Below are 115,343 nucleotides of genomic sequence, written 5' to 3'. Positions count from 1 at the left end.
GCGACAGCTTGCTCTGCGCCGTTTGCGCGACGTCGGACCCGCTGTATTGCGCGGTGATCTGCTCGAGGGTCTTTTTGGCCGCAGCCTTCTGACCTTGCTCGAGCTGATTGTTCGCGATAGCCAGCAGTGCCTCAGGCGCGCGCGGATGCTGCGGATACTTCGCCACCACACCTTGCCAGGTCGCCGTCGAGCCCTTGTAGTCGCGCAGTGCATACAACGCGTTGCCGAGCCAGTATTGCGCGGTCGGCTGATAAGGACTGTCCGGATACTTGGAGATGAAGCTGCGGAACGAAGCCGCCGCATTCTTGAAGTCGCCGCTGCGGAACTGCTGCGAAGCCGCGTTGAACGAATCGGTTTCGCCCGGCTGCACCTCGCCCTGGACTCCGTCTACCGTCTGTTGCTGCGGCTCGAATTTCTTCAGGCGCGTGTCCAGATCGGTGTAGTAGTCCTTCTGCTGCTTTTGCAGCGTGGTGAGCTGGTTGCCCATATCCTCATTCTGCCCACGCAACGTAGCGACCTGCTGATTCAGCTGATCGAGACGGTTGGACTGATCGAGGATCGTGCGCTGTGCGGCCGACAACTGGCTCGACAGACTATCGGTCTTCGAACGCAGATCGAGAATCGCCTGGCGGGCCTGATCGTCGTCGAAGATGCCCGCATGCGCGGGCACAGCCGCGAAGGCCGTGCCTGCGACGCAGGCCGCTGCGGCAAACCGCAGCCAGGAGAAACGATGCGTCATTCGGCTTATCACCCGTTGACTTACTGTTGATACACGAGGTCGGCGCGGCGGTTTTGTGCCCACGACGATTCGTCATGACCGTCAGCTTGCGGCTTTTCCTTGCCGAGGCTCACAGCTTCCATTTGCGAGTCAGCGACGCCCATCAGCGACAGCGAACGACGCACAGCTTCAGCACGCTTCTGGCCGAGTGCCAGGTTGTACTCGCTCGTGCCGCGCTCGTCGGTGTTGCCCTGGATCAGGACGTGACGTTGCGGATGGCTCTTCAGGTATTGCGCGTGTTGTTGCAGCAGCGACTGATAGTCGTCCTTGACCGAGTAGCTGTCGAAATCGAAATAGATGCTGCGCTTGGCAAGCGGGCTGTTCGGATCGTTCAGCGGGTCGACGTTGACCTGTGCGACATCGGTCGGGTTCGGTTGCGTCGAAACTGCACCGCCCTTGTTGGCGTTTTCGTCGAGCTTCACGCCCGAGTGACATGCAGCCAGCGCACCGACCATCAATACAGCAAATACGAAACGAAGTTTGGACATCATTTTGGTTACTCTCCTTGTGTTATTGCATCAACGTTATTGCATAAACGGGCCCCAGGACGGCTCGCGCACGCTGCCGCCCTGAACGGACAGGACCTGCCGAGTGCGACCGTCGGTCGATACTGCGGCCAACACGCCACGGCCGTTCACCTGTGTGGCGTAAAGAATGTACTGACCGTTCGCCGCGAAGCTCGGCGATTCGTCATGTGTCGTGTCCGTCAGGCCAGTGGCTGTATTGCCTTGCAGGTCCTGGATGTAAAGTTTGAACCCGCCGCCTACGCGCGAGATATAAGCGAGCTGCTTGCCGTCCGGGCTGACGCGCGGGCTGGTGTTGTAGCTGCCCGTGAACGTGACGCGTTGCGCAGAGCCGGCGTTTTCACCCTGGGCCGACATCTTGTAGATCTGCGGGGCGCCGCCACGGTCGCTGGTGAAATAGATCGACTGACCGTCGGGTGAGTAGGTCGGCTCGGTGTCGATCGAGCTGCCTTGCGTGAGTCGGCGCAAGCCGCTGCCGTCCGCATTCACCGCGAAAATCTGCGTGTTGCCGGTACGCGAAAGCGCGACGGCCAGCGTGCGTCCATCCGGCGACCACGCCGGTGCACTGTTATTGCCCTTCTGGTCCGATACGACGATGCGGCGTCCTGTAGGCAGATCGTGGATATAAACGATCGGCTTCTTCTTTTCAAACGAAACGTAAGCGACCTTGGTGCCGTCCGGCGACCATGCCGGCGAGATGATCGGCTCGGGACTCGACAGCGCGATGTGCGCGTCCTGGCCGTCCGAGTCGGAGATCTGCAACTGGTAGCGGCCACCTGTCTTGATCACGTACGACAGGCGCGTGGCGAACACGCCGCGGCCGCCCATCAGCTTCGCGTAGATATAGTCCGCAACCTTGTGCGCGCTCATGCGCAAGCCGCTTTCCGGACTCACCAGCACGAGGCCGCCGAGGCTTTCGCCCTTGACGGTGTCGTACAGCTTGAAGCGTACTTCGTATTGACCGTTCGGCAGGCGATTCACGCTGCCCGACACGAACGCATTGGCGCCCTTGGCCTTCCAGCTGCCGAGGTCGACGGAATCGGTTTCGGACACCGGCGTGGAGCCCGCGTCGATGTTCGTGAATTTGCCGCTGCGCTGCAGATCCTGACGCACGATCGTGCTGACCTGCTGCGGCGAATTTGCCTCATTGGCGAAATTCGCCGTGGCAATGGGAAACTGGGTGGACCCGACGCCCGTCACGAGTACGTTGAGTTGTGCGTTGGCTGCGCCGCCAACGGCGATCAGGCACGACGCTACAAGTGTCCGCAGGCCTAGCTTGGTCATCAAACTCATGCTGTATGGTTTCCCCAAAAAACGGTTTTACTAACACTTCATGACAGCAGAGAGACCCGAAAAGAACTAATTCGTTCCCGAGCGCACCCCGCCGGGCGGGGCGCCGTATCTACTGTCAACCGACTATCAAACTTGTTGCGATCAACCTGCCGGACGCAACGTGATCAGGAAACTGGTCGGCGTCTTGCCGTTGATATCCTGAGGCATCGGATCGGTCCGGTGGACGGCCCGCAATGCGGCGTCGTCCCATGCTGCGTTGCCGCTGCTGCGCGAGATGCTTGCGTCCAGCAACGTGCCCGTTGGCGAGCAGCGCACGGAGATGACAGTCTCAAGACCTGCCGTTTCGCCGCCCCACGAGATGTTCGGGCGAACCGCGCGACGCACCTTGTCCGCGTAACCCGGCGACGTCGCCGTGCCGCCCGAACCGCTGCCCGTGCCGCTCTTTGCCAGCCCGTTGCCGCTCGAACTGTCGCCCGCGCCACCCATCATCTGTGCCAGACGCGCCCGGCGTTCGGTATCCAGCTTTTTCGCTTGCGCCGCAGCATCGGCCTGAGCTTTGGCTTTCGCCGCTTTTTGCGCGTCGGCCTTTTTCTGCGCTTCAGCGTCGGCCTGCTTTTGCTGCTGTTCCTGCTGCTGTTCTTTAAGCTGTTGCTGCTTTTGTTGCTCGGCCAGCTGCTGCTGTTTGAGCTTCTCGGCCTGCTGCTGTTGTTGCTGTTGCTGCTGCTTCAGTTTCGCTGCCGTGGCTTTTTGCGCCGCGAGCTGCGCGGCCTGATCGGCGGCCAGTTGCTGCTGACGTTTCGCCTCGGCTTCCTGCTGAGCCTGCAGTTTCTGCTGACGTTGCTGTTCAGCCAGTTGCGCCTGACGAGCCGCTTCCTGTTGCTGGCGCTTCTTTTCCTGCAACGCAATGTCGGCCTGTTCGTCACGTACCGGCGGAGCAGGCGCGACCGGCGCGGGCGGCGGCGGAACGGGACGCGGGATGGCGGTGTCGGGCACCTCGGTCCACAACTCCGCTTCCGCGCCTGCGGGCGTGCTGTTTTGCCACTGAATGCCGTGGTACAGGAAGAACCCGAGCAGCGCGTGCATCACCAGGGCGAACGCAAAGGCTCGCCCGGTGCCGCGTTCACGCGGCGGCTGGAGCGGGTATTCGGAATTCTTGCGGATCATTGCGATTTGACGAGCAATCCAACACGCTTGACGCCTTCGGCTTTCAGCTCGGACATCACGTTCATCACGACTTCGTACTTGACGGTCTTGTCGGCGGCAATCACGACGGGCTGATCAGGATGCGACGCCGCGCGGTCCGAAATGAAGCCCTTCAGATCGGCCTTCGTCATGTCTTCCTGCTGCTGCGCACCGGAGTCGTCCTTATATTTGACGCTCATGTTGCCGTCTGCGCGAATGTTCACGATGACGGGCGGCGTTTGTTGCTGCGGCGCGGCGCCACCGACGGTCGGCAGATTGACGATCGACGGGGCGACCAGCGGCGCGGTCACCATGAAGATCACGAGCAGCACGAGCATCACGTCGATGTACGGCACGACGTTGATGTCGGCCATCGCGCGGCGCTGACGCGAGCCGCGCATGCTGGAGGAACGAGAGCCTGCCATCGTGGACTCCTTACTGTGCCTGGCGCTGCAGGATATTCGAGAATTCTTCGATGAAGGTCTCGAAGCGGATCGCCAGACGGTCGATGTCGTGCGCGTAGCGGTTGTAAGCCACGACAGCCGGAATCGCCGCGAACAGGCCGATTGCCGTGGCCGTCAGCGCTTCGGCAATACCCGGCGCAACGTTTGCAAGCGTAGCCTGCTGCACATTGGCGAGGCCGCGGAATGCATTCATGATCCCCCACACCGTGCCGAACAGACCGATGTATGGGCTGACCGAACCGACCGACGCGAGAAATGCGAGATTGGCTTCGAGTACGTCCATTTCACGCTGGAAGGCCGCACGCATAGCACGCCGGGCGCCGTCGAGAATCGCACCAGAGTCGTTCAGACGCTTCTCTTTGCCTTTCAGGAATTCGCGCATGCCGGACTCGAAAATACGTTCCAGCGCGCCGATGGTATGGCGGTTGTTCGCTGCGCTTTGGTAAAGCGCCTGCAGGTCGCCACCCGACCAGAAATCGCGTTCGAAGCGTTCAGTTTGCGCCCGCGCCCGGCGGATCGCAAACCACTTGCGGAAGATGAATGTCCACGAGAGCAGTGACAGCAACAGCAGCAGGGCCATGACGGCCTGCGCGAGCAGGCTCGCATTGAGTACTAAAGAAACGATCGACAGATCTTGTGTAGTGTTCATAAAGGTTCGTTTTAACGTCCCGGAAGGGGGCGTCCGGCTGCAAGGTCGTTCGAAGCTTGCCGTGAGCAGAACGGAAGCATCAGCGATATTGCAAGCCGAACCATGCTTGGTGTTGCTTGATCGATGCGAGTTCACTGGCCCCGTAACAACGGGGTTCAGTCGTTATTCGTTGACACGCCGCCACTGACATCCGGTCCACGCCGTAAAGCTGCGAGAACCGGAGAAGGAATCGCGACCGGGCGCAGCGCAACGCGGTCGACACAGCCGATCCGGATCGTCCCTGTAGCAAGCAGCGTGCCGTCCCGCCATGCTTCCTGCGTGAAATCCACCGAAGCTCTGCCAAGACGCTCGATCTGGCTGACAATTTTGACGATGTCGTCAAGTCTGGCCGGGGCTCGATAGTCGACGGCCGTGCTGCGAACGATGAAAATTGCGCCCGTTTCTTCCGCCAGCCGGTTCTGGTCGACGCCGCACGCGCGCAGCCATTCGGTGCGCGCCCGTTCAAAAAATTTCAGGTAATTAGCGTAAAACACGATGCCACCGGCGTCGGTATCTTCGTAGTACACGCGAATTGGCCACGTGTACCCGATTTCCGCGCCAGGCTGGCTGGTCGAAATATTCATGCGGCGCATTTTACCGGAACGCACACCCGCGGGTCTGTTTCAAAGTGTGCGCCCCGTCTGGCGGGCTTCAGCCGCGATTAATGGCCAATCCGGCGAACGATTGAGCTACCGGCATCAGTTCGATCGTGTTGATATTCACGTGAGCCGGGCGGGTCGCGATCCAGTAAATGGAGTCGGCGATATCTTCCGCCGTCAGCGGCTGGACGTTTTCGTAGACCTTGCCGGCCTTTTCGTCGTCGCCGCGATAGCGCACGTTCGAGAATTCGGTGCCGCCGCACAAGCCCGGCTCGATGTCGGTGACGCGCAGTGCGGTGCCGGCCAGATCGGCACGCAGGTTCAGGCTGAACTGGCGTACAAAGGCCTTGGTGGCGCCATAAACGTTGCCGCCCGCATACGGCCAGCGGCCTGCCACCGAACCCAGATTGAAAACGTGCCCGCGATTGCGCTCCACCATGCCTGGCAGCAGCGCATGCGTGACCTGCACGAGGCCCGTGCAGTTGGTCTCGATCATGGTGTTCCATTCGTCGAGACTTGCCTTTTGCGCCGGTTCGACGCCAAGAGCGAGACCTGCGTTGTTGACGAGGACGTCGATTGCAGCGAAATCGGCTGGCAATGCAGCCGGGACGGCTTCGACGGCGGCGCGGTCACGCACGTCGAGTTCATAGGGCAGAAGCGCGTCGCCGAGTTCGTCGGCGAGGGCTTGCAGGCGGTCTTTGCGGCGAGCGGTGGCGACGACGCGATGGCCGCCCTTGACGAAGGCGCGAGCGATGGCGGCGCCGAATCCCGCGGACGCTCCGGTGACGAATACGATCATTGCAGTTTCCTGGTCGGTGAGAGACAAAGGCCCCAAGCCTACTTGCAATGCGGCGCTGCGGCAAGGATGAGCCAGCCGTGCGAGCGGCTCTGGCAGGGGCGTGCAGCGGGATCGCGGCCCATTTTCGTCCGATGTTTGCGCGCCGCGTCGCACAGTGCAACAGGGTGTCTCGCCACTGCTTGCTGGGGCGCCCGCCCGCCGGTTGCCTATTCGATCCTCTTCCAATAAACTAACGCGCTCGACCCTGCGTGACTGGCGATAGAACCGATTAAACCAATCGGATTCAAGGTGGAACAACCCACCGTGAAGCGCGGGGTGCCGTTTTGCCGTTCGCCTGGGCAGCCGTGATCCGCGCGCATTTATTTGCGCTGACGGTGGCTGTCCTGCCTCGCGTGTGCGGCGAATCTCCAATCGCCACGTCAGGGCTGGCCCAGCCGCCAGCAGCGCTGCGTACCCTCTACGCAAAATTCGGCGCACGATCCGGTCAACCTGAACACACTCAACGGAATCCGTATGTTTGACAGAGCCCAAAGCACCATCGCCAACGTCGATCCTGAACTCTGGAAGGTCATCGAGCAGGAAAACCGCCGTCAGGAAGAGCACATCGAACTGATCGCGTCGGAAAACTACACGAGCCCGGCTGTGATGGCTGCGCAAGGCTCGCAACTCACCAACAAGTACGCCGAAGGGTATCCGGGCAAGCGCTATTACGGCGGCTGCGAATACGTCGACGTCGCCGAGCAGCTGGCGATCGACCGCGTGAAGCAACTGTTCGGCGCCGAAGCTGCCAACGTGCAACCGAATTCGGGTTCGCAGGCTAACCAGGGCGTGTTCTTCGCAATGCTCAAGCCGGGCGACACGATCATGGGCATGAGCCTCGCGCACGGCGGTCACCTGACCCACGGTTCGCCGGTCAACATGTCGGGCAAGTGGTTCAACGTGGTCAGCTACGGCCTGAACGAAGCCGAAGACATCGACTACGAAGCCGCTGAGAAGCTGGCCCAGGAACACAAGCCGAAGCTGATCGTGGCGGGCGCGTCCGCCTTCGCGCTGCGCATCGACTTCGAACGTCTGTCGAAAATCGCCAAGTCGGTTGGTGCGTATTTCATGGTCGACATGGCGCACTACGCTGGCCTGATCGCCGCGGGCGTCTATCCCAACCCGGTGCCGTTCGCCGATTTCGTCACCACCACCACGCACAAGAGCCTGCGCGGCCCGCGCGGTGGTGTGATCCTGATGAAGGCCGAGTTCGAAAAGCAGATCAACTCTGCAATTTTCCCGGGTATTCAAGGTGGCCCGCTGATGCACGTGATCGCCGGTAAGGCCGTTGCGTTCAAGGAAGCGCTGTCGCCGGAATTCAAGGAATATCAGCAACAGGTCGTCGAAAACGCGCGCGTGCTGGCTGAAACGCTGGTCAAGCGCGGTCTGCGTATCGTGTCTGGCCGTACTGAAAGCCACGTGATGCTGGTCGATCTGCGCGCGAAGAAGATCACCGGTAAGGTCGCGGAAGCGGCCCTCGGCGCAGCGCACATCACCGTCAACAAGAACGCGATTCCGAACGATCCGGAAAAGCCGTTCGTGACGAGCGGCGTGCGTCTCGGCTCGCCGGCCATGACCACGCGCGGTTTTGGCGTGAAGGAAGCCGAGCAGGTCGGTAACCTGATTGCCGACGTTCTGGACAACCCGGAAGACACCGCCACGATCGACCGTGTGCGTGCTCAGGTTGCCGAGCTGACCCAGCGTTTCCCGGTTTACAAGTAAGCCGTCATGCATTGTCCCTTCTGCCGTCACGCCGATACGCAGGTTGTCGACTCGCGCGTATCCGAAGACGGTGCGACGATTCGCCGGCGGCGCCGCTGCCCGGCCTGCGACAAACGTTTCACGACGTATGAGCGGGTCGAGCTGGCGTTGCCTTCGGTCGTCAAGAAGGACGGCAGTCGCACGGAATTCGACCGCCGCAAGATCGTCGCGAGCATGCAATTGGCGCTGCGCAAGCGCCCCGTTGCGGCAGACGCGATCGACGCGGCAGTTGCCCGCATCGAGTATCAATTGCTCGGTAGCGGTGAGCGTGAGGTGCGCAGTGAGCGCCTCGGTGAACTCGTGATGAACGAGCTGCGCGCGCTCGACACCATTGCCTACGTGCGTTTTGCGTCCGTTTACCGGCGCTTTGAAGACGTCTCCGAATTTGAAGACGTAATCGAAGAATTTCGCCGCGCCTCTTCTCCTCCCAAGCCTGCTCGCAAGCGCTGATGGTTGCCGCGACTCCCGTCGCTGGCGAGCGCCCTTAGTTCTCTGCGTTGTTTCGCGCATTTGCATCTGCATGTCCCGCTCCCGTAATGCTCCGTCGCGTGAATTTTTGCGCGGCATAGCGCCTTAATGCCACCTGGCCGTTCGGCCAATGGTTGAGCCTTTCGCAAATTGCTAGATTGGCTGCATTCTTCGAAACGATCAGGGATGCAGATGAAATGCGCCGCCTCTTCACCACCCTCTGATGGTGGCTTCACGCTTGTCGAAACGTTGGCCGTGGTCGCTTTGCTTGCGGTGATCGCGGTGTTGGCGACGCCTTCGTTCGTGGCGTGGCGTGTGCGCGATCAGGTCGATGCGCGCGCGAGGGCATTTGCCTCGACCCTTGCCTACGCGCGCAGCGAGGCACTGCGTCGCGGCGCACGCATCGTCGTTTGCCGGATCGATGCGACGCGGCGTTGCATGGCCGCGGGTCAGCCGTGTGCCAATGGCGTCACAGACTGGTCGTGCGGTTGGGCCGTCTTCGCTGACCGTGCGGGAACGCTTTCGCTACTGCGGGCGCAACCGCTGCTCGCAGCGGTGAGCATTGCCGGAGTGCAGACGAATCTGACGTTTACGCCGCCAGCCGGCCAATTGATCGGTACGTTTCGTAGTTTTGATATCGCGCCGGTCGTGCCATCCAAAGCGACACAAGGGACCAAGTGGCGACGCTGCATTCGTATCGCGGCGGGCGGCCGGGCGCGGATTACCGAAGGTGCGTGTGGGGCGGCGTCATGAGCCGATATTCACTGAACGCCCAGTTACGTAGTTGCAGATCAACGTCCGTTGGTAGCTCGCTGATCGAGGTCATGCTGGGTGTCGCGTTAATGGCGGTCACTGCGCTTGGAGTGATCGCCGGTCAATTGTGGACCGCGCGAGAAGCCCGCGCGATGGCAATGCGCGAACAGGCCGCGTGGATCGCCGATTCCGTCGCGGAGGCAATGCGCACTCCCGCATCAGCCGATACCGCAGCGACGCAATGGAATACGCGTGCAACCTCCGTTTTGCCGCATGGGGTGGCGTCTATAGAGGAGGGTGCAGGCGTCGCTGTCGCGCGAGTGACGTGGACGTCTGTCAGGGACCTGCCGGCCAATGGCGAAGTAATCGACAAGCCAGAGTCTTGCGGTGGCGCAGATGTCCCCACCGGTACCTCATGCGTTGCGTTGGCATTCACAAAATGATGCCGCACAAACTCCTCGATCGCGGTCACACGCTAGTTGAGTTGCTTATCGCAATGTCGCTGGGACTCATCGTGACGGCCGGTGCCGCGTCGCTTTATTCGACGCAGCGAATGGCGTTCGAGCGTGCAGACAGCGCTATGCGAATCCGCGAAGCCGGTTGGATCGCCTTGACGCTGATTGGCCAGCAATTACAAATGGCCGGCTTCGTTCCTGCATATGTCGTGCGCTATGTCGGTCCTCCGCCATTGTCAGGATGCTCGGGTGGTCGCCCGACAGGAGCTGATGACAGTCTTGCCTGCGCGGCATTGGCTAGCCGTTCGGACGGCGTTGCGGTTCGTTACGTGGGAGATAGCGTGTCCACGTGGCCGTCCGCAACTGGCAGCACAACCGATTGCCTCGGACAAGCCGTGACAGGCAACAGTGGCGCTTTCGGTGACCAGGGGGCACTGGTAGTCAACCGTTACTTTGCGAGTGTCAGCACGTCGACCGGAGAGCCAGAGCTTTATTGCGAAGGCAGTGGCAAGGTAGGTTCTGCACAACCGCTGGTAGAAGGCGTCGAGCGCGTACGGCTCAGGTACTGGTTGGCCGACGGTTTAAACGCAGTCGACGCCTCTGCGATAGCGACCGATCAATGGGCAAAGATCGTCGCTGTGGACCTTTGTGTGCTCGTTCGTGGCGCGCCACAAGGGCAGCGTTCCCGTTATGTCGATTGTGACGGCGTGAGTGTTCTCGGCACCGACTTGAGGCCACGGCAGGCGTTTTCTCGACGAGTGACGCTACGCAACCACGTGGAGGGGTTTCTGTGAGACACCGATTTGCCAATTTGATGCGATGCCCCGCGCGTGAAGGGGACTCACAACGTCGTGGTAAGCCGCTGTGCGTACGGGATTCCAGTCGCAATGGTCGCGGTCGGCGTGGTTCCCAATGCGGCGTCGTGCTGCCCATTGTCCTGCTGATTTCAACCATGATGCTGGCCACCTCAGCGGTGTGGTTCGAAACATCGCTGTCGGCCACGCGTTCGACCAACAACGTGCGTGACTATCTGCAGGCTTTTCACGCTGCAGATTCAGCGCTGATTTCATGTGCTCGCAGCGTCATCGCGGCGGACGTCGAAACGGTGCCAGCGTCGCCACTTGCATCCGTCGAGCCGACGCAATGGAAAGTCAAAAGCGCGTTTGAGGCGGGAGCCATTACGCCCATTGCGCAATGGCCCGGCTCGCTGCGCGCGCCGCAATGTTTGATAGAAGCATGGCGTCTTGCCAACCGCGCCGAGGCTCGAGCGTATTTGCTGACCTCGCGTGGCTTCGGACGAAACAGGGAGTCACAGGTATGGCTGCAATTGGAGTTGGTGATTGACAGTGAGACAGTTGAGCGTCATTGGCGGCGCGTCGCCGCAAGCCCATTTTGAGGGGATGTGTATGAAAAGGCCGTATGTGTCCGCGTTCACGTTGCTCGAATTGATGATCGTGCTGGCAATAGCGGCCACACTGGCAGTATTCGCGGTGCCCGCGTATCGCAGTCATATTGCGCGAACGCATCGCGTCGACGCGGCATCCGCGCTGTATCGGGCAGCGCAATTTATCGAGGGAGCGACGAGCGACGGTGTGTCGACCTTGCCGCCGGGACTGGACCAGGCGCCGCAATTCGGGGTGTCGATTTATCGCTTGCGCGTGTTGCCTGCGGACGAAGTAAATGGCGGCTATTCGATAGAGGCGACACCCGCCGAATTTGGCCCAATGCGTGATGATGCCTGTGGCACTTTCACGCTCGACGCGACGGGCCAGCGGGGTAATAGAAGCGCGGGAAGCGATTCGACGCCCGCAAGCGGCGAATGTTGGAATACAAGCTGAAGACCTGAAGACACATAAAACGACGGCTCACCCGCCCAACCGCCGCCCTGACAACCCATCAACCCACTAACCAAGCCTCTCAATACCCACTATCAACCGATTCCTCTTTCGCGCGAGGAGAACCAGAAGAAGCCCCAGCCGCAGCCGAGTCACGCTTCATCTGCTGCCAGATTCGATACGCTTCCCAAGCAGCAAGCCCCAGGCTGCCCCATTTAAGTGCCGGTTTCGCACCGGCCACAACCGTGGCGCGCAATGGCTTAGCCAGCAACATGGAAGCAAGCGAACTGACAATCGGGTACTGCTTCAGCAAAGCGCCAATTGTTCCCGCGTTGATGAAGCTCGCCTTCTCCCCACTGCGGGTCCTCACGCCGCCAAACCCCGGCACAATAAATTTAAGCCAGCTGAAATGCGTAACGGCCTGCCGCAACTCGATGGTCGCCTGAGCGAGTTCCATGCGTTCGACATCCGCGCGTACCAGCAGCAACTCCTTGCGCAGCGCACGCAGGTGCGGCGCGCTCAGATCTTTGGCCTGATGGCGTTTGTTACGGAATGCGGTATCGGAGTGGCTTTGGCTCATGGCGGGTCGACGGCAATGGAAGTGAGGTGGGACAGTCGGTCGACGTCAAGCAACGTCAACCAGCACAGCAAACGCGCATCAAATTCACAACCTGGGGGCGCGCGGCGCACCGAAGACGCTCGCCAAGCCCTCTGCACGCCTCTGCATCAAGGTTTGCGAAATACGTCGCGGTCTTTCTCAAACTCGGCGACCGTGGCTTCGAACACCATCGGCGCGTTGCGCAAACCACTGCGCGCTTTCAGCGCACAGGCCAAGCCCGCGATGGCATAAACAGCGGTAATGCCGGCAAGCGACTGCCACCGGTAGGTATCCCAGAACGAGATCGCGATCAGCGCGGTCAGTGCGATGAGCGCCATCGTGGCGAGCATCATCGCAGCAAGACCAAGGAACAGCACGCCGAGCAAACGGTCTTTTTCTTCGGCGAGTTCAATGCCGACCAGTTCGAGCCGCGTCTGCAGAATCGCAAACACGGAACCGATAATGCGGCGCAACGGACTAGGTTCTCCGCGCTGCGAGTGTGTTTCGATCGTCATGGCTGTGGGCGTTGCGCGTGAAGGCCTAACCGGCGCGGGCGCGCGCCAAGAAAAGCAGACCGGCCAGGCATGCGCCGGTCGACTCGATTCGCTGGTGTGCCGGACGAGATTCGACCGACGACCTCACCAGTACTACTTGCGATTGATCAGCAGACCCAGCAGCACGCCAGCGCCCGCGGCAATGCCGATGGACGCCCACGGATGCTCATGCACGTAGTCGTCGGTGGCGCGAGCCGCCTTCTTGCCTTTTTCGACCACCACGACCTGTACGTCAGCCGCCTTTTCCTTAGCCTGCTTCAGGCGCGTCAGCGCCGTTTCACGCAGTTCCGAAGCGCGCTCGCCCGTGGCGCTCGCGGCCTGTTTCAGCAAATCCTCTGCGTCCGCGAGGACGGTTTTGATATCCGACATCAATCTCTCCTTGTTGACTTCCGACATTGACAACTCCCCTTCGTCTCACGGCCACGCGTGAATCGTAACCAAAGAAACGGTTGCTGGCGAGCGCAGTGCCCTGTTGATTTCCAAGAACGCACGATCCGTTCCCGATGCAGCACCATCAGAAAAGCGCAGTTTGGAAGGCCAATCTTGCCAAGTTTGCTTATGATGGAGTTGATCTGTCCCGCAAAGTTTCCACTAAAACGGTGAAAATTACAAAAACGCATAAAGTAGTGACGCAATGTTCGTTCGTCTTGGACGTTCGCTGCCATATGCTTTATGTTGGCGGGGTGCTGCGGGAGAGAGCCCGCGCGGGAAACCGACTACCTTAAAGGAGATACACAATGAGTCTACGTCTTGGCGACATCGCGCCGGATTTCGAGCAGGAGTCGAGTGTCGGCCGTATCAAGTTTCACGAGTGGCTAGGCGACAGCTGGGGTGTACTGTTTTCGCATCCGGCTGACTTCACGCCGGTCTGCACGACCGAGCTCGGCCTGACCGCCAAGCTGGCCAGCGAATTCGAAAAGCGCAATGTTAAGACGATCGCGTTGTCCGTCGACAGCGCGGAGTCGCATAAGGAATGGATCAAGGACATCAACGAGACGCAGGCGGCTAACGTCGGCTTCCCGATTCTCGCTGACGGCGATCGCAAGGTTGCCGAGCTGTACGACATGATTCACCCGAACGCTAACGAGACGCTGACGGTCCGCTCGCTGTTCGTGATCGATCCGAAAAAGAAGGTGCGTCTGATCATCACGTACCCGGCCAGCACCGGCCGCAATTTTGACGAAGTGCTGCGTGTGATCGATTCGTTGCAATTGACGGACAGCCACTCCGTCGCTACGCCCGGCAACTGGAAGCAGGGTGATGACGTCGTGATCGTCCCGTCGCTGAAGGACGAGGAAGTCATCAAGCAGAAATTCCCGAAGGGCTACAAGGCCCTGCGTCCGTACCTGCGCATGACGCCGCAGCCGAACAAGTAAGCGGGTAATGAAACGCGCAAGTCGCGCGGTTCATCGAGCGCGCAGTTAGCTAGAACAGCGCGCTGCAATAAAAGAAGGCCGGTTCAATCTTGAACCGGCCTTCTTTTTTCATTCGAACTTCAGAAAAGCATCACGGAAAAATCAGAAAAACGCCTGAATGCCGGTTTGCGCACGCCCGAGGATCAGTGCGTGAATATCGTGCGTACCTTCGTAGGTATTTACGACTTCCAGATTCACCAGATGCCGCGCAATCCCGAACTCGTCTGAAATACCGTTGCCGCCGAGCATGTCACGTGCGAGTCGCGCAATGTCCAGCGCCTTGCCACACGAATTGCGTTTCATGATCGACGTGATTTCAACCGCCGCCGTGCCTTCGTCCTTCATGCGGCCAAGGCGCAGCACGCCTTGCAGACCGAGCGTGATCTCCGTCTGCATGTCGGCGAGTTTCTTCTGGATCAACTGGTTCGCGGCGAGCGGCCGGCCGAACTGTTTGCGATCGAGCACATACTGACGCGCGGTGTGCCAGCACGATTCGGCCGCGCCGAGCGCACCCCACGCAATGCCGTAACGCGCCGAGTTCAGGCACGTGAAAGGACCACGCAAGCCGCTGACATCCGGGAAACGGTTTTCTTCCGGCACGAACACTTCGTCGAGCACGATCTCGCCGGTGATCGATGCACGCAAACCCACCTTGCTATGGATGGTCGGCGCCGACAGCCCCTTCCAGCCCTTCTCCAGAATGAAGCCGCGAATCGAGTCCTTGCCGTCTTCTTCGAGCTTTGCCCACACGACGAACACGTCGGCGATCGGCGAATTGGTGATCCACATTTTTGCGCCGGACAGCGAATAGCCGCCGTCCACTTTCTTCGCGCGCGTGATCATGCTGCCTGGGTCGGAGCCGTGGTTCGGTTCGGTCAGGCCGAAGCAGCCGATCCATTCGCCGGTGGCGAGCTTGGGCAGGTACTTCTGCTTTTGCGCCTCGGAGCCGAATTCGTTGATCGGCACCATGACGAGCGACGATTGCACCGACATCATCGACCGGTAGCCGGAATCGACGCGCTCCACCTCACGCGCGATCAGACCGTAAGCCACGTAGTTCAGACCGGGGCCGCCGTATTGCTCAGGAATGGTCGGGCCGAGCAGGCCGAGTTCGCCCATCTCGCGGAAGATTTCGATATCGGTCTTCTCGTGACGGAACGCCTCGAGCACGCGCGGTTGCAGCTTGTCCTGCGAGTAAGCGGCGGCGGCGTCGCGCACCATGCGTTCGTCTTCGGTGAGCTGCTGATCCAGCAGCAACGGGTCTTCCCAGTGAAACTGCGCGGCCTCGGCCATGACGTATCTCCTGATTCTTGCTTGATCTCAAGCTTGACTTAAGTTCCGCTATGCGAAACAATGTTTTGCAAACGACACCCGAGTGTATCATCCGATGACGCCAGCATCTACTCCCCCTGATCCGATCGACGAGCGCAAATTCGTCGTCGCCCTTGCGCGCGGGCTGGATCTGCTGCGCGCGTTCAAGCCGGGCGAAACGATGCTCGGCAATCGCGATTTCGTCGAACGAACGGGCTTGCCTAAAGCAACCGTCAACCGTCTCGCTTACACGCTGACCGTGCTCGGCTATCTGCGGCTCGACGAGACGCTCGGCAAATATGCGCTCGACGCCGGTGTGCTGTCGCTGGGGTTCGCGTTGCTGTCCGGCACGGACACGCTCGAACTCGCCCGCCCGCACATGCGCACGTTCGCGCGAGAGGTGGGGGCGGCGGTGTCGCTCGGTTGCCGCGATGGGCTCGACATGATTTATCTGGAGACGATCCGCAGTGAGACCGCGTTGACGCTCGGGCTGGCATCCGGTTCGAAACTGTCGATGCTGACCAGTTCGATGGGCCGTGCGTATCTCGCCGTGCAACCGCTCGACGCGCGTGCAGCGTTGCTGGTCGAGTTGAAGAAAGCCGCGGGCAAAGTCGGTGCGGCACTCGTGGCCGACGCGCAAACCGAAATCGCCGCGTTTGCCACCGAGCGTTGCTGCTATTCATTCCGCGCGTGGCACGACGATGTGAACGCGGTTGCCGTTCCGTTTCGCGAGCCGCGCGAAGGGCGTTGGCTGGTGCTGAGTTGCAGCGGACCGGCGTCGTCGATGGGAGAGGAGGTGTTTCGCGAAAATGTTGCGCCGAGATTGAAGGCGCTTGCACGGCGACTGGGTGATGTGGGGTGATGGGCGAGCGTGCCCGGCCGTTCTCGTGACGTAGGCAGAAGGGCGCGCGATTATTCCGCCTGAACAGAGTGCCGACATGCGTACGCGCTACTAACGGCAAGTGCAGCCGAGTTGTGAGCTCGCTTCCCGACGGTGGGTAACCGGGCGCGGGCTGCCTATTCGACCAAAGCCGATCTGCTCACACATGCGCACGGCAGCCCGGCATTCAATTAACAGCAGGCAACCCTTCCCTTAGCGCGGTCTTAGCCCGGCCTTGAAGCGGCCTTGACTTCGTCCCAACGCAAGCTCACCGCTGCCTCGCAAGCCACTCCACCCATCAAGCCGCCCGATCGTGATAATGCGCGGTGAATAGCGGCCCCTGAACAAACCGCACGTCATACTGCTGCAACGCGACGAACTGCGCTTCATCCATCACGCGATTAAAAATCAGCGGAATCCGCAAGCGGCTCGCGTAGCCGACTAGCGGTTTCACCGTCGCGTCGCGCAACGCGATAGCGGCATCCATCTTGATGAAGTCGAGCCGTGCCGCTTCCGACACCGACAGAATCTGCCCCGCGTTCGACAGATTGCCCGCCACCTTGAAGCCATAGTGCTGATAGCTCTTGGTGAGATAGCCGAGAAAGGTCTTGTGCGCGACCGCCGCAGCCGGCAACTCGATTACCACCCGCGACGGGTTCAATCCGAACGACACCAGCACGGTCGAAAAATGCCGTCCATGGTCGTACTTCACGCTCTTCAACAGACGCTCGTGCACGCGCAGAAACAGCAGGCCATGCCGCTGCGCGCCAAAGAAATTGATCGCGTGCAACGCGCGTGACATCCGGTCGAGCGCGACCAGCTCCTGATCGTCGCCGATACGGTCGAAAGGATCGAAGACATCGAACGGCGCGGCGTCGAGTCGATGAGTGACTGCCTGGAAGCCGAGTTCATCGCCGAAACGATCCACGCCTTCTGCGCCCGACGACAGCGACTGCGCCAACGCATGCACGGTGATGTCGAAGATCGGCTCGTAGGCACTGGCCAGCTCAACGCCCTTGAATCGCGCCAGCGCGATGTCGCCATGCTCGCCTTGTCCCATCGCCAGATGTTCGCCGAGAAACGGGTGATCGGCGGAGCGCTTGATGAGATCGGGGATGGTCGGCGGAATCATGGAAATAAAGGATGAGCAGGGTAAATGCGCAAGTCGGCGCGGCGACGCGACTCGATTGCCGCATCCACTGATGGTAGCAGTCCGCCATGCGCGCTCATGAACAAAATGCTCATAACGTTATCCGCCGAACGCGTGTGCGGGCGGCTCGCAGCGCTTGGGTCCGACGTGCTTCAGGGTATACGTTAATTTCACTATACGTAATTCGTTTTACTATGTGTAACCCGTGACGTTGCTGCGGCTGGAACGGTGCGGACGCACGATTGGGCGATGTTCGAGATGCGTCCGCGCTGCATGCCACCCCATCCACTCGCTCCACAGGCGTGACACGCTCACGCTCGAAGTGCGCCGTCCGGTCGAGCCGGCCTGGCGCCCAACCAATCCGTTCAGGATGAGGAGACTGTTTGATGAACGCCACCCCGGCCGAGGCCGCCAACGGCCCGCATGCCGCTAACGCCGCTAACGCCACCAGCGTGATCGAAGTCGAGCACCTACTTCGCGAAACGCACCAGCCGGCGTTTCAGATGATGCTGTTCGCGCTCTGCGGGCTGTGCCTGTTGATCGACGGCTTCGACGCGCAGGCGATGGGCTACGTCGCGCCCAGCGTGATCGGCGAATGGCATGTGTCGAAGGCGGCGCTAGGGCCGGTGTTCAGCGCCAGTCTGTTCGGCATGCTGCTGGGCGCGCTGGGTCTGTCGGTACTGGCCGACCGCATCGGGCGTCGTCCTGTCCTGATCGGTGCGACGTTTTTCTTCGCGCTTTCCATGCTCGCCACGCCGCTCGTGTCAACGATTCCCGCCTTGATCACGCTGCGTTTCATCACCGGTCTCGGCCTCGGCTGCATCATGCCGAACGCAATGGCGCTGGTCGGCGAGTTCTCGACCCCCGCGCACCGCGTCAAGCGCATGATGCTGGTGTCGTGCGGCTTCACGCTGGGTGCGGCGCTCGGCGGCTTTGTCAGCGCTGCGTTGATTCCGGCGTACGGCTGGCGCGCGGTGTTCTGGGTCGGCGGCACGGTGCCGTTGCTGCTTGCGTTTGCGATGCTCGTTGCGTTACCGGAGTCGCTGCAATTTCTGGTGCTCAAAGGACGCAGCGCACAGGCATTGCGCTGGCTGATGAAGTTCAATCCGGCGTTGCCGATCGACGCGAACACGCGTCTGGTCGTGCGGGAAAAGGGTAACGGCGGTGCGCCGGTCGCCGAACTGTTCCGCGCGGGGCGCGGGCCGGTAACGGCAATCCTGTGGGCGATCAGCTTCATGAACCTGATCGATCTTTACTTCCTGTCGAACTGGCTGCCAACCGTGATGCGTGACGCCGGCTATTCGGCGGGCACCGCGGTGATCGTCGGCACGGTGTTGCAGACGGGCGGCGTGGTCGGCACGTTGCTGCTCGGCTGGTTTATCGAGCGTTTCGGTTTCGTGCGCGTGTTGTTCGTGTGTTTTGTCGGCGCGGCGCTGTCGGTGGGTGCAATCGGTTCCGTCGCGCACGCGTTGCCGTGGCTCCTGATCGCCGTATTCGCGGGCGGCTTCTGCGTGGTCGGCGGACAACCGGCGGTCAATGCGCTGGCTGGCCACTTTTATCCGACCAGCTTGCGCTCGACCGGGATTGGCTGGAGCCTTGGCATTGGGCGGATCGGCTCGGTGATCGGGCCGCTCGTCGGCGGCCAGCTGATTGCGCTGAACTGGTCGAACGCGGCGCTGTTTCAGGCGGCGGCCGCGCCGGTGCTGTGCTCCGCGCTGCTGGTGATCGCGCTGGCCGGTTTGACGCGGTTGCGCGGTCAGCGGTCCGAAGCGCAATCCGCATGAGACGAACGTCAGGTAGCGATTCGAAAAGATTCGAGTATCAACGGAGAACCTTGGATGGACACCCCAACGCATAAAGTGCCCGCAGCGAGTTCGCGGCTCGAGATCGAGCCGGGCTATCAGTCGGGTTTTGCTAACGAATTCGCAACCGAGGCGCTGCCAGGCGCGCTGCCCGAAGGCCGCAATTCGCCACAACGCGCGGCCTATGGGCTGTACGCCGAGCAGATTTCGGGCACCGCGTTCACCGCACCGCGCGGCCATAACCGTCGTTCGTGGCTGTACCGGATTCGTCCGGCGGCAGTACATATGCCGTTCACCCAGTTGCCTTGCGACCGGCTCGTCGCGAATTTCGCCGACGTGCCGCCTACGCCGCCGAATCAGCTTCGCTGGGACGCGCTGCCCATGCCGGGCGCGCCCACCGATTTCATCGACGGCTGGGTGACGATGGCGGGCAATGGCTCCGCGGAATCGATGAACGGCTGCGCGATTCATCTGTACGCGGCAAATCGTTCGATGAAAGACCGCTTTTTCTACAACGCCGATGGGGAACTGCTGATCGTGCCGCAGGAAGGCCGCCTCGATATCGCGACCGAAATGGGCCGGCTCGAAGTCGCACCGTTCGAAATCGCAGTGATCCCGCGCGGCGTGCGTTTCTCGGTGAGCCTGCCGGACGACACCGCGCGCGGCTACATCTGCGAAAACTTTGGCGCGTTGCTGCGCTTGCCGGATCTCGGTCCGATCGGCTCGAACGGTCTCGCGAATCCGCGCGACTTCCTCACGCCGCACGCCGCGTATGAAGACCGCGAAGGCGACTTCGAACTCGTCGCGAAGATGAACGGCAATGTATGGCGCGCTGACATCGGCCATTCGCCGCTCGACGTGGTCGCGTGGCACGGCAATTACGCGCCGTACAAGTACGACTTGCGGCGCTTCAACACGATTGGTTCGATCAGCTTCGATCATCCCGACCCGTCGATCTTTCTGGTGCTGCAATCGCAAAGCGACACAGCGGGCGTCGATACGATCGACTTCGTGATCTTCCCGCCGCGCTGGCTCGCCGCCGAAGATACGTTCCGTCCGCCGTGGTTCCATCGCAATGTCGCGAGCGAATTCATGGGGCTCGTGCATGGCGTGTACGACGCGAAGGCCGAAGGCTTCGTGCCGGGCGGCGCGAGTCTGCACAACTGCATGTCGGGCCACGGTCCTGACGCCGATACGTTCGAGAAAGCGTCGCATGGCGATACCTCGGTGCCGAAAAAAGTCGGCGACACGATGGCGTTCATGTTCGAGACACGTACGCTGATCAAACCCACCCGTTTCGCACTCGAAACTGCGCAGTTGCAGGCGCATTACTACGAGTGCTGGCAAGGTCTCAAGAAACATTTCAACCCGGAGCAACGATGAACGCATTGAGCGATCTTCAGGCGACGCTCGATCCGTCGCGCAGGAGCTGGGTCGAGTCGGCCAACGATTCGACTAATGACTTTTCGATTCAGAACCTGCCGTTTGGTGTTTTTAGCGCCCGGCAGAATGACGCGCGCCGCGTGGGTGTGGCGATTGGCGATGAGATCGTCGATCTGGCTGCGTTGCAGGCGGCTGGATTGCTGAAGCTGTCGGCGGCGAAGACCGATGTCTTTGCGCGCGACACGCTGAACGATTTCATCGCGCTGGGCCGCGAAACGTGGCGAAGCGTCCGCGTGCAGTTGAGCGCGCTGCTGGCACGCGACACCGCGATGTTGCGCGACGACGCTGCGTTGCGCGCCAGGGTTCTGGTTCGCCAGGCCGACGCAAAATTGCATCTGCCTGTGCACATTCCAGGCTACACCGACTTCTATTCGTCGAAGGAGCACGCCACCAACGTCGGTTCCATGTTCCGCGATCCGAAGAACGCGTTGCTGCCGAACTGGTCCGAGATGCCGATCGGTTACAACGGGCGGGCGTCGTCGGTGGTGGTGAGCGGCACGCCGGTGCGTCGTCCGAATGGTCAGTTGAAGCTGCCGGATCAGGAGCGCCCTGTGTTCGGCGCATGCCGCAAGCTCGACATCGAACTGGAAACGGGCTTCGTGATCGGTGCGGGCAATGCGTTGGGCGAACCGGTTGCGTGCGCGGATGCCGAAGCGCATATCTTCGGCATGGTGCTGCTGAACGACTGGAGCGCGCGCGATATTCAGCAATGGGAATACGTGCCGCTCGGCCCGTTCAACGCGAAGACGTTTGCCACCACGATCTCGCCGTGGATCGTCACGCTCGACGCGCTCGAACCGTTCCGCGTCGCGCAGCCGGTGCAGGAACCGGCGCCGCTGGCGTATCTGCGGCACGAAGGCAGGCATGCGTTCGATATCACACTGGAGGTGACGCTGCGCCCGCAGCAGGCGAAGCGGGCGAGCACGATCGCACGGACCAACTTCCGGCACATGTACTGGACGATGGCGCAGCAGCTTGCGCATCACACGGTATCGGGCTGCAATACGCGCGTTGGCGATCTGATGGGTTCGGGCACGATCAGCGGCCCGACGGACGACTCGTTCGGCAGCCTGCTGGAACTGACGTGGAACGGTAACAAGCCATTGGAGTTGAACGAAGGCGGCACGCGCAGTTTCATTGAAGACGGCGATGAACTCACGCTGCTCGGCTGGTGCCAGGGCGACGGCTACCGCGTGGGATTCGGCGCGTGCGCAGGCGAGATCGTACCGGCGCTGAAGTGACGCAGAAGTCGCGCCTGAATGGCGCGGCGCCGCAAAAAAACGGGGAGGCCGCTCACGTCGGCTTCCCCGTTTTTTGATGGATAACGCGCAATCTGCGAAGCAACCGTACACGGCTGCGCACTACGTCAACCGGCCATCGCCGTGAAACCACGGCGCTTTTCCCACCACACGGCAACCAGAAACGCGAGCGCGGCAGCCAGCAGCACGCCAACCATCGCGTTATCGCCCACGCGCTTCATCAATGCGCCCGCCACCAGCGGCCCGCCAAAACTCGCCGCGCTCCACGACGCCCCGACCAGCGAACTCGCCGATACCAGCGCGACGCCGCGAAAGCGCTCGCCGCATGCCACCAGGGACAAGGTATAGATCGCTCCAGCAGCCGCGCCGAGCACATACAGCAGTGGCCAGCACAACCACGGCGACTTGACCGCCCACGGCAAAAACGGCAACAGCGCCACGACCACCACGCCGCAACCGATATGCACACGCTCACGCCCGAGCCGGTCGGCGAGCCAGCCGATCGGAAACTGCATCGTCGTATCGCCGAGCAGCAACGCCGAAGCGAACAGCACGGCCACTTCGCTCGTGATGCCGTGAGACATCGCGAAAAGCGGCAGCAGCGACAACGCGATTGTGTCGAATAGCGCGAAGAAGCCGGTGCCGATCACCAGCGCGGGCATCTGCGGCAAGACCCGGCGCCAGCTTCCATGTGCTGCGTGTTCATCGTTGGACGCGTGAGGGGTGGCGCGGATCGTCGCGAGCATCGGCAACGCCAGCAAAAAAATGACACCGCAAAGCAGGAAGCGCCAGTGCGTGAGTCCGGCGATCTGGCTCACCAGCACCGGCCCCGACATCTGGAATAGCGTGAAGTTGGTCGCGTAGATCGCGATCACGCGGCCCCGCGAAGCATCGTCGGCTAACTGGTTGACCCAGGCTTCGCCGATGGTGAAGAGCAGCATCAACGCCGCACCGCACAACAGCCGTAACACGGCCCATAGCCACAGGTTCGCGACAGTTGCATCAGCGCGGTGGCGAACGCGACGACCAGCACCGCGCCGACAATCACCTGGCGGCCGTTGAAGCGCGCCGCGATCCAGCCAGCCAGCGGGACAATGATGAGACCGCCGCCCGCTTGCGCAGCGGTCAGCAGGCCGACGACGTCGGTGCCGTAGCCTGCTTGCGTCAATGCGAGGGAGGTGAGCGGAAGCGTCGCGCCGCTGCCGAGTCCGACAACGGCAACGCTGAGGATCAGCGCGAGGAAATCGCGGGTGAAGATGACTTTCATCGGCCAGGATGCTACTACGGGTGCAACGCGTTGGCACCTGTGACGGCGTGCGCTGTGGCGCCGGTGACGCCGCGGTGATGCTGCAGTGATTCGCGGGCGCGACGCGTTCCGGCCACGATCGAAGAGAAGAAACTGAACGGGCGCGAAGCTTACGCCCGCTGCGCTCACTGCGCTATTTAACTTGCCACCGCCATCCGCTGCGCGCGCCGATCGATCGACACCGACCACAGCGTCAACAGCAACGCGCCAATCGACGTCGCCACACCGACCCACGGCAGGGTGGTCAGCGGCGCGCCCGCGCCGATTGCCATGCCGCCCAGCCACGCTCCGGTGGCATTGCCGAGATTGAACGCGCCCTGGTTCAGCGTCGACGCCAGATTCGGCGCATGACTCGCGCGGTCGACGATCAGCATTTGCAGCGGCGGCACGATCGCGAAAGCCAGAATGCCCCACACGAAAATCGTGATCATCGCCGGAATCGCGGCGTGCATCGTGCCCGCGAAGATCGTCAGGATCACGGCGATAGCCAGCAGGAACGCGATCAGCGACGGCATCAACCGCCAGTCGGCCAGCTTGCCGCCGAGCGTGCTGCCCACCGTCAGCCCGAGGCCGAACAGCAACAGCACCATCGTGACCGCATGCGGCGTAAAGCCGGTCACGTCTTCGAGAATCGGCGTGATGTAGGTGAAGGTCGAGAAGAGGCTGGCCGATGCGAGCACGCTGATCCCGAGCACCATCAGCACTTGTGGGTTTTTCAGTACGCTGAATTCGCGGACGAGGCTCGCCTTCTGCATCTCGATTCTGGCCGGCAGACACACGGCCAGCGCAGCGGCGGCGATGATGCCGATGCCGGTCACTGCCCAGAAAGTCGCGCGCCAGCCGACAGCTTGGCCCAGCGCGGTGCCGAGCGGCACGCCCAGCACGTTGGCGAGCGTCAGACCGGTGAACATCAGCGCGATGGCTTGCGCACGGCGGTTCGGCGCGACCAGCCCTGCTGCCACCACCGAGCCGATCCCGAAGAACGCGCCATGGCAGAACGCCGTGACGATGCGCGCGGCCATCAGCACCGCGTAACCCGGCGCAACCGCGCACAGCATATTGCCAACGATGAACACGCCGATCAGGCTCATCAGCGCTTTCTTGCGCGGCATATTGGCAACCGCGATTGCGACGATCGGCGCGCCGATGGTGACGCCGAGCGCATAAGCCGACACCAGCATCCCGGCGGCGGGGATCGACACGGACAGATCGCGCGCGACATCGGGCAGCAGCCCCATGATCACGAATTCGGTGGTACCGATTCCAAACGCAGCAATGGCAAGGGCTAGCAGGGGTAAAGGCATGGTGGAGGAACGTGAATCGGCACGACGGAACGCCGCGCGGCCGACGCGCGTTTTCGGGGCGAAAACGCCTGCGCCGGGCAGGGGGAAAACAGTAGGGGATTCTACCTAAGTCAAAACCGCCTTGCTGAGTCGTAAGGCAGTTGTTGTTTTTTGCTGAAAACCGGATGCGCACGCCTGCTGCGATGCGGCGGTCATGCGTCGGCGCGTAAAAATGGTCAGCGTTTTGTGCGCGCTCCGGTTTGCAATAGATAGCCATGACGACCCCCGCCGTCCGCAAAATTCGCCGCCCCGGCGACACCTTCGTCGAACACTGCCTGGTAACCGCCCGCGCCTTCTCGCCGCAGCGCCTCGGCGAGATCGTGGAGCGTGCTGTTTTCGATGGCCGAGCGGCGGTCGGCGAGCAGCGCCGCCTGGGGAAACGCGGCGAGTTCGGCGGCCAGTTGCCCGGCGGCCGCACGGGCCGAGCCTTTCGGCACCACGCGGTTCGCGAGTCCGAAGTCGAGCGCTTCGTGCGCGCTCACCGCGCGTCCAGTCAGTATCAGATCCAACGCCCGCGATAGCCCGATCAGACGCGGCAAGCGGATCGTGCCGCCGTCGATTAACGGAATGCCGACGCGCCGGCAGAACACGCCGAGCACCGCGTCTTCTTCGACCACCCGCAGATCGCACATCGCGGCCAGTTCCAGGCCGCCCGCCACCGCGTAGCCGGCAATCGCCGCGATCACGGGCTTGCTGAAGCTCATCCGCGTGGGTCCCATCGGGCCAGGACCGTGGCCGTCGGCGTGCAGTTCGTTGCGACGGGTGTCGTCGGCCAGCGCGCTCAGATCCGCGCCCGCGCAAAACGTGCCGCCTGCGCCGAACAGCACCGCTGCGCGCCACGCGGGCTCCGCCTCGAAGCGGCTGAACGCGGCGCTCAACGCCTGCGCGATGCCACGGTCCACTGCATTGCGCCGCTCGGGACGCTCAAGGACGATCGTCGCGACGCCGATATCCTCGTCAGATTCGATGCGCACGTAGTCGCTGAAATTTTGGGTGGCTATCATCGTTGAACCCGTGGAGGTCGGCATCCGTGGGCGCGCTTATCCCGCACGCTCGTGCAAGTTGTCGATGCTAAGTAATTAATAGAGTGGCTCGTCATGCTTCTTTCACAATCGGCTCGTAGCGTTACCGCTCTATTCACACGCTGGCGTTTTTTTGCCGGCTTATCGAGCCTGCCTTTGACCTTGTCCACTTCATCGTCGGCCGGCACGCCGGCTTGTGCCGAAACGGTCTGGATCGTGCCCCTGCACGAACATCCATGGTACGACCATGTGCGCCTGAAACGCGTATTCGTCACCGACGGCACGCGTCATCAGGTCGTGCTGGTCGACGTGCGCAAACTGCTTGCCTGCGCTGATCGCGATAACACCGACTACGTGCTGAGGCCCGTGGCCGAATGGCATTCGGGCAAGGTGCGCGGCATCCGCGAGTTTCTCGATCCAGACAGCCCGCGCATTCCGCAGATGCCCTATGTGACGATCTCGACGCGCCGCGCACCGGGTTTGCTCGGCTGGCTGGGTATCGAGCGTGAAGGCGTGGTGGCGTTTCGCAACGGGCAGCATCGCGCGCGCTATCTCGCGGATGCGGGCGCGCGCTGGTGTCCGGTAGAAGTGCACGAGCGGGAGGCGGTATTGCTACGCGACATGTGCGGCGCCGCAGACGACGCCCGCACCGCGATTCGCGCTATCTCGCCCACCAGGGAAAGCGGCGTTTAAGCAGCCGCTTCATCAGGTATGGCTGGCCGCGAGCACCGTGTTGCGCGGCGTGCCACCGTGCCATGCTGCGACATTGTCGAGCGTGGTCTGCGCAATTTCGTTCATCGCCTCGCGCGTGAAGAACGCCTGATGGGCGGTGACGATCACGTTCGGGAACATCAACAGGCGCGCGAGTATGTCGTCCTGTAGCGGCAGATTCGAATGATCCTCGAAGAAGATGCCGCCTTCTTCCTCATACACATCCAGACCGAGGTTGCCGAGCTGGCCGTCCTTTAACGCGCCGATCAGCGCGTTGGCTTCGACGAGGCCGCCGCGGCCGGTATTGACCAGCATCGCGCCGCGTTTCATCTTGGCGAGCGCGGGGCCGTTGATCAGATGGTACGTGGATGGCAGCAGTGGGCAGTGCAGGCTGACCACGTCGGATTCGGCGAGTAAGGTGTCGAGCGGCACGTAGCGCGCGCCGAGTGCGAGCAGGTCGTCGGCGGGCGTGCCGGGATCGTGCGCGAGCACTTGCATACCGAAGCCCGCCATGATCCGGCCGAACACGCGCCCGATCATACCGGTGCCGACCACACCGACGGTCTTGCCATGCAGATCGAAGCCCAACAGTCCGTGCAGCGAGAAGTCCCCTTCGCGGGTACGCGCGACGGCACGCGGCAAGCGCCGGTTCAACGCCAGAATCAGCCCGACCGCATGCTCGGCCACCGCGTGCGGCGAGTAGGCCGGCACGCGGACGACCGGAATGCCGAGACGCTCCGCGGTGGCCAGGTCGACATGATTGAAGCCCGCCGAGCGCAGCGCGATCAGGCGCGTGCCGCCGGCATGGAGTTGCTCCAGCACGGCCGCGTCGACGTTGTCGTTGACGAATGGGCAGACCACTTCATAGCCGTGCGCGAGGATCGCCGTTTCGCTATCGAGGTGCGACTCCTGGAAATGCAGTTCGTAGCCGTGAGAGGCGTTAGCTTCGGTGAACGTGTCGCTGTCGTACTGGCGGCTGCTGAACAGGATCATGCGCATGGCGGACTCCGGAAAAGACCCGCCGCGTGGAGAGCCGCGAATTCGTTACGCGGCACAGGGGGCAGGTCAGTGCAGTTCGGCGCAACTCGGTGCGGTTCGGGGCGCTTCGGTGATTCAGTATAAGGCACGCATTGCGCGCGTTACTGCATCGTGCTGTGACCCGCATCAAGCGTATTTGCCTTCACCTGGATCGTGTTTCATGAAGTCTCCAGGCTGTAGTGAAAATAATATTGACAGGCGTCCCGATCTACCATATTTATTAAAAGCACTCGAAAAGGCATGCTTAGTCATGCTGTACGAAATAGGCCATTCGAAGATTATGTCTTTTCACGGCGTCAGGCAACTTCGCGAGGAAAAAGTGACCGTCGAGCTAGCGGAAACATATTCCGGTTTCGTCACTGCGGCGCGGCGTAACTTCTTCTACGTCTACTACGCCATCCTCCCTGCCTGCGGTTTTTGTTGCACCGATTCCCGATCTCCGGTTTAAGGAATGTTCGAAAGAATTGTCCGACCCAAATAGGTTGGAAAGAATTTGTTCGTTTTCCAGAGCGATTTGTTTTCAGTTTTCAACTAACAAAACGTCAATCGGCGAGCCAACATGATCGGTGAATTGCTCAGATCGCAACCGGAGATCGCACTCTTTGCGAGTCTGGCAATTGGCTATTTCATCGGCTCGTTTCGGGTGGGGCCGATTCAGCTCGGTGGCGTGTGCGGCACGTTGATCGTATCGCTGCTATTAGGGCAGACCGGCGCGCGCCTCGCCCCCGATCTGAAAAACATCGCGTTTGCGCTATTCATCTTCGCGCTCGGCTTCACTGGCGGCCCGCAGTTCTTTGCCAACATCGGGCGTGGCTGGCGTTACGGATTGCTGTCGGTCGTGGAGATCGTGTCGGTGCTGGTGCTGATCATGATCGCGGTGCTCGTGATGCGGCTCGACGCCGGGACCGCCGCCGGCCTGCTGGCCGGCGCGGCGACGGAGTCGGCGGTGATCGGCACGGCGTCCGAAGCAATCGGCAAGCTCGGCCTCGGCGGCGCGGAGACCTTGCGCCTGCAGGCCAATATCGTGACCGCGTACAGCGTGAGCTATCTGTTCGGCCTGATCACCATCGTGCTCTTCACCAGCCAGTTCGCACCGCTGCTGTTGCGTATCGACCTGCGCGAAGAAGCCGACCGTGTGTGGCGCAAGCTGGGCGGCGACGGCGCATTCGGCGAAGGCCAGCGAGCGGCCGCACCCGCGCTGGTGGGCCGCGCGTTTCACGTCGGCGCGGCGGCTGGAACCACGGTTCAGGCGCTGGAGCAGCAGTACGGCTTCAATCTCACCATCGAACGCGTGCAGCGCGCCGGCGTGATCGTGCCGGCCGAGCCGCAATTGCAACTGGCTGCGGACGACCTGATCCTCGTCGCGGGACGGCGCGAAGCGGTGGTCGCGGCATCGGCGGGATTCGGTGAGGAAGTGGACGGCGCCACGTTTGGCGAGGTGATCGCCGAAAAGCTCGACGTCGTGTTGACGCGCGGCGACCTGCATGGTCGAACGATCGCCCAGGTGCGCGAGCAGGCGAAGCCGGAAAACGGACGGGGGGTCTACATCGCGGCCGTCACGCGGCTTGAAACCACGGTACCTGCGCTACCCGGCACCGAACTCAACCGGGGCGACGTGCTGACGCTGGTCGGCGCGAAAGCCGATGTCGAACGCGGCGCGAAGCGCCTCGGCTACGTGCTGCCACCGACCCTGAAAACCGATTTCATTTATCTCGCGCTCGGCGTGCTGGTCGGCATGGCAATCGGCCGGCTCGGCGGACGGATTGGCGGTGTGTCGATCGCGCTGGGCACGGGCGGCGGCTGTCTGTTGTCGGGGCTGCTGTTCGGCTGGATCCGCTCGCGCTATCCACTGATTGGGTCGCTGCCGTCGGCGGCCGCGCAAATCCTCAAGGACTTTGGGCTCGCCACGTTTATCGCGGCAGTCGGTTTGTCGGCAGGACCGGACGCGATCAAGCTGGTGCGCGAGTACGGGCTGGCGCTGCCGGTGGCCGGCATTCTGATGGTGCTCGTGCCGGGGCTGCTGTCCCTATGGATCGGCCACGTCTTTCTCAAGCTCGAAGCGCCCATGCTGCTCGGCGCCATCGCCGGCCAGCAATGCAGCACGCCGGCGATCAGCGCGCTAGTCGGCGTGACCGGTAATTCGACACCGGTGATCGGCTACACGATCACCTACGCACTCTCGAACATTCTGTTGCCATTGATGGGGCCCATTGTGGTCGGTCTCGCCGGCAAGTTCGGTTAGACCGGCGGGTGCGCGTTGCCGTGCGCGGCCGGCCCCTGCATGTCATGCATCAGGCATATCTCATAACGCGGGACGCGAAACCTCGCCGCACCGCCGTTGTCAGCAGCACCCAGTACTCAGTATCGCCAACTATTCAGCGAGGGCACGATGGACTGGCTACATAACATCTTTCACAAATCACCCGAGATTGCGCTGTTCCTGTCGCTCGCGATCGGTTACTTCATCGGGCAGATCAACTTTGGCAAATTCCAGTTGGGCGGCGTGGGCGGTTCGCTGCTGGCGGCGGTCGTGGTCAGCCAGGTGGGCGTGACGATCGACAACGGCGTGAAGTCGGTGATGTTCGCCGTGTTCATCTATGCGGTCGGCTATGACTCCGGTCCAGGCTTTTTCAATTCGCTCAATCGCAAGACGCTGCGGGAAATCGCGATGGCGGTGTTTCTTGCCGTGTCGGCGCTGGTCACCGTGGTGATCTGCGCGAAGCTGTTCCATCTGAACAAGGGACTTGCCGCTGGGCTCGCCGGCGGCGCGCTGACGCAATCGGCGATCATCGGCACGGCGGGCGATGCGATCGCACGGCTCGGACTGCCCGCCGACCAGGTGAAGTCGCTGCAGTCGGACGTGGCGATTGCGTACGCGGTGACCTATGTGTTCGGCTCGCTCGGCGCGATTATCGTCTGCGTGAATATCTTGCCGAAGTTCATGGGGCAGGGCTTGCGAGAGGCGGCGATCGACGCGGAGCGCGACCTCAAGTCGGGTGTGTCGGCGAACGCGCCCGGCCAGATATCGGCATTGCCCGAACTGGTGGGACGCGTGTACAAGATCGACGTCAGCGCGGGCAAAACCGTGCAGGCCGTCGAGACGCAGCATCAGGACGGCCTGACGATCGAGCGGATCAAGCGTGACGGTCAGGTGCTCGACCCGACGCCCGACCTCGTGCTGCAACTGAACGACATCGTGCTGGTGGTGGGCCGCCGCGAGGCGGTGGTCGCGTTCGGCTCGAACGGCAGCGAAGTGGCCGACGAAGAGGGCATCGGCATCGTCATGCAGACGCGCGACGGCGTGTTCACGCGCAAAGGCATGAATCACACGACGATCGCCGCAGCGCGGCAGGTGCTGGATCGCGATATGCGCCACGGCGTCTATCTGCAGAACATCACGCGCGCCGGTCAGCCGCTGCCGATTCTGCCGGAAACCAAACTCGAACACGGCGACGTGATCACCTTCTACGGCTCGCCGAAAGATACCAAACGCGCCGTCGACACAGCGGGCTACGAGTTGCCACGCACCATCAAGACCGACTTCATCTATATGGGCGTCGGCCTCGTGCTCGGTCTTCTGATCGGCCTGATCGTCATCAACGTGGGCGGCATTCCGCTGACGCTGGGTTCGGGCGGCGGCTGTCTGCTGGCTGGTCTGCTGTTCGGCTGGATGCGCGGCAAGCATCCGATGTACGGCGTGATGCCGTCGGCTGCGTCGCGGCTGCTGCAGGATTTCGGTCTCGCGGCATTCGTGGTGGTGGTCGGCCTCAACTCGGGATTGCAGGCCGTCGTGACGGTCAAGCAACTGGGCGTCACGATCTTCCTGCTCGGCGTGTTCGTCACGTTGTTCCCGTTGCTGCTGACCATGCTGTTCGGCCGCTACGTGCTGAAGTACAACAACGCGGCGATTCTGGCCGGCGCACTGTCGGGCTCGCGCAGCGCGAATCCGGCGTTCGGCGGCGTGCTCGACAAAGCCGAAAGCGCGGTGCCGACCGTGCCGTTCGCAATTACCTATGCGATTGCGAACGTCGCGCTGACGCTGCTGGGGCCGCTCGTGGTCGGGCTCGTGTAGCGCCGTTCATCCCTCTCTCTCACGCCGGCCGCGAACGGTGCGACCGTCGCGGCACCGGCGTCTTTCACCTGCTTATTGGAGAACGCATCATGGCAAAGGATAAGGGCGACAAGAAGCACGCGGACACGGCGCAAGCGGGTTTCGCCGCGCTCAGTCCGTTCGAACTGAAAGACGAACTGATCAAGGCCGCGGGCGGCGGCGCGGTGGAGCGGCCCGCCAATGCATCGATGCTGAACGCCGGTCGCGGCAATCCGAACTTCCTCGCGACGATCCCGCGTCACGGCTTCTGGCAACTCGGCCTCTTTGCGATGCGCGAGTCCGAGCGTTCGTTCGCGTATATGCCCGAAGGTGTGGGCGGCTTCCCGAAGCGTGAAGGATTGACGGAGCGCTTCGACCTGTTCCTGCGCGAGAACAAGGGCGTGGCCGGCATCGACTTTCTGCGCGGCGCGATCTCGTATGTGCGCGATCAACTCGGCTATTCCGCAGGCGACTTCCTGTACGAAATGTGCGAGGGGATTCTCGCATCGAACTATCCGGTGCCGGACCGGATGCTGAAGTTGTCAGAGCTGATCGTCGGACAGTACCTGCGCAAGGAGATGATCGGCGATCACCCGTTCGTCGGTGAATTCGACGTGTTCGCGGTGGAAGGCGGCACGGCGGCGATGACGTACATCTTCAACACGATGCGCGAGAATCATTTGATCAAGCCTGGCGACACCATCGCACTCGGCATGCCGATTTTCACGCCGTACATCGAGATTCCGCGTCTGAACGACTATCAGTTGAACGTGGTGAATCTCGAAGCGGATGTGGCTACCGGCTGGCAGTATTCGAAGAAGGAGCTCGACAAGCTGCGCGATCCGAAGGTGAAGGCGTTCTTCCTCGTGAATCCGAGCAATCCGCCGTCGGTGAAGATCAACGACGAGAGCCTCCAGTACATCGCCGATATCGTCAAGGAACGCCCCGATCTGATTCTGCTGACCGACGACGTGTACGGCACCTTCGCCGACGACTTCGTGTCGCTGTTCGCGCTCGCGCCGAAGAACACCATTCTGGTGTACTCGTATTCGAAGTACTTCGGCGCGACCGGCTGGCGTCTAGGCACGATTGCGACGCATCGCGACAACGTGCTCGACAAGCTGATCGCCGAATTGCCGAAAGAAGCGAAGAAGCAGTTGCACGAGCGTTACGAGTCGATCACGACCGAGCCGGACAAGCTCAAGTTCATCGACCGCCTGGTGGCCGACAGCCGCACCGTCGCGCTCAATCACACGGCGGGGCTATCGACACCGCAGCAGGTGCAGATGGTGCTGTTCTCGTTGTTCTCGCTGATGGACACGCCGGACGCGTACAAGAACGCGCTGAAGCGCCTGATCCGCAAACGCAAACAGGCGCTCTACGAAGAGGTCGGCATTTCGTTCGAAGACGACGATCCGAATCAGGTCGATTACTACACGATTCTCGACATCGAGTTTCTTGGCGAGCGGATGTACGGGCGCGAGTTCGTCGAGTGGCTTTACAAGAACACCGAGCCGACCGAATTGCTGTTCCGGCTGGCGCGCGAGGCGCGCGTCGTGCTGCTGCCGGGGCGTGGCTTCGGGACCCAGCATCCGTCGGGCCGCGTGTCGCTGGCTAATCTGAACGAGTCTGACTATCGGCAGATCGGTCGCGCGCTGCGCAAGCTGATCGAAGATTACGTGGAGCGTTTCAACGCGGCGACCGGCAAGAAGCTGGACAAAACTGCTGTGAAATAGCGGTGCATTGCGCTGCGCGAACGTATAAGCATAGTCAAAAAACTTGCGCAATCGCGCGGATCGGTGAATGATCGGACGAGTGGCCTCACCGGCATCACGCTGGTGAGGCCATTTGTTCCTTTAGCGTTCTGACATTCACGTACCGATCATGCCGACTCCCTCATCCCATACCGTTGCATCCGCAGTGCCCTGTCCGGTTGTCGAATCGCTCGACGCCATCCTCCCAGAAGAGCCGTTATTGATGATGGGCGCCGGCCCTGTGCCGATTCCCGCGGCCGTCGCCAAAGCCAATACGATCGTGATCAATCACCTGGGCGCCACGATGGTCAAGGTGATCGGCCAGGTGAAGACGATGGCTCGCTACGTGTTCCAGACGCAATCGAAATGGGTGCTGGGCGTGGCGGGACCGGGATCGGCCGCAATGGAAATGGCGATCTCGAACCTCGCGTGGGAAGGCACCCGCGTGTTGTGCATCAAGAACGGCTTCTTCAGCGACCGGATGGGCGAGATGGGCCGGCGCGTCGGCGCGAAGGTGAGCACGCTCGAAGTGGACGACCGCACCGTGGCGAGTCTCGACCAGATCGCCGAGGCGATTCGCCGCGAGCGTCCCGAGATCGTGACCGTGGTGCAGGGTGAGACGTCGAATACGGTGTGGAACTACCATCTGAAAGACATCGCCGCGCTGGCGAAAGCCGCCGGCGCACTGGTGATCGTCGATGCGGTGTGTACGTTAAGCACGATGCCGCTCGAAATGGACGCCTGGGGTATCGACGCGGTGATTACGGGCGGGCAGAAGGGCCTGTCGTCGATTCCGGGCGTGTCGCTGATCGCGTTTTCGGACGCCGCATGGGCGCGCGTCAAAGGACGAACCGCGCCGAATGCGCATTGGTGCCTCGATGCGTCGCTCGCGGAAAACTTCTGGCATAACGCCGGCTATCACTACACGGCGCCCGTGTCGGGTGTGCTCGCGTTGCACGAGGCGTTGCGGCTGGTGTGCTCCGAAACGCTCGAAAAGCGCTTTGCGCGCCATCTGAAATGTTCGCTGGCGTTGCAGCAGGGCGTGACCGCGCTGGGCTTGCAGTTGTATGCGCCGGCGCCTTGCCGCCTGAATTCGGTGGTCGGGATCGAAGTGCCGGCCGGGCTGACACCGGCGGATGTCTGCTCGCATATCTCGCGGCAGCATCAGGTGGAAATCTCCGGTTCATTCGGTTTGCCGATTGTCCGGATCGGACAGATGGGCGAGCAATGCCGTGAACACAACTTGTTCCGCACGGTCCATGCGCTCGGGCGGACGATGGTAGACCTCGGCGTGAAAGTCGATCTGCCTGCGGGTGTCGCCGCGCTCGAACGGGGTCTGTCGGAAGGCAAATAGCGTGTCTGTGGCGCGGCGCCCTGGGTCGCCGCGCACGCTTTCGTCTACTGAAGCAGACTTCTTCGCAGAACTTGCCGATCGCAGCACGGATTGATTCGTGAAACCGGTGCCTGCCTCGCTCTCTCGCCCATTCGCGGCGTGCATCAAGTGAATGTTACTGGTAAGAGGAAAACCCTTTCCTCAGTTTTTACCGACCTCTGTGCGGCGGCGCACGGATTGCCCCAAGGCCCAGTCGTAGAGTCTGTTTTACGCGGAAACTTCCAAAGGCTTGTGCTGCGTTGCGGCGAAACATCTGTTGTTTTAAACACGGCGCATGCCACGATGCGTCGGCCTGCGCTCGGGCAGGATTTTCGTCCCAATGTCACAGCTTGAACACCACGCGCCCTTCTGTGAGGCGGCTAACGGTTTTGTGTTCCGCTTCGATGGTTCGTCGCGTTAATTCCGATGAGGGTAGCGGGCTTACGCACATACGAAGGCTAAGGGAATCGAGACTATGACGAGCGCATACGGTTCTGAGCAACTGGCGGGGGTGATTGTCGGTGCGCAGCTCAATGGACTTGGCGTGGCGCGATCGCTCGCTCCCGCTGGAGTTCCGATTATTGCGGTGGATACGAGAAATACCAGTGCGGGCTTGTGGAGCCGCCACGTTAGCGGTTATTTCATCAAGAGCTTTATCGGCAAGACCTTTGCCGACGACATGATCGAACTGGGCAAAAAGTTCAGCCGCCCACCGGTACTGATATTGACTGACGAAGACGCGGTGCACGCTGTTTCCGAAAATCGCGAAGTACTGGCTAACTGGTTTCGTTTCCGTCTTCCGGTAGACGACACCGTCAAGATGTTGTCGAACAAGGCGAGATTTCACGCTTTCGCCCAGCAGCATAATTTTCCGGTCCCACGGTCCGTGATTTTGCAGCGGGCGTCCGACATCGAATATCTGTCGGAGTTGCGCTATCCGTGCGTGCTTAAACCGGAAGACAAACGCAACGTACTGAGAGGAGACAAAGAGCGGGCCGTTCGCGTCGACTCGTTGTCCGAGGCGCGCGAGCGAGCTCTCGCCATGCTGAATTCGCCGGGCGGCATTATTGCGCAGGAATGGATCGAAGGGCCCGACAGCAATATCCATTTCACACTCTTTTATCGCGGCGACGGCGGCAATGTGGTCAGCATTTTTACTGGCCGCAAGGTTCTGAGTTCGCCGCCCGGCGTGGGCAGTACGGCAATCTGCGTTGCCGCGCCCGAAGCGCGGGCCATTCTCGAGCCGCTGACCCTGTCGTTTGCCGAGCAGGCCGGTTTCGACGGCATGGGCAGCATCGAATATAAATGGGACGACAACTACCGGCGCTTCGTGATGGTCGAGCCGACGGTCGGCCGCACGGACTGGCAGGAAGAAATCGCCACGCTCAGCGGCGTCAATATTCCGCTGGCCGCGTATCGGCATGAAGTCGGACTGCCGCCGATTCCCGACCGTCCGTGCCGGGTGCCGGTGGCGTGGTGGGCGTCATTTACCGACCGGGTGCCGGCCGATGTACTGCCCGAGCGCACGAGGATCGTCGATGGCTATTTCCGTTGGCAAGACCCGTTTCCCGCGCTGCAATTCTATTGTCTGCTGAGTCCGCTGCGGCGCATGAAGCGTCGCTGGCTGGCGATCAGGGAACTCGATTCGGGACACGTCAAGGCCTGACCTGTACGCGTGAGTTTCGCCGACGTCATTGCTGAAGCGAAAGACGCGTATCACATCTTCCTCGGCTCGGCGCTGACGTCGGTGTATATGTACGCGAACGTCATCATGTTGCGGATGATCAGCGGACCCGGCGCAGTCGGTTATTACGTGGCGGCGGAGCGGCTCACCAATGCGCTGAAAGCGTGTACCGCGCCTGCCATTCAGGCGTTCTTTCCGAAGATTTGCGTGGCCTATGAGAACGGCGACCGCGAGTACGTGCACAAGGTCAATCGCGGCTTCATGCTGGCGTTTGCCGCGTCGGCGATATTGATCCTGGTGGGCTTCACCGTGCTGGGTGAATGGTTCGTCGGGCGCTTTCTCGGCGAGGCATTTGGCGAAACGTTCCGGATTCTGCGGATTCTCGTTTTCGTCCCGGCGATCGTCGGCATGACGACCACCCAGGTGATGCTCACGATCATCGCGTCGGGTAATCAGTCTTTGCTCAAGCGGATCTATATTTACGGCGCGCTGTTTCACCTGGTTCAGGCGCCGATTTCGATCTATTTGTGGGGTGGCGTTGGCACCGCATGCTCGGTTGCCGCAACGGAGCTGTTCATGCTGATCGGCGTGTATCGCGTGTCGGCAAGAATCAACCACGGGCAGATCGCGGTGAAGGCGCAATCGCAGCAGCCTCAGCCGATCAAACCGGAGATGGCGACAGAGGCCGATTGAAGGTGGTGTCGATTGACCACCTTCCGCGCGCGAGCCGGCCAAGGTTCGCGCGCAATTAATGCCACTGCTGCCCCGGCCGCCAGGGCGCCCACGGCGCTTACAGCGCGGCGGGCATATTCGTCACCTTGGTGTGACGCAGATAAAGCACGGTAGACAAACCAACCGCCGCCGCCGCAGCAATGGCGGCGAACAGGAACACCGAGCCATAGCCAAACTCGCCGGCGATATAGCCGGCGAGCGGCCCGGTAATCCCCAGCGACAGATCGAGAAACACGGAATACGCGGACAACGCCGCGCCCCGGCTGGCGGGCGGCACGAGCCCGACCGCTTCGACGCCGAGAGCGGGGAACACCAGCGCAAAGCCGAAGCCGGTCAGCGCCGCGCCAGCCAGTGCGATATGCGGCTCGGGCGCGAGCCACAGCATCAGCAAACCGGCGCATTCGAGCGAGAACGAAGCAATCGCGACGCGAAAGCCGCCGTAAGTCTTGATCGTGTTGGCGAACAACAGCCGCGCGCCGATGAACAGCGTGCCGAATACCGTCAGCGACAAAGCCGCATTCGGCCAATGTCGGGCCGCGTAAAACAGCGTGATGAAGGTAGCGATCGAGCCGAAGCCGGCAGAACCGAGCGCGAGGCCGATGCCATGCGGCAACACGCGGGTGAACACGCTGCGATACGACATCCGCTCACCGTGGACGATCGGCACCGGCGCAATCGGCCGTGCCAGATAGAAACCGAGCGCGGCCAGCAGGATCACCAGAATGCCCAGCGCGGCAAAGCCGATCGAGTGTGCAATCGCGACGCCGAGCGGCGCGCCGATGGCCAGCGCGCCGTAAGTGGCGATGCCGTTCCACGAGATCACGCGGGCGTTATTGTGAGTGCCGACCCGGCCAATCCCCCACAGAATTGCGCCCGTGCCGCACAGGCTTTCGCCGAAACCCAGCACCAGCCGGCTGCAGACCAGCAGCGTCAGGCTCAGCACCGGCCAGCGTCCACACAGCACGGCCAGCAACAGCAGAACCCCGCTCGCCCCACATCCCATCAAGCCGATCGACACGGTTCGCTTCGGCCCCAGCGTATCCGCCGAACGGCCGGCCAGCGGCCGTGAAGCAAGCGTCGCCAGATACTGGACGCTGATCGCCGCGCCCGCCAGCACGACGCTAAAACCGAGATCGCCGTGGACGTAGCCGGGCAGCACCGCGAGCGGAATGCCGATGGTCAGATAACAAAGAAACGTGAAAAAAACGACCGGAATGATCTGCAGGGTCGTCGCAAATTCGCTGCGAGGTGTCGCGGAGTCGGTGGACATGGGGAAAACGAGACTTGAAAACGGCGGGAAGCCATGATTTTCCCATGGAACCGATTCTCTTGCAGTATTTGCTTAATTTTTAATCCCACCAATCAGGATTTTTGGACTCTTATAGTGATGGGCTTTTTGCACTGCAACCGCGTGCATTGAGCGCCGATCTCGCGCGATGTCGCGAAAAGTCCTTATTCAATCTGGCCGTTAATCAGCAGAAAATAGAAAAACACGGCAAAAATCTCCCATCGACATAAGCTGAGTGGCTCTCCAATCCATCTCGATATCTTTTTGCGGATATGTCCCGCATGCGATCCGAGCTATGGGTTGGTTTTATTGACGGTGATAATTTTCGAATCGTCACCGCAGCACGTCCGCTCATCCGGATATCCGCACGGACGCAGAACACACGAGAGTAACGAGACATGACTGAGCCGATTCGCTTCTACCACCGCAACGCGATCCGCGAGATCAAGGACGCGCCCGTCACCCGCACCGTCCTCCAGTATCTGCGCGAGGATGCGCATTGCACCGGCACCAAGGAAGGATGCGCCGAAGGCGATTGCGGCGCCTGCACCGTCGTTGTCGGCGAGCGCAATGCGGCGGGCGGGGTCGACTTCAAGTCGGTCAACGCGTGCATTCAGTTCGTGCCGACGCTCGACGGTAAAGCGCTCTTCACCGTCGAGGATCTGCGCCAGCCGGACGGCTCGCTGCATCCGGTGCAGGAAGCGATGGTCGAATGCCATGGCTCGCAGTGCGGTTTCTGCACGCCGGGTTTCATCATGTCGATGTGGTCGCTGTACGAAAAGCACGGCCACGAGCAAAGCTGCGCGAACAAGACCGTGCCGTCGCGTGAAGCGATCAGCAATGCGTTGACCGGCAATCTGTGCCGCTGCACCGGTTATCGGCCGATTGTCGATGCGGCCGTACGTATGTTCGAAGCGCCGGCTCCGAAGGTGCCGGTCAATGTTGCCGCGCTGGCCGATAAGCTCGCCACGCTCGAACGCAAGGACACTTTCCACTACCAGCACGCGGGCCAGCAGTTCGCCGCACCGCGCACCGTCGACGCGCTCGCAAAGCTCAAGCAAGCCGAGCCTGGCGCGCGTATTCTCGCGGGCAGCACGGACATCGGCTTGTGGGTCACGAAGCTGATGCGCGAGTTGGGCAACATCGTCTATGTCGGGCAGATCGCGGAATTGCAGAAGCTCGAAACCAGTGGCGACTGGATCGAGATCGGCGCGGGCGTCAGCGTCGAAAAAGCCTACGCGGAGATCGCGAAGCAATACCCGGAACTGAACGAAATGTGGCAACGCTTTGCATCGCTGCCGATTCGCAATGCCGGCACGCTCGGCGGCAATATCGCCAACGGTTCGCCGATCGGCGATTCGATGCCCGGCCTGATCGCATTAGGTGCACGCGTGATCGTGCGCGGCGGCGAAATCGAGCGTGAGATGCCGCTCGAAGATCTGTACGTCGCGTATCAGAAGAAGGACATGGCCGAGCACGAGTTCGTTGTCGGCCTCAAGGTGCCGACGCGCACCGGCGCGCGCCAGAACCTGCAATTCCGTACCTACAAGCTGTCGAAGCGCTTCGATTCGGATATCTCGGCCGTGTGCGCCGCGTTTTCGTTTATCGCCGACGGCAACGTGATCCGCGAGCCGCGCATTGCGTTCGGCGGGATGGCTGCGACCTCCAAACGCGCGACGCACGCCGAAGCCGTGCTGCGTGACGCCGACTGGCACGAAGCCACCGCGCAGGCCGCGATGATCGCGCTCGGCAACGACTACGCGCCGCTGTCCGACATGCGCGCGACCAGCAACTATCGTCTGGAGGCCGCGAAGAACACGTTGTACCGCTTCTGGCTTGAAACGCGCCCGAACAATCCGCTGCCGAAAAGCGCGCTCGACGTGCGCGCGGTTGCCGCGGCATGCGCGCCTGCTGGCGCGAGCGTCTGAGTCGCATCGCGCATTCGAAGCCTACGGAGAACAACATAATGAATCAGCAAGCCGAACCGTTCCTCAAAGACCTGAAGGAGCTCGACGACTTCACGCAGGTCCACATCTCGCGTCCGCACGAGTCCGCGCATCTGCACGTGAGCGGCCGCGCTACTTACACCGACGACATCCCGACGCTCGCCGGCACGCTGCATGCCGCGCTCGGTCTGTCGACGAAACCGCACGCGAAGATCGTGTCGATGTCGCTCGACAAGGTGCGCGCGACGCCCGGTGTGGTCGCGATCTTCACCGCCGAGGACATTCCCGGCACCAACGACGTCGGCCCGATCATTCACGGCGACGATCCGATTCTCGCCGACGGTGTCGTCCAGTACGTCGGACAACCGATCTTCATCGTGGTCGCGACATCGCACGAAACGGCGCGTCTTGCCGCACGCCGCGCGGAAGTCGTCTACGAAGAATTGCCCGCGATCCTGACCGCGCAGCAGGCCCGCGCGGCAAACCAGCACGTGTTGCCGCCGATGAAACTGGCGCGCGGTGAAGCCGACACGAAGATCGCGCGCGCTGCGCGTCGCGAGGCGGGTGAGATGCTGCTCGGCGGGCAGGAGCAGTTCTATCTGGAAGGGCAGATCTCATACGCGGTACCGAAAGACGATGACGGCATGCACGTCTATTGTTCGACCCAGCATCCCACCGAAATGCAGCACATGGTCGCGCATGCGTTGGGCGTCGCGTCGCATAACGTGCTGATCGAATGCCGGCGGATGGGGGGCGGTTTTGGTGGCAAGGAATCGCAATCGGGTCTGTTCGCGTGCTGCGCGGCACTGGCTGCATGGAAGCTGCTGTGCCCGGTGAAGCTGCGCCCGGATCGCGATGACGACATGATGGTCACCGGCAAGCGCCACGATTTTCACTACACGTACGAAGTGGGTTACGACGATCAGGGCGTGATCGACGGCGTGACGGTCGACATGACTTCGCGCTGCGGTTTTTCCGCCGATCTGTCCGGACCCGTGATGACGCGTGCGTTGTGTCATTTCGATAACGCGTACTGGCTGTCTGACGTGACGATCGACGGCTTCTGCGGCAAGACCAACACGCAGTCGAACACCGCATTCCGTGGCTTCGGCGGACCGCAAGGCGCGTTTGCGATCGAATACATCATGGACAACGTCGCGCGCTCGGTGGGCGAAGATGCGCTCGACGTGCGCCGTCGCAATCTGTATGGCAAGACTGAGCGTAACGAGACACCGTACGGTCAGATAGTTGAAGACAACGTGATTCACGAGTTGATCGACGAACTCGAAGCGACCAGCGAGTATCGCGCGCGTCGTGCCGAGATCAACGAGTTCAATGCGAACAACGAAGTGCTGAAGAAAGGTCTCGCGCTGACGCCGGTCAAATTCGGCATCGCATTCAACGTGACGCATTTCAACCAGGCGGGTGCGCTCGTTCATATCTATACCGATGGCTCGGTGCTCGTGAATCACGGCGGCACGGAAATGGGCCAGGGTTTGAACACCAAGGTCGCGCAGGTCGTCGCCCATGAACTGGGCGTTGGCTTCAATCGCATTCGCGTGACGGCTACCGACACCAGCAAGATTGCCAATACCTCGGCGACGGCGGCATCGACGGGCTCCGATCTGAACGGCAAGGCCGCTCAGGATGCCGCGCGTCAGTTGCGCGAACGTCTGTCCGCGTTTGCCGCCGAGCGTTTCGGCGCAGGCAACGTGAGCGCCGCAGAAGTGCGCTTCCTGCATGATCGCGTGGTCATCGGCGAGATGATCGTGCCGTTCGAAGAGGTGATCGCCAAGGCCTATCTCGCGCGCGTGCAGCTTTGGTCCGACGGTTTCTATGCGACGCCCAAGCTCTATTGGGATCAGTCGAAGCTGCGTGGCCGGCCGTTCTATTACTACTCGTACGGCGCGGCCGTCTCGGAAGTGGTGATCGACACGCTGACCGGCGAAATGCGCGTGCTGCGCGCGGACGCGTTGCATGACGTGGGCGCATCGCTGAATCCGGCGCTCGACGTGGGTCAGGTCGAAGGCGCGTTCATTCAGGGCATGGGCTGGCTCACGACCGAAGAGTTGTGGTGGAACGCGGGCGGCAAGCTGATGACGCACGCGCCGTCCACCTACAAGATTCCGACTGTCAACGATACGCCGCCCGACTTCCGCGTCAGGCTCTTCAAGAACCGCAATGCCGAGGACAGCATCCACCGTTCGAAGGCGACCGGTGAGCCGCCGTTGCTGCTGCCGTTCTCGGTGTTCTTTGCGGTGCGCGATGCGGTGTCGGCGGTGGGCAACCACAAGGTCAACCCGCCGCTGAACGCACCGGCCACCAGCGAGGAAATTCTCAAGGCGGTGGGCGCGGTGCGGGCGGCCACGGCCGCGTCGCGTCACGCTGAGCGTGTGTAACGGCAACTGATAGGGATGATCGACATGAACGCTTTCTCGTCCATTCAGATCGGCCGGCGCAGCGCCGTTCAGCTGCCGCGTCCGGCGCCGATGCATATCGTGCTGTTCGGTGCGGGCCACGTCGGGCATGCACTCGTGACGCTGCTTGGCAGCTTGCCCTGCGTGGTCCAGTGGGTCGACGAACGTGACGAACTGTTCCCCGATGAAACCCCGCCGAACGTCCAGATCGAAGCCACCGACACGCCCGACGCGATTGTCGATACGGCGCCCCCCGGCGCGTATTTTCTCGTGATGACGCACAACCATGCGCTCGACTTTTCGCTGGCTGCGCGCATCATGCGACGGCGCGATTTCACGTACTTCGGCATGATCGGATCGAAGACCAAGCGCGTGAAATTCGAGCGTCGATTGCTGGAGCGTGGTGTCGATCTCGACCGGCTCGTCGAGATGACGTGTCCGATCGGCGTGGGCGGTATCGTCGACAAAGCGCCATCCGCGATTGCGGTCGCAGTGTGCGCGGAGTTGCTGCAGATCCGCAGTCGTCAGATCGCCGCGCAGGCCACAATGCAAAGGCTTTGCGCGACTGTTTGAGTCGGCGTGTGAGGGCGGCGCCGGTTGTCACGGGACAGGCCGTGAACAGCAACCCCTCAACCCTCGAGAACCGCCGCGTTCCTGCGTACAGGCCGTTTCGCGCGCCGTACCTTGTGCGCGACCAGTTCCTCCGACACTTGGGACATCAGCGCGCGCAGCCAGCCGATATCGCTCGGCCGATCCGGGTGCGGGTGCCACATCTGATAACACTTGATCCGCGGAAACGCGATCGGCACCTCGACGATCGCGAGCGGCAGCATGTTCGCGTAGTGAGCCGCGAAGCGGCGCGTGGTCGTGAAGATCAGATCCGATTGCAATAGCGTTTGCGGCACGAGTCCAAAGTAAGGCAACGTGGCGACGATGCGCCGCTCGGCGCGCGCGCGTGCAAAACCCGTGTCGATCGCGCCGCCGCGCGCACCGCTATACGGCGTCGGCGCGAGATGCGGCGCGGCGAGATACGCTTCACGCGTCATCGGCATGCGGGTCAACGGATGATCGGCACGCATCAGGCAGACGACCGTATCGGCAAACAGATCGCTGCGTTCGAAACGCGGATCGGGCTTCGGCCAGTTGCCGATCACGAGATCGAGCTCGCCAGCGTCGAGCGCGGAAGAATGATCGAGCAACGGTCCGAGCGATTCGATTTCGAGCCGCGCATGCGGCGCCGCCTCGCGGAAATGCGCGATGACAGTCGGCATGAAGAAGTCGTTCAGATAATCCGGTGCGGCTACGCGGAACGTGCGGCGCGAGCGGCCAGGATCGAAATCGCCGTGCGGCGTCGCGACGAAATCGACTTCGCGCAGCACGCGTTGCGCGGACGCGAGCAGCGACTCGCCGTATTCGGTCGGCACCATGCCCGACTTGCCGCGCACGAGGATCGGATCGTTCAGGGTCTCGCGCAGTTTGCGCAGCGCGGTGCTGATCGCGGGCTGGGTCTGATTCAGACGCAGCGCGGTCTGCGTGACGCTGCGCTCGACCAGCAGCGTGCGCAATACGCGCACGAGCCAGATGTCGAGTGAGGCGGCGGTGTCATCCATGGTCGGGGCGAGGCGGTGCAGGCGGATCGGGGCCGATGAAGTGTCGGACGAAGCCATCCGCGGGACAGCCCGCGTACGGGGCGCAAAAGTTTATAACCTTAGGCCCGTTTGCGGTGTAGCGGCATAGCGGCTACGGTATGACCGGCATCAGCGGGTCTTTTTTTGGCTGCGGTCAGGCGGGCGCGACTGCCTTTCAGCTTGCCGGATCGCAAGCCGGCCGCTGGCGCCGCGCCTGACGCCTGACCTCACGCGTGACTCAGGCCGCCGTGCCCAGCAACCCCGCTGGCAGCGAACTGACCCGCTTCACTTCCTTCGATTCAAGCCAGTTCGGCGTACGTGCGCAGTACAGCACCATGGGCAGCGCGTCCTCACCCCAGAACAGCTGGTCGTTCAGGCGAAAGGTCGGCACGCCGTAGACGCCCAGGCCGATCGCATCTGCCGTGTTGCGCTTCAGTTGCGCCAGCACCGCTTCGCTTTTGATCAGTTCGGGACCGTCCGGCACACCAACCCGATCGCACAGTTCGGCGAACGCGGTGTCGCTGGACGGATCACGGCCCTCGCGCCAGATAAAGCGGAAAATCTCGCGCACGAACTGGATGTCGCCGTTCGCGGCGGCGGTGGCGAGCAGCATCGGCTTGGTCGAATCGAACGGATGCGACGGCGGCATCTTGTACGGAATGCCCAGTTGCTCCGCGCGGAACAGCGCGTGGCGGTACATGAAGATGCGCTTCGCGGGCACGCTGTACGCGGGTCGTTGACCCCAATGCTCATACAGGTCGTTCAGCACCACCGGTGTGAACGCGAAATCGAAGCCGGGCCATTTGTCGTGTTGCTCGAGCAACAGGTAAGTAAAAGGCGAGACAAAGTCGTAAAACCACAGCGGTTGCGTGGCGTCGATGCCAGCGGTCATAAATGTCTCCCGGATTGCCTGTTTTCGGACGGTGTGTCTGTCATACCGTCGAAATTGTAATGATCTTACGCGGTGCGGTCGTCGCTTGCACCCGTCAAAATGCTTTCGTGTCAGTGGGGTTCGGCGTACCGGCGGAGCCGGAGGCGGCGCTCGTGTCGAGCGGCTCGTTCATCGCAGGCGTGGCGGGCTCGGTGCTTTCCCGTGCCGGTCCTGTGCGGGGTTGGGGTGCGCGCGGCTGGCGCGCGGGTTGTCCGGCCCGTGGTGCGTGCCCGAGCCGCCGCCGTCATCGTCAGGACCGTTTTCAGGTCCGGCGTCTGGATCTGCGGCCGCGTCGTCGGCGTCGTCCGGTTGTGTGTCGCGTGCCTGGGTGAGCCGCCGACGCACGAAGCCGATATGCTCGCGCAGCACGTAAAACTGATCCGCATACGCAAGCGGCATCTTCAGCCCGTTGACCGACTCTTCGATCTCGTCGAGCCGCTCGATCAGCGACGCGCGCTCGGCAGCCGAATGTTCGCTGAGCGCGCTGCGCTCGATGGCGATCAACGAGCCATACCACCGATAAATCCGTGACTTCACCCGCCATGCATACAGCCCCGGCACGATCCGCAACGCCGGCACCAGCAACACGATCAGTGGCACGACGACCACCAGCAGCCGGTCGGCGAGACTCGCGATCCAGAACGGCAGGGTCCGGTAGAGGAAGCTCTTGCCCGACTTGTAATAGCGCGCGGCGTCGTCGCTGATCGGGAAGTCATGCGACAGCGGTGCGGGAAATTCGCCGGCGCGCTGCATGATGCTCGGGCCGCCGTGCACCTCGCGCGCCGCTTCGATCAGCAGATCCGACAGCGCGGGATGCAGCGAGTCCCGCGCGACCAGCTCGGCGGTCGGCGCCACGATATTGATCGACGCGGACGGCAGATTCTTGCCGAGGTCGAATGCGCCCATCGGCATCCTGAGCTGGGTCAGATAGGGGAAGCGGCGCGTGTACGCTTCCGCCTGCGTGAAGTCGTAGAAGCGCACGTTCGGCGTGCGATACAGCTTGCCCATCACCGCCGGTTGCGCGGAATCGCCCGCGAGAAAGGCTGCGTCGACCTTGCCGGAGACGAGTGCTTCGGCGGCGTCGTCGCCGGAGAGCGGCAGGAGCCGGGTCGCACCGCCCGGCACGATGCCGTTGGCCTTCAGCAGCGCGAGCGCCAGTTCGCGCGTGCCGCTGCCTTCGGCGCCCACGGCCAGCCGCTGGCCTTTGAATTCGGACAACCACATGACGGCTGGCCCGTGATAGAAAATCGCCAGCGGAACATACGCGACGCTGCCAAGCGACATCAACCCTTTGACCGGCGGACCCGGCGAGATGCCGTCCTGCACGAAGCCGACATCGACCTTCGAGGCGGGGTCCGACAGCCGCTTGAGATTTTCCACCGAGCCTTCCGACGACAACACATTCAGCGTGATGCGGTTGCGCGCGAGGATGGTCTTGTACTTCTGCGCGGCATTCCAGAAGGTGCTGCCTTCGGGGCCGGCGCTGATGGTCAGCGTGTTCGGCGGCGCGGGCTGGATGAGCCGCACGGCGACCCAGATCGCCACGATGACGAGCAGCAGGATCGGTCCGAACGACACCGCCAGATCGCGCCAGGAGATCGCGACGAAGCGGGCAACGAGACGGGGAGGGCGTTTGCGGCCGGTAGCTGGCTTCATCGGATGACGTGACGGCGACGGTCGAAAGTGAACGGGGACAGCGATTGCAGCGCGCGAACCTGATGCATCTGGCGATGCAGCCGTAGCACGCTCGCCATGCAGCCAGAACGGCTGACCGCTGTGGAGGGTCGCGCCAGGCGACGAGCCATGTCACGAGCCAGAGCGCCAGCGCGCGTCGCGCCGATGGTACCTGAGATTCACGCCATGGCGGAATGCGACGCAGCCGCTAGCGCCGACAAAACCGTAACAAATCGTGAACATCGCGGGAACATCCGTTGCATGCCGTATGCATACATTGCACAGCAGAGCGACGCGCCCGCGCTACCAGTATGAACGCAGCGTGAAACCCTCGCGACCCCGCCCAGGCTTGATGCGCGGATGCGATGTCGGTCAGTGCGAGTCCCTTGCGGGCCAAGGTCCAGACACCCCATGAATCAAGCCGCCGCGCCAGTCGGCGACGCTCCCGCAAGCCACTAAACCCTTTGCGCTTCAGGCTCGCCTGGATTAAATTGAGCGTCGCTGCCGCAAACCAACGTTTGCGCGGCGCGACCCGGCAGGACAGACAAGAACCGGGCGCGTCGGCAAACATCGCGGCTGGCGGGTTCTTTCGCCGCATGACATGCCCGCCATTGCTTGCGGCAAATGGCAACCCGTCTCTCCTGCCTCTCGCACATCGTGTCGCAGCCATGTCGGCCGCCACTGCGCCGCGCCTTGTCGCGCCGCAAGCGGTCGCCGGTAGTCGTAGCCAAGCCGCTGTTACATGCGGTCCAATGTGAAACCAAGGAGAAGAGAAACTATGAAATCGGTCGGTTTTCTGAAAGCGCTGGGTTCAGTCGTAGCAATGGTGGTGGCGTGCAACGTGTACGCGCAGGCAAGCGATGCAGCAAGCACGGTTTCCCCAGCCGCGGCAAACGTCAAGGCCGGCAAGCGGGCGAACAATCAACTGGGCCGCAAGGTGCGCGCCGCTCTCACGAAAACGCAAGGTCTCGACGTGTCGAACATCGCCGTGCGTGCCCGCGGGGGCGCAGTGACGCTGACCGGCACAGTGCCCGACCAAGGCCAGATCGACTCGGCCGGCACGGCTGCCAAGGGTGTCGCAGGCGTGTCGTCGGTGTCGAACAAGCTGACCGTTATGCAACAGTAATCAGTCTGTCATGAGTACGCAGCACGAATCCGTGCTGCGTCCGGCAGGCGGCGACGGCGGACCTGGCATCGGGATGGTGCGGGGTGGAGGAGCCGGCTAAACACCGGAACGCCCCATCGCGATGCAGGTTTGCACCCCAAGCTTCGGCACTGCGCCGGAGCTTTTTTTTCGGCCCGTTTTTTCACGCAGGCTTTTTTGAAACGGGGATGATGGGTTGCCACCGTGGCGTCCAGGCCGTCCGCGCCGCGACGGCCAGTCCGTGCGCTATGACACACTATTGACGTGTCCCGAAGCGTACTGTGGATGCATGGGAACCGGAGCCAACATCATGGGAACCACGCTTTTGCGCTATACCGACCTGCCGATCGGCGATCGGGCGGCTTTCGAACTGGTCTGCGCGCGGCACGGTTTTGCGCCGGTGCATTTCGACATCAGTGCCTGCGCGAAGTCCGATGAGCCTGCGCACGAGCGTCTTGTCACAGTGCGGCGTGGCGGTTGGGCGCAGTCCTATCACGACCATCACGGTCAATGGATACGGCAGTTCGAGGCAGATCTGACCTGCCGTTTTTTCAAGTAGCCCGCAGGTGATGAGTGGCGCGGCGCATCGTTGCCGCTGCGTGAGTATTTTTTTCGACGCGTGGGCGATCGGGCGAGGCGCCGACCCCAGCATCTGGCCGACGCCTTGAGCCTTAGGCCAGCACGAGCCGCGCGCCGACCAGCGTGAGCGTGGCGGCCAACAGATTGCGCAGCAGCGCATCCGGCGCGCGCGACGACAGATAGCTGCCCACCGCAATGCCCGGCAACGAGCCCACCAGCAGCGACAGCAGCATCGACCAGTCGATCGAACCCAGCAGCCAGTGCCCCGCGCCTGCCAGCAAGGTGAGCGGCACCGCATGCGCAATGTCCGATCCGACGATGCGGGTCGTCGGCAGCAACGGGTACAGCAGCAGCAATACCGTGACGCCGATCGCGCCGGCTCCCACCGATGTCAGCGATACCAGCACGCCGAGCACTGCGCCGGTCAGCATGGTCAGCGCCAGCGTGCGGCCGTGTTTCGGTGCGCGTTGACGGCGTGCGCCGAGCGCCGCGAGCTGCGGACGAAACACCAGCGCTACCGCCGTGATCAACAGCGCCGCACCGAGCACGACCTGGATCAGCCGGCTTGCGCCAGGCGTGTCCATCCCATAGCGATGCAGCAGGATCAGCGTGATCGTGGCCGCAGGCACACTGCCGGCGGCAAGGCGCAGCGTGATCTGCCAGTCGACCGAGCCTTTCAGACCGTGTACGAGCGTGCCGGTCGCCTTGGTCGCGGCTGCGTACAGCAGGTCGGTGCCGACCGCCGTGGCCGGATGCACGTTGAACAGCAGCACCAGGATCGGTGTCATCAACGAGCCGCCGCCGACGCCCGTCAGTCCGACCAGGAAGCCGACGAACAGGCCGGAGACGGAGTACAGCAGATCGATGTGGGGAAGTGCCATTGAGCGGACCGTTGACGGTCGGGTGGGGTTGAACGAAGTGCGCGGATCGCACGCATCGGGCTGGCCGGCCGGTTGGCTGCCAGAGCCATTCGGGCCGACGTCCGCGTGCGCGCTTCGTTGGGGCGCGGCGGGGACGTCGCCGCAAGCGCTCCACGGGCCCGCCGCGGAGCGGCGAAAGCCGCTATTGTCGCAAAACTACTGCGCTTGCGTACAACACACGCTCAACGGGGCCGCGCGCGATGCGCCGCCCACCGCCTCTTTTTGCCGGTTTCTGCCGATGGCGGCCATCCGCCGCCGGTCCTGTCTAAAGCGCGCGGCGGATTTCAACGACGCCGAATGCGGCCAGCGTGAAGCCGACGATCCGGTCGATCGCGACGCGCAGCTTGCTGCCGATCGCATGCCGCGCAAGCGACACCACGGTCACGAGGAAGCACCACCACGCGATCGATCCGCAGAACACGCCGCCGACCGTGGTCAGCGCGATCGCCGACGAGAACGCGCCGCGCGGCGCGAGCGTCGTGAACAGCGCGGCGAACATGATGACGGTCTGGGGGTTGGTCAGCGTGAGAAGTAGCGAACTCGCGTAGGCGCGGCCGACCTGAGCGAGCTGGCCGTCGCCGTCGCCGCTGGCGCTGGTGGTGTCGGCGGCGGGCTTTTGCAGCAGCGTGCGCACGCCGAGATACAGCAGGAACAGGCCGGCGATCAGGTGCAACGGGCGGTCGTAGGCGAGCATGAACTGCGAGATGCCGACCAGACCGAGCGCCGCGATCAAACCGTAGACGGCGTCGCCGGTCGCAATGCCGAAGCCAATGGCGAGGCCCGCTCGCGGACCGCCGCTCAGCGTGCGGCGGATGCACAGCATACCCATCGGACCGACCGGCGCGGCAATCGCGAGGCCGACGCCCGCGGCGGTGAAGAACAGACTGGTGGTGGACATGGGAGGCCCTTGATTCGTTTGGTCGGGAGGCTCTTTGTATTTCTATTCTGTACTTGCTATTTGGCGACGGAGAGGAGGCTGTGCCGCCAGCAAGCCCCTGAGCATAGCCACACCGAAAAAACCAGACAAGACCGGACAAGCAGACGTCGCTTGGTTCAACACGGCGGCGAGCGGTAACGAAATAAAGCGCTCCGGCAAACAACCCCGCTACAGGACTCCGCCCCACGCGATGCGCGAGCCGTGTGCGCTTCGGGCGCGAGACGGTGATCGTCTGCCAGGCGGGAGATGCGGTCTGCGGGCTTGCAGTCAGCGAACGGGCGTGAGACGTTGGGTGCGGTTCGTGAAACCTGAAGTGTGCGTGGCGCTGGCGAGGCAACATCATTCCTGCAGCTATCGCGCAGATCTGGCGGAGTCGTTTCCGACAGGCATTAGCGCTCGTACAGTGGGATTCGCTTACTGGTGCAGGCGTAGTTCAGCGACGTTTGCCAAGCTTGTGATCTCAGGATATGTGAGCCGCTTTGGCGTCGAAGCCTTATTCGTTTTTATTTCCCGCGCGATGTCCGCAGCCGGAATAAAACAGGGCCGCCTGAAAACAGCGGGCCCTCTCGGTGTTAGTGCTTCTTCTGTGTCGCCGATACAGTCTGTGCTACTCGAATGGGCGGCGCGCCCGATGGCGAAGTAGCAGGTTGCGGCTTCTTCTCCTGCTTCGGCTTTTTGACTTCGCGATTACTGCGCATTTGACCTTTTGCCATGACGGGCTCCCAATAGATGGTTCGCTCCCCGGAGGAGCGACAGTCGGGATTGTGCGCTGATTTCGCCGTTGGCGGCGGGTTTCTGCTATTTTTGACCCTTGACCTTCCCGCACTGCATTGCGCAAGCCGGCCCCGATGCACTCGCCGGCATCGCCCATGATCCGAATGGTCGAAATCGCGGGCCTCAGACGGACTTTACGCAAAAGACGCACTTGTCCTACCGAGTGATATTTTGCAGAAACTCTAATGGGGGACGCGTCCGCACGACGGTGTCTAATAGTCAGTCCCGATAATCGCCATAATCGTCATTCCGGGTAAGCTGGCTGGATATGTTTCCGAGGAGCAGAGCGAGCAATATGACGCCGGTCGTCGCAAGAAAGAGCGCGCCGATTATTGAGGCGAGGGTCAACATTAACCATGAAAGGCCGTTCATAGATGCAGCTTCCGGATTTCTTGCCGCATGTTAGCTCGTCTCGAGGCGGCCTTTTGTGCGCTAGCACGCGCCGCAACTAGTACGCGGCTCGGTCAGCACGTCATTTTTCGCCGCGCTCATTGTCCCCGACATGGCTCTGAAATACGGTCTTCGTATGGTGAATCGAGATTGAGCGTCGCGTGGTGCGGGCAGCCACACGATCATGCGTTGATTCAATTGGTCAGGACGGCGGTTCTGCGCATGCGGGCAAGCTGGAGCGCCCAACTCTATTGTTCGAATCCCACCGGTCCATGCGGAATTGACAGCCAATAAGCTAGCAAATCCTTCCTGCCGGTCATTCGGTAGCGCGGCCAGGGTTGTCTGATTTTCATGTTTCATATCTGCAACGCTAATGCACAACTGCAAATACAAAGTACTGGTTTTCGATAATTAATAATATCTTATGCTTTCAGATTGATTTCGGTAATTGTCCATTTCTCATGCAAATTTTCTAAAGCCTTGAAATGGCTGCGAGTCCGGCCGGCCATTTGCAGAGCGTACCTTGAAAGCAAATTATACTCAATATTCGCGTTAAGCTGGATGAATCGACCTGATGCGCCGTGATTGCTGCTTTAAATACATAATATGAAGGTCACTTTCGAGTGGTCGTACAGTGTGCGCTGCCGTACGCAATAAGCGTTTCTTTTGCATTAAGATTCGCGAAATGCCGACTCATTGAGACGGAATCGTCGCCGGTTAATCGAGTGTGGCGCAGTGTCGACCGCGGATTGCGTGCGGTCACGGTATCAGGGTACTTCCGGAACTGGCGGATAAACACTTAATGTCCGCCACTATGATGCACCGCACAGAGCGAACTCTTCTCTAGCGGTAAAAAATCACCAGTTTCTCTGTTTTCCGTTGAAAGGATAATCATGATCTGCGCGAGTCCCGAGTCTGCAATACTGCGCTGGGTGCACGCTCCGAACCGACGTGTGCGTCGCATCGCGATACTGCTGTTCAACGACTGTTCGCTGCAAGGCGCTGGCGCCGTCGCAGAACTCTTTCAGGCGGCGAACGAACTGACAGCGTCCGACCCGGGCGCCGGCTTGTACGAAGTTACCTTTTTGTCGGCCAATGGCGGCACGGTGACCTCGTCGTCCGGAATGCGGGTATGGACAGACGGACTTGATGCGAGGCATGACAACGGTTTCGACGCGCTATACCTGGCAGGCGGCAAGGGTGCGCCCACCGCCGCCCGCGACGAACGACTCACCGCATGGCTGCGCCGTATCCGGCATAACACCGGCCTGATCCGTCCAATCGCGGACGGTCGGGAGTTGCTGCAGGCGGCCTACGCGTCTGATACGAAGCAATCTGATACCAGGGAAGGCGAAGCGGCTGCCCAGCAGGCGCTGGGGGTAGGACAGGCCGAGTCGGTCGACGATGCAAGCGACCGGCTCGCATCCATGCGTAGCGTACTGTCGATGATCAAACGCGATCTCGGCGTCGCGATCGCGCGTTCGGTGGCCGACCGATTGCTCGCCGATTCGTGCTTGAATCTCGCGCTGCTGTTGAGCGAAGACGGCGGCCAGAGTCCCGGCGATAAAGTGCGCGCGGCGGCTCGCTGGCTGCAGGAGAACTGCCAGCAGCCCATTTCGATAGCCGACGCGGCGCAATTCGCCACGATGAGCGAGCGCAATTTTCTGCGTCGTTTCAAGATGGAAATGGGCATTACGCCGTCGGGCTTTCTGCTGCACGAACGGCTCGCGGTGACGTGCAGCCTGTTGACCGAGTCGGAGTTGCCCGTCGACAAGATTGCCCGGCGCACCGGGATGGGCAACGGCGACCGGCTTGCAAAGGTGTTCCGCAAGCGGATGAGAATTTCTCCCACTGAGTTCAGGATTCAAAGCCGCCGCGTGGCGGACGAACAGCGGGAATAGCGTCAGCCCACGGCGCAAACCAGATGGTGTCGGGTGTTCGATTAGTGTGACTGTCGTGGATTATAAGGAATCCGAATATGTTGATTCAGGGATCGGGAAATGCTGCGTCGTCTGGACCGGACGACGCAGAAGCCGGAGCGATTGGCGCGCGTTGCACGCGCATCGTCCCGGTCATCCTGGCGGGCGGGTCGGGCACGCGGCTGTGGCCTGTGTCGCGGGAAAATTTTCCCAAGCAACTGATCGACGTGGTGGGCTCCGACTCCTTGCTGCAGGCTACCGCGCGTCGCATGGACGGCTTTTCTGCCAACTGGAACGTGGACTCCGCGCCGATCATCGTATGCGGCGAAGAACATCGCTTTGTCATTGCGGAGCAGTTGCACGAAAACGGCGTCGCCACGCGTCTGGTTGTCGAACCCGCGCGCCGCGATACGGCACCCGCTTTGACACTGGCGGCGTCGCTTGCCTGCTCGGACGGCAGCGACGCGATTCTCATCGTGATGCCGGCCGATCATTCGATCAGCGACCTCGCGGCGTTGCAAGGCGCGCTCGAATCCGCCGCGCGCTATGCGGAGCGCGGAGCGATTGCGACGCTGGGTGTGCCGCCCACGCGCGCGGACACCGGCTTCGGCTATATCTGCACCGGCGCCGCATTGGGCGACGGCGCTCATGCGATCGACGCTTTTGTCGAGAAGCCTGCAGAAGAAATCGCCGCGCAGTACCTCGCGGCCGGTACGTACTGGTGGAACAGCGGCATCTTCATCGTGCGCGCGAGCGTGTGGCTGGACACATTGAAACGTCTGCAGCCCGAGATGCGCGCAGCGTGCGAGCGCGCCTTTGAGGGCGGCAGCGTCGACGGTGCGATGTTCCGCCCGCAGCAGGATGCGTTCCTCGATGTGCTGCCGGATTCGATCGATTACGCGGTGATGGAGCATCTCACCGAAGCCGCGCGAGACAACACGGCTGCCGGCAATCCGGCGCCGATGCCGTCGGGCGTGGTCATCAGACTGGACGCCGGCTGGTCCGACCTCGGTTCGTGGGACGCTGTATGGGCCGCGATGGACAAGGACGCCAGCGGCAATGCCGGACGCGGCCGGGTCACGTTCGAAGGTGCGGTGTCGAGCTACGCGCATTCCGAGGGGCGGCTGGTCGCCTGCGTCGGCACGACCAATGTCGTGGTGGTCGAAACCGCCGACGCCGTGCTGGTGGTCGACCGCTCGCGAGTGCAGGACGTGAAGGGGCTGGTGGCGCGGATCAAGGAGCAGAAGGCTCCCGAGGCCAATGCGCACCGCAAGGTGCATCGCCCGTGGGGTTTTTACGATTCCATCGACCACGGCGAACGGTTTCAGGTCAAGCGCATCGTCGTGACGCCGGGCGCGCAACTGTCGCTGCAACTGCATCACCACCGCGCCGAGCACTGGGTCGTCGTGCGCGGCACGGCGCGCGTCACGCGCGGCGACGAACAGTTTCTGCTGAGTGAAAACGAATCGACCTACATTCCGCTCGGCATTCGCCACCGGCTCGAAAACCCCGGTAAGGTGCCGCTCGAAATTATTGAAATCCAGTCAGGTGCGTACCTAGGCGAGGACGACATCGTGAGATTCAACGACGACTACGGCCGTTGCCCGTAAGCAGTCCACCGCCATCCATTCGCGGCCAGATTTGGCAAGAACGAGGTAAGCAAAATGCGCAGGTTTCAGGATTTGCTCGCGCGAATTTTCGACGTCGCGCTGGTGTTGACGGGTGCTGCGACGGCGTCGCAGGTCCGTTTCGAATATCTCGCTCAATCGGGTTTCTATTGGGCGCTGGCGATGTTTTCCGCCGCGTTCGCACTGGCCATCTTTCCGGCGTTCGGTGTCTACGAATCGTGGCGCGGCCGCTCCAAGCTGGCGCTGGCGGGCCAGATCTCGCTCGCATGGCTGATCGTGCAGTGCTGCGCGCTGGCATTGATGTATTCGCTGCATCGCAGCGATGCCGTGTCGCGGCTGTGGTTTTCATACTGGACCGCGGCCACGGGCGGCATGTTGATAGCGTACCGGCTGATCACGCATGCGGTGCTGGCGCGCGCGCGCGGCGCCGGAATGAACCTGCATCAGGTCGCGATCGTCGGCAGCGGCTCGCAATGCGACGCCATCATTCGCCGGATCGAATCCGCGCCGACCGCGGGTTTTCGGGCGACTGCAATCTTCAACACGATGCCGGACGCGTCGTCGGTGACGAACCCGCGGGCACCGGTGTTCCACAACGTCGATGCGCTTGCCGATTACATTCGTACCAACGATGTCCACGAACTCTGGTTGATGCTTTCGCTGAGCGAGGAGCCGTTGATCTGCGCGTTGATCAGCGAGTTTCGCGACGATCTGGTGAACATCCGCTTCGTGCCCGATGTTCGCAGTCACGCGCTGTTCGAAGGCAGCGGCGTGGTGGACCTGCTGGGCGTGCCAGCGATCAATCTGGTCGCCTCGCCGCTGTCCGCGAGTTCGATGTTGAAAAAAGAGATTTTCGACCGCCTGTTCGCGGCGGCGGCGCTGATCAGCCTCACGCCGGTGTTGCTCGGTATCGCTATCGCGGTGAAGTGCTCGTCGCGCGGGCCCGTGTTGTTCAGGCAGAAGCGCAAGGGAGCGGACGGGCGGATCTTCACGATTTACAAGTTCCGTTCGATGCGTCTGCATACCGAAGCAAAAGGCACGCTCAGCCAGGCCACGCGTCACGACAAGCGCGTGACGCGAGTGGGTGCCTTCCTGCGCCGCACGAGCCTCGACGAGCTGCCGCAGTTTTTCAACGTTTTGCGTGGTGACATGTCGGTGGTCGGCCCTCGTCCACACGCACTCGAGCACGACGACCTCTATCAGAAAGTGGTCGCGGGCTATATCAATCGCTATCGAATCAAGCCGGGCATTACGGGTTGGGCGCAGATAAACGGCTTTCGGGGCGAAACCGACCGCATCGAGAAGATGGAACGTCGCGTGGAACATGACCTGTACTACCTGGGCCATTGGTCGTTCGCGCTCGATATGCGGATTATCGGCGCGACGATAGTGGCGGGACTGGCGCATCGAAACGCTTACTAGACGTAGTTAGAACACGACAGGCGCTACCTCTTCCGAGAATGGTCGCCCTGACGCACGGAGGGTAAAAATCATGAGCTCACTTGGACTACGCACGGGAAGTCTGCTTGTTTTCGCTGCTGCGACTGTGCTTTCGGGATGCGGCAGCGTTCCCGGTCAACGGATGGTCACGCCCGCCACGATTCAGGACACGGGGGGCGACTACAGCACGGAAGCCTCGCAGCAGCAGACGATCCAGATCACCGATATCAACCTCTCGCTGTTGCGCAAGATGAATGCGGATCAGGCGGCGTTGACGGTGCCCGACAACACGCTCGGCCTGTTCGGCAAGCCGACGCCGTATCAGGTCGGACCCGGCGACGTGCTGCAGATCGTCGTCTGGGATCACCCGGAACTCGCTGCCGCGCTTGGGCAGCCGACGCAAAGCACGCGTCCGTCGGATGCAACCCCCGGGTTCCTGATCGACGACGACGGCAACGTGCAGTTTCCGTACGCGGGCAGCCTGCACGTGGCGGGGCAGAACGCCACGACGATCCAGAAAGAGTTGTACAGCCGTTTGAGCAAGGTGTATCAGAAGCCCGAAGTGACGGTACGGGTGGCGTCGTTCCGCCGTTCGCAGGTGTATCTGGACGGCGAAGTGCACACGCCGGGCGCTCAGCCGGTGACCGATATCCCGATGTCGCTGATGATGGCGATCAATCAGGCGGGTGGCTTTAGCGCGACAGCGGATCGCAGCCGTGTCCAGCTGATCCGCAACGGCACCGTCTATTCGCTCAACGTGGACGATCTGGTGAAGCGCGGCCACGATCCGGCGCAAATCTATCTGAAGCCGGGCGATCTGGTGCGGGTGGCGGCGCGTGAAGACAGCGGCGTCTACGTGATGGGCGAGGTCAACAAGCCGGCGACCGTGCTCCCGTTGCGCAACGGTTCGCTAACTCTGTCGCAGGCGATTTCCGACGGCGGCAGCTTCGACTCGAATACGGCCGCGGCACGCCAGTTGTTCGTGATCCGCAATTCGACGAGCGAGACGCCGCAGATCTATCACCTCGATGCGACTTCGCCGGTGGCGATGGTGCTTGCCAATCAGTTCGAGCTTCAGCCGAAAGACATCGTGTATGTCGGCCAGGGTGGACTGGTTCGATTCAATCGTGTGTTGAACCTGCTGTTGCCGGCGATCAATGCGGCTGTGACGGGCGCCATCCTGGCGAAATAACGGCACGCGCAGCGTGAACCCATAACCGGCAGTTTTTGGCGGGTGAACAACATGGCAATCAATGTCGATAACCGCTATTCGAGTTACGCCGACGTGTCCGGACCGGACAGGCATCATCTGTCGGACTACCTTCGCACGATGGTGCGCGGTTGGCGCACCATCGTGGTGGTGACGCTGATCGCGCTCGCCGTGGGCTGCGCATATGCTTTTCTCGCGCCGCCCACCTACCGCGCGGACGTGTTGTTCCACGTCGACGACAAGATGGCCAATGCCAATGCCGGCGGCAAGGATTCGTTGCCGCAACTCACAGGCATGTCCGCCAGCAGGTCGTCGACAGCGGCGGCGAACGAGTTGTTGAAATCGCGCTCCGTCACCGAGGACGCGGTCAGAACGCTGCACCTCGATGTCACCGCGACGCCGCATTATTTCCCGCTGGTCGGCAGGATGTTTGCCGGGTTGGTGAACGGGCAATGGGGTTTCAGATTGCCCTCGTTCATCAACCTTTCCGGTTACGCATGGGGAGATCAGAGCATCGCCGTGTCGCGTTTCGACACGTCGAAGGAAATGTACGGCAGCACCTTCACGCTGGTTGCAGGTGCCGATGGCGCCTACATGCTTCGGGACCGCAACGGCGTTGCGATCCTGTCGGGCCGGGTCGGCGAATTAGTCGAAACCGATACCGCCGATGGGCCGATCGCACTGCGTGTCGACAAGCTGACCGGCGCGCCCGGTTCGCGTTTCGAATTGTCGCGCGCGTCGACGCTCACGACGGTCGACCGTTTGCAGAAAGCGCTGGTGATTCAGGAGACCTCGCCGCAGTCCGGCGTGATCCGCGCGAGTCTGGAGGGCACCGACAGCGCGCTGACCGCGGCGGTCGTCAACAACATCGCGCGCGACTTCGCGCGTCAGGACATGGACAGCCGCGCGATCGCCAGCGAGCAGATGCTGGCCTACCTCAATCAGCAACTTCCCGGCGTGCGCAAGGATCTCGCCGAAGCGGAGCAGCGCTACAACAAGTTTCGCAACGCTCACGGCGCGGTCGATCTGGGTGAGGAAAGCCGCCTGCTGCTGCAACAGACCGTCGATAACAAGACGAAGCTGGTCGACCTTCAGCAGCAACGCGCGCAACTGTCGCAGCGCTTTACGCCGAGTCATCCGATGGTGGCCGCGCTCGACGCGCAGATCGCCGCGTTGCAGGGCGCGCAGAACGACATGAACCGCAGCGTTGCGGTCATGCCGGACACCGAGCAGGCGGCGGTGCAATTGCTGCGCGACGTGCAGGTCAACACTGACCTGTACAAGAACCTACTGAGCAATGCTCAGCAGTTGCGCATGGCAAAGGCGGGCGAGGTCGCGGCGGTGCGAGTGGTGGATTTCGCCGAAGCGCCGGACGACCCCGTGCGGCCGAAACGCATGCTGGTGATTCTTGGCGCGCTCGGCGGCGGCCTCGCGCTCGGCATCCTGCTGACTTTCATCAAGCGCGCGATGTTCGGTGGAGTCGAGCGGTCGGACGAACTCGAAGGCATGCTTGGCTTGCCGGTATTCGCGGTCGTGCCGCGCAGCCAGACCCAGTTGCGGCTCCAGGAAAAGGTTGAAATGCGCCGCCGCGGGCTACATGTGCTCGCGCAGCAGGCGCCGCAGGACATCGCGGTGGAAGGCGTGCGCAATCTGCGTACTTCGCTGCAACTCTCGCTCGAATACGCGACCAACAACGTCGTGATGATCACCGGTTCGCGGCCCGACGCCGGCAAGTCGTTCCTGTCGGTCAACCTGTCGACGCTGGTTGCGTCGACGAACAAAAGAGTGCTGATTATCGACGGCGACATGCGTCGAGGCGACGTGCATTCGCATTTCGGTATCCCGCATCAGCCGGGCCTGTCCGATGTGCTGGTCGGCGGCGAGCTTTACTCGATGATTCAGCGCGACGTGCTGCCGGGTCTGGACGTGCTCGCCAAGGGTTCGTTGCCGACCAATCCGGCCGAACTGCTGATGAGCAAACGCTTCGAAATGTTGCTTGACGAACTGAAGCCGCAGTACGACCTGGTTATTGTCGATACGCCACCGGTGCTGGCAGTGACCGATTCGACGGTGATCGGGAAATATGCGGGCACCACGCTGCTGGTGGTGCGCCACGGCCGCCAACCGCTTCACGAGATTGTCGAGACGGCGAAACGGTTGCGCAATGGCGGGGTGGCGATGCGCGGCGTGCTGCTGACCGATGTACCGCAGGAGGCGGCATTCCTCGGTTCGGGGTACCAGGGCGGCTACTACGGCTACGACAGCATTGCCGGTTGAAGACACGGACTCGCAGCACACGGGACGGCGCGTCACCGCGGCCGTTCACGCATTGAGCCTGGCATTGAAACGGTGTCAGGGTTTGGGGTTCGCATAAAGCGTCGGAAAAATCTAATCTGGAGAAGGTTCCATGAAACGCAAGGTTGCGCTGATCACCGGCATCACTGGACAGGACGGCTCGTACCTGGCTGAGTTGCTGCTCGCGAAGGACTACATCGTCCACGGCATCAAACGCAGGGTGTCCCTGTTCAACACGGATCGGATCGATCATCTCTACCGCGATCCGCACGAACCGGAACAGCGGCTCTTTCTGCATCACGCCGATCTGACCGACTCGACCAGCTTGCTGCGTGTGATCCAGCGCGTCGAGCCCGACGAAATCTACAACCTCGCGGCGCAAAGCCACGTTGCGGTGTCGTTCGAGGAGCCGGAATACACCGCTAACGCGGACGGCCTCGGCACGTTGCGCATCCTCGAGGCGATCAGAATTCTCGGCATGCAGGAGAAGACCCGCTTTTACCAGGCGTCTACATCGGAACTGTATGGGCTCGTGCAGCAGATGCCGCAGACCGAAACCACACCGTTCTATCCGCGCAGCCCGTATGCCGTTGCCAAACTGTTCGCGTACTGGACGACCGTCAACTATCGCGAGGCATACGGATTTTTCGCGTGCAACGGGATTCTGTTCAATCACGAATCGCCGGTGCGCGGCGAGACCTTCGTGACGCGCAAGATCACGCGCGCGATTGCGCGCATCGCGGTGGGCACGCAGAAGATGCTGTATCTCGGCAATCTGTCGGCGTTGCGCGACTGGGGCCACGCCCGCGATTACGTGGAAATGCAATGGCTCATGCTGCAACAGGAACTGCCCGAAGATTATGTGATCGCGACCGGCGTCCAGTACAGCGTGCGTCACTTCGTTCAGTCCGCGGCCGCTGAATTGGGCATTACCGTGCGCTTCGAAGGCACCGGCGTGGATGAAGTCGGCATCGTCGAAAAAGTGGAAGGACGCGAGATCAAGGTGTCGCCGGGCGACGTGATCCTGCGGGTCGATCCGCGCTATTTCCGTCCGGCCGAGGTCGAAACGCTGCTGGGCGATCCGTCGAAGGCGCATGCGAAACTGGGCTGGAAGCCGACCACCTCGTTCCCGCAACTGGTCAAGGAAATGGTGCGCTCGGATTACCAGATCGCACGCCGCGACGCTCTCGTCACGCTGGCAGGTTTTACTGCGCTGGAGCACCACGAGTAGCGGTAATGCATGCGGCGGGGCTCGTCGAGTACGAGTCTCCGCCGTGGAATTGCGGCCCGCAATTTCGTTGCGGGCTGTCGTGGCATGCCTGAATGCGCTCCGGGCTCGACCCTCTGCGCTCAGGCGGCGTTCAAGCACTTGTCCCGAACGAGGGGCTCGACGCGGTGCGGCCTGTCCTCGTATCTCCTTTCCCCAATCTGTTGTTCTGGTCATCGCGCTGAAACGGCCGTGAGCGTAGGGCCGCTTCGACGTCCCTGTGGCCGCGAATGTCGCGGCCGCCGCTGTGTGCGATTGCGCGGCGGGCAAGCCGCAGCATTCCGGCGTGTCAATGCAGCCCCGCGAGCGTTGCGGGGCGAAGGGCATCGCATGCCCTTCGGGGCCGGACTGGTTGCCTTTCGGCGAAACGTCGGTGATCAGTGATGCGCCATCAGGTAGCCCACATCGGGCGATGGCTCGGCGACGGTGTCTGTGGCGGCGGTGTCGGCGGGAGGCTCGATCCGGAGTTCTGTTGTGCGCGTTGCCCGCGTCGCGAGACGCTGCGCCTCCTTGCTGCTCGAATCGATTTGCAGCGCGATGCCCGCATTGTGCGACGTGCACGCCCAGTGTCCGATGTCACCGCAGCTGCGCGCAAGGCCGAGCAGTGCATCGCGCTGCTGCTCGAGTGTCCGCACCGTGGAGCGCAGGCGCAGCGCGTCGCGGTTGTCGGGTTGAGCGGCAAGCGCTGCAGCAAGGCGGGCTTTCGTCGCCGACAGATTGTTCGCTTTCAGACTGACGCGTGCCGCTTTCAGATACCTGGACGAATCGTCGCGCTGTTTATCCGCCGCGCTGATTGTCCGATCGGCGGCGGCGCGGTTGATGTCCGGCGTTGCCAGTCGGACGCGGCGCTGGTCGGTGGGCGATGCAACCGCAGGTCTCCCTGGCGACGATCTGACCGGCGCCGGGCGTTGCGCGGCGACGGCGGCCTGTTGCTGCGCGACGACGCCTGGTTGCGACTTCGACGCCGACGTGTCGGCGCGCGCTTTATCTGCGGCGCTCAATGCCAGATTGGGGGTAGCGCGTTTCATATCCGTCAGGGCCAATGCGACGTGCTGCTGTTCGGCTGGCGATGCCGGTAGTGTTGTTGCTGTTGCTGTTGCTGTCGATAGGGAGGTGACCGGTGCGGGATGTTGCGCAAGGACGGCAACATGTTGCTGGGTGACGGCGCGCGGTTGCGGCTCTTGCTTCAACGTATCGGCGGGGGCTTTATCCGCTGCGCTCGAGGCCAGAGCGGCGGCAGTGCGCTGGGTATCCGAAGTTGTCGCCGGTGCGACGCGCTGCCGCCCGGACGGGGATGCGAGCGGTGCCACCGCTGATGAGGACAGCGCCGATGCCGGATGTAGCTGCGCAACGACGGCAGGCTGCTGGTGTTCGACTGCGCGCGGTTGCGGCGCTGGCTTCAACGTGTCGGCGGGTGCTTTATCCGCTGCGCTAGGTGCCAGAGCGGCGGCGGTGCGCTGGGTATCCGACGTTGTCGCCGATGCGACGCGTTGCTGCCCGGATGGAGACGCGAACGGTGCCACCGCTGACGAGGACAGCGCCGATGCCGGATGTAGCTGCGCAACGACGACAGGCTGCCGGTGCTCGACGGCGCGCGGTTGCGGCGCTGGCTTCAACGTATCGGCGCGTGCTTTATCCGCTGCGCCCGGTGCCAGAGCGGCGGCAGTGCGCTGGGTATCCGACGTTGTCGCCGATGCGGCGCGCTGCTGCCCGGATGGGGACGTGCGCAATGGCGCATTGAGCGGAGGCCGGACCGACGCGAGGTGTTGCGCGGCCCCCCCCGGTCGCTCCTGTGCTCCAGCGCCGCCAGGTTGCTCGGCAACGGCAACGGACGGCTTGCCGATCTGGGCAAACAGCTGGCTGATGCTCGCTACCTGTGTCCCCAGACGCAAATCATCACTGTAGGTGAAGCCTAGATACACGGCAGAGCTCACCGCCAGAACCGAAGCAGCCAGCACGACAGGCCTGCGTAGCCGCCGATTTGCTCTCGCGACCAGTTCGGCTTCGTCGATCGATTCGTACGGATAGACAAGCTCGCCCGGCGAAGCGCGCGAGAATCCGCGCGCCGGCCGTGTGGCACGAAACGTCGGCGGCGAACTTTGCTGCGAGGTTTGCGAAGCCGGCAGTGGGCCCGCCTGCGCGCCAAATCCTTCTATCGCGAGCGAATGGCACGAAAGGCAAGGCGAGAAGCGGCCGACGAGAGGCGCACCGCAGTGGCCGCAACGCCGGGGATCTTGCTGACTGGAAATCAGGTAATTGGACATGGCCGCTCGCTAACGGACGTCGAATGCGACGCATCGGTCAAAAAAGCAGGTGAGCGCAACAAGACTCGCAAGCCTAGCTACTGCGCGACGACGTAACCCTTCGCCTGCATGCATGCGCCGTAGGCGGCCCAGTAGCGCGTCATGGGCGGCTCGGGAGCCGGCAGCGGCGGCAGCGCTACGCTGGATGCCGCGTTCGGATTCGACGAACCGGCCACCGCATCCGACGCGCCAAGGTCCGCGCTGGTCCCCGAGGACGCCAGAGCAGCCATTGCGCTGGAGATGGCGGCAGCGGTGCCCGCCGATCTCACGGCCGACGCTCCTTCTGTCGCGGCGGTCGCAGCAGTGGTCGCCGCCGGTGCACTTGCGCCGCCAGGCTCGGTCGCGGCGGCCGGCATGCTCGCGCCCGCCGGCGCCGCCGAGAAGGTGCTCGACGGCAACGGCGGCCGCGACGGGACCCCTGTCGACGAGGTTTTGGGCGGAGGCGCTTTGCGCGGTGGAATCTGCGATTCCCGGGTGATATCGACCTTGGTCTTGTTCGCCTCCGCGTAACACAATGCAGTGTCGACGCTGCGCTGATAAGGGCTCTGACTCCGGACCGGATAGGTCAGCGGCTGCCATGCAAAGGCAGTGCTGCTAACCACCATTAGCGTCAGCACGGTATATGTTTTAAATTCCATCGCAGTGGCTCCCGCAGCGATGTTTTCGCCCTTCACGGGCATTGGCGCTTCGCGGTGTTTTTTGCTGAGTGCCCCGAGCGCACCGTTAAACGGCGGCGCTTTTTCCGCGAAGGCTCCTCGCTTTAGCGTAACACCGGGCTTCGCCGGGGTAATGTGCCGGATAGCGGGCGAAAACGCCATCCTCCAGTCAAATCAGGACAAACGCGTGCAAACTGGCGGAAAACGACGTGAACGACAGATGAGTTTGTAAGGGCCGTCGGGAGCAGTCGAGGCAGTCTGGTGGCGATCATGAAAAACAGGCCGTACTGTTATAGAGCGATTTTCGCGGTGACGTCCGCGCTGTTTCTGTCGACGATGCTGCCTGTGACGGGCGCGTCGGGCGATGAGGCTGTCGACGCCAAAGTGGAAACCGCAGGTGAGCGTGCTCACTTCGCCCAGGTGTTCTGCCAGGTGCCGCCCGAACGCGTGGCCGCTTACAAGACGCGGCTCAGAAACCGGCTGCCCGACGCCGACGATTTCGATCTTGGTGAGATCTTCGCGCCTTCACCTCGAGAGTTGCCCTGCGACCCGCCTCTCCGGTGGTATTCTTCTTAAGTCCCTTCCGGCAAGGGGCCGCTGCAGTAGTGATCACCGTAGTGTACGGGCGCGCACTTGCGTAGTGTGATCATCTTGTTGTGAAGATAGACGGCAAGTGGCTTGTCGAGTAACAATCAACGCGCTGTAACCCGGTTCGCGGAGCACGGACTTGCCAAAGCCATCGCGGCATTTGCTAGGTCCGCACGTAACGGTGCGTCGACGTACAGAATGTCGGCGAACGGATCGCTATTCTCCAAGTACCCTTAGGGACGAACACGTAACGGCAATGAAAACGATTCTGATCGTAGCTGGCGATACGGCGTCCGTGGCGGCATGGAACGCCGTTCTTCGCCACGATGGCTGTCGGGTCGTCAGTGTCCGAAATGGACTTGAAGGGCTCGTCTTCGCGAGAAAAGAGAACCCAGCGCTTATAGTTGCCGACTGGTTAATGCCCTTGATGGACGGAGTTGAATTTTGCCTGCACCTCAAGTCGAAGCCTGCGCTCGCGCGAATTCCTCTCATCCTTACCGGGGACGAATACCTCGATCTAGGCGAACGGTTGATCTGGGATGAGTTCTGGCCTAAGCCCGTCTCTATTGAGAAGCTCCGGGCGTCAGTGCAGCGCCTCTTAAACGTTTGCGGAGCGGACTGATGTATCAGGAAGTCGCGACATTTTGTATGCGGCGAATTCCCGGCGAGTCCGCGAGCGGCGTCTCCACTGCGCGGCTCGTCTGCAGACTTCGCTGACCGCTGTGCCGATCGTATGCCAGCTCGTTTTGGAATTAACAGCTTTACTCAAACCGTTTAGTCTGACTGAAGCGGCCTTGCCCTTGTGAGGGAGTGCCCGCTCGGCTTGCCGGAATTGGGCCTCGCAATGCGTCCAGCGCTTCGTTGCGGACGCTCCGCACTTAAGAGATCCCCGAACCCGCCCCCGAACTCTCCGCGAGGTAGCAGGGGGCTCAGCTGAACGTTCGATTCGGGTGCGCGCCGCGGCGCAGCAGAGACCGCGGAAGCTGCAAGAGTGTACGCGCGAGCAAGAAATGATCCAACGCGATCCGACCATCAATCCGCACGATCGAGGCTCTATGTCAAAGGCAAAATCAAGTTTTGTAAGGGGAGACGACGGGGCTGGAAGAGCCCGAAAGCATAATTGCGTTCTCCAGCGCTATCTCAGTGGGTTCACTCGCAACCACGATAAAAACTCGCAGCTGTATGTAGTCGACTCGGCGGTCGCACATGCGTTTGTCACGACGCCGGTAAGTGTGGCCGCAGAACGCGAATTCAGCCCGATCGAGATCGATACAGATGGTCCCGCCTCGATCCAGCTGAGCTATGGGCAGTTTGAGTTGGAACTGGCCTCAGCGGTGACCCGTATCAACAGCAAGGGCGACTTTTCCAGCGACGCCGACCGCGCGCTCATTCTCAAACTGATCGCGCAGTTGGCCATGCTCAGTCCAGACTGCATGGAAGGGGCGCGCCGGTACAACGGGGAGACCACGGGAAGTCTGAGCGAGTTTGCAATCGCGAATCGGGAGGGCTGGGAATCACAGAAGCAGACGGTCGCCCAGCCCGGTACCAAAGGCGTGGTGGACCTCACTCGGGAAAAGCTCAGGACCCTCGGCGGTCGAAACGACGAGACCATCGCCGCACTCACCACCGAGCACCATGAGCAAGATTTGCTGGCGATGACGACCATCTACAACCTGCTACATCGCCGGAGTTGGATAGTGGCTAGGGCCACATCCAGCTCCGGCGGGTTCATCACTTCCGATCGTCCCGTCACGCTGTCGTGGGACGACGTGGAAAGGGAAGCCGGACCCGACGTACCCGGTCTCGGACTTCAAGGTACGTCAGTTTTTTTTCCGCTTACGAAGGACCTGGTCATGCGGGGGCGGTTCGATGGCCGCGTCGGAACCCTCGAGCTACCCATCACTACGGTCGCCGGTATCAACTCGCGTACAATTTTCTATGCCGATCACCAAATCTACGCTGAGACCGACAGATTCCGGTTCCTGGACGAACATCTCTTGATGCGCTACGGCCAGGAATTGCTGCCCGCATTGCAGCGGTCATGAAACCAGTGCGCGTGGATCGTGTCGCGCGCAGTTGTAAATTGATACAAAGGGGATGCGGACATTTTCCTGGACTGATTTACGTCGTTAGCCCGAGGCTTTCACGGTACTCGATGGGACTGAGATAGCCAAGCGAGCCCTTGATCCGTTTCTCGTTGTACCAGAGAACGTAGGCGTTCAGTACCTCAACGAACTCCGCGATGGTCGTCGAACGCCAGTCCCCTGGATAGAACATCTCGGTCTTCAGCCTGCCGAAGAATCCCTCACAGGCCGCGTTGTCCGGGGAACAGGCTTTACGCGACATGGACCGGACCAGATTAGCCTTTGCAACCCGCGATAGCCAGCCCGGCCAACGGTAATGGCCACCTCGATCCGAATGTACGATCGGCGTCTCATCGTTTTCGGTCACGGTCTCGATGGCCGCATCCAGCATGGTATTTACGAGCTCTGCATCGGGGCTTGTGCCAATCGTCCAGCTCACTACCATGCCATCGAAGCAGTCGATCATGGGCGACAGATATACCTTTCCCGCAGGAATCTGGAACTCGGAGATATCCGTTACCCACTTTTCATTGGGGGCCTCAGCGTGGAAATCGTGATTGATGATGTTATCTGGGGCAGGGCTGATTTCTCCGATATAAGAACGATATCGGCGACGCCTGGGCCTTGCTGCGTGAAGGCCGCCGTGTTTCATGAGGCGACGCACGACTTTCTCCGATAGAAACACCCGTTGCCGGCTGAGCGCTGCCTGCACCCGACGATAGCCGTAGGATCGGTGATTGTCCTCGAAGATCTCAGCAACGGTACAACGGACCTCCGCATATTTGTCGGCAACCTGTATGGACGACCGATGGTAGAAATAGGAGCTGCGCGCCAGGTCCAACCGCGCAAGCATCTCAGCCAAACCGTATTCTTTTCTCAGGGCGTCAACCAGCGTTGTCTTCTCCCGGTTGCTCAGGAGTGGCAGGTCGACGCCCAGGTCTTTTTTTACGAGTTCATTCGCCTTCTTCAACAGGTCGTGTTCAAGCTGCAGATTGCGGATGTCGCGCCGGAGCTCTTCGACCTGCCGCTCCAGTTTGTCCCGATCCGTCTCTGCGGATGATCTCTTGTCGCGCTTCATGGATGCAGGGGCCTCTCGCCCGAGTAACTGGTTCTTCCAGTTGTACAGCGTCACCCTGTCGACGTCCAGCTTTCGCGCCACCGCCTCCGCACTTCCTTGCCGTGTGCACAGTTCGTACACTGCGGCTTGCCTGGATGCCAATGACGCGGCCGGTCGACCTCGCTTGCCAACCACGTATGTCCTGGCTTCAGGATAGCGCTCGCGAACCCACGCCGTCAGTATCTGGCGACAGGGATAGCCTAATGCCCGGAGGGTGAAGCTGAAGCACCGCCCGTGATTGACGTAATGCTCGAGTGCCAGGTTCTTCTGTTCCTCTGAGTACTTCGGCTTTCCGCGAACATACTCTTTCTGCAGATCGCCGCTCTTCTCGAATTCCTCACACCACGCCTTGAGAGAATTCTTCGTCGGGTAACCCAACTGGCGGATTGTTGCCTTGACGCGTTCCCCGAGCTTCAGGTACAGCTGGACCGCCCGAACGCGGTCTTCGTATGAATACATGGACTACCTCCAAAGTAGTCCATGATTTTGTCCGCATCCCCGGTGGGTTAAGACTGCGTGAAAATCAACAACCACTACGGCACGCCGCACTACACGGCCGTTAAAACCATTCTGCAAAAGGGATTGGATCAGCTGACGCTGTTAAACGCCTTTGATGCGCTGGCGAGCACCTACACCGAAGGCGGCCGTTTCTGCCGCAACACACAAACCATTCTCCAATAAGGCCGGCAATGCATCCCATTCCTGAATTGACTCCACTGCTTAAGCAGTTGCGCTTGTCCGGCATCCTCGATTCGCTGGAAGCGCGAAACCGCGAGGCCATCGATCGCAAGCTCGCCTTCACCGAATTCCTTTCGCTGCTCATTCACGACGAAGTAGCCCGGCGCGATAACAAGAAGCTCAGCCTGCGCATGCGACGCGCCAACTTCCGTAGCCAGAAGACGCTCGAAGGATTCGACTTCGACAGGCTACCAGGGCTGAATCGATCCGCTATCCATGATCTCGCCACCTGCCGATTTATTGACGAGAAGGTGGCGGTCCTGATTGCCGGGCCTTGCGGAACGGGGAAAAGCCATCTTGCGCAAGCCCTCGGACACGCTGCAGCTCGGCAAGGACACGATGTGCTGTTCTCAACACAAAGCCAATTATTAGCAAGCCTGCGCAGCGCGGCAGCCGTGGGCACTTACGACCGTCGTTTCCAGTATCTCGCCAAGCTTCCACTTCTGATCATTGACGACTTTGGCCTTAAGCCACTGCGTTCGCCAGACGATGAAGACTTCCACGACCTGATCGCCGAGCGTTATGAGCGCGCAGCAACGATTTTAACGTCGAATTTGGACTTCCCGGAATGGGGGGAAGCATGCCCAGGTAACAAGATGATCGGCGCTGCAACCCTCGACCGCTTGCGTCATGGCGCTCACAAAATCGTCCTCGACGGCGAGAGCTATCGCGGACTAAAACCGGGCGTCGAAACATTCAGAACCGAGCTTGCAAAAGGAGGCAAAATCAAGCAACCTTGATCCCCGTTCGAGCCATCGAATTGCTCGTTTCCAGTGGCGTCATTACGGCGAAAATGCCCGGCTCCATTACGCCGAAAGGTGACAGACGGCGAGGCCCGGCAACAGCGCCGACCCGAGCATCCCCCCTGCGCTCCGGAACAGTAACGCGATAGTGACCGCCCAGACAGCTGTCGAAAGGGTCGTGTGGCCGCTGATTACACGAAATCCGATGGAGGGGATCGCGACTCCGCATCCTGCGTACAGTACCCCCGGCTCAAAATTCAATCGGCGCGGACAGACAGTACCTCAAACACTTTCGGTTATTCGAAGTAAAACGTTTGCCCGGTAAAAGTTGCGGACCATACGTGCGCGACCGCACATTGGAAGAGATTGTTCGCTACGCGTTCGTTGTTGAAAAAGGGGGCACGGGCTACCCTTGTAGCCACATTGAATTATTCGTCTCCGTTTCATAATTTAAATTATAAATCGGAGTGCGAATTACTAAAACCACGGTTGGTAACCTATTCGGCGCCCTGCCGCGGGTGACGCGCGGCGGATCTGCCGCGCCTCCGCAAGCGCATCAGTTCAAATGCATTGATAAGTTCATACTGAAAGAAGGGAACATGGAGAACGGATATGAAAGGTCGCTGGTAAAACGGGTGGTCGACCGCCTGGGCAAAGGAATTGTTGTCGGCGATTACGAAGATAATCTGCTTCCGCCTCAAATCGTCCTATCAAAAAAATATGGCGTGAGCTTGACGATAATGCGCGAAGCGTTAAGTATTTTAACTTCCAGGCGAATACTTGACGTCAAACAGAAGACGGGAACCCGCGTCAAGCCGGTTCACGACTGGGTTATTTTCGACGATGTGGTGGCAGAATGGCGTGCAAATGCTAATTATGATCCTGAATTTCTGCGGAACCTGATCGAACTCCGCACGTTTGTGGATCCGCGGTCCGCGTTTCTAGCGGCAACTCGCGCAAATCGGCAGCACCGTCTCGCAATTGCAGCGTGCTATCAAAATCTCGTTCATGCAGGCTCAAGTGCTAGCCTTCAGGCGTTGGCAGAGGACGAACTGCGTAACGCGATCGTCGAAGCGAGTTGCGACGCACTGCTGAAGCAGATGGGCAGGGCTGTCCAGATTGGCTTGAGATCGATGAAGCCGGATGTACGCGAACCTATCTTCGTTGCCGAGTCGCTGTCTGCGCATTACGGGAAGATTATCGGTGCGATCGAAAATCACGACGCAAACGGCGCGAAGGTCGCAATGACTCAGCTGCTTACGAATGCGACGACCGTTCCGCCTTGAGCGTCCGAAGCCGCAGGTGTGTTGCGTGACGGCACTGGCTTAGAGCCAGCCGCTCCCGCCTACTCCATGAGTATTTGAATCTGTGCGGTGCTACGACCTGATTCAAATGCTCGCACAGGCATGCTCGGTGTCGATCACCGCCAGACCCTCGGCTCTGGCGGCAGAGGTACGGTCGTCTCGAGCTTTGAACCGCACATGCAACGTCTGACCTCAACGATGAACGAGCGCAACATAAGAGTGGGACTTCTCTTGGACGACACAACGGTGCCCGTCTGGATCGAGGAAATGATCAAGTTGATCGCTGCACAGCAAGGGATCGAGGTCGTTCTGACCGTCAAGTACAGTCTTCGATCACCGTCCCCTCAGTCGATCAAAGCTGCACACGTGCCTTGGAGCCTGTCAATATGGATGGCGCTCGACAAACGACTGATGAAAGTCCGCCATGATGCTTTCAGAATGGTTGACCTTTCGCCGACGCTATCAAAAGTACCCATGTTGAACGTCGACGTTGAGCGCAAGCAGCATGGCGATGTGTTCGGACCCGGTGATGTCGCGCGCATCGCGGACTATGGAGTCACTGTATTGCTGAGTTTCGGTCCATTGCGCCCCTATGGCGACATATTCGAAGCGTCCGCTTGTGGAATCTGGTCCCACGTGCACGGTGAAGACTCATCCGAGCGCACGGGTCCAGTCGGCGCCTGGGATATCTTGCTGAATCGTGCCGCGACCTCGACTGCCTTGCAGTTTCAATTGCGAGGAGACCAGTGTAGCCATTTGCTGCAACGCTCATGGTCAAGGACCTATCCGTTCTCCATTCATCGGAACCGCAGCCTGTGTTACTGGAAGACAGTGTCGTTCGCCTCGCTAAGATTGCGTGAGCTCCAGCGGATCGGAGAGAAACACTTCAACGAGAAGTACGCAGGCTCGAGCGCCTCTTCTGCGTCGCACCACGGGAAGAAGATCCATAGAGCGACGAATGTAACGTGTTTGTGGCTAATCCATTGTTTGCTGCTGCGATCTATTGCAAAGAAGCTTCGCGACCTGCGCGCTATCGAGCAATGGATGCTGCTCTATCAGATCAACGACGAAAAGGACCTGCCGCGGCAGATCCACACGTTCCAGTATCTGGTGCCCCCAAAGGATCGATTCTGGGCTGACCCTTTCGTAGTCGAACGAGGCGGTCAGTACGTAGCGTTCATCGAAGAACTCGAATACGCGAGGAAAAAAGGACACATATCTGTCATTTACTTCGACTTGAATGAACAGCCGGTGCTACCTCCAACGAAAGTGCTCGAGCGTCCCTATCACCTGTCCTATCCATTCATGCTTGAGGATAACGGCGAGTTGTACATGATTCCGGAGACGCACGAGAATCGCACGATCGAACTTTATCGATGCGTCAATTTTCCGGATCAATGGGAGCATGTGATGAATCTGATGAATGATGTCATGGCGGTGGACACAACGATCTGGCATCACGCTGGCAAGTACTGGCTGTTCGCCGGAATGCATCAGAATGAGCATGCATCTTCTTCGGAGGAGTTATTTCTTTTCTGGGCCGACACGCTGGTGACGGATGAATGGCATCCACATCCGAGCAATCCGATCGTTTCCGATGCCAGATGCGCGCGTCCGGCAGGAGCGATTTTTTACCATGACGGGCACTGGTACCGACCAGCGCAAGACTGTACAGGCAACTACGGACGTGCATTGTCGTTCCAGCGAATCGACGTAATCGACGAGACGTCGTACAAGGAAACTGCGGTGAGTCGGATCGATGCGGACTGGGACGACTCCATCGAGCGCGTGCATACTTTCAATCGGCGCGGACGCCTGACATTTATCGATGGGATGAAGACGCGGGCCTAGCGCTCAGTTTTGCTGGTTCGCTCAAGAACGGTTCGTCGTTTTGTGAAACCGGCTGCGGAGGAAAGCGGCACACAACAATGCTTTCTGTGTCGGTCTGTAGTTCAGGATGATGCAATGGCCTTCTGTCGCAGTTTCCCCAACCTCTCAATGTCTTGCGGCGACGCCACAGACGCCGGTTGGAATCCCCCACGGCATGCGCGTGCCGCCGTCTGCTTCGCAACACTCCACTCACGAAGACATCGCGTCTCAATGTCGGGGATGTTCCACGACGACTGAGGTCGTACGAACAGGCATTATCCAATTTGGTATCCTAAACGTAACGATCGAAGAATAAAACCATAAGTAGATGATGACGAAGGTCACGATCACGCCAGCAAGCACGACAGGTGAACTGGAAAAGAACGTTGACGGAACGATGCTAATCAGGCTCAATGCCCACAAATACACCGATGTCATCGAGTTTCGCCGCGTACATTGGCGCAGGTTCCGGGAATCCGGATTTTTTCTGACGACGCGGCGATAAATGAGCGTATGCAGATGCAATCCGTCCGGAGCTCCTGCCGGCCGGCCTCGAATTACCTTTCGGCGATAGATGGAGAAGAGCGTTTCGAACGTAGGATAGATCGAAACGGCTATCGGATACCACGCGGAGACGCCGGGATGCCGAACCACTAGCAGAACCATGAGCTCGGCCGCGATGAATCCAGTCAGGTAGGCGCCCCCGTCACCAAGAAACACGGACGGCGCCGGAAAATTCCACGGCACGAAGCCGCTGATCGCTCCAAGCATTGTCAATGCCACGCTCAAGACCAGGTGGTCACCCACGTCCTGAGCGACATAGCCGATCGAAGCAAAGATCAACATGGCAACGACAGATGCGAGTCCGTTGAAGCCGTCGATGATATTGATCGCGTTCGTGAACCCCGAGACACCGAACACCGTAAAGGCAACAGCGAAAGGCGTAAATCGCATCCATTTATCGAGGTAAGGCAGGTCGATGCGTGTGAGCACGGCTTGTAGCGTGATGCATGCTGCGAACGCCGAGGCGAGTGCGCAGAGCAGTCGCACACGAGGACTCACCCGTTTTGTCAGGTCCTCCGCAACTCCGGACGTGAATGCCGGCACAGCACATAGCAGGAGTATCAGATTTGGAGCGTTCGACCCAGTCGACCAGATCGGTTGCGCGACAGATGTCACGACGGCCGCGCACGCTATGCCGATTCCCCCGATTCTCGGTACTGCATATGCGTGGTTTTTCTGAATACCATGCAGGTCGTGGTCCATTGAAAGCGATCCATGCATGCTCGCACTGTGCACGATGATGTACAGAACCAGAAACGACCCGATGAAGCCGACTGCGAAATCGAGCATCTCTTTTACTCCAGAGTTGACGTCTGACGTTTAGAGAGATTTCGTCATAGAGGCTGAGGCGAAAGTACTGAGCTAACGGAGCGCTACGATCTCGCATCTCGCACTCTCGTTGTGTGCGGTTCCGCACATAGAGCAGGCAAGATGGAGCAATTGACCCATAAATAAGCGTTTTAACTAATGCGGCACGTCGAACAAATCGAATCCGGTAGATCGAAGTGAGCCGGTTTTTTTAGAAAGATATGAAGGTCAAATGAATAGACGGTAAATGGTTGGTGTACGTTTTGGAAACTGATATCAAGGTGGAAGTCGATGATATGTCTTATCAAAATAGATTTAAGTAGAACCACCGATGGGGCAGGTATCTGATCGCCCAATATGATCAAGTCTTGTCCGATCTGGAGAGACGCGGCTCTAGTGTGCCGCAAGGTTGAGGCTGCCGCGACGATGTGGTCAGGGTAACCTGTTGACCTATCGATGTCTGTCTTCTCCGTCGGGAACCGAAATGCGAACGAATAGACTCGGAATGACCGTAAGGATGGCGCCCTGAACATGGCCGCGTCGTTCAGTTACTGACGCCCTTTCGTGCCGCGCTGTCGCACCACACTTTCTGGTGCCGGGCGGCGATGGTCCTATGGATCAAGTACGAGTATTTCGTTGGAGATCACGTGAGCAAGCTCAAGGTGGTGCTGTTCGCGAACACTGACTGGTACCTATACAACTTCAGGATCTCACTTGCCCGAAAGCTCCGCGATGAGGGCTTCGAGGTCATTCTTCTTTCACCCGACGGCGAATACGGCCCTCGCCTAAGGGAATTGGGCTTTAGGTGGCATTGTGTGCCGATGAACCGGCGTAGTCTTAATCCGTTTATGGAAGTGAGTTTGATCCTATGGCTGGCTCAATTCCTCAAGCGTGAGGCACCGCAAATCGTCCATGGCTTCACTATAAAGAGCGCGGTATATGGCGCGCTGGCGGGAAAGCTTGCGGGCGTGCCCGCCAGAGTTTGTGCAGTCGCTGGATTGGGCTATGTCTTCATCAGTCGCGACATGAAGGCGCGTTTGTTAAGACCACTCGTGCGCCGGGCGTTGCGCGCGGCTATGGGCGGGCAGGGCAGTGCATTGATCCTGCAGAATCCAGACGATGTCGCCGTGTTCAAGTCGGCACACCTGGTCGATGAAAGAGCCATCCGGCTGATTAAGGGATCGGGCGTCGACGTGACCCGTTTCACTATTCGGTCTTATATCGAAGGTCAAGATCGGAGGCCTTTACGGGTGCTGCTAGCCGCCAGGCTGCTCTGGGATAAAGGCGTCGGTGAATATGTGCGTGCGGCGCGCACGCTCAGCGGTGAACACCGCAACGTGCAGTTTCTTCTTGCCGGTCTGCCTGACGACGGTAACCCGGCAGCGGTGAGTCTGCAACAGGTTAACAGCTGGGTTGAGGAAGGCATAGTGCAATGGCTGGGTCACGTCAGCGATATGCCGCGGCTGCTGTCCGATGTGGATGTGATGGCTTTGCCTAGTTATCGCGAGGGTCTCCCGAAAGCGTTGATCGAAGCGGCCGCGTGCGGGTTGGCGCTGATTACCACCGATGCGCCGGGGTGCCGTGAAGTCGTCAGTCGAAGTGGGGAGGACGGCATTTCGATTCCCGTTCGCGATAGCGAAGCCCTCGCGAACGCCGTTCGACTGCTGGACGATGATCGCGCGCTGGTACGAAAACTCGGACTCGCGGCTCGACAGAAGGCAATGCAGCAATTCGACGAACGCATCGTGATAGAAAAAACTCTGGAGGTTTATCGTGAGTTGCTACCAGTGCTAGGGCAGGACGTCGGTCCGCTGGAGGACCTGCCATTAGCCGAGCCGCAGGGTCTCAAGGCAGATTGACGCATGAGTTCATCCGTCGCGAAACCCATGCAGCATAAGAAAAGACGGGCTCGGCTTCCACAAACTTAAAGCACAAGCAAGAACGGTCGCGCCATGAAACGCACCCCACAGACTATAGCCAGCTACGCGTCTGACGGTTACGAACTTAGGTCGATCGTCGCGACATTGATCAATCGTCGCGTGATGATCTTGAGCACGGCCCTTGTTTTTGTCCTGTTGGGCACCGCCTATGCGTTTTTCAGTGCGCCAATTTATCAGGCGGGAATTCTGATCAGGGTCGAGGACAGCAACGAACCCGCATCGGCGACCTCGAAGGACGTTCTGCGTAATGCGTCGCCAACGTTCGACGTGAAGTCTTCGGCGGAAGGAGAAATGCAGATTCTCGGATCGAAGTTGATCGTTTCGAGGGCAGTCGATGCACTGAAGCTGTATATCACCGCAACACCGCGTTACTTCCCGATCATCGGGAGCTGGATAGCGCGCCATAGCGACATATTGCGCAGGCCAGGCTTATACGGCATGGCTGGCTTCGCATGGGGCGGGGAATCCATCAAGGTCGCAAATTTCGAGGTTCCCGAACGAGCGGAAGGGCGTTCCTATAGGTTGATTGCGCAAGCGGGTGGGCGCTATCAACTCACCGGGCCCGGTCTACAACGACCAGTGATCGGACGAGTCGGCGTAAGCGAACGTTTTTTGACGAACGATGGGTTCGTGACTCTGCTTGTCGAGCAAATGATTGGAGAGAGCGACGTTGCATTCGATCTCACGCGTCATTCTCGGCAGATAACGATCGATGATTTGCGGAAGACATTGCGTATCTCCGAGTCCGGCGTCAAATCGAATGTTCTAGGCGCTACCTTGCAAGGCACGGATCCGGTCCGGCTAAGCGCGACGATCAATCAGATCGGCAATGAATACGTTCGGCAAAATGCGGACCGCAAGGCGGTCATCGCGGAAAAGACCCTGACGTTTTTGCAGGCGCAGTTACCCGCCATGAAGGCGCAGGTGCAAGACGCCGAAGAAAAGTACAACGCTTATCGCAATACTCACGTGCTCATTGATCCGAGCGAGGAAGGTCGCCAATTGCTGCGTCAAAGTGCTGACGCGGCAGCGCAGATCGTCGAGTTGAAGCGACGTCGCGAGGAACTCGCGAGCCGCTTTTCATATCCGCATCCGAGTGTGGTCGCAAGCGATCAGCAGATCGCCTCGACTGAGCAATACCTGGATGACGTCAATGCTCGTATGAAAGCATTGCCACTGACCGAACAGGGCGCGCTGCGTCTGCAGCGCGATTTGCAGGTCAGCACGGAACTGTACTCGGCGATGCTGAATAACATAGAGCAATTGCAGATCATCAGAGCGGGGAAGGTCGGATCCGTGTTGCTGATCGACAGCGCCGACGTGCCCGAACTTCCCGTCAAGCCGATCAAGTCGCTGGTACTGCTAGTGTCGGCATTGGTGGGGCTCGCATTGGGTAGCGCGGTCGCGCTCGCGCGTGACCTGATGTTCCGCGGCGTGACCGACCCGCAAGAGCTCGAAGCTGTCACTGGCTTAAGTGTTTTTGCAACGATTCCGCAAAGTCAGCGGCAGGTCGAAATGACGAAGAAAGCCCCCGCGGGCTCACGGGTGGGACTTTTGCTTGCCGCCCTCTATCCAGAGGATCCCGCAGTGGAAGGCCTGCGCATGCTGCGCTCGGCGCTGCAGTTTGCGATGTCTGGCGCGCGCAACAACGTAATTTTGCTCGCTGGTCCGCTGCCTGGCATCGGCAAGTCGTTCACGTCAGCGAATCTTGCCGCGGTTCTCGCGGCTGGCGGCAAGCGCGTGCTGCTCGTGGATGGTGATCTGCGACGCGGGCAATTGAACGAGTACTTCAGTCTCGCAAGGACGGAAGGCCTGAAGGAGGCGCTCGACGGCTCGGCTGCACTCGACGCAGTGATTCAGAAAGACGTCTTGCCGAATCTCGACTTCATCGAGACCGGCGAGTATCCGTCGGACCCCGCGGAGCTGCTGTTGCGCAGCGGGGTTTCCGAAGTCATACAGGAGGTCGCGCGCCGTTACGACATCGTGCTGCTCGACGCGCCCGCGATCCTCGTCGTGTCAGACACGGGGACCATGGCACCAGCCGCAGGGCTGATCTTCCTGATGGCGCGTTTCGGGGAAACGCGGATGAAAGAGATCGTCGAATCGTCGAAGCGACTCGCGCAAACCGGAGCAAGGGTCAACGGTCTGCTGCTCAATGGTTTCAAGGGCCCCGGCGGCAGCTACGGCGATGCAAAAGTTTACGGCGGCCAGGCATATGTAGCGCATCGCTACGAAGCAACCGGGAAGCGATCAGGTACGACATAGGGATACGGCACGCGGATTCGGTCCCGCGGTCACCAACATCTTTCGATCCAGCGGTCTGCGTTAAAACAAGGGGAGTAGCAGTCATGCGTCAGCAAAGCGAATTGAAAGTTGCAATCGTCGGTTTGGGCTATGTCGGCTTGCCGCTCGCAGTCGAGTTCAGCAAGCGCAGACCGGTAGTGGGGTTCGATATCAATCGTGCGCGTATCAACGCGCTGCGTGAGGGTCGCGACACGACGCTGGAGGTGACTGACGATGAACTTGCCGCTGCAACAGGAATGAAATACACGTCAGATGTGGCGGAACTGAAAGACTGCAATTTGTATATCGCGACGGTGCCGACGCCAATCGACCGGTATAAACGCCCGGATCTGACTCCGTTGCTTCGTGCGAGCGAAACGATCGGAAGCGTCCTGAAACACGGCGACATTGTCATTTATGAGTCGACGGTCTACCCCGGGGCCACGGAAGAGGACTGCGTGCCCGTGCTGGAGCGCACGTCGGGCCTGAAGTTCAATGTCGACTTCTTCGTGGGTTATAGCCCGGAGCGCATCAATCCTGGCGACAGGACGCACCGTGTAACCGACATCCGCAAAGTGACGTCGGGCTCGACGCAAGAAGTGGCCGACCTCGTCGACTCGCTTTACCGCGAGATCATCACTGCTGGCACGCATAAGGCTAGCAGTATTCGAGTGGCCGAAGCGGCGAAGGTGATTGAGAACACGCAACGAGACGTCAACATTGCTTTGATGAATGAACTTTCGATCATTTTCAACAGGATGGGCATCGATACCGAGTCTGTCCTTCTCGCAGCAGGCACGAAATGGAACTTCCTGCCGTTTCGCCCGGGGCTCGTCGGCGGCCATTGCATTGGCGTCGATCCGTATTATCTGACGCACATGGCTCAGGCCATGGGTTACCACCCCGAAATCATTCTTGCGGGACGTCGCCTGAACGACAGCATGGGCATCCATGTCGTGTCGCAACTGATCAAGGCGTTGAGCAAGCGTGGCATCGATATCGCCGGGTCGCGCGTGCTGGTAATGGGCCTGAGTTTCAAGGAGAACTGCCCCGATCTGCGCAATACACGCGTCGTCGACATCGTTGCCGAGTTGTGTCAGTACAGTGTGCATGTGGATGTCTTCGACCCGTGGGTGTCGAAAGAGGAAGCTCACCACGAATACGGCATTGACCCGATCGATACGCCGGCGCGCGGAGCCTATGATGCGATCATCGTTGCGGTGGCGCATTCGCAGTTTGTCAAGATGGGCGAAGATGCGCTGCGCTCGTTCGGCAAATCACAGCACGTCCTGTACGACCTCAAATTCATCTTGCCGGCTGACGCGAGCGATCTGCGCCTCTAGGCGCCACGATCCGCGCCGGCTTCGCCGGTGAACGCGAAGGAAGACCGGGTTGCTTTGAATGTATTCGTTCTTTGGGAGATTTTCGATGTCCGAGCGCTATGACTCCATTCGAAAACAGCTCAAGCAAAATCCTCAGACATGGTTGATCACGGGAGTGGCCGGATTTATCGGGTCCAATCTACTTGAAGCGCTGCTTGCATTGGGACATCGAGTGGTGGGTCTCGACGATTTTTCGACCGGCTATCGTCGCAATCTCGACGAGGTTCGCGCTATCGTCACGCCCGAACAATGGAAGCGCTTCACCTTCATCGAAGGCGATATTCGCAACTCAGCAGACTGTGCACGCGCCGTGGCGGGCGTAGATCATGTGCTGCACGAGGCCGCGCTAGGTTCCGTGCCTCGCTCGGTGCATGATCCGATCGCGACTCACGAGGTGAACCTGAGCGGCTTCCTGAATATGTTGGTCGCGGCCCACGATGCGAACGTGCTGAGTTTCACGTACGCGGCGTCGAGTTCGACGTATGGCGATCATCCGGGGCTGCCAAAGGTCGAAGACACCATTGGGCAGCCTCTGTCTCCCTATGCCGTGACGAAGTACGCGAACGAGCTCTATGCGTCGGTATTCGCGCGAACGTACGGGTTTAACACCATTGGACTGCGTTACTTCAACGTCTTCGGCAAGCGCCAAGATCCGAATGGCGCATACGCGGCGGTCATACCGAAGTGGACGGCGGCGTTGATCGACGGGACTGAAGTCGTCATCAACGGCGACGGCGAGACGAGCCGTGACTTCTGCTTTATCGACAACGTCGTGCAAGCCAACCTGCTCGCTGCGACCTCGGAACCGTCGAGCCGCAATGAGGTGTACAACGTGGCTGTCGGTGGCCGCACGACGCTCAATCAACTGTATGAGGAATTGAAGGCGGCGCTCGCGCAAAATGGCGTGCATTGCGACAGGCCTCCTGTCTACGCACCTTTTCGCGCCGGAGATATACGGCACTCACAGGCGAACGTGGAGAAGGCCCGGCGTCTGCTTGGCTATGGGTATGCGATTCCACTCGCGCAGGGACTTGCCGAGGCGATGCCGTGGTATATCCAGTTCATATCGACGACGGGCGCCGAGTCGATTGAAAATCATCTGTTCCGACCCGTCTGAGCGATCGACCACCATGAAGATTTTGATGCTCGTGAGCTCGATGCAAGGTGGTGGCGCTGAGCGAGTCGCGTCTACGCTGGTCAATGCCTGGGCCGCGCGCGGCGATGCCGTCACGCTGGCCGCGACATTTTCCGGCCGCGGGGCATGCCACTATGAGCTTTCCAGCAACGTGAAATTCGTCTATCTGGTTGATCTCGCCAAACAGCGCGGTAAGGCGCCGAGAGCGTACTACTCGCGCTTCATGGCATTGCGCTCGCTGATCCGCGCAAGCAAGCCGGATGTCATCGTTTCCTTTCTGACCAATGTGAATATTACGGCGATCCTGGCATCGCGAGGGCTTGGCGTTCCCGTCATCGTTTCAGAGCGGACCAATCCGCTGGCCGATCGCCGCTCGCTGTTCTGGAAGCTGCTGTGCAAACTCGTGTACCCCCAGGCGAGTATCGTGACCTTGCTGACCGACAGCGTGGTCACTCCGTTCAGAAAAGTCGTACCTGGCATCAAGCGTATTGCGGTCGTACCGAGCCCTTTGCCTGACGCGTTGCTCGCGCAGAATCCGCAACCATTGAGCGAGGGCGAGCGCAAGCGCGTGATTGCACTTGGGCGTCTGCACGAATGCAAGCAGTTCGATTTGCTGGTCAACGCTTTCTCGTCGATCGCGCATGTACTCCCGGACTGGGATTTGTGGATCTGGGGGGAGGGGCCGGAACGCACGCGACTGGAAGCCCAGATTGCGAGGTTGGGCATGAGCGGCCGCATCTTCCTGCCTGGCCAAACCCGTACGCCATGGGCCGTGATGATAAATGCACAGGCGTTCGTGTTGTCGTCCCGGCATGAAGGTTTGCCAATGGCACTGATGGAAGGCATGGCGCTCGGGCTTCCGTCGGTGGCGTTCGACTGTCCAAGCGGTCCAAAGGAATTGACGTGCGACGGTCAGGATGGGTTGCTGATACCGCCGGGCGACGAGTTCGCGATGGCTAATGGCTTGCGCCGATTACTGTCGGACGAGTTGTTACGCCGCGAACTTGGCAAGCGGGGCGCCGCATCAGTACGGGAACGCTACTCGTCGCAAAGAATCCTGCAGATCTGGGATGAATTGTTCCAAACCGTCGGCGCGCGCGAAGAATGCTGAAATCGACGTGGAATCGCGACACCGCGAATCGCCACGCTGTCGCGGGAGTCGGCGGCACAACCTCGATGACGGCATGATTACTTTGCGAAGTTCGCACCCGTAAAAACCAGCGCGAGCGGGTAGTTTAAATACCGTTCAGGCGGCCTTTAGGAGAGAGTTTGATGTGCGGCATCGTCGGGTTTTTAGGGGGGAGATGGAGCGCGGACCTGTCTCCGATCAGAACGATCCGCATGATGGCGGATGCGATCGCCCATCGTGGGCCAGACTGCGCGGGCTCGTGGTGCGATCAGACGCGACGCCTCGCTTTCGGGCATCGACGCCTGTCGATTCAGGATCTCTCCGAAGCGGGCCATCAACCAATGCTTTCGCATTCCGGGCGTTATGTGATCGTCTTCAACGGCGAGATCTATAACCAACGGGAACTTCGCGTCCAACTGGAACGCTCGGGGCAGGCACCACGATGGCGCGGCAGTTCGGACACGGAAACGCTCGTTGCCTGCTTCGATGCGTGGGACATTCAGACCACGGTGCAGCGCTGTGCCGGCATGTTCGCGTTCGCCGTATGGGACCGCATGACCAGCACGCTGATGCTCGCACGCGACCGGCTCGGAGAAAAGCCGCTCTACTATGGCTGGCAGGGACAAGGTGACAGCACCACGTTTCTGTTTGGCTCCGAGCTGAAAGCAGTGAGGGCGCACCCGGCTTTCGAAGGCAAGATCAACCGAGGCGCGTTGAGTCTGCAATTGCGGCATGGCTGTGTGCCGGCACCCTATTCGATCTACGACGGTATCTTCAAACTTGAATCTGGATGCCTGCTTTCGATCTCTCTCGACGCGCGAGAGCCGAAGGTCTGGCCGTACTGGTCTGCCGTGGCCACGGTCGAAAATGGCATTGCACAGCGATTCACGGGTACGCCAGAGCAGGCGGTCGATCAACTCGAGGCACTGCTGCGCAAGTCGGTGAGTCAATGCATGATTTCCGACGTGCCGCTCGGCGCGTTTCTGTCTGGAGGGATCGACTCCTCCACCATTGTGGCTTTGATGCAGGCGCAATCTGCGCGCCCGGTGAGGACGTTCACGATCGGCTTTCATGAGCCAGGCTATGACGAGGCCACGCTCGCCAAAGCGGTCGCAAGGCATCTGGGTACGGACCACACACAACTGTATGTGACCGCAGACCAGGCGATGGGTGTGATCGAACGCTTGCCGACGTTTTACGACGAACCGTTTTCCGACGTCTCGCAGATTCCCACCATTCTGGTGGCCCAGCTTGCGAGACAGCATGTCACCGTGTCTTTGTCGGGCGACGCCGGCGACGAGTTGTTCTGTGGTTATACGCGTTATCAGAGAAGCGCGCGTATATGGAACAAAATGTCGCATGTGCCTGCACCTTTGCGCCGGCTTGCGATGAAAGGCGTGGCGGCCGTTTCGCCCAATGTATGGAACAGCATGGCGGATGCGGTCAGGCCCATGCTCCCCGCTTCTTTGCACAAAGCAAACATTGGAGACAAAATGCACAAGGCGGCGGCGATCATCAGCAGCGACTCATTTGATGAGCTCTATCTGCGTATGATGTCTCAATGGGACAATCCTGCAAGAACCGTGATCGCAGGCTTTGAGCCCTCGACGCTGCTAACCGATAATGCACCGGCTTTCAATGGAGTTAGTGGCATGCAGCGCATGATGGCGCTGGACATGATCACTTATCTCCCCGATGACATTTTGACGAAAGTCGACAGGGCTGCGATGGGGGTTTCACTCGAAACACGTATGCCATTTCTCGACCATCGCGTCGTCGAGTTTGCGTGGCGAGTGCCGCAATCGATGAAAATCCGCGATGGAGAGTCAAAGTGGATACTTCGACAGGTTCTTCACCGCCATGTACCGCGCAGACTCGTCGAAAGACCCAAGATGGGATTCGGCGTGCCGATCGGTCATTGGTTACGAGGGCATTTGAGAGAGTGGGCGGAGACATTGCTCGATCCGGCACGCTTGCGACGTGAAGGATATTTCGATCCAGCGATCGTTCGCCTCAAGTGGAAGCAGCATCTTTCATCCGAACACAACTGGCAAGGGCAGTTATGGAACGTGCTGATGTTCCAGAGTTGGCTGGAAAATCAGCAGACGCAGACCAATTCAGCCCACTCAACGAATGAGGATACCGATGACGCGCGCCAGATTTTATGATGCTGCGCACTGCCGCCGCGCCGCTTATCGAAGAATTGGTTGTCGAGGCATAGCATGAGCCCCGGGCATGGCGTCTTCACGATCTCACTAGATTTCGAGTTGTACTGGGGCGTGAGGGATAAACGCACAATCGAAGGTTATGGCGAGAATCTTCGCGGTGTCCGGAAAGCTATCCCCGAGATGTTGCGCATTTTCAGAGCGCACGACCTTCATGCAACATGGGCCGTCGTGGGATTTCTCTTTTTCAGGAACGCCGACGAGTTGAGAAAGGCCATTCCGGATCTTCAGCCAGATTACTCGAGGCGCACTTTCTCTCCTTATGAATATATCGCCGCAGCAACCGAGCTCGACCCGGCCTATCACTTCGCCCCCGATTTGATCGCGTTGATCGCAGCTACGGAAGGACAAGAAATTGCCACGCATACGTTCTCGCATTACTACTGTCTGGAGGGAGGTCAAACGAGGGACCAGTTCGAGGAAGATATTCGTTGTGCGCAGGCCGTTGCGAAAGCTCACGGCCTTACGATAAAGAGCCTTGTTTTTCCACGGAATCAGTGGAACGAGGAATATCTTTCGTCGCTTGCGAGGCTCGGGTTGCAGTGCTATCGGGGCAACGGTGTCGGGCGGATGCACAGAGCGTCGAATGCGGCGAGTCAAAGCCGGTTCACACGAGCTTTAAGATTGATCGACGCATATGTCAATCTTTCCGGTCATAACACCTACGACCTCCAGGAGTGCGTTCAGCAAACTCCGTTTAATTTCCCGGCAAGCAGGTTTCTTCGACCTTATTCAGAACGGGTGGCGTTTCTGGACGATCTCAGGCTGCACCGGGTCAAGAGATCGATGACTGACGCCGCTGTGAATCGACGGCTTTATCATCTGTGGTGGCACCCTCATAATTTCGGTGCCAACCTCCAGCAGAACATCCAGTTCCTGCAAGCGATTGCCGATCATTACGATGAGCTGGAAGTGAAGTACGGCTTCAGCTCGCTCAATATGGGAGGGCTGTGCGAAATCGCAACGGCGGGCCGCCGCTGGCAGAGTACCAGTACCTCGCTGGGCTACCTGTTCGAGAGATGGAAGTGACGAGCGTGAGCAAACTTCGTCAGTCCGACGCGAGAAGTCGCAAATAAAGTTGCTCGAAGCGCTGGCGTGCCCGTTCAATAGTGAAATCGAGGTGCGTGCGCTCCATAGCGGCAGCCCCTAATTGTCTGCGTGCGTCCTCTGACAGTTCGGCAAGCCGCAGCAGCCCATCGGCCAACGCCTCGGAGTTTTCCTTTGGCACGACGATTCCGGTGCGGGCGACCAGCATCGCCGCGTCACCGACATCCGTCACGACAGAGGGTAGTCCCATCGCCATCGCCTCGCCCACCACGTTCGGAAATCCCTCGGTGCGGGAGCTCAGGCAAAACAAGTCCATTGCTGCGAGGCAAATGGGAACGTCGCGTCGCTCGCCGAGCAGTACGAAGCGAGATGCGTGGCCTGTTGCCGTAATCCAACCAGCGAGTTCACGATTATCCGCATCGAGACTTCGACCGACCATCAGAAAGCGTATATCCGGGTTTCGTTCGGCAGCCAACCCCGCCGCACGAACGAAATTCGCATGATCTTTCACGGGATGAAAGCGCCCGACAATACCGATTACCACGGCATTCTGCGCGAATCCGCACTGCTCGCGCAGCGCATTGCGTTGCGCTAGCGTGGCAGACAGTTTCGCCATATCGAAGCCGTTCGGGATGACGAGCATGCGCCGCTCGTCGTATCCCACCGACACGTGTGCACGCAATGACGCGTGGGCGGCACAGACGATGGCGCGCGGCATCGATCGTGAAAGTCTGGCGCAAACCTTTCTCAAGATGGCCGTTGCGTGCGAGCCGCTCGCTCGGACATCGGTGGTTCGAATGCCCCAAACGATTCGCCGATGAGCGCTCAGCCATCCGGCGAGGCCGGCAAGAAAGTCGGCGTGATACATCCATGTCTGGATGATGTCGGGTTGCGTCGTGCGTATCAGCCGGACCAGCCGGACCAGCGTGAGCGGAATGCCTAGTGCCGTTTGCATACCGAGCACGTGTACATCGACCCCTCGGCCAGCCAACTGCTCGCCGATTTTCCCGTTCGTGGTGAGGGAACAGACGACGTGACAAAAATCGGGACTTCCGTGATGCGATTCGACCAGACGTTGCATCATCAATTCCGCGCCGTCCGAATGTAGGGCGATGATCACATGAAGTACTTTCACCATCGGATCTCCCGAATATCACGTGGGGCAAGATCGCACCGTTGAGCGGATCGCGGGCGACAGTGTGAATCGGTCAGAATGTGGCGCCTCGTTGAATCGATCCTCGTCGTCCTAAGATCTGGACCTGGAGAATCCCAGGTATAGGACGAAGGATCCTGCGTGCATCAGGGCGGTCGAAATCAACACGCCGGCGATTCCGAGCCATGGTATCAATAAGATGTTTCCAATTGCCTTCAGCATGAAGCTGAGAAGAGCAATCATGGCCATCGACCGGTAACGTCCTTCGCTCGCATAGAGCTGCATCATGACCAGTACGCCGAAGTAGAAGGGTACTTGCAGGAGACCCCAACGAAAGATGCTGGCCACCGCGGCTGTGTCGTGCCCGGTAAAAGCGCCGCGTTGAAACAGTAAGCCGACGACAGTTGGCGCCAGCAGCCAGGAGACCGCCGCGCAAGCGCCGCCCATCGCAAGCATAAGAAGCACCCATTTCAAAGCGGTGTGCCGGGCTCGTATAGGGTCGCCGCGACTGATGATGTCTGAGAGGATCGGCAGCGTGGCGCGGCCAATGGCCAGTGCGCCCATGCTAAGGAGGAGCGAGAGTACGCGGTTCGCGTAGCCGAGCGTTGCGATTGCGCCATCGCCGACGTGGGCCAGGAAATACTGATCGAGTGGTGCGGCCGTGCACAGGACGATCTGGCCTAACGTGAATACGCGCAACGCCTGAATGGTTGCTGCCCACTGCGGCGACTGGAATGACAGGCGCGGGCGCACGCGGATGTGGTCTGCTTGGCCGGCCAGTAGTCTCAGAGAAATTGCCTGCACGATGAAGCCGATCGTCGTGCCCCACAGTAACGGATAAATCGAACTGCCATCAGACGCGCACAGGACGAAAACCAGCGTGGCCGCCGCCGGCATACTCTCGAGCAGCGAACTGATATGGCGGTCACGAACCTGAAGACGCGCTGCATAGACGCAAACCACTAATGTGAGTACACCGACCGGCGCCATGCCGAGCATCAGTTGCCGTGTCATCTCGCGCGTTTGTAACGACAGATTTCCCGCCATCGCATGGAGCGCAACGGGCCAAAGCAGGTAAAGCGCGAGTGTGAGCATGGTGCCGACGATTGCCGTGGCCACTTCCAGTTCGCCGAGGAATCTCGCCTGATCCCGTTTGCCGTGTGTGCGAAGTTCGACTAAAACCGGCACAAGGACAATGGCGAGCACGGACGCCAACGCCGAAGGCAGCCATACGAGCAGTGTCAGCGTGAACTGATAGGCGTCGACGGTGTTGCTGACGCCATAGCGATAGGCGACGGCGACTTCCTTGAGCGCACCGGCGCAGCGGCCCAGCAACACGAACAGCGACACCCGCGCCGCATTGCGCGCGATTCGCAGATGATCCGGGTGAGCGTGCAGCAAGCGGCTTCGCCACGCCGCGATCTGAGATATCAAGGATGTAGCCTTCTATTTTCGTTCACACTGGTGGTTCGATTTGCAATCAACTCACGGATGCCGAACAGACTAACGCTAAACGGACAAGCTGGATCGGTATGCGTGAAGGGCAACATAAGTACTTCGGTCAAGGCAACGGGTTACCGAGTATTTGTATAAGAAAAAAACATTGGGCCGGGTTTGCTTGAATCAGACGACAGGGATCGCACCGAATATTTTCCGGCCTGTTTTGTGACACAGATATGTCGAACGCGTCGGGCAGTGTCGGCATATGGATCAACAGAGACGTTAGGGTAGAACGGAAAGGATATGGCGATCAAGCCGCGAGTCGCCATATCTTCGTTGCCTTGCTTGCCGCGGCGTTGGCCGGGTATGGCTCCTACGTTGAGATGTGGGAATTGCGAGGTTGGTTGCGACTTGATAGATGAGTGACATTTCTATCGAGTGGCCAGCGTGCCAGTGCGCACTTCGCGGAGCAGGACGTTAGAAGCACCACCGTACGCCGGGCTGGAACTCTGAACTGTTTCGACATTGATAATGGTCACCGCACCGATGTGGATGGGGTGGACGTAGATGATGGGCTTCGAATCCGAACCCGTGTTGCAATGTCTGGCAACCACGTTGCTGACGTGCGTTTCTCCCGACTTATAAAAGGCGTCGATGATGCCGCGTCGAATATTGGCTCCATAGTCATCGAGCGTCACCCCGTCGATTCTGAGGTAACCCCACGCGCCGACGATGCCGCCAAATCCATTTCCCTTCGCCACGACGTTGTGCAACACCGCGTGTGTGTTACCTCCGTCGACCTGAAAGCCAGGCCCCTTGTTGTTGTTGCATTGCGTGCGAAAGCATTGCACGTCGATGTTGCCCAGATTTCGCGGATCGTTGGGCTCGAAATCGATGCCGGCCATCGGCAGGGTGCCATTGGCATCTGCATAAACGCCATCGTAGTCCCGAAAACGGTTCGAATTGATGACCGACACGTTGTTCCTATATGCATTGCTCGCGCGGCAGTCGCGAAAGACGATATCGGTCGGCAAAGCGGCAAGCACGTTCGGCGATTCGCACGCCACATAGAATCCGTCAACTGCCGCGTTATGCGAGCGAACGTTTGTGAACGTCAACCGGGCGCATGACGAATAGATTTGCACGCTGTGCGCGGGCACTTCCCCGGGGCGGCGGTGACTTCGATTGCCGTCGACGGTCAGATCATTGATCTCACCGTCGGTGCATTGCCTGAAGCAAAGGATCTGGAAGCCATCGCGCACCGGCATGTTATCCGCTGCGGCTATCGTCGCACCGTTACCTTCGATGCGGAAATTCTGCGCGCCAGTCAAATCGATTCGATTCGAAACAACATAGCGCTTCGTTTCCAGAACAAGTGTGCGGTTCTGTTCTGCCTGAAGCCACCGAAATGCTGCGCGCAAACGGCTGGTGTCGTCGCTATCGCCAGAGGGAAAGTCTGCAAGCGAGGCCTGATTCAGCAGTGGCGCCGCCACGAGACGACGGAAATGAAGGGACCACGCCGCTGCACCTGACAAGATAACGTTTAAAGCGTGTCGGCGGTTGGGCAAGATCGGTCTCCAATTAAGATCAACATCAATGGATCAATCCACTTGTTGGCTGGGCAGGCTCTTGACACGGCCACCGGAAAGTATTACTCGATCAGAGAGTCGATAAATGCTATCCACTGGCTCCGGTACTGCGAACAGCGAAATACACTCGGATGTTGGCGGAGCATCAGTAATGCTCGACGGAAAGCCGGCGTGACAGAATCCGCGACTGTGCTGCGCGTGGACTCAGTGCAGACAGCCGGCTGGGGTTGAGCCTTGCAATTGGCCGCTAGCAACCGCAGGCGAAGCGGTCCAGCAGGCCGCCTTGACGCGACAGTCAAGCGGGCTTCCTTGCCAGGAAAATTAATCCACACATCTTGGTCACCACGAGCTTTTGAGTCATCGTCGGCAGCCATGCGGCCATGGTCTTGCGCTGGCCCAGTCGCGCCTGCAGCCAGTCGTCCTCGATATGCCGGATGTCGCAGAAGTAGTGGGTGTACATGGTATGGATTTCTTTGCGGGTTCGATAGTGAGTCCACTTGTCCAGCCACGCACAGGTATCCTCGCTCCAGCGCACGATACCGACATCGCGCTTGTTATAGCCAGCTCCAAGCGACCGAAGGGCCGCAGCGTAGTAGACCCGTGAGCGGCTCCCTTTCGGAAACCAGTGCAAAAACGGAACGCCGCAATGCCCCTCGCGCCAGACACCCTTGTGCGGAAAAAGGTTGATGACTGTGCCGCCAGGTTTCAGCACTCGCTTGATCTCTGCTAGCACAACATCGAGATCTTCGACGTGTTCCATGACCTGATTATTAACGACCAGATCGAATGAAGCGCTTTCGAATGGAATGATGTCACCTTCCATTGGTCTGATCGCTGTGCCGAAAAGGCTACGATCGACGGATGCCGCATAGTCCGATGCCTCGTAGAAAATGTCGCAGCCGTAGCTATCGATTTCGCGCCGACGTAGTTCCGCTACGATCCGGCCGGCGCCGCAACCGTAATCGAGCACACGAGTCTGCTCGCCCTGTAGATGGTCGAGAATCCACTGAATGCAGAAATCATAGTTGTTCATGGACCACTCACATCGTTAAAAACTGAAGCCGGGTTCAAGCATCGCCTCGTAGAATTGGCCTGCTCAGGTCAGCTTGTTGCACGGCATGCGCTCCTTGCACTTCTGAGGATGCGGGCGGAGGCTCAAAAATTGTGAGTACGCGTCGTGTGCCAGTTCGTTACCGAGTACTTTGCTGTGCAGCGTCGAATCATTCTGTGCACGGTGCACGGAGCGGTACAGTCTCGCAATTGTAATTGGCGTTATGTGCGGTGCCTCACACAAGCGAAATCATAGCGCGCTATTTCACCCATAAATACGCGTTTTAACCGATCCGCCGGATTGGCGAGAAAATTGACGAAGTGGAACGGGGGTGAATAAGACAGAAATGTTATCTAAGCTTGATTGAGGAGTTTGAGCCGTCATAGAACTGCATGATAAGTCATATAAAACGATAATTGGGTGCAAGTCCCAATATGTCCCACGCGCGCGCGGAAAATACGATCGAGTCCTGTCAAATGCGAACGGACTTGACTAGATGGGATAGTTTGGCGCGTAGGCGCACTTTCCTGTTCCGAAGGTGCAGGGAGGTGCCGCATGTCGTCGAGAAGCACATTGGGAACTATAGGGACGAGGGGTACGGACATAATACGATCACGGCAGGATACTCACGCCGCTGATCTGAACATCCGAGCTTCCGTCGTAGACCATGCTCGAGCTTTCGACCACTTGGACGTTGTTAACGATCACCGACAGGCTGTGAACCGGATGCACGTAGATGATCGGCTTCGAAGACCCGGTATTGCAGTTGCGCGCGACCACGTTATTTATGATTGTCTGCCCGGAGTTATCGAACGCGTCGATGATGCCTCGGCGAACGCTCGATCCGTAGTTTTCGAGCGTGATGCCCTCGATTTCGAGGTAGCCCCACGATCCGACGATGCCACCGAACGCATTCGCGTCGGCGACTACATTGTTCAGGATCACGTGTGTGTTCTGTCCGTCGACCTGAAACCCCGGGCCCGTGTTATTGTTGCACTGCGTGCCAAAGCATTGCACGTCGATATTGCCGAGGTCTCGCGAATCGTTGGGCTCGAAATCGGCGCCTGCCATCGGGAGCGTGCCGTTAGCATTCGTGTAGACGCCGTCGTAGTCGCGGAATCGATTCGAATTGATGAGCGTGAGATTGTTACGGTATGCGTTGTTCGCGGTGCAACTGCGGAAAGCGATATCAGTGGGCAAAGCAGCGAGCGTATCGGGTGATTGCGACGCAACGTAGAATCCGTCGACTGCTGCGTTATCTGATCGAACGGTGTGAAACGTTAGCCGGGCGCACGAAGAATAGATTTGCACGCTGTGAGCGGGCACTTCCGCCGGGCTGCGGTTCGACCGATTGCCATCGATATTAAGGTTGTCGATCTCGCCGTCGGTGCATCCCTCGAAGTGGAGAATCTGAAAGCCATCCTGCACGGGCATGCTATCGGCGGCGGCTATCGTCGCGCCATTGCCCTCGATGCGGAAGTTTTGTGCGTTCGTGAGCCCAATACGGCTCGACACGACATAGCGCGTGGTATCAAGGACTAGCATCCGGTTCTGCTCAGTCTGCAACCAGTGAAATGCTGCCAGCAAACGTTCGGTATCGTCGCTTCCGCGCGCGGGAAAGCTCGCGACGGAGGCTTGATCCCAAGTGGATGCCGCAAGGGCATGAAAGGGACGAGTCGCCCATGCGGCAGCGCTGCAGAGAATTGTTAGCACCAACTGCCGGCGGTGGGTCACGATGAATCTCCAATGAACGTAGTATTTCGTCAACTGAGTAACAGCTTGATCGAAGCGCTTTACTATGAGAATAGGTAAATATTTCGGGTATCGAAATGGTGTGTCGAGAATAGGGCCAGTCGATCTTATTCTTCAGATGAAGGGCGCGGCGGGTCAGACCTAAGAGCTTTGCGGCACACTCAGGGACTTTCCGCATATTCTCCGTGGCGCTTCCTATGCAACGCTTGGCGAGTTCAGTGAGCTGATTCGAGAATCGGAAATAAACGCACGAGACGGTAGAGGGAATGGACATGAAAGACTGGCCGCGCGTCGGCTTCATCTTCCTCGCGTTGCTCATCGCATCAGTGATGAGCTACGGTCCTTACGTGATGATGGTCGGCATCCTGTTGCTGGCGGCAATCTGCATCTCGATGAGTAGCACGCGAGCCTGCTTGTTTAACAAACGTAATGCGTGCATTGCGTTTGCGTCTATCGCGGTGATCAGCTGCTTCTATCTGTATGCGCTGATCGTGCCGCACCCGCAAGGCGCCGCCCCGCTCGAAAAATCCCTGACTAACAACTATCTGTTCCTGATCCTGGTGGTCATTTTCCTGTTTTCTTTCAGGGCATTGTTCCACACTCATCTGAAGGACGTGACCGACGTGCTGGGCGCCCTATTGGTATTCAACGCTGTCATTCTGCTGATTCAAACCGTGATGCTAGCCGTTACTCATCAATATATCGATTTGGTTCATCCTGTGACAGGCGTTGAGTCTCGATATCGAAATTACGCAAACCTTAACCCGTTCTTTGCGTACCGGCCAACAGGGCTATTTGTAGAGCCATCGGAGTTCAGCGCGGCGATCGACGCAATGGCAATCGGGTACGTGATCCTGAGCCGCGCCCTTGGGCGTCGCCCTAACAATCATGTGATCGGACTAACGATCCTGTGCATGCTCATTACGCAGTCCACGGCGGCCATCATCCAAAGCGGCATTTTGCTGCTGGCAGTCGTCTTGCTGCAAAGACCGAAGACGAAGCTATGGTTTCTCGCCTGCATCGCTCTCGCGCTCATCGCGTCACCGGGCTTGCTGATGCGCTATACCGATAGCTTTGTGTTGAAGTACGATGCCACCTCGGGCATTCGTCTAGCCTTGCTTGACTATATCTACCACGCCCGACAAGGCTGGGATTACTGGATAGGATTCGGGCCCTTTTCGGTAGAAGCCAGTTTGTACACCATGGCGACGAGCGATCCTGACGCGCCTGTCGCCTCGCTCAACGATGCGGGACTGTTAAACTACTTTGTTGTTCAGTTCGGCATTATCGGGCTCGCGGTCCCGGCGTGCATGTTCCTCAGGATGCGCAAGAACCTCACTACGGTGTTGTTTTTCGCCGCGCTGATGACATCCAAATTGTCCTATACGTATCCCGCTCTCTACTATGGCCTGCTGCCGCTGCTGATAGTGCTTCCAGAGCCGAAGGAACCGGCGGCGAGCGAAGTGCACGAACTGATGTCGGTAAGCCGCGGGCGACACGCACCCGACGTGTGACGCCTCTAGTTACAGCTTTGACAAACTAACGGCTATTTCAAAAGTGGAGTGGCTAATGCGGCTTACGAGGCATGTGGGTTGAAGGCCGAGAAGTCGAGCTTGCCTGCGATGAGGAACAGCACAGTTCGCATGGTTTTGAAGCTGGCGTATCCGCGCACCTTGCGCTTGGCAGCTTGAAACAGGCCATTGATGGCTTCATGAAACCGTTGGTCTGGCGTGTCTGCGCCCACGCGACGATGCCGTCGAAATGACGAACGATCATGCGTGCGACCTCCTTTATGGGTTCAACCTTGGAGCGCATGACGTTGCTACACCACCGGCGCAACATCTTTGAGACCACATGGATCTCATCCGGTATCCCGCGTGCCGCGATGTACGGTCATCGATTGCGCTGCCGCCCTGGCGGGCGTCGTTGCGTGCGACATGCGGGGTTACGTTGCGCGCCCGGCAATCGTTTACGAAATCACGTGTGTCGTAGGCCTTGTCGGCACCGACTGTCTTCGCGTGAGTGCCCGGCACGCAGTCGAGCAGTCGCAGCGCACTGGCCCGCTCGCCAAAGCCATCTGCATGGATTGCCGCAGCGCCGACCCCCAGCCCGGAGCGGTTCTCCATCAGGATATGCCTCTGCCTCTGGTAACAGAGGATGGCCGGGCTTTGCTTGCTCTTCTTGAACAGGCGCGCATCTGCATCAGCGCTCGACTCATGCGTGTCATCGCTGCGCCGCTCGCCTTTCCAGTCGGTCTCAGCGTTGCGCCCGCCGCCACCCGGCGGATCGTCCGAGCACGAACTCTATTCAGTATAGGCGGAGCCTAACGGCCCCCCTTTCGAACGCCTCGTACACCAATAAGGGTATCTACTTGGCGATCTGGCGGATTAAGGTAACATTTTCTGGTTAGAATAAATGGCCTAATATTTACTTGTATGTAACTGCACACCCCGCAAGTGCAGGCGCCGAAGATGCCCAGCTGCGGCGCCGGCCGGCAACTCTGGGCGCGGGTTCCCTCTGCCCAGAGGTCCCGTCGGGAGCGGCTGACCCGGGCCGAACTGCCTTTCAGTTAATTAGTAGTACAAATGATGAATTTTGAAGGCGAGGGTCCTTCCTGACCACCGTCAGGAAATTAATGGCGTGCTAACCGGTGACGCGGGGCGTTTTCGACGCATTAATCAGGAGAGGAATTGCTGGGGCGCATCGTCAACATCTCCTCCGTGAACGGTTCCAAAGGTTCAGTCGGTCAGACCAACTACGCTGCGGCCAAGGCGGGTATGCACGGCTTCACCAAATCGCTGGCGCTGGAAGTGGCGCGCAAAGGCGTGACCGTCAACACGATTTCGCCGGGCTACCTGGCGACGAAGATGGTCACGGCGATTCCGCAGGAGATCCTTGATACAAAGGTCCTGCCGCTTATCCCCATGGGGCGTCTGGGCAAACCCGAAGAAGTGGCGGCGCTCGTGCTTTACCTGTGCTCGGACGATGCCGTCTTCGTGACCGGTTCCAATATCGCTATCAACGGTGGTCAGCACATGCAGTAACGCGACGAGCGCGCCGGCCGGTTCGTGCAGGGACACCGCACGAACCGGCGTGAACCATTCACGCAACACCCTGGGCTTCCATGAGAGGAATGTGTCATGAGTGAAACTTGGACGGGCATGATCATTGGGGGCTCAGCCCTCAGTATCGCGATGCTCATGGTGATTGGTCACTATCGCCGTGAGCGGAGGCGGGCAAGACTGCTACGACATCTGGATCATTATGAGTGGTGGCATCAAACGCGTGGGCGAATGTGACCGCACTGCCCGTGCGGATAACAGACAAACCCATCAGAGAGCGGGCTGGAGGATGACACCGGAAATGGCCGGGCTATTAATGGCCACAGGCCATCAGATCACGGTACGTACGAGGAGCGGCGACATGCGGGTCGCCGCGGTCTGGCAGGTGCTGATGCCGGTCGCGCGTGACATCGAGCGCGTCCGGATTGTGACCAGCCGCGAACATGGTTTCGAGGCCATGACGATATCGTTTGCCGAAGCGTTCGCCGGGTCGCTGAACGCGGTTCTCAGACAGTTCGAGAAGGTGACGTGGGTGGCCACCGCAGAGCTTTGCTAAACATTCCTGGTGTCACGCCGAGGCGTCGGCCGGCACGCGTCGTAGTTTCGGGGTGCGCATGGTCGTCGTTCAGCAGGGGGCGCCTGCATTGGTTGTTTGTTTGACAAAAACAGGCTCAGCTGAAGCCTGGCTCGGGATTCACTTCTTCGAGTAGGAGAGCAGCATGAGAGTATCTGTCCGAAAGGACGGATCTGCGCTTTCCCACGCGCCGGACAACTGGTACGCCGTAGATTGGCGGCGGGTTGAACGGAACGTGAGAGGGATGCAGATTCGAATTGCGAAGGCGACGCGGGAAGGCAACTGGCGCAGGGGGAGAGCCCTGCAACGGATGTTGACCCGCACGTTGTCCGCAAAGCTGTATGCGGTACGACGTGTTACGCAGAATCAGGGTGCGCGAACGGCTGGAGTCGATCGCGAACTTTGGGACTCGCCTGAGAGCCGATGGCTTGCTGTCGGCAGGTTGAAGCGGCGTGGATATAAGCCTCTGCCTTTACGGAGAGTCTTTATCCCCAAGGCCAATGAAAAGGAGCGCCCTCTGGGCATTCCGACCATGCGGGACAGGGCGATGCAAGCCTTGTATCTGCTGGCCTTGGAGCCGGTGTCGGAATCGACGAGCGACCCGAACTCTTATGGGTTCAGGTTAAACCGCTCGACGGCTGACGCCATGTCACAGATATTCGTCGCCATGTCCCAGAAGGGTTCAGCCCGTTGGGTGCTGGAGGCGGATATCAAGGGATGCTTGGATCTCTCATAGCAATGCCCTCTGGTTCATGAAGTGCGTTCGAAGAAGTCCGGCTGTTCGCTAACGACCTTGATGCGCAAGCCTTTGCATCGACCGCGGCGGACCAGCACCGCGTCGAGTTCGCCGCGCTTTACACGCTGCAACACAGTTTGACGGGAAACACCGAGTCGCTGCGTTGCGACCTGCATAGCGACGTATCCATCAGGAGTGCTATCAACAAAGATGCGACGCAATGCTTCTGTTATCCGAATGCGCCAGGGCGTACCGGGCGTGGGATGCTCGCCGGCGATGAAGCCGTCATTGACCCAGCGATGGAGTGTCGACGGTGCGGTGCCCAGCACGCGGGCGGCCTGGCGGACGCTGAGCAGTTCTCCATCGGGCTGCTCAGCCGGTGGTTCGAAACAGGGGATCTTCCAGTGACGGCGCAGGTTACCCACGAGATTCTGGTTGAAGCGCATCCCCTGTGCACTCAGCCGACCCTGCGCATTGAGGATGCCCGCAATGGTGGCGTCGGGATAGTGCTGCGCGAGCCGACGGACCAGCGCAAGGGTCTCTTCGTCGGTGCGAATGGTGGCCGGCCGCGAGCGGGGCAGCTCCACATCGCATTCGGTGAGCTTGCCGCCTCGCCAGCGCAGTTTAAGATGCGCCTGGTATTGTTCGCGATGAACGGTAACCGTCACTTCCTCAAGCAGGGCGCGCAGCAACTGCTTTCTGTCACGCACGGCGAGGTTCGGCGCATACCACAGTAGCTGAAGATCTTTGCCGAGTGCCAGGAGGCTTTGGCGTTCCTGAACGCTCAACGTTCGAGGGCGGAGCTGCTCGCGCCGCTCCAGTTCATGTTGTGCCTGCTCGAGTTCGTGCAGACGTTTCTCCCATTGGGCTTCGAGCCCACGTGCCACCAGGCGATTCTCGGGGTCGACGGCATGGTATCGGCGCTCGGCCCGCTGCGCTTCATAGCGCGCGCGTTCCACAGCCAGTCGCCACTGCACAAGCGCGGCGTCATGATCGGCTTCGAGAAGCTCTGCGGCCCTCACAGCCGCTTGCAGACCGGCAGGTTCGACGGCACGCAGGAAGGTTTCGGCGGCGGCACCGTCGATCTGCAGACCACCGACATTCAGGCAATAGACGCCACGGCCATTCACAACACCTTTATTTGCACAATGGTATCCCGGTGTCTCGTTCATGCCGCGGTAGTGGGTTCTGAGTCGCCGGCCACAGTGACCGCAGATCGCCAGACCCTGAAGCAAGGCTGTGCCCTCTCTCACGGCCCCTCCAGCGTGATGCGGCGTGGGTTTGATATTGCCACCCAGGCGAACCTGATTGGCTTCATAAGTGGCCCAGTCGATATAGCCTTCATGATGGTCCTTGATGAGCACGGCCCACTGCGACTGCGGCAGCCGACGCACGCGCGTCTTCAGTCCCCCCTGCGGGTCGATGTATCGCTCCTGCCGGCTCCTGCCGTAGCAATAGGCACCAGCATAAACCGGATTGGCGAGCACGCTATGGATCGCATGATACGTCGGCGCGATCCAGCGGATCTGGTCGCTGTGATGCATCTGCAGGGGGAACGAGAGGTCCTCCGAGCGAAACCACAGCCAGACGCGGCGGGCTGAGCCGAATTCGCTGAAACGGGCGAATACGGCGCGTATTGCACCGACCACCGCTTCGTCGGGATGCAGTCTCACCTCGCCGTCGGCCTCGCCCCATACCAGCCCGGTTGGCAACCCGCGGCGCAATTCACCACGGGCTGCCTTGTTGCGAATGCCGCCATCCAGACGGGCGCGCAGGATGTGCAGTTCGGCTTCACTCATGGTGCCCTTCAGGCCGAGCAATAGCCGATCGTTAAAAAGCGCCGGGTTATATACGCCATCGGCATCGCCGATGAGCGTATCGGTCATGCTGCACAGATCGAGCAGACGGTACCAGTCGGAGTTGTTGCGCGCCAGACGCGAGACTTCGAGTCCGAGAATGATTCCAACGTGCCCCAGTGCTACCTCGGCGGTCATGCGCGCAAAGCCGCCACGATTCGCGACACTGGCGCCCGAGAGGCCCAGATCCTCGTCGACCACACTGACCTGCTGTTCGTGCCAGCCGAGGCTGAGCGCACGTTGAGCAAGCGCGTACTGGCGCTGTGTCGATTCGCGGTTGTGCTCAACCTGACTGGCGCTGGACTGGCGGATGTAAACGACCGCGGTACGCTGCAGATGGCTCACGGCTATCTTGTGGGATGCATCACTCATCGTTGTGCTCCAGTTCGTTTGGATGACTTACGATTACGACCTTTGCGATCGCCTGCGCGAGCCGATCGATCATCGTTTCGCGTGTCGCTTCGTCGAGTTGCTCCCATAGACTGTCGTCGTGCGGCAGATCCTCGAAGGCCAGGTTCAGTTGCATCGTTGCTCTCCTGTTCCGTTTGGCGCAATAAAGCGTCAATGATGACGCGAGCGTGGAGCAGGTCGGCGAGTGAACCCAGCACGTCGGATGCCGGGGCGGTCCCCACGACATCGGCAATGGAATCGGTCCAGTCGACAGGAATCAGTCCGCGTGACTGGTCTGGAAGAAGCAGCAGGAGATGGGGTCGACCAGCGCGTTGCCGCCGGCTGATGACTGCAGGCGCAAGCCTTCGAATGGATGGCCTGCTCGTGTGATGACGACCGCTTCAGGAACGTCTTGGGATGGGGTAGTCTGTCGTGGTTTCCTTCGACCATATTAGCCATAACTGGTTGGAGACCCATGTCCTGATGGACAAGGAAATCCTCCGGAAATGGCTGAAAGCTGGCCTGATTTACAAGGGGCAGCTTCAGGCGACAGAGGCCGGTACGCCGCAAGGAGGGATCATTTCTCCGACGCTGGCGAATGTGACGCTGAACGGGCTGGAGCGAGAACTGCTAGCGCACCTTAGTGCGAAGTTTGGGATCGCAAAAGCCAACAAGCTTAAAGTCAATGTGGTGCGGTACGCGGACGACTTCGTGATCACCGGTGAATCGCAAGAGTTGCTGGAGCAGGAAGTTCGACCTTGGGTGGAAACATTCCTTGCCGTTCGAGGTCTGCAACTGTCCGAGGAGAAAACGCGGATCACACACATTGACCAAGGCTTCGATTTCCTGGGGTGGAATTTCCGTAAGTACTCGGGGACGCTACTCATCAAGCCGAGCAAGAAGAACGTGCAAACGTTCTATCGCAAGGTGGCGGATACGATCAGCGGTCACAAGACGGTAAAGCAAGCGGATCTGATTCGTTTGCTAAATCCGATGCTACGGGGCTGGGCGCAGTATCACAGTCCCGTGGTCGCCAAAGAGGCATACAGCCGCATGGAGTCTTTGATTTTCCGAAGGCTTTGGCGGTGGTCGAAGAGGCGGCACCTGAACAAGAGCGCCGAATGGGTGAAGAAGAAATACTTTCACTCGGAGGGCAATCGACACTGGGTGTTCGCTGTTCCTGTAGCTCGTGACGACGGTGGTAAGGGGTTGCTTAGCCTGTACCAGATCAGCAGCGGTACGGAAATTAAGCGACACAGAAAGGTCAAAGGAGCATTCAATCCCTTTGATCCTGAGTGGGAGCAGTACGGCGAACAGTTGCGACAGGCGCATGGAATGTCCGCGCCGAATGAATTTTGAGCCACCGCGCCGATCGAGCTTTGAGCCGGGGTGGAGACCGGCCTGAAGAAGGACCGGTTGTGGATAAGTGTATGGGTTTCCGGAGTGGTTGTCCTCCTTCGTATGAGGATGCACTGCGCGGCAAGCGACGATCAGGCCGATTCGTTCGCGCTCGCATCGTCGGCTCTGCGCGCTGCTTCGCGCGAGCGGATACGCTTCCTTGCACTGGCGCTGCTATGGCGGAAACGGTAGCTTTCGTTGCCGGTTTCCACGATGTGGCAGTGATGCGTCAGCCTGTCCAGCAATGCCGTGGTCATCTTCGCGTCGCCGAACACACTGGACCATTCGGCGAAGTCCAGATTCGTCGTCACCGCAACGCTCGTGTGCTCGTACAGGCGGCTCAGCAGGTGGAACAGCAACGCCCCGCCGGCCTGGCTGAAGGGCAGATATCCGAGTTCGTCCAGAATGACCAGGTCGAGGCGAAGCAGGCTCGCCGCTATCCTCCCCGCGCGTCCCTGCGCCTTCTCCTGCTCCAGTGCGTTGGCCAGATCCACGGTCGAGTAGAAGCGCACCCGCTTGCCGTGGTGCATGATGCCGGACACGCCGATGGCGGTCGCCAGATGCGTCTTGCCCGAGCCCGGGCCGCCGACCAGAACCAGGTTGTGCGCGCCCTCGGTGAACGTCATGCCGGCCAGTTGCGTGACGAGCTGGCGGTCGACCGGCGAGCCATCGAGGTCGAAGCCCGCGATGTCGCGATGCACCGGGAACTTCGCCGCGTTCATCTGGTGGCTGACCGAACGCACGGCCCGATCCGCGACCTCGGCCTGCAACAGCCGTTCGAGCAGCCATTGCGAAGACGCCGCCTCGACATTCACCTGTTCGAGCAGTTCGGTCCAGCCGGCAGCCATGCCGTGCAGCCGCAAGTGTTTGAGTTCGACAATCAGATCACGCATGACCGGCCTCCGGCTGTCGCAGTGCCGGGCGCAGCCCGTCGTAGCGCGATGTGTCGGCCAGCGGCGGTGTCGTCAGTTGTAGCGCAGTATCGATCTTCGGCGGCATCTGCACGCTGCGCATGCGCGACAGCACGTTCACCACATGCTCGACGCTCACGCGCCCGGAGGGCGGCTCCTGCTCCAATGCAAGTTCGACTGCAACCACTACGGCGTCCAGACCGCTTTCCGGGACCAGCGCCAGAACCTTAGCCATTACCCGGTCGCCACCTGGCTCGCGTAGTAACGCCCGACGCAGCCGTTGCAGCGGATCGGGCATATCCTGGAACGGCGCACCGTTGCGCAGGGCTCCTGGCTTGCGCTGGATCAGCGGGATGTAGTGCTGCCACTGGTATCGCACCTGTCCTTCGTCGGCCAGTCGATCGTGTTCGGCCACCACGGCATCGTCGCCGACCACCACAACACGCCCAGGATAGAGTCGCGTGCTGAGCATCTGGCCTGCGAATTCGCATGGCACGGAGTAGCGATTGCGGCCAATCACCACCAGGCAGGTCGACGAGACTCGTGCCGCACGCTCAACATAACCGTCAAACGGTGTTGGCATCGGCATCAGATGAGCGCGTTCCTGCTCGAACACGTCGGCGACGCTCAGCTCACGATAGTCCGGATGCTTCACCTGATCCCACAACGACCGGCACCGGGTCGCCAGCCATGCATTCAGATCAGCGAAACTGCCGAAGCGTTGCCCACGCGCCTCAGTCCAGATACGCAGGCGGCTGTCCTGCACGTTCTTCTCGACGACGCCTTTCTCCCAGCCACTGGCGACGTTGCAGAAGTCCGGATCGAACAGATAGTGCGAACACATCACTGCGAAACGCGGATTGACCGTGCGACCCTTGCCTTTGTGCACATTGTCTACGGCCGTTTTCATATTGTCTACAAGGACTTTCCCGTTTTGCAAGCAACAATTTGCCGGACCTAATCGTTGCCGACAGGTATCTTGAGGTTCTTCGATTGCGTTCATCCGTCAGCACGTTCGTGATGAGCTCGAGGTATGTGGACGGCGTGTCTACAAACGGACATTTCTGCTGCCACAAACGGCAGCGGTCCCTGATGAAAGACGCGCGCCAAAGGCTCCAGTCATACAACGGGGATTCAGGCTACAGCAGTGCCTGTTACGCCCAACAACATGAGCGAGCATTCCTCAGCGCAGGTCCAACCTCTTTTACTCATCGACAACTGCATGTCACACCATGCTGGCTTTACTGCCGTACAAACGACGTCATAACTAACTGAATTCTCTCACCCGGAGTAACAACTAGACCGGGACCTTGAACGCGTCGCCCAGGCGTAGCGCGGCCCAGCACATTCGCGCGTTCTTGGCTGCGATTGCAACGACTGCGCGACCGAATCCTCGCCGCTGCTTCAATTGCAGAGCCCAACGACTGACTGGATCGGAATGGGCTGCCGCCTTCATGAGCAGCGATCTCGCGCCCATGACGAGCAACGTTCGAAGGTAGCTGTCGCCAGTCTTGGTGATACTTCCGAGTCTGGCTTTGCCCCCAGAACTGTGCTGCCCCGGGGTCAGTCCCAACCAGGCACAGAACTGTCGCGAATTCTTGAAGTCATGCCCGTTACCGACACTCGCTACTATGGCTGTTGCAGTTGTCGGCCCGACGCCAGCGAGCTTCATTAATCGACATGCTCTGTCATTCTGTTTGGCTAATTGTGCGAGATACTTGTCGTACTCTCTAATACGCTCATCCAGACGACCAAGGTGGTTAAGCATGTCTCCGATCGCCGTGTTGCACCAGCCGGGCAAATCCTCCAATACCGCGAGCGCCTCCCGCCGCATAGCACTCGCCTTAAGTGGAAGCGCGATGCCGAGTTCGCTCAGTAGTCCACGGATCCTGTTGATCAGCGCTGTACGCTCTTCAATGTATCCTTGGCGTGCCCGGTGGATAAATAGATCTGCTTGCTGACCGATCGTCTTGATAGGCACAAACCTCATGTTCGGTCTGATGACTGCCTCACAGATTGCAGCTGCGTCATTCGCATCATTTTTTCCACGCTTACCTGCCATCCGGTATGGCGAGACGAACTTTGGCGCCATCAGACGAACGGTATGGCCGAGCTTCTCGAACTCCCGCGCCCAGTGATGTGCGCCTGAGCAGGTCTCCATGCCGATAAGGCAGGGCGGTAGGGAGGCCACGAGTTCGAGCAACCTGCTACGGCGGACCTCAGGGCGTACCAATTCGGGCTTGCCTGTCGGCCCGACGCCGTGCTGTGGCGCGACAATCTGGATGAGAGACGCGCGACAATCAAGTTGAGAATGCGTGTTGCCTCACGGGAAGATGTTATTCCCGTCTAATTGTCGTTTTCCCATTGTTCTGCGATGAAGGCTGGCGCTGCGTAGCGGCGCCAGCCTTCATCGCATCGGCGTCGCCCAGTATCCGGGTCACCAGTTCTCGTGCACGATTCGATCTTCATGCTTTCACGCGACGCTGCAGGGTGCGCAACTGGGCACTGGAATACATCGCGGGTGCCAGCGCGACGAGGCGCTCGTGCAGTTTCCTCGCTGTAATGCCGGGCTCGGATTCGAGCCATTGCTGGATCGTCGGCCACGTGTGCTCGAACGGATCTTGCCGGCTGCGCCACGTGTGGGGCACACCGGCCTTTCGCTGGTGGGTTGGTCTCACCTCGCCGTCCTGCCACGCGGTTCCGAGGCTGACTAGGAATTCCGCCAGGGCAACTCGGTCAGGTGTCTCTGTCTCGGCCGGTGGGGTGCCGCATTCACTGCAGGTCGCAACGTGCTGCTGTGCTTCACGCATCCGGGACAACAGATCCAGCGGGTCGAGCGCCCTGAATCGAGTTCGGAGTTTGCGTTTGGTTGCTTCCGGCACTGAGGCCGATCGCAGGACGCGCTCGAGCGGCGTCAAAGGTGAGTCATAGTGCTTCGTCACCTTCGCGCCGTGACGTGTCTTGGATTTCAGCTTGAACGACGGCTGGAAGAAGTTGATATAGAGCCGCGAAACCTGGTAAAGGGAGGCAAGGGTTTCAGTAGCCCCGAGGCCCTGTAGCCTGCCATAGCCCACCAGGCGGCGCACGATGGCACCATTCTTCTGTTCGACCCACGCCTGGTCGTTCTTCTTGTATGCGCGCGACCGCGTAAGCTCGATTCCCGTCGCTTTGCTGAAGTCGAACACCGTCTCGTTCATGAAGGCGGTATCGTTGTCGCAATCCAGACCGCGCAGGGGAAACGGCAACGCACGGCGAACCTGCTCGATATACTCCAGAACGAGTGCGCCGCTGCGAAACGGGATGGCCAGGCATTCGGTCAACCCGTCGCGATATCGGTCATCACAAGCGTGTGCACGAGTTCGCTGTCGACCTTGCCGCCACCACAATGCTGCACGAAATCGATCTCGAAATAACCGGGCAGCGGATCGTTCCAGTCCGAGAAGGTCCGGATCGGCACGGCACGGCGAATAGCACTGCCGACTCCGCTGGTGCGCCGGTGCTGGCCACCGAACGCCTGCTCGCGCACGTCGTGCAGCAACCGGTCAATGGTGGCGGCGCTGATCTGCTTGAGCCGATGGTGTACCTCCTTCGATACCGACAGGTGGCCATGCCTTCATCGACTCAATCAGCGTCGGGATCAGCGCTTTCAGCCGCTTGCCGCAGATCCGGTCAGCAGTCTCCCAAAGGGTGATCAGCGCGGCGCGCACCTCATCGTCATAGCGTCTATGCGGGCCGGGCTTTACCTTTGGCGGCCGCAACTCCCGGCACAGCACACGGATCGCGTGCTTCCGATGGTAACCCGTAAACTCAACGAATTCGTCCAGTATCTGGCGTTTCTCATTCTGGTCAGAACGGCGATACCGCTCGCCGACTGCTTCAGTCAATTCCTGTCGTGTTGTCATGCTGAGTCGCCTCGTCATAAGTCGCTCCCGCCTGCATTCTGACGGGTAGCAAATTACATGAGGCAACGACCCTCGCCCGGTAACAAAAAACCTGAGTCAATGCGGCTCTCATCTTGTTTGACGCGCGGCAGGCACTTGGCTATACCGCAACGCAAGCAGGGATCAAGGTGCGCTTCATCACCGCAGCGGACCTGCTGATGATACTGACCACGGCACATCGACAGAATCAGCTGGAAGACGCGCTAAAACGATTCGTCAACCCGTACAGGCTGTTGATCATCGATGAGATCGGATACCTGCCGATGAGCCGTGAGCAGGCCAACCTGTTCTTCTAGGTGATCGCCAAACGATACGAGCGACTGCTGCCATGCTCGACCGGCTATTGCATCACGCCCACGTCGTGGCAATCCAGGGCGAGAGCTATCGACTACGCGACAAGCGGCGCGCCGGACTGGTTATGAAGAGATCGACTACAACAAAGGAGAACGCCGCCAACGGAATGCGGTCGGCACCGCAATAACACTACGGCGGATTCAACCGGTCGTCGCAACACCCCTCAGTTTAAGGTGTTGCGACGACCGGTTGAATCCGCCCAATACTGCGCTCACGCCTATCAGAAGCTCCTCAAACAGTTCGGCATGCAGGCATCGATGAGCAGACGTGGAAATTGCTTCGACAACGCGCCCATCGAATCATTCTGGGGTTCACTGAAAAATGAACTCGTCTATCATCGCGAATTCATGACCCGCAGTCAGGCCCAGAAAGAAATCACCGAATACATCGAGATCTTTTATAATCGGCAGCGCACCCAGGAGCGTCTGGACTATCTGTCGCCGGCCGCTTTCACGCAGCGATTCCATTTGCGTAGAATCGGTGCTTAACCCGTTGGCGTCCACGGATTCCGACCGACCTCACGCAAATGCACGCTGCGTTCCGCGAAACAGGGGCTGCTGACGGGCCGACGTGAAAATGGTGGTTAGTTCTGCGGCCGAAAACATTGCATCGGAAGTGACCGGTTCGCGAGCTTCGAGGACCTGCTTCAGCCTGCGGACATGATCATGTGCCGGGTCGTGCGCATAGCCGACAGCCACCAGCCAGTCGGCAAAGCCTACAAGCCAGTCCGCAACCGGGGAGTCGAGATAACGTTGGTGAAACCTGGGAAAGAGAGTAGTAAGCATCATGGCCTCCACGTCGTTGAAGTGGAAAACCACGGTACGCCTTGGCCGATGATTATGTTGAGTATGGCCGCATCGATGCTTTGGCCCGGGCGGAGCGAGATGCACTACTCCACATAACCGCGCGCTGCACATAAGTCCAGATGTACTTAACCGCTGACGCGGTAGTGGGGAGGTAGGCACAGGTCCGTGGCTCACGTTTCATGAAGAGGGTTGTCTGGCGCTGAACCCCGGCGAGGTGGTGAGTGGTATCGCCGGGAGCAGTATGTGAACGCCCGGTTGGGCATTCCACCCACTGCTTCCAGGAGGCTCGCCATGACGCCACTGCGCCAACGCATGCATGCATGACATGCAGATCCGCAACCTTGCAGATAATACCCAGAAGTCCTATCTGATTCAGGTAGCCAGTTTCGCCCGCCACTTTCGCCGTTCGCCCGAACTTCTGGGTCCCGATGAGATCCGGGCCTGACTCATCTACCTCCGCGAAGAACGCAAGCTGGCACCCGCCAGTCTCGGCGCAACGATCGGCGCACTCCGGTTTCTCTACCGTGTGACGCTCACGCGACCCTGGAGCGACGAGGACTTTCCGTTACCGAAGAAGCCGTTCCGACTGCCAGTCGTCCTCAGCCTGGAGGAGATCACCACCTTCTTCGAGTCGGTCGCCAGTCTCAAGCACCGCACCATCCTGATGACCGCGTACGCCGCCGGACTGCGTGTCTCCGAAGTCGTGCATCTGAAGGTCACCGATATCGACAGCAAGCGCATGATGATCCGTGTGAACCAGGGGAAGAACCGTAAGGATCGCTATGTAATGCTCTCGCCGAGGCTGCTCGAGATCCTGAGACTGTACTGGCAGGACGCCCATCCGAAGGAATGGCTCTTTCCAGGCAGCATTCCGGGGCGGCCCATCACCCGCCATGCTGTGGGCGACGCGTGCGAGCTTGCACGCAAGCGCAGCGGCATCACCAAACCTCATGCGACCGGCGCTCGAAGTGGCGGACATTTTCCGCCAGCGTGGGCCCAGTTTCCGGCTATCCCATGCCGGGGGGGCTCAGTCGTGTGCAGCGACGCGTGATGAGTGCCATCGAGCTGTGTCGTACCGCAGCGCTTGGTGCCCATCTCGAGCAGTGCGATGCATGCGGCTATCAGCGCATCAGTTACGACTCGTGTCGTAACCGGCACTGTCCGAAGTGCCAGTCACTCGCCCTCGCGCAATGGCTCGAACGCCGGCATGCGGAGCTCCTCTCCTCGACCGAGTATTTTCATGTCGTCTTCACGCTTCCCGAATCCGTCGCCGCTCTCGCGTTCCAGAACAAGAGGACGCTCTACGATCTGCTGTTTCGCGCCAGCGCCGAAACGTTGCGCACGATCGCCGCCGATCCGAAGCACCTGGGCGCCGAGATCGGCTTCCTCACGATCCTGCAATACGTGGGGACAGAATCTGCAGCATCACCCTCATGTGCATTGCGTTGTGCCGGGCGGCGGCATCTCCCCGGACGGCGAGCGCTGGATCGCCTGCCGTCCCGGCTTCTTCCTGTCCGTGCGGGTCCTGTCACGGCTCTTTCGCCGCCTGTTTCTCGAACTGCTGCGCCGCGTTTACGACGCCGGCGGCCTGCGCCTGCACGGTCACTTCGAGTCCCTGAGCGATCCCGTCGAATTCGCAGCCTGGCTTGCACCCGCGGCACGGGCGGAGTGGGTGGTCTACGCCAAGCCACCCTTTGGCGGTGCCAAACACGTGCTCGATTACCTGGGCCGCTACACCCACCGCGTCGCTATCTCCAACAACCGGCTGCTCGCCTTCGACGGGTACACCGTGCAGTTCCGCTGGAAGGACTATCGGCACGAGTCCAGACAAAGAACCATGACGCTCACCGCCGACGAGTTCATCCGTCGCTTCCTGCTGCATGTGCTACCTGACGGCTTCAAGCGCATTCGCAGTTACGGGTGGCTCGCCAACTGCCATCGTGCCGACAAGCTCGCCACCTGCAGGCGGCTGCTCGGTTTCGAGGCTCCCGCCGCTGCCGCAGTCGAGCCCGGGGAAGACTACCGTGACCGCTACCAGCGACTCACCCGCAAGTCCCTGCGCGACTGCCCCGTATGTGGCAAGGGACACATGCTCCGCATCGAAGACATGCCCGGCAGCCTTCCACGAGCCCCGCCAGGTCCCACCCATGCGCGCTAGTTGCCATCGCACCTGTTTCCGTACACGTTCGCCTTTCCTGACGAGGCCAACGCGGCTGCACTCGTGCCTTCGATCTGCTGGCGCACCAGCGTACTCCAAAATGGCGGGTGATTTGCCGGTTCACGCGCACATTCGCGCTGCCTTTACACGTGATGTTTCCCACTGCCGCCGGAAGTCCGTGTGTGATCGCCCCTGCAACACATCACAAATTACCGCGGCGGTCATTCAATGCCCATAGCGGCCGCCGCCTGTGGAGCGGTTTAGCACAAACATTTTTTTGATTACCGGTCGCGGATCAGGTCCGACGACATGGCGATGCGCTGGTTGCCGCGACCGCCAACCAAAAAATCTCTGCCTTATGGGCTTGAGCCCATAAGCACGAGAATGGCAGCGTCGAATCCTCGCATCGCTACTTGAAGGACGCAGTTGATCAGGGGTTGGAGTTATGTGGTCATCGCGATTTCGATGATCGGCCGGCCTACGAGGAGTTTGTGCGCGGCGTGGTGATGCGCCGCAACCGGCGCAATGCCGCTGCGTTTCAAGTCGAGCGCACATACCTCATGGATCTGCCTGAACACCGTACCGACTTTGTTGAGGACGAAGGGTGCGTGACGCGCAGCGGCACTTTTACGGTGGACAACAGCCTCTACAGCGCGCCCTCACGCCTGATCGGGCATCGCTTGAAAGTACGTCTCTACAGCGATCGGCTTGACTGCTATTTGTCGGGAGCGCTCGTGCACAGCACGGCGCGAGTCAGGAGTACGAGCGCAGGTCGCGGACGTGCGATTAACTATCGACATTTTATCGAGTCACTCAAACGCAAACCGCAAGCCTTCAGGGGCCTCGTGTTTCGTGACGATCTGTTTCCGCGTGAGGCGTACCACCGGACCTGGGAGCGCCTGGATCAAGCACTGAGCCCGCGCAACGCGTGCAAGGCCATCGTGGGCCTGCTGGAGCTTGCCGGCAATTACGGCGTAGAGGCAGAACTGGCCCAGCGGCTTGAAGTACTGCTGGAACTCGGCGAACTGCCCGATCTGGAAGCGCTCTTCGCACAATTGCTCCGCGCTAGGCCGAATGTCCCATTGTGTTTGTCGAGATGCCCGACGCCTCGATTTACGACGCGTTGCTTGGCGAAGAGGTGCTCGCACGAGCGCACCGACTTACGACATCGGCAGCATGGGACTGATGCTCAACGAATTGCGTCTGCCCACAATCGGTCGTCCATCATTAGGCCATCCTCGCTGCTATTAGGTAAGCGCAATTATACTGTATAAAAACACAGTTACATGTCCGCGAAACGGTGTGAATTTGCTTGGCCCCGGGTCGGCACAGGTGACGGCCCGGAGGCGTTACCCCTGCCACACCGCTCGGCATGTGGGTCGGCACTGGGCATTTCGCAAAGTGACGCTATGAGACCCTTCGTCGGCCGAATTAGACGATGTTCAGCACGCTCTTAAGCAATCGCTGACTATCGCGCCATGAACGACGGCTACTCGCCCCAGGCGAAAACGCGGGCAAGGCTGGAGTTCGGACGTTGGATCTCTGCTTCCGGGAACCGGCGATGTCTCCCGCGGGTCAACAAGCGACGATCGCCGTTTCATGACAATGGCTCATTCGTGCGTGCATTTCGCGCCGCTGAGTGCGCATTCGACGACGGGCACCCGATGAGGGCTGCATTTGAAGAATGGGCGTTTCCAAGCGAAATCCACTAAATTCCCTACTTTCGAGTCTAGCTGCATCCCAGCGCCTGCACTAAGGCGCTATCGCGGACAGGAACGGCGTCTTATGTAATAACTTTGTGCAGTGATTTCAGCGGAGGCCGTGGGGCGGCATCAAGTATTTCGACTCCCCCAAGCGTGGGTGAAGGCTGAGATCGAATGCAGGGTTTACCCTTGACAAAATTCAATCTGCTATCTTTTGCGTAAGGGTTGTCGTTGGAAATCGCTAGATGACGCAGAGACATGTGTATTTTTTCGGCCCCACGATTTGAATTCTAAGTCATTGTTTTTGCAAAAGGAATTTCTTATTTCGGAGTCTGGGCGCGGGTCTCGAGTTCAAACTTACATGACCAAAGTCCAAAGTTAAGTGAATCTCGACACCCCGATCGGCCATCCCCTTCTTGAATTTGTCACCACCCGTCCATATAATTGGCACTCACCGCACGAGAGTGCTAACAACATCGCCGGTTGGCTCAGCCAGCCGGGTTTTCTCAGCGTTCTTCAGTCTCAATCAAGAGAGGAGTATGTATGAACCTTCGTCCTTTGCATGATCGCGTGATCGTCAAACGTCTGGATCAAGAAACCAAGACCGCGTCGGGCATCGTGATCCCCGAAGCCGCAGCAGAAAAGCCGGATCAAGGCGAAATTCTGGCAGTCGGCCCGGGCAAGCGCGACGACAAGGGTGCACAAATCGCACTCGACGTGAAGGTTGGTGACCGCGTCCTGTTCGGCAAGTACGCAGGCCAGACCGTCAAGGTCGACGGCAACGAACTGCTCGTGATGCGCGAAGAAGACATCATGGCCGTGGTGCAGAAGTAAGCGCAAAGCCGCTACTTTTCCCGGTCATATCCCAAGAATTCAAGGAGTTAGAAGATGGCAGCTAAAGACGTCGTATTCGGTGATTCCGCCCGTGCCAAGATGGTCGAAGGCGTGAACATTCTCGCGAACGCTGTGAAGGTCACGCTGGGTCCGAAGGGCCGCAACGTTGTGCTGGAACGCAGCTTCGGCGGCCCGACGGTCACCAAAGATGGTGTGTCGGTCGCAAAAGAAATCGAACTGAAAGACAAGCTCCAGAACATGGGCGCGCAAATGGTCAAGGAAGTTGCTTCCAAGACCAGCGACAACGCAGGTGACGGCACCACGACCGCTACGGTCCTGGCTCAGTCGATCGTCCGCGAAGGCATGAAGTACGTTGCATCGGGCATGAACCCGATGGACCTGAAGCGCGGTATCGACAAGGCTGTTGCAGCTGCAATCGAAGAACTGCGCAAGATCAGCAAGCCGTGCACGACCAACAAGGAAATCGCTCAAGTCGGTTCGATCTCGGCAAACAGCGACTCGTCGATCGGCGACCGCATTGCTGAAGCAATGGACAAGGTTGGCAAGGAAGGCGTCATCACCGTCGAAGACGGCAAGTCGCTGCAAGACGAGCTGGACGTTGTCGAAGGTATGCAATTCGACCGCGGCTACCTGTCGCCGTACTTCATCAACAACCCGGACAAGCAAGTTGCTGTGCTCGAGAACCCGTTCGTGCTGCTGCACGACAAGAAGGTCTCGAACATTCGTGACCTCCTCCCGGTTCTGGAACAAGTCGCCAAGGCTGGCCGTCCGCTGCTGATCATCGCAGAAGACGTCGAAGGCGAAGCACTGGCAACGCTGGTGGTGAACAACATCCGCGGCATTCTGAAGACGGTTGCTGTCAAGGCTCCGGGCTTCGGCGATCGCCGTAAGGCAATGCTGGAAGACATCGCGATCCTGACCGGCGGTCAAGTTATCGCTGAAGAAACCGGCCTGACGCTCGAAAAGGCAACGCTGGCTGAACTGGGTCAAGCGAAGCGTATCGAAGTGGGCAAGGAAAACACGACGATCATCGACGGCGCTGGCGAAGCTGCAAACATCGAAGCACGTGTGAAGCAAGTTCGCACGCAAATCGAAGAAGCTACGTCGGACTACGACCGTGAAAAGCTGCAAGAACGCGTTGCCAAGCTGGCAGGCGGCGTTGCAGTGATCAAGGTTGGTGCTGCGACCGAAGTCGAAATGAAGGAAAAGAAGGCACGTGTCGAAGACGCACTGCACGCAACGCGCGCAGCTGTGGAAGAAGGCATCGTTGCTGGCGGCGGCGTCGCGCTGATCCGTGCACGTACGGCAATCGCCGGCCTGAAGGGCGCTAACGCCGATCAGGACGCAGGTATCAAGATCGTGCTGCGCGCGATGGAAGAGCCGCTGCGCCAGATCGTCACGAACGGTGGCGAAGAAGCCAGCGTCGTGGTGGCAGCTGTTGCAGCTGGCACGGGCAACTACGGCTACAACGCAGCAACCGGCGAGTACGTCGACCTGGTTGACGCTGGTGTCGTGGACCCGACGAAGGTCACGCGCACGGCACTGCAAAACGCAGCATCGGTGGCAGGTCTCCTGCTGACGACCGACGCAGCTGTTTGCGAACTGCCGAAGGAAGATGCTCCGATGGGCGGCGGTATGCCCGGCGGCATGGGCGGCATGGGCATGGACATGTAATTCCGCTTGGGCCTCGTTCGCGGGGCCCGGTTGGAACACATGGGAGAGCGCGTCGCGAGGCGTGCTTTCCAAAAGAAAAACCCGCAGAAATGCGGGTTTTTCTTTTGGAGCAGACCAACGAAAACGATGCCTGGCTACGCTGCGCTGGCTTCTTGGCCGGTAGCCGTTGCTGCGGCAGTCGACACAGTCGCGAGCGAGTTCTCGCGCAAGTAAGCGAATATTTGCGCGACGCTTTCTATAGGCGTCTGCGCAGCGGTGTCGATAAGAAGTTCGGGCTCGGACGGCGCCTCATAAGGTGCCGATACGCCTGTGAAAGACGCGATTTCACCAGCCATTGCTTTTGCATAGAGACCCTTCGGGTCGCGCCGCGCGCAGGTGGCGACCGGCGCGGAAAGATAAGTCTCGATAAATTTGCCGGGCCCGATAATCTCGCGCGCCATCGCACGGTCGTCGCTCATCGGCGAGATAAGAGCCGTGATGACGATGAGGCCGGCGTCATTCATCAATTGAGCGACGTGCGCCACACGGCGTATATTTTCGCGCCGGTCTTTTCTTTCGAAACCGAGGTCGCTCGCGAGGCCGTGACGGACGTTGTCGCCATCGAGCACATAGCACGCATGGCCGAGGGACACGAGGTGCTCTTCGAGTTTGAACGCGACGGTCGACTTGCCCGCGCCAGACAATCCGGTGAGCCAGATCGTGACCGGCTGCTGGCGAAACATCTGCATCCTGTCCTGAGCCGCGATTGTGCCGTGGCAACGTTGCAGGAAAGTTGAGGGCTGTTCCATGGTCGTTCTCTTCAGGCTCATGCGCAGTGCCAGCCTTGCCGCCAGATTCCGGCGTTGTGCAGGCTTTCGGTGGAATTGGCGATCGTAACGTGAAAGCCGTCTGTGATGTCGGCGGGCATCGGAATGGAAAACCCGGCGTAAGAAGTGGGGTATCCGGCGCTAGCCACGTCAGGGCGATACTCGCCGCTATGACCGCATGCGACCACCTGCGCGCCGACACGCACTTCGAGTGCAACTTGCTGTTCCGGATGGCTCAGATTGACGGCCCAACCGGACACCACGCCATTGTGAACGGCGTCGACAAATCCGTCGAACATGTCGGCGAGAACGGGTTGCCGACTTCGCGCGTAGTCCAGATACGCATTGACCGGTGCAAGGTCGAATCGACGGATGACACTCGTGACTTTCGACAGAAATGCATCGTCGAAGCCGAAAACCATCGAACTGTGAATGTATGGATTTTCAAGCTGGTTGATTGCTGCCTGAATGACCTTCACCCGTTCCAATGCGTCCGAAAAGACTCGCCCTGATTCGTTCGCATGCCGTTTGATCATCTGCGTGGCATTCTGGAAGATCTCGTAATCGAGGCGATTGTCGTCGAGAAATTTGAGTCGGGCTTCGTCGCTTAAATGGTTTCGGTCTTTCGACGAACCGCGCGTCCTGTTCGATTCGAAATAAAACGGCAATTGCAGCCCGCTCATGCCGCAAAGGCGGAGTAAGAATTCACTCATATCTTCGCAGACGCCGACAGCGCCAATATGCTGCGGAAGATGCGGCGTTGCACACATGTAAAAAAACCCGCATGAATGCGGGTTTTCGATTTCAACGTGTTGCAATGCAACTGGACGTCAGTGTCGCGCTTCGCCTGGCGTGGCGTCCTTGCCGGTGGTCGGCGGCGTTTCGTCGTCGCTGCTGCGAGCCCAGAAAAACCGGTCTGGCATATACGTGCCCATGCCTGGCCGGAACGCCGCACGCATTGCCTGGTACAGATACTCCTGCGCCTCGCGCACGGCTTCCGCCGGCTCCTGGCCGTTGGCCAGCAGTGCGGCAATCGCAGATCCGAGCGTATCCGTGATGCCCATGATCCGATGGCTGCCGCGGTCCCACATGTCCTGACGCAGCTGGCCATCTTCGCTGAACAGCGTGTTGACGAGCCGGTGCGTGCCGGTTTCGGTCGACAGAATGTATTCGCACCCCTGCGACAGCAGGTGCGAGATAGCCGCGTCGAGGCTGGGCGCTTCGGCGTCGCCGTCCGGCTGCGCGAGCGCGAGCAGCGTCGCGGAATCGGCGACCAGCAGTGTGGTCTGGGGCGCGAGCAGGTCGGCGATCGCTTCACGCAGTTCATCGGCGGCGAGAACGTGCTCGTCGTCGAGCGTGAAGTCGGGCGCGAGGATCAGCGGAATGTCGTCGTAGTCGGCCACGACTTCGGCAATCGCGCTAACCACCTCGGCGCGCGTGCAGGCGCCGACCTTGAAGGCGGCGATCGGCATGTCTTCGAGCAGCATTCGCGCCTGGGTGGCGACGACTTCGGGGTCGAGCCCGGTGACTTCGTCGCAACTGGCCGAGTCGCGCACGGTGTAGCCCGTGAGCACGGAAACGCCATGACAGCCCATGCTGGCAAGGGTCATCAGGTCGGCTTGCAGGCCGGAGCCGCCGGTGGGATCGGAAAGGCCGAAGGTGAGGACGATCGGAGGCGTGTCGCTGGGCATGAAGGTTGACAAAAAGGAGCTGGATTTTGGCGCAGAGAGT

General features: G+C 60.2%; 92 protein-coding genes, 12 pseudogenes and 1 riboswitch (1 of these 105 only partly in view). Of the genes and pseudogenes, 58 read left to right on the top strand and 46 right to left on the bottom strand.

Annotation, left to right across the window (positions count from 1 at the left end; genetic code table 11):
* The 8 genes from ybgF to ydfG all read right to left on the bottom strand — a co-directional run.
* A protein-coding gene (gene ybgF / locus LMG28727_RS08560; RefSeq protein WP_201641850.1) for a tol-pal system protein YbgF crosses the window boundary here: on the bottom strand, window positions 1-739 show its 5' portion. 11 nt of this gene lie to the left of the window's left edge; 739 of the gene's 750 nt are visible here — the first part of the coding sequence; its start codon is at window positions 737-739; the stop codon falls past the left edge of the window.
* 20 nt (window positions 740-759) lie between these two features.
* Window positions 760-1,269: a peptidoglycan-associated lipoprotein Pal gene (gene pal, locus LMG28727_RS08555; RefSeq protein WP_074763113.1), complete on the bottom strand. Its 510-nt coding sequence runs from the start codon at window positions 1,267-1,269 to the stop codon at window positions 760-762.
* A 33-nt stretch (window positions 1,270-1,302) separates the two neighbouring features.
* On the bottom strand, window positions 1,303-2,595 hold the full coding sequence (gene tolB, locus LMG28727_RS08550; RefSeq protein WP_201641849.1) for a Tol-Pal system beta propeller repeat protein TolB: 1,293 nt from the start codon (window positions 2,593-2,595) through the stop codon (window positions 1,303-1,305).
* Between the two features lie 141 nt (window positions 2,596-2,736).
* Window positions 2,737-3,759, bottom strand: a complete 1,023-nt coding sequence (gene tolA, locus LMG28727_RS08545; RefSeq protein WP_201641848.1) for a cell envelope integrity protein TolA — start codon at window positions 3,757-3,759, stop codon at window positions 2,737-2,739.
* On the bottom strand, window positions 3,756-4,202 hold the full coding sequence (gene tolR, locus LMG28727_RS08540; protein WP_201641847.1) for a protein TolR: 447 nt from the start codon (window positions 4,200-4,202) through the stop codon (window positions 3,756-3,758). Before tolR ends, tolA begins: the two co-directional genes overlap by 4 nt.
* 10 nt (window positions 4,203-4,212) lie before the next feature.
* Window positions 4,213-4,890: a protein TolQ gene (gene tolQ, locus LMG28727_RS08535; protein ID WP_012431821.1), complete on the bottom strand. Its 678-nt coding sequence runs from the start codon at window positions 4,888-4,890 to the stop codon at window positions 4,213-4,215.
* 155 nt (window positions 4,891-5,045) lie between these two features.
* On the bottom strand, window positions 5,046-5,522 hold the full coding sequence (gene ybgC / locus LMG28727_RS08530) for a tol-pal system-associated acyl-CoA thioesterase (RefSeq protein WP_201641906.1): 477 nt from the start codon (window positions 5,520-5,522) through the stop codon (window positions 5,046-5,048).
* A gap of 58 nt (window positions 5,523-5,580) precedes the next feature.
* Entirely contained in the window at window positions 5,581-6,327 is a 747-nt protein-coding gene (gene ydfG, locus LMG28727_RS08525) for a bifunctional NADP-dependent 3-hydroxy acid dehydrogenase/3-hydroxypropionate dehydrogenase YdfG (protein ID WP_201641846.1), read from the bottom strand.
* Between the two features lie 238 nt (window positions 6,328-6,565).
* A riboswitch (ZMP/ZTP riboswitch) is annotated at window positions 6,566-6,674 on the top strand.
* Between the two features lie 166 nt (window positions 6,675-6,840).
* Here ydfG and glyA point away from each other — a divergent pair.
* The 7 genes from glyA to LMG28727_RS08490 all read left to right on the top strand — a co-directional run bounded on the left by glyA (window position 6,841) and on the right by LMG28727_RS08490 (window position 11,641).
* Window positions 6,841-8,088: a serine hydroxymethyltransferase gene (gene glyA / locus LMG28727_RS08520; protein ID WP_201641845.1), complete on the top strand. Its 1,248-nt coding sequence runs from the start codon at window positions 6,841-6,843 to the stop codon at window positions 8,086-8,088.
* Window positions 8,089-8,094: 6 nt separating this feature from the next.
* On the top strand, window positions 8,095-8,577 hold the full coding sequence (nrdR, locus tag LMG28727_RS08515; RefSeq protein ID WP_042328342.1) for a transcriptional regulator NrdR: 483 nt from the start codon (window positions 8,095-8,097) through the stop codon (window positions 8,575-8,577).
* Window positions 8,578-8,781: 204 nt separating this feature from the next.
* Window positions 8,782-9,348 carry a GspH/FimT family pseudopilin gene (locus LMG28727_RS08510; protein ID WP_201641844.1) on the top strand — a complete coding sequence of 189 codons (567 nt, stop codon included), beginning with the start codon at window positions 8,782-8,784 and terminating at the stop codon, window positions 9,346-9,348.
* Window positions 9,345-9,791, top strand: coding sequence for a type IV pilus modification PilV family protein (locus LMG28727_RS08505; protein ID WP_201641843.1), 447 nt, complete (start codon window positions 9,345-9,347; stop codon window positions 9,789-9,791). Before LMG28727_RS08510 ends, LMG28727_RS08505 begins: the two co-directional genes overlap by 4 nt.
* Window positions 9,788-10,597 carry a PilW family protein gene (locus LMG28727_RS08500; RefSeq protein ID WP_201641842.1) on the top strand — a complete coding sequence of 270 codons (810 nt, stop codon included), beginning with the start codon at window positions 9,788-9,790 and terminating at the stop codon, window positions 10,595-10,597. The genes LMG28727_RS08505 and LMG28727_RS08500 overlap by 4 nt, the downstream gene beginning before the upstream one ends.
* 128 nt (window positions 10,598-10,725) lie before the next feature.
* Window positions 10,726-11,199 (top strand): pilus assembly PilX family protein, encoded by a 474-nt coding sequence (locus tag LMG28727_RS08495; RefSeq protein WP_201641841.1) that lies wholly within the window; start codon window positions 10,726-10,728, stop codon window positions 11,197-11,199.
* A gap of 10 nt (window positions 11,200-11,209) precedes the next feature.
* Window positions 11,210-11,641, top strand: a complete 432-nt coding sequence (locus LMG28727_RS08490; protein WP_201641840.1) for a type IV pilin protein — start codon at window positions 11,210-11,212, stop codon at window positions 11,639-11,641.
* A gap of 79 nt (window positions 11,642-11,720) precedes the next feature.
* Here LMG28727_RS08490 and LMG28727_RS08485 read toward each other — a convergent pair whose 3' ends face one another.
* The 3 genes from LMG28727_RS08485 to LMG28727_RS08475 form a co-directional block, all read right to left on the bottom strand.
* Entirely contained in the window at window positions 11,721-12,218 is a 498-nt protein-coding gene (locus tag LMG28727_RS08485) for a DUF3318 domain-containing protein (protein ID WP_201641839.1), read from the bottom strand.
* Between the two features lie 146 nt (window positions 12,219-12,364).
* Window positions 12,365-12,751 (bottom strand): phage holin family protein, encoded by a 387-nt coding sequence (locus LMG28727_RS08480; RefSeq protein ID WP_201641838.1) that lies wholly within the window; start codon window positions 12,749-12,751, stop codon window positions 12,365-12,367.
* 132 nt (window positions 12,752-12,883) lie between these two features.
* A complete protein-coding gene (locus LMG28727_RS08475) occupies window positions 12,884-13,186 on the bottom strand; it encodes a DUF883 family protein (protein ID WP_028198798.1) in 303 nt (100 codons plus the stop codon).
* 341 nt (window positions 13,187-13,527) lie between these two features.
* On the opposite strand from LMG28727_RS08475, the gene LMG28727_RS08470 reads away from it, so the two are divergent.
* A complete protein-coding gene (locus LMG28727_RS08470) occupies window positions 13,528-14,166 on the top strand; it encodes a peroxiredoxin (RefSeq protein WP_201641837.1) in 639 nt (212 codons plus the stop codon).
* 141 nt (window positions 14,167-14,307) lie between these two features.
* Here LMG28727_RS08470 and LMG28727_RS08465 read toward each other — a convergent pair whose 3' ends face one another.
* Entirely contained in the window at window positions 14,308-15,498 is a 1,191-nt protein-coding gene (locus LMG28727_RS08465) for an acyl-CoA dehydrogenase (RefSeq protein ID WP_201641836.1), read from the bottom strand.
* 94 nt (window positions 15,499-15,592) lie between these two features.
* Between LMG28727_RS08465 and LMG28727_RS08460 the strand changes: the two genes are divergently transcribed.
* The gene (locus LMG28727_RS08460; RefSeq protein ID WP_201641835.1) at window positions 15,593-16,378 is read left to right on the top strand and encodes an IclR family transcriptional regulator; all 786 of its coding nucleotides are present in this window, start codon (window positions 15,593-15,595) and stop codon (window positions 16,376-16,378) included.
* Between the two features lie 316 nt (window positions 16,379-16,694).
* Here LMG28727_RS08460 and LMG28727_RS08455 read toward each other — a convergent pair whose 3' ends face one another.
* On the bottom strand, window positions 16,695-17,528 hold the full coding sequence (locus tag LMG28727_RS08455; protein WP_201641834.1) for an EAL domain-containing protein: 834 nt from the start codon (window positions 17,526-17,528) through the stop codon (window positions 16,695-16,697).
* A 404-nt stretch (window positions 17,529-17,932) separates the two neighbouring features.
* Between LMG28727_RS08455 and LMG28727_RS08450 the strand changes: the two genes are divergently transcribed.
* Genes LMG28727_RS08450 through fahA form a run of 3 tightly spaced genes read left to right on the top strand, consistent with a single transcriptional unit; the run spans window position 17,933 to window position 22,032 of the window.
* Window positions 17,933-19,330 carry an MFS transporter gene (locus LMG28727_RS08450; protein WP_201641833.1) on the top strand — a complete coding sequence of 466 codons (1,398 nt, stop codon included), beginning with the start codon at window positions 17,933-17,935 and terminating at the stop codon, window positions 19,328-19,330.
* 54 nt (window positions 19,331-19,384) lie between these two features.
* A complete protein-coding gene (hmgA, locus tag LMG28727_RS08445; RefSeq protein ID WP_201641832.1) occupies window positions 19,385-20,731 on the top strand; it encodes a homogentisate 1,2-dioxygenase in 1,347 nt (448 codons plus the stop codon).
* A complete protein-coding gene (fahA, locus tag LMG28727_RS08440; RefSeq protein ID WP_201641831.1) occupies window positions 20,728-22,032 on the top strand; it encodes a fumarylacetoacetase in 1,305 nt (434 codons plus the stop codon). The genes hmgA and fahA overlap by 4 nt, the downstream gene beginning before the upstream one ends.
* A gap of 125 nt (window positions 22,033-22,157) precedes the next feature.
* Here the strand turns inward: fahA and LMG28727_RS08435 are convergent.
* From LMG28727_RS08435 to LMG28727_RS08425, 3 genes and pseudogenes are all read right to left on the bottom strand, one after another.
* A pseudogene (locus tag LMG28727_RS08435) lies at window positions 22,158-23,317 on the bottom strand (MFS transporter).
* Between the two features lie 176 nt (window positions 23,318-23,493).
* Window positions 23,494-24,660: an MFS transporter gene (locus LMG28727_RS08430; RefSeq protein ID WP_201641830.1), complete on the bottom strand. Its 1,167-nt coding sequence runs from the start codon at window positions 24,658-24,660 to the stop codon at window positions 23,494-23,496.
* Window positions 24,661-24,875: 215 nt separating this feature from the next.
* Complete coding sequence (locus tag LMG28727_RS08425; protein ID WP_201641829.1) at window positions 24,876-25,703, bottom strand: crotonase/enoyl-CoA hydratase family protein; 828 nt, start codon at window positions 25,701-25,703, stop codon at window positions 24,876-24,878.
* A gap of 93 nt (window positions 25,704-25,796) precedes the next feature.
* Between LMG28727_RS08425 and LMG28727_RS08420 the strand changes: the two genes are divergently transcribed.
* Window positions 25,797-26,414 (top strand): plasmid fertility inhibition factor family protein, encoded by a 618-nt coding sequence (locus LMG28727_RS08420; protein WP_201641828.1) that lies wholly within the window; start codon window positions 25,797-25,799, stop codon window positions 26,412-26,414.
* Between the two features lie 12 nt (window positions 26,415-26,426).
* Here LMG28727_RS08420 and LMG28727_RS08415 read toward each other — a convergent pair whose 3' ends face one another.
* Entirely contained in the window at window positions 26,427-27,431 is a 1,005-nt protein-coding gene (locus LMG28727_RS08415; protein WP_201641827.1) for a 2-hydroxyacid dehydrogenase, read from the bottom strand.
* Here LMG28727_RS08415 and LMG28727_RS08410 point away from each other — a divergent pair.
* The 7 genes from LMG28727_RS08410 to LMG28727_RS08380 all read left to right on the top strand — a co-directional run bounded on the left by LMG28727_RS08410 (window position 27,430) and on the right by LMG28727_RS08380 (window position 37,063).
* Window positions 27,430-27,918 (top strand): hypothetical protein, encoded by a 489-nt coding sequence (locus LMG28727_RS08410; protein WP_201641826.1) that lies wholly within the window; start codon window positions 27,430-27,432, stop codon window positions 27,916-27,918. The two genes, LMG28727_RS08415 and LMG28727_RS08410, sit on opposite strands and share 2 nt — an antisense overlap.
* A 111-nt stretch (window positions 27,919-28,029) precedes the next feature.
* Window positions 28,030-29,712 (top strand): aspartate-alanine antiporter, encoded by a 1,683-nt coding sequence (gene aspT, locus LMG28727_RS08405; protein WP_201641825.1) that lies wholly within the window; start codon window positions 28,030-28,032, stop codon window positions 29,710-29,712.
* Window positions 29,713-29,859: 147 nt separating this feature from the next.
* Complete coding sequence (aspT, locus tag LMG28727_RS08400; protein WP_201641824.1) at window positions 29,860-31,542, top strand: aspartate-alanine antiporter; 1,683 nt, start codon at window positions 29,860-29,862, stop codon at window positions 31,540-31,542.
* An 89-nt stretch (window positions 31,543-31,631) separates the two neighbouring features.
* Entirely contained in the window at window positions 31,632-33,296 is a 1,665-nt protein-coding gene (locus tag LMG28727_RS08395; protein WP_201641823.1) for a bifunctional aspartate transaminase/aspartate 4-decarboxylase, read from the top strand.
* Between the two features lie 148 nt (window positions 33,297-33,444).
* Window positions 33,445-34,668, top strand: coding sequence for a pyridoxal-phosphate-dependent aminotransferase family protein (locus tag LMG28727_RS08390; protein ID WP_201641822.1), 1,224 nt, complete (start codon window positions 33,445-33,447; stop codon window positions 34,666-34,668).
* A gap of 493 nt (window positions 34,669-35,161) precedes the next feature.
* The gene (locus tag LMG28727_RS08385) at window positions 35,162-36,352 is read left to right on the top strand and encodes a carboxylate--amine ligase (protein ID WP_236591662.1); all 1,191 of its coding nucleotides are present in this window, start codon (window positions 35,162-35,164) and stop codon (window positions 36,350-36,352) included.
* Between the two features lie 9 nt (window positions 36,353-36,361).
* Window positions 36,362-37,063 carry an oligosaccharide flippase family protein gene (locus LMG28727_RS08380; RefSeq protein ID WP_236591661.1) on the top strand — a complete coding sequence of 234 codons (702 nt, stop codon included), beginning with the start codon at window positions 36,362-36,364 and terminating at the stop codon, window positions 37,061-37,063.
* Between the two features lie 97 nt (window positions 37,064-37,160).
* Here the strand turns inward: LMG28727_RS08380 and LMG28727_RS08375 are convergent, their stop codons facing one another.
* Window positions 37,161-38,372, bottom strand: coding sequence for an MFS transporter (locus LMG28727_RS08375; protein WP_201641821.1), 1,212 nt, complete (start codon window positions 38,370-38,372; stop codon window positions 37,161-37,163).
* A 416-nt stretch (window positions 38,373-38,788) separates the two neighbouring features.
* On the opposite strand from LMG28727_RS08375, the gene xdhA reads away from it, so the two are divergent.
* The 3 genes from xdhA to xdhC are packed head-to-tail and all read left to right on the top strand — an operon-like array spanning window position 38,789 to window position 43,326.
* Entirely contained in the window at window positions 38,789-40,318 is a 1,530-nt protein-coding gene (gene xdhA, locus LMG28727_RS08370; protein WP_201641820.1) for a xanthine dehydrogenase small subunit, read from the top strand.
* A gap of 38 nt (window positions 40,319-40,356) precedes the next feature.
* Window positions 40,357-42,735, top strand: a complete 2,379-nt coding sequence (gene xdhB, locus LMG28727_RS08365) for a xanthine dehydrogenase molybdopterin binding subunit (protein WP_201641819.1) — start codon at window positions 40,357-40,359, stop codon at window positions 42,733-42,735.
* 24 nt (window positions 42,736-42,759) lie between these two features.
* Window positions 42,760-43,326: a xanthine dehydrogenase accessory protein XdhC gene (gene xdhC / locus LMG28727_RS08360; protein WP_201641818.1), complete on the top strand. Its 567-nt coding sequence runs from the start codon at window positions 42,760-42,762 to the stop codon at window positions 43,324-43,326.
* A 56-nt stretch (window positions 43,327-43,382) separates the two neighbouring features.
* Here xdhC and LMG28727_RS08355 read toward each other — a convergent pair whose 3' ends face one another.
* The 3 genes from LMG28727_RS08355 to LMG28727_RS08345 form a co-directional block, all read right to left on the bottom strand.
* Complete coding sequence (locus tag LMG28727_RS08355) at window positions 43,383-44,363, bottom strand: LysR family transcriptional regulator (RefSeq protein ID WP_201641817.1); 981 nt, start codon at window positions 44,361-44,363, stop codon at window positions 43,383-43,385.
* Window positions 44,364-44,619: 256 nt separating this feature from the next.
* Window positions 44,620-45,273, bottom strand: a complete 654-nt coding sequence (locus tag LMG28727_RS08350; RefSeq protein WP_201641816.1) for a 2-hydroxychromene-2-carboxylate isomerase — start codon at window positions 45,271-45,273, stop codon at window positions 44,620-44,622.
* A 168-nt stretch (window positions 45,274-45,441) separates the two neighbouring features.
* Window positions 45,442-46,968: a TAXI family TRAP transporter solute-binding subunit gene (locus LMG28727_RS08345; protein ID WP_201641815.1), complete on the bottom strand. Its 1,527-nt coding sequence runs from the start codon at window positions 46,966-46,968 to the stop codon at window positions 45,442-45,444.
* A 796-nt stretch (window positions 46,969-47,764) separates the two neighbouring features.
* On the opposite strand from LMG28727_RS08345, the gene LMG28727_RS08340 reads away from it, so the two are divergent.
* The gene (locus tag LMG28727_RS08340; protein ID WP_201641814.1) at window positions 47,765-48,112 is read left to right on the top strand and encodes a BON domain-containing protein; all 348 of its coding nucleotides are present in this window, start codon (window positions 47,765-47,767) and stop codon (window positions 48,110-48,112) included.
* Between the two features lie 328 nt (window positions 48,113-48,440).
* Window positions 48,441-48,689, top strand: a complete 249-nt coding sequence (locus LMG28727_RS08335; RefSeq protein ID WP_201641813.1) for a hypothetical protein — start codon at window positions 48,441-48,443, stop codon at window positions 48,687-48,689.
* Window positions 48,690-48,801: 112 nt separating this feature from the next.
* Here LMG28727_RS08335 and LMG28727_RS08330 read toward each other — a convergent pair whose 3' ends face one another.
* Complete coding sequence (locus LMG28727_RS08330; RefSeq protein WP_201641812.1) at window positions 48,802-49,590, bottom strand: sulfite exporter TauE/SafE family protein; 789 nt, start codon at window positions 49,588-49,590, stop codon at window positions 48,802-48,804.
* A gap of 304 nt (window positions 49,591-49,894) precedes the next feature.
* On the bottom strand, window positions 49,895-50,527 hold the full coding sequence (locus tag LMG28727_RS08325) for a LysE family translocator (protein WP_201641811.1): 633 nt from the start codon (window positions 50,525-50,527) through the stop codon (window positions 49,895-49,897).
* 2,096 nt (window positions 50,528-52,623) lie between these two features.
* Between LMG28727_RS08325 and LMG28727_RS08320 the strand changes: the two genes are divergently transcribed.
* The 6 genes from LMG28727_RS08320 (at window position 52,624) to gmd (ending at window position 61,453) form a co-directional block, all read left to right on the top strand.
* Window positions 52,624-53,631: a GlxA family transcriptional regulator gene (locus tag LMG28727_RS08320; RefSeq protein WP_201641810.1), complete on the top strand. Its 1,008-nt coding sequence runs from the start codon at window positions 52,624-52,626 to the stop codon at window positions 53,629-53,631.
* Window positions 53,632-53,708: 77 nt separating this feature from the next.
* Window positions 53,709-55,259: a mannose-1-phosphate guanylyltransferase/mannose-6-phosphate isomerase gene (locus tag LMG28727_RS08315; RefSeq protein ID WP_201641809.1), complete on the top strand. Its 1,551-nt coding sequence runs from the start codon at window positions 53,709-53,711 to the stop codon at window positions 55,257-55,259.
* 54 nt (window positions 55,260-55,313) lie between these two features.
* The gene (locus LMG28727_RS08310; protein ID WP_201641808.1) at window positions 55,314-56,699 is read left to right on the top strand and encodes an undecaprenyl-phosphate glucose phosphotransferase; all 1,386 of its coding nucleotides are present in this window, start codon (window positions 55,314-55,316) and stop codon (window positions 56,697-56,699) included.
* A gap of 70 nt (window positions 56,700-56,769) precedes the next feature.
* Complete coding sequence (locus tag LMG28727_RS08305; protein WP_201641807.1) at window positions 56,770-57,909, top strand: polysaccharide biosynthesis/export family protein; 1,140 nt, start codon at window positions 56,770-56,772, stop codon at window positions 57,907-57,909.
* Window positions 57,910-57,960: 51 nt separating this feature from the next.
* Window positions 57,961-60,204, top strand: a complete 2,244-nt coding sequence (locus tag LMG28727_RS08300) for a polysaccharide biosynthesis tyrosine autokinase (protein ID WP_201641806.1) — start codon at window positions 57,961-57,963, stop codon at window positions 60,202-60,204.
* Between the two features lie 130 nt (window positions 60,205-60,334).
* Complete coding sequence (gmd, locus tag LMG28727_RS08295; protein WP_201641805.1) at window positions 60,335-61,453, top strand: GDP-mannose 4,6-dehydratase; 1,119 nt, start codon at window positions 60,335-60,337, stop codon at window positions 61,451-61,453.
* 413 nt (window positions 61,454-61,866) lie between these two features.
* On the opposite strand, the gene LMG28727_RS08290 is transcribed toward gmd, so the two are convergent.
* Together LMG28727_RS08290 and LMG28727_RS08285 are read right to left on the bottom strand one after the other, a co-directional pair.
* Complete coding sequence (locus LMG28727_RS08290; RefSeq protein WP_201641804.1) at window positions 61,867-63,753, bottom strand: hypothetical protein; 1,887 nt, start codon at window positions 63,751-63,753, stop codon at window positions 61,867-61,869.
* 77 nt (window positions 63,754-63,830) lie between these two features.
* A complete protein-coding gene (locus LMG28727_RS08285) occupies window positions 63,831-64,430 on the bottom strand; it encodes a hypothetical protein (RefSeq protein WP_201641803.1) in 600 nt (199 codons plus the stop codon).
* A 279-nt stretch (window positions 64,431-64,709) separates the two neighbouring features.
* On the opposite strand from LMG28727_RS08285, the gene LMG28727_RS08280 reads away from it, so the two are divergent.
* The 3 genes from LMG28727_RS08280 to LMG28727_RS08270 all read left to right on the top strand — a co-directional run bounded on the left by LMG28727_RS08280 (window position 64,710) and on the right by LMG28727_RS08270 (window position 67,081).
* The gene (locus tag LMG28727_RS08280; RefSeq protein WP_201641802.1) at window positions 64,710-65,024 is read left to right on the top strand and encodes a hypothetical protein; all 315 of its coding nucleotides are present in this window, start codon (window positions 64,710-64,712) and stop codon (window positions 65,022-65,024) included.
* Window positions 65,025-65,292: 268 nt separating this feature from the next.
* The gene (locus LMG28727_RS08275) at window positions 65,293-65,658 is read left to right on the top strand and encodes a response regulator (RefSeq protein WP_201641801.1); all 366 of its coding nucleotides are present in this window, start codon (window positions 65,293-65,295) and stop codon (window positions 65,656-65,658) included.
* A gap of 388 nt (window positions 65,659-66,046) precedes the next feature.
* Entirely contained in the window at window positions 66,047-67,081 is a 1,035-nt protein-coding gene (locus LMG28727_RS08270) for a DUF4238 domain-containing protein (protein WP_201641800.1), read from the top strand.
* 76 nt (window positions 67,082-67,157) lie between these two features.
* Here the strand turns inward: LMG28727_RS08270 and LMG28727_RS08265 are convergent, their stop codons facing one another.
* A complete protein-coding gene (locus LMG28727_RS08265) occupies window positions 67,158-68,696 on the bottom strand; it encodes an IS3 family transposase (protein WP_201641799.1) in 1,539 nt (512 codons plus the stop codon).
* Between the two features lie 57 nt (window positions 68,697-68,753).
* On the opposite strand from LMG28727_RS08265, the gene LMG28727_RS08260 reads away from it, so the two are divergent.
* From LMG28727_RS08260 to LMG28727_RS08245, 4 genes are all read left to right on the top strand, one after another.
* A complete protein-coding gene (locus tag LMG28727_RS08260; protein ID WP_201641908.1) occupies window positions 68,754-68,918 on the top strand; it encodes a hypothetical protein in 165 nt (54 codons plus the stop codon).
* Between the two features lie 8 nt (window positions 68,919-68,926).
* A complete protein-coding gene (gene istB / locus LMG28727_RS08255; RefSeq protein ID WP_201641798.1) occupies window positions 68,927-69,715 on the top strand; it encodes an IS21-like element helper ATPase IstB in 789 nt (262 codons plus the stop codon).
* Between the two features lie 602 nt (window positions 69,716-70,317).
* A complete protein-coding gene (locus LMG28727_RS08250; protein ID WP_201641797.1) occupies window positions 70,318-71,004 on the top strand; it encodes a FadR/GntR family transcriptional regulator in 687 nt (228 codons plus the stop codon).
* Window positions 71,005-71,124: 120 nt separating this feature from the next.
* Window positions 71,125-72,873: a glucosamine inositolphosphorylceramide transferase family protein gene (locus LMG28727_RS08245; protein WP_201641796.1), complete on the top strand. Its 1,749-nt coding sequence runs from the start codon at window positions 71,125-71,127 to the stop codon at window positions 72,871-72,873.
* A gap of 246 nt (window positions 72,874-73,119) precedes the next feature.
* Here the strand turns inward: LMG28727_RS08245 and LMG28727_RS08240 are convergent, their stop codons facing one another.
* A complete protein-coding gene (locus LMG28727_RS08240) occupies window positions 73,120-74,244 on the bottom strand; it encodes an MraY family glycosyltransferase (RefSeq protein WP_201641795.1) in 1,125 nt (374 codons plus the stop codon).
* Window positions 74,245-74,909: 665 nt separating this feature from the next.
* Between LMG28727_RS08240 and LMG28727_RS08235 the strand changes: the two genes are divergently transcribed.
* From LMG28727_RS08235 to LMG28727_RS08205, 7 genes are all read left to right on the top strand, one after another.
* Window positions 74,910-76,121: a glycosyltransferase family 4 protein gene (locus tag LMG28727_RS08235; RefSeq protein ID WP_201641794.1), complete on the top strand. Its 1,212-nt coding sequence runs from the start codon at window positions 74,910-74,912 to the stop codon at window positions 76,119-76,121.
* Window positions 76,122-76,214: 93 nt separating this feature from the next.
* Window positions 76,215-78,467 carry a polysaccharide biosynthesis tyrosine autokinase gene (locus LMG28727_RS08230; RefSeq protein WP_201641793.1) on the top strand — a complete coding sequence of 751 codons (2,253 nt, stop codon included), beginning with the start codon at window positions 76,215-76,217 and terminating at the stop codon, window positions 78,465-78,467.
* Between the two features lie 83 nt (window positions 78,468-78,550).
* On the top strand, window positions 78,551-79,828 hold the full coding sequence (gene tviB / locus LMG28727_RS08225) for a Vi polysaccharide biosynthesis UDP-N-acetylglucosamine C-6 dehydrogenase TviB (protein ID WP_201641792.1): 1,278 nt from the start codon (window positions 78,551-78,553) through the stop codon (window positions 79,826-79,828).
* Window positions 79,829-79,913: 85 nt separating this feature from the next.
* On the top strand, window positions 79,914-80,984 hold the full coding sequence (locus LMG28727_RS08220) for an SDR family oxidoreductase (RefSeq protein ID WP_201641791.1): 1,071 nt from the start codon (window positions 79,914-79,916) through the stop codon (window positions 80,982-80,984).
* Window positions 80,985-80,997: 13 nt separating this feature from the next.
* A complete protein-coding gene (locus LMG28727_RS08215) occupies window positions 80,998-82,113 on the top strand; it encodes a glycosyltransferase family 4 protein (RefSeq protein ID WP_201641790.1) in 1,116 nt (371 codons plus the stop codon).
* Window positions 82,114-82,274: 161 nt separating this feature from the next.
* Window positions 82,275-84,299, top strand: a complete 2,025-nt coding sequence (asnB, locus tag LMG28727_RS08210) for an asparagine synthase (glutamine-hydrolyzing) (protein ID WP_201641789.1) — start codon at window positions 82,275-82,277, stop codon at window positions 84,297-84,299.
* A gap of 54 nt (window positions 84,300-84,353) precedes the next feature.
* Window positions 84,354-85,385 (top strand): polysaccharide deacetylase family protein, encoded by a 1,032-nt coding sequence (locus tag LMG28727_RS08205; RefSeq protein WP_201641788.1) that lies wholly within the window; start codon window positions 84,354-84,356, stop codon window positions 85,383-85,385.
* Window positions 85,386-85,404: 19 nt separating this feature from the next.
* Here the strand turns inward: LMG28727_RS08205 and LMG28727_RS08200 are convergent, their stop codons facing one another.
* The 5 genes from LMG28727_RS08200 to LMG28727_RS08180 form a co-directional block, all read right to left on the bottom strand.
* Window positions 85,405-86,487 (bottom strand): glycosyltransferase family 4 protein, encoded by a 1,083-nt coding sequence (locus LMG28727_RS08200; protein ID WP_268960461.1) that lies wholly within the window; start codon window positions 86,485-86,487, stop codon window positions 85,405-85,407.
* Between the two features lie 162 nt (window positions 86,488-86,649).
* Window positions 86,650-87,957 carry a murein biosynthesis integral membrane protein MurJ gene (murJ, locus tag LMG28727_RS08195; protein WP_236591660.1) on the bottom strand — a complete coding sequence of 436 codons (1,308 nt, stop codon included), beginning with the start codon at window positions 87,955-87,957 and terminating at the stop codon, window positions 86,650-86,652.
* A gap of 470 nt (window positions 87,958-88,427) precedes the next feature.
* A complete protein-coding gene (locus LMG28727_RS08190) occupies window positions 88,428-89,564 on the bottom strand; it encodes a hypothetical protein (protein ID WP_201641786.1) in 1,137 nt (378 codons plus the stop codon).
* Window positions 89,565-89,880: 316 nt separating this feature from the next.
* Window positions 89,881-90,618: a class I SAM-dependent methyltransferase gene (locus LMG28727_RS08185; RefSeq protein WP_201641785.1), complete on the bottom strand. Its 738-nt coding sequence runs from the start codon at window positions 90,616-90,618 to the stop codon at window positions 89,881-89,883.
* A 630-nt stretch (window positions 90,619-91,248) separates the two neighbouring features.
* On the bottom strand, window positions 91,249-92,181 hold the full coding sequence (locus LMG28727_RS08180) for a hypothetical protein (protein WP_201641784.1): 933 nt from the start codon (window positions 92,179-92,181) through the stop codon (window positions 91,249-91,251).
* A 473-nt stretch (window positions 92,182-92,654) separates the two neighbouring features.
* On the opposite strand from LMG28727_RS08180, the gene LMG28727_RS08175 reads away from it, so the two are divergent.
* A complete protein-coding gene (locus LMG28727_RS08175) occupies window positions 92,655-93,902 on the top strand; it encodes a hypothetical protein (RefSeq protein ID WP_201641783.1) in 1,248 nt (415 codons plus the stop codon).
* Between the two features lie 62 nt (window positions 93,903-93,964).
* On the opposite strand, the pseudogene LMG28727_RS08170 reads toward LMG28727_RS08175, so the two are convergent.
* A pseudogene (locus LMG28727_RS08170) lies at window positions 93,965-94,251 on the bottom strand (transposase); the annotation flags it as partial.
* A pseudogene (locus LMG28727_RS08165) lies at window positions 94,230-94,682 on the bottom strand (IS5/IS1182 family transposase); the annotation flags it as partial. The pseudogenes LMG28727_RS08165 and LMG28727_RS08170, both read right to left, overlap by 22 nt.
* 402 nt (window positions 94,683-95,084) lie before the next feature.
* Between LMG28727_RS08165 and LMG28727_RS08160 the strand changes: the two are divergent.
* The 3 genes and pseudogenes from LMG28727_RS08160 to LMG28727_RS08150 form a co-directional block, all read left to right on the top strand.
* A pseudogene (locus tag LMG28727_RS08160) lies at window positions 95,085-95,432 on the top strand (SDR family oxidoreductase); the annotation flags it as partial.
* A 379-nt stretch (window positions 95,433-95,811) separates the two neighbouring features.
* Window positions 95,812-96,006 (top strand): hypothetical protein, encoded by a 195-nt coding sequence (locus tag LMG28727_RS08155; RefSeq protein ID WP_236591659.1) that lies wholly within the window; start codon window positions 95,812-95,814, stop codon window positions 96,004-96,006.
* 163 nt (window positions 96,007-96,169) lie between these two features.
* Window positions 96,170-96,751 (top strand): annotated as a pseudogene (locus LMG28727_RS08150) (reverse transcriptase N-terminal domain-containing protein); the annotation flags it as partial.
* Window positions 96,752-96,774: 23 nt separating this feature from the next.
* On the opposite strand, the gene LMG28727_RS08145 reads toward LMG28727_RS08150, so the two are convergent.
* The gene (locus LMG28727_RS08145) at window positions 96,775-98,988 is read right to left on the bottom strand and encodes a recombinase family protein (protein ID WP_201641781.1); all 2,214 of its coding nucleotides are present in this window, start codon (window positions 98,986-98,988) and stop codon (window positions 96,775-96,777) included.
* Window positions 98,981-99,142, bottom strand: coding sequence for a hypothetical protein (locus LMG28727_RS08140; protein WP_201641780.1), 162 nt, complete (start codon window positions 99,140-99,142; stop codon window positions 98,981-98,983). Before LMG28727_RS08140 ends, LMG28727_RS08145 begins: the two co-directional genes overlap by 8 nt.
* A 305-nt stretch (window positions 99,143-99,447) precedes the next feature.
* Here LMG28727_RS08140 and LMG28727_RS08135 point away from each other — a divergent pair.
* Window positions 99,448-100,332 (top strand): annotated as a pseudogene (locus LMG28727_RS08135) (group II intron maturase-specific domain-containing protein); the annotation flags it as partial.
* A gap of 164 nt (window positions 100,333-100,496) precedes the next feature.
* Here LMG28727_RS08135 and istB (LMG28727_RS08130) read toward each other — a convergent pair.
* The 6 genes and pseudogenes from istB (LMG28727_RS08130) to LMG28727_RS34085 all read right to left on the bottom strand — a co-directional run bounded on the left by istB (LMG28727_RS08130) (window position 100,497) and on the right by LMG28727_RS34085 (window position 105,217).
* The gene (gene istB / locus LMG28727_RS08130) at window positions 100,497-101,297 is read right to left on the bottom strand and encodes an IS21-like element helper ATPase IstB (protein ID WP_201641779.1); all 801 of its coding nucleotides are present in this window, start codon (window positions 101,295-101,297) and stop codon (window positions 100,497-100,499) included.
* Window positions 101,290-102,237 (bottom strand): annotated as a pseudogene (locus LMG28727_RS08125) (Mu transposase domain-containing protein); the annotation flags it as partial. The pseudogene LMG28727_RS08125 and the gene istB (LMG28727_RS08130), both read right to left, overlap by 8 nt.
* A 375-nt stretch (window positions 102,238-102,612) precedes the next feature.
* Window positions 102,613-103,599 carry an IS110 family RNA-guided transposase gene (locus LMG28727_RS08120; RefSeq protein ID WP_201641903.1) on the bottom strand — a complete coding sequence of 329 codons (987 nt, stop codon included), beginning with the start codon at window positions 103,597-103,599 and terminating at the stop codon, window positions 102,613-102,615.
* A 181-nt stretch (window positions 103,600-103,780) separates the two neighbouring features.
* Window positions 103,781-104,635 (bottom strand): hypothetical protein, encoded by an 855-nt coding sequence (locus LMG28727_RS34095; RefSeq protein ID WP_236591658.1) that lies wholly within the window; start codon window positions 104,633-104,635, stop codon window positions 103,781-103,783.
* The gene (locus tag LMG28727_RS34090; RefSeq protein ID WP_236591657.1) at window positions 104,632-104,853 is read right to left on the bottom strand and encodes a hypothetical protein; all 222 of its coding nucleotides are present in this window, start codon (window positions 104,851-104,853) and stop codon (window positions 104,632-104,634) included. Before LMG28727_RS34090 ends, LMG28727_RS34095 begins: the two co-directional genes overlap by 4 nt.
* A gap of 4 nt (window positions 104,854-104,857) precedes the next feature.
* Window positions 104,858-105,217, bottom strand: a complete 360-nt coding sequence (locus tag LMG28727_RS34085) for a hypothetical protein (protein WP_236591656.1) — start codon at window positions 105,215-105,217, stop codon at window positions 104,858-104,860.
* Between the two features lie 131 nt (window positions 105,218-105,348).
* Here LMG28727_RS34085 and LMG28727_RS08110 point away from each other — a divergent pair.
* Both LMG28727_RS08110 and LMG28727_RS08105 read left to right on the top strand, forming a co-directional pair.
* Window positions 105,349-105,737 (top strand): annotated as a pseudogene (locus LMG28727_RS08110) (ATP-binding protein); the annotation flags it as partial.
* Window positions 105,738-105,807: 70 nt separating this feature from the next.
* Window positions 105,808-106,098: pseudogene (locus LMG28727_RS08105) on the top strand (IS3 family transposase); the annotation flags it as partial.
* Window positions 106,099-106,128: 30 nt separating this feature from the next.
* Here the strand turns inward: LMG28727_RS08105 and LMG28727_RS08100 are convergent.
* The gene (locus LMG28727_RS08100; RefSeq protein WP_201641778.1) at window positions 106,129-106,428 is read right to left on the bottom strand and encodes a hypothetical protein; all 300 of its coding nucleotides are present in this window, start codon (window positions 106,426-106,428) and stop codon (window positions 106,129-106,131) included.
* A gap of 304 nt (window positions 106,429-106,732) precedes the next feature.
* Between LMG28727_RS08100 and LMG28727_RS34080 the strand changes: the two genes are divergently transcribed.
* The 6 genes and pseudogenes from LMG28727_RS34080 to groL all read left to right on the top strand — a co-directional run bounded on the left by LMG28727_RS34080 (window position 106,733) and on the right by groL (window position 112,806).
* The gene (locus LMG28727_RS34080; RefSeq protein ID WP_328810338.1) at window positions 106,733-106,861 is read left to right on the top strand and encodes a phage integrase N-terminal SAM-like domain-containing protein; all 129 of its coding nucleotides are present in this window, start codon (window positions 106,733-106,735) and stop codon (window positions 106,859-106,861) included.
* A 219-nt stretch (window positions 106,862-107,080) separates the two neighbouring features.
* Window positions 107,081-107,314 (top strand): annotated as a pseudogene (locus tag LMG28727_RS34075) (tyrosine-type recombinase/integrase); the annotation flags it as partial.
* Window positions 107,315-107,366: 52 nt separating this feature from the next.
* Window positions 107,367-108,574 (top strand): annotated as a pseudogene (locus tag LMG28727_RS34070) (IS91 family transposase).
* 377 nt (window positions 108,575-108,951) lie between these two features.
* A pseudogene (locus tag LMG28727_RS08080) lies at window positions 108,952-109,760 on the top strand (Mu transposase domain-containing protein); the annotation flags it as partial.
* 1,060 nt (window positions 109,761-110,820) lie between these two features.
* Window positions 110,821-111,111 carry a co-chaperone GroES gene (groES, locus tag LMG28727_RS08075; protein WP_007178996.1) on the top strand — a complete coding sequence of 97 codons (291 nt, stop codon included), beginning with the start codon at window positions 110,821-110,823 and terminating at the stop codon, window positions 111,109-111,111.
* 54 nt (window positions 111,112-111,165) lie between these two features.
* On the top strand, window positions 111,166-112,806 hold the full coding sequence (gene groL / locus LMG28727_RS08070) for a chaperonin GroEL (protein WP_201641775.1): 1,641 nt from the start codon (window positions 111,166-111,168) through the stop codon (window positions 112,804-112,806).
* 134 nt (window positions 112,807-112,940) lie between these two features.
* Here groL and cysC read toward each other — a convergent pair whose 3' ends face one another.
* From cysC to LMG28727_RS08055, 3 genes are all read right to left on the bottom strand, one after another.
* Window positions 112,941-113,594 carry an adenylyl-sulfate kinase gene (gene cysC / locus LMG28727_RS08065; RefSeq protein WP_201641774.1) on the bottom strand — a complete coding sequence of 218 codons (654 nt, stop codon included), beginning with the start codon at window positions 113,592-113,594 and terminating at the stop codon, window positions 112,941-112,943.
* A 17-nt stretch (window positions 113,595-113,611) separates the two neighbouring features.
* A complete protein-coding gene (locus LMG28727_RS08060; RefSeq protein ID WP_201641773.1) occupies window positions 113,612-114,325 on the bottom strand; it encodes a hypothetical protein in 714 nt (237 codons plus the stop codon).
* Between the two features lie 117 nt (window positions 114,326-114,442).
* Entirely contained in the window at window positions 114,443-115,303 is an 861-nt protein-coding gene (locus LMG28727_RS08055; protein ID WP_201641772.1) for a hydroxymethylpyrimidine/phosphomethylpyrimidine kinase, read from the bottom strand.
* Window positions 115,304-115,343: the final 40 nt, after the last annotated feature.

Origin of the sequence: Paraburkholderia metrosideri (assembly GCF_904848625.1) — a bacterium.
GTDB lineage: Bacteria > Pseudomonadota > Gammaproteobacteria > Burkholderiales > Burkholderiaceae > Paraburkholderia > Paraburkholderia metrosideri.
Note: the sequence above shows the minus strand (reverse complement) of the source record. Positions and strands in the feature narration are given on the sequence as shown.

What these genes read in the sequence shown, in the direction of transcription:
- xdhB (WP_201641819.1), top strand. Translation starts at nt 40,357, where the DNA reads ATGAATCAGCAAGCCGAACCGTTCCTCAAAGACCTGAAGGAGCTCGAC.
- LMG28727_RS34080 (WP_328810338.1), top strand. Translation starts at nt 106,733, where the DNA reads ATGCATGACATGCAGATCCGCAACCTTGCAGATAATACCCAGAAGTCC.
- LMG28727_RS08290 (WP_201641804.1), bottom strand. Translation starts at nt 63,753, where the DNA reads ATGTCCAATTACCTGATTTCCAGTCAGCAAGATCCCCGGCGTTGCGGC.
- LMG28727_RS08430 (WP_201641830.1), bottom strand. Translation starts at nt 24,660, where the DNA reads ATGCCTTTACCCCTGCTAGCCCTTGCCATTGCTGCGTTTGGAATCGGT.
- LMG28727_RS08305 (WP_201641807.1), top strand. Translation starts at nt 56,770, where the DNA reads ATGAGCTCACTTGGACTACGCACGGGAAGTCTGCTTGTTTTCGCTGCT.
- LMG28727_RS08145 (WP_201641781.1), bottom strand. Translation starts at nt 98,988, where the DNA reads ATGAGTGATGCATCCCACAAGATAGCCGTGAGCCATCTGCAGCGTACC.
- tolR (WP_201641847.1), bottom strand. Translation starts at nt 4,202, where the DNA reads ATGGCAGGCTCTCGTTCCTCCAGCATGCGCGGCTCGCGTCAGCGCCGC.
- aspT (WP_201641825.1), top strand. Translation starts at nt 28,030, where the DNA reads ATGATCGGTGAATTGCTCAGATCGCAACCGGAGATCGCACTCTTTGCG.
- LMG28727_RS08470 (WP_201641837.1), top strand. Translation starts at nt 13,528, where the DNA reads ATGAGTCTACGTCTTGGCGACATCGCGCCGGATTTCGAGCAGGAGTCG.
- LMG28727_RS08270 (WP_201641800.1), top strand. Translation starts at nt 66,047, where the DNA reads ATGATCCAACGCGATCCGACCATCAATCCGCACGATCGAGGCTCTATG.
- LMG28727_RS08320 (WP_201641810.1), top strand. Translation starts at nt 52,624, where the DNA reads ATGATCTGCGCGAGTCCCGAGTCTGCAATACTGCGCTGGGTGCACGCT.
- groL (WP_201641775.1), top strand. Translation starts at nt 111,166, where the DNA reads ATGGCAGCTAAAGACGTCGTATTCGGTGATTCCGCCCGTGCCAAGATG.
- LMG28727_RS08345 (WP_201641815.1), bottom strand. Translation starts at nt 46,968, where the DNA reads ATGAAGCCAGCTACCGGCCGCAAACGCCCTCCCCGTCTCGTTGCCCGC.
- LMG28727_RS08395 (WP_201641823.1), top strand. Translation starts at nt 31,632, where the DNA reads ATGGCAAAGGATAAGGGCGACAAGAAGCACGCGGACACGGCGCAAGCG.
- pal (WP_074763113.1), bottom strand. Translation starts at nt 1,269, where the DNA reads ATGATGTCCAAACTTCGTTTCGTATTTGCTGTATTGATGGTCGGTGCG.
- LMG28727_RS08510 (WP_201641844.1), top strand. Translation starts at nt 8,782, where the DNA reads ATGCAGATGAAATGCGCCGCCTCTTCACCACCCTCTGATGGTGGCTTC.
- LMG28727_RS08490 (WP_201641840.1), top strand. Translation starts at nt 11,210, where the DNA reads ATGAAAAGGCCGTATGTGTCCGCGTTCACGTTGCTCGAATTGATGATC.
- LMG28727_RS08175 (WP_201641783.1), top strand. Translation starts at nt 92,655, where the DNA reads ATGGACATGAAAGACTGGCCGCGCGTCGGCTTCATCTTCCTCGCGTTG.
- LMG28727_RS08250 (WP_201641797.1), top strand. Translation starts at nt 70,318, where the DNA reads ATGGAGAACGGATATGAAAGGTCGCTGGTAAAACGGGTGGTCGACCGC.
- LMG28727_RS08390 (WP_201641822.1), top strand. Translation starts at nt 33,445, where the DNA reads ATGCCGACTCCCTCATCCCATACCGTTGCATCCGCAGTGCCCTGTCCG.
- LMG28727_RS08240 (WP_201641795.1), bottom strand. Translation starts at nt 74,244, where the DNA reads ATGCTCGATTTCGCAGTCGGCTTCATCGGGTCGTTTCTGGTTCTGTAC.
- LMG28727_RS08415 (WP_201641827.1), bottom strand. Translation starts at nt 27,431, where the DNA reads ATGCGCATGATCCTGTTCAGCAGCCGCCAGTACGACAGCGACACGTTC.
- LMG28727_RS08485 (WP_201641839.1), bottom strand. Translation starts at nt 12,218, where the DNA reads ATGAGCCAAAGCCACTCCGATACCGCATTCCGTAACAAACGCCATCAG.
- LMG28727_RS08505 (WP_201641843.1), top strand. Translation starts at nt 9,345, where the DNA reads ATGAGCCGATATTCACTGAACGCCCAGTTACGTAGTTGCAGATCAACG.
- tolB (WP_201641849.1), bottom strand. Translation starts at nt 2,595, where the DNA reads ATGAGTTTGATGACCAAGCTAGGCCTGCGGACACTTGTAGCGTCGTGC.
- LMG28727_RS08215 (WP_201641790.1), top strand. Translation starts at nt 80,998, where the DNA reads ATGAAGATTTTGATGCTCGTGAGCTCGATGCAAGGTGGTGGCGCTGAG.
- LMG28727_RS08410 (WP_201641826.1), top strand. Translation starts at nt 27,430, where the DNA reads ATGGCGGACTCCGGAAAAGACCCGCCGCGTGGAGAGCCGCGAATTCGT.
- glyA (WP_201641845.1), top strand. Translation starts at nt 6,841, where the DNA reads ATGTTTGACAGAGCCCAAAGCACCATCGCCAACGTCGATCCTGAACTC.
- LMG28727_RS08275 (WP_201641801.1), top strand. Translation starts at nt 65,293, where the DNA reads ATGAAAACGATTCTGATCGTAGCTGGCGATACGGCGTCCGTGGCGGCA.
- LMG28727_RS08265 (WP_201641799.1), bottom strand. Translation starts at nt 68,696, where the DNA reads ATGTATTCATACGAAGACCGCGTTCGGGCGGTCCAGCTGTACCTGAAG.
- LMG28727_RS08300 (WP_201641806.1), top strand. Translation starts at nt 57,961, where the DNA reads ATGGCAATCAATGTCGATAACCGCTATTCGAGTTACGCCGACGTGTCC.
- groES (WP_007178996.1), top strand. Translation starts at nt 110,821, where the DNA reads ATGAACCTTCGTCCTTTGCATGATCGCGTGATCGTCAAACGTCTGGAT.
- xdhA (WP_201641820.1), top strand. Translation starts at nt 38,789, where the DNA reads ATGACTGAGCCGATTCGCTTCTACCACCGCAACGCGATCCGCGAGATC.
- istB (WP_201641779.1), bottom strand. Translation starts at nt 101,297, where the DNA reads ATGCGTGATCTGATTGTCGAACTCAAACACTTGCGGCTGCACGGCATG.
- ydfG (WP_201641846.1), bottom strand. Translation starts at nt 6,327, where the DNA reads ATGATCGTATTCGTCACCGGAGCGTCCGCGGGATTCGGCGCCGCCATC.
- hmgA (WP_201641832.1), top strand. Translation starts at nt 19,385, where the DNA reads ATGGACACCCCAACGCATAAAGTGCCCGCAGCGAGTTCGCGGCTCGAG.
- LMG28727_RS08450 (WP_201641833.1), top strand. Translation starts at nt 17,933, where the DNA reads ATGAACGCCACCCCGGCCGAGGCCGCCAACGGCCCGCATGCCGCTAAC.
- LMG28727_RS08220 (WP_201641791.1), top strand. Translation starts at nt 79,914, where the DNA reads ATGTCCGAGCGCTATGACTCCATTCGAAAACAGCTCAAGCAAAATCCT.
- LMG28727_RS08455 (WP_201641834.1), bottom strand. Translation starts at nt 17,528, where the DNA reads ATGATTCCGCCGACCATCCCCGATCTCATCAAGCGCTCCGCCGATCAC.
- tolQ (WP_012431821.1), bottom strand. Translation starts at nt 4,890, where the DNA reads ATGAACACTACACAAGATCTGTCGATCGTTTCTTTAGTACTCAATGCG.
- LMG28727_RS08350 (WP_201641816.1), bottom strand. Translation starts at nt 45,273, where the DNA reads ATGACCGCTGGCATCGACGCCACGCAACCGCTGTGGTTTTACGACTTT.
- tviB (WP_201641792.1), top strand. Translation starts at nt 78,551, where the DNA reads ATGCGTCAGCAAAGCGAATTGAAAGTTGCAATCGTCGGTTTGGGCTAT.
- LMG28727_RS08060 (WP_201641773.1), bottom strand. Translation starts at nt 114,325, where the DNA reads ATGAGTGAATTCTTACTCCGCCTTTGCGGCATGAGCGGGCTGCAATTG.
- LMG28727_RS08180 (WP_201641784.1), bottom strand. Translation starts at nt 92,181, where the DNA reads ATGCTAGTCCTTGATACCACGCGCTATGTCGTGTCGAGCCGTATTGGG.
- LMG28727_RS08330 (WP_201641812.1), bottom strand. Translation starts at nt 49,590, where the DNA reads ATGGCACTTCCCCACATCGATCTGCTGTACTCCGTCTCCGGCCTGTTC.
- istB (WP_201641798.1), top strand. Translation starts at nt 68,927, where the DNA reads ATGCATCCCATTCCTGAATTGACTCCACTGCTTAAGCAGTTGCGCTTG.
- cysC (WP_201641774.1), bottom strand. Translation starts at nt 113,594, where the DNA reads ATGGAACAGCCCTCAACTTTCCTGCAACGTTGCCACGGCACAATCGCG.
- fahA (WP_201641831.1), top strand. Translation starts at nt 20,728, where the DNA reads ATGAACGCATTGAGCGATCTTCAGGCGACGCTCGATCCGTCGCGCAGG.
- LMG28727_RS34085 (WP_236591656.1), bottom strand. Translation starts at nt 105,217, where the DNA reads ATGACAACACGACAGGAATTGACTGAAGCAGTCGGCGAGCGGTATCGC.
- LMG28727_RS08480 (WP_201641838.1), bottom strand. Translation starts at nt 12,751, where the DNA reads ATGACGATCGAAACACACTCGCAGCGCGGAGAACCTAGTCCGTTGCGC.
- LMG28727_RS08335 (WP_201641813.1), top strand. Translation starts at nt 48,441, where the DNA reads ATGGGAACCACGCTTTTGCGCTATACCGACCTGCCGATCGGCGATCGG.
- nrdR (WP_042328342.1), top strand. Translation starts at nt 8,095, where the DNA reads ATGCATTGTCCCTTCTGCCGTCACGCCGATACGCAGGTTGTCGACTCG.
- LMG28727_RS08185 (WP_201641785.1), bottom strand. Translation starts at nt 90,618, where the DNA reads ATGAACAACTATGATTTCTGCATTCAGTGGATTCTCGACCATCTACAG.
- LMG28727_RS08310 (WP_201641808.1), top strand. Translation starts at nt 55,314, where the DNA reads ATGCGCAGGTTTCAGGATTTGCTCGCGCGAATTTTCGACGTCGCGCTG.
- LMG28727_RS08420 (WP_201641828.1), top strand. Translation starts at nt 25,797, where the DNA reads ATGCTTCTTTCACAATCGGCTCGTAGCGTTACCGCTCTATTCACACGC.
- LMG28727_RS08375 (WP_201641821.1), bottom strand. Translation starts at nt 38,372, where the DNA reads ATGTCCACCGACTCCGCGACACCTCGCAGCGAATTTGCGACGACCCTG.
- LMG28727_RS08245 (WP_201641796.1), top strand. Translation starts at nt 71,125, where the DNA reads ATGCTCGGTGTCGATCACCGCCAGACCCTCGGCTCTGGCGGCAGAGGT.
- LMG28727_RS08500 (WP_201641842.1), top strand. Translation starts at nt 9,788, where the DNA reads ATGATGCCGCACAAACTCCTCGATCGCGGTCACACGCTAGTTGAGTTG.
- ybgC (WP_201641906.1), bottom strand. Translation starts at nt 5,522, where the DNA reads ATGCGCCGCATGAATATTTCGACCAGCCAGCCTGGCGCGGAAATCGGG.
- xdhC (WP_201641818.1), top strand. Translation starts at nt 42,760, where the DNA reads ATGAACGCTTTCTCGTCCATTCAGATCGGCCGGCGCAGCGCCGTTCAG.
- LMG28727_RS08205 (WP_201641788.1), top strand. Translation starts at nt 84,354, where the DNA reads ATGAGCCCCGGGCATGGCGTCTTCACGATCTCACTAGATTTCGAGTTG.
- LMG28727_RS08465 (WP_201641836.1), bottom strand. Translation starts at nt 15,498, where the DNA reads ATGGCCGAGGCCGCGCAGTTTCACTGGGAAGACCCGTTGCTGCTGGAT.
- LMG28727_RS08230 (WP_201641793.1), top strand. Translation starts at nt 76,215, where the DNA reads ATGAAACGCACCCCACAGACTATAGCCAGCTACGCGTCTGACGGTTAC.
- LMG28727_RS08385 (WP_236591662.1), top strand. Translation starts at nt 35,162, where the DNA reads ATGACGAGCGCATACGGTTCTGAGCAACTGGCGGGGGTGATTGTCGGT.
- LMG28727_RS08355 (WP_201641817.1), bottom strand. Translation starts at nt 44,363, where the DNA reads ATGGATGACACCGCCGCCTCACTCGACATCTGGCTCGTGCGCGTATTG.
- LMG28727_RS08155 (WP_236591659.1), top strand. Translation starts at nt 95,812, where the DNA reads ATGCGGGTCGCCGCGGTCTGGCAGGTGCTGATGCCGGTCGCGCGTGAC.
- gmd (WP_201641805.1), top strand. Translation starts at nt 60,335, where the DNA reads ATGAAACGCAAGGTTGCGCTGATCACCGGCATCACTGGACAGGACGGC.
- tolA (WP_201641848.1), bottom strand. Translation starts at nt 3,759, where the DNA reads ATGATCCGCAAGAATTCCGAATACCCGCTCCAGCCGCCGCGTGAACGC.
- LMG28727_RS08325 (WP_201641811.1), bottom strand. Translation starts at nt 50,527, where the DNA reads ATGTCCACCACCAGTCTGTTCTTCACCGCCGCGGGCGTCGGCCTCGCG.
- LMG28727_RS08340 (WP_201641814.1), top strand. Translation starts at nt 47,765, where the DNA reads ATGAAATCGGTCGGTTTTCTGAAAGCGCTGGGTTCAGTCGTAGCAATG.
- LMG28727_RS08140 (WP_201641780.1), bottom strand. Translation starts at nt 99,142, where the DNA reads ATGCAACTGAACCTGGCCTTCGAGGATCTGCCGCACGACGACAGTCTA.
- LMG28727_RS08460 (WP_201641835.1), top strand. Translation starts at nt 15,593, where the DNA reads ATGACGCCAGCATCTACTCCCCCTGATCCGATCGACGAGCGCAAATTC.
- LMG28727_RS08425 (WP_201641829.1), bottom strand. Translation starts at nt 25,703, where the DNA reads ATGATAGCCACCCAAAATTTCAGCGACTACGTGCGCATCGAATCTGAC.
- LMG28727_RS08315 (WP_201641809.1), top strand. Translation starts at nt 53,709, where the DNA reads ATGTTGATTCAGGGATCGGGAAATGCTGCGTCGTCTGGACCGGACGAC.
- asnB (WP_201641789.1), top strand. Translation starts at nt 82,275, where the DNA reads ATGTGCGGCATCGTCGGGTTTTTAGGGGGGAGATGGAGCGCGGACCTG.
- aspT (WP_201641824.1), top strand. Translation starts at nt 29,860, where the DNA reads ATGGACTGGCTACATAACATCTTTCACAAATCACCCGAGATTGCGCTG.
- LMG28727_RS08285 (WP_201641803.1), bottom strand. Translation starts at nt 64,430, where the DNA reads ATGGAATTTAAAACATATACCGTGCTGACGCTAATGGTGGTTAGCAGC.
- LMG28727_RS08200 (WP_268960461.1), bottom strand. Translation starts at nt 86,487, where the DNA reads ATGATGCAACGTCTGGTCGAATCGCATCACGGAAGTCCCGATTTTTGT.
- LMG28727_RS08055 (WP_201641772.1), bottom strand. Translation starts at nt 115,303, where the DNA reads ATGCCCAGCGACACGCCTCCGATCGTCCTCACCTTCGGCCTTTCCGAT.
- LMG28727_RS08475 (WP_028198798.1), bottom strand. Translation starts at nt 13,186, where the DNA reads ATGTCGGAAGTCAACAAGGAGAGATTGATGTCGGATATCAAAACCGTC.